Source organism: Pseudomonas fluvialis (genome assembly GCF_002234375.1).
Taxonomy (GTDB): domain Bacteria; phylum Pseudomonadota; class Gammaproteobacteria; order Pseudomonadales; family Pseudomonadaceae; genus Aquipseudomonas; species Aquipseudomonas fluvialis.
Genome location: NZ_NMQV01000017.1, coordinates 1 through 102,647 on the forward strand (window position 1 = coordinate 1; position 102,647 = coordinate 102,647).

A 102,647-nucleotide genomic window follows, 5' to 3' on the forward strand; every position below is an offset into this window, starting at 1 on the left:
CGTCGGGGTAGGGGGCACGCGCGAAGGGGCTATCCGGCAGGCGGCTATGCAGCACATGTGCTGTGCGCAGGGTATGCAACGTGGCGGGATGCAGGTCGGGAGACAGGGTTGGCGCGCTGAACAGCAGTACGCAGTATCCGCATTTCTCCCAGGCTTCCGGCATGTTCGCCGGTGCGCCATCGTGTTGCTCGCCACAGGCCAGCTCGTTCAGCCAGCCCGGAAGGGCAGCCGCTTCCGTGAGCAGGCCCTGGGACAGCCAGGGGCCGCTCAGCAGCAGGCACATGGCCAAGATGGCCAGCCAGTTGCCAGGACGGAGACGAGCAGGTTTGGACAAGTGCCAAATTCCTTGCGAGGAAACGGGGGTACGCCTGCATGCTAGGAGGCGGGTTGTCATGAGCATAGTGACAAGTTGTCGCAGATGCCAGGGGAGGCGGCAGCCTGTGGCGGCCTGGGTTAAGCTGCCTGGTAGAGAGGGGAGGACGTGATGCTGAGCTTGGCGGATATCTTCGTACTGCTGCTGTTGAGCAGCCTGGCGGCCTGGTGGTGGCGTGGGCGTGGCATCGGCGAGTGTGCCCTGCATTATGCGCGACAGCATTGTCAGCGGCTGGATATCGAGCTGCTGGACGGCAATGTCGCCTTGCAGGGGCTCAGCTGGCAGCGCGACAGCCAGGGGCGCTGGCGCCTGGCGCGGCGCTATGCCTTCGAGTTCACGGTGACCGGCGAGCAGCGGCTGCACGGTCGACTGACACTCTATGGTCGCCAACTGGCGCGTATCGAACTGGATGCGCATCCCTTCAATCCAGCCAGCGAGACGGGCGGCAAGGTCATCCAGATGGATGACTGGCGGCGCAGCCACCCGCGTATCGATCAGCGCAAGGCCGACTGATCAGCGAGCGTCCAGCAGGAAAGCGCGCACGCGTGCCGCGCTGTCCTCGGGAAACTCCTGCATGAAGCAATGCCCACCGGCCACTACCTGGGCGCTGACATGCGCATTGCCGGCGCACCAGCGGGCAACCGAGCGGGCCACGAAGGGATAGCTGTGTTGGCCATAGAGCACCTGGGTGGGCGTAGTGACTTTGCTCAGCGACGGCCACAGGCGCTTGGGGAAGGAGCTGAAGATATCCGCTTCGCGGCTGGGTCGGCACTTCAGCTCGACGCCTTGCGCAGTGTCTTTCAGGGCATGTTGTATGTAGGCGTCGAAGGCCGCTTCGTCCCAGCCACGGAACATGCCCCGACCATGCAATGCGGCGTGGGCGGCGGCGCGATCCGGCCAGCTACTGCGGCGTTTCAGCGCTTTGCTGGCCAGGCTGGTACGACGGCTCAGGCCGACCACGTCGGACAAGGCCATCACGCCGATCATCGCCGGGCTGAACAGTACCGGGTCGAGCAGCACGGCGCGCCTGAACAACTGCGGCTGCTGGGCCAGCATCAGGCTGGTCAGCACGCCGCCGAAGCTGTGGCCGAGGGCGAAACGCGGTGCGTCGGCGAAGTCGTCAGTGCCGGCGGCAAAGGCTTCCAGAGCCAGTTCGGCGCTACGGTTCCAGCCATGGAAGCGGCCGCCATGATCGCTATCGCCGTGCCCCTGAACATCGCACAGCCACAGGTCGAAGTCTTCGCAAAGTGCATTGAGCAGCGGGCTGTACACCCGGCCGCAATAACCATTGCCGTGCAGAAAATGCAGCAGTGGCTTGCCGGAGGGCGGGGTGTGCCAGCCACGCAGGGTGAAACCGGCTGAAGTGGGGTGCGACCAAGGCAGCAAGTGCATGGCGGGTCTCGTCGTTGAACTGGCTTGGGAGTGTAAAGCGCGGGCCGTCGTCATGCATTCCCGCGATGGGTGCGATAGAAGAATTTGTACAACATGAGCTGACTTGTCCACCTAATCTTAGTGGGCGTGCCCTTGTTTTCTGGGTTGTTCAAGGCGTTGTGATGTTCCGCCTAGCTCATGGTTGGACAATTATTGTTTTCTTATACAACTTTGTAATTGTTTTGTATAAGTCTGTTCTGCTTGATCTTCTGTCTTTTGGTTCGCAGCACGTTGTCGCAGCCTGAATGGCTCGAGGAGCGCATTGAATGCCCGTACAACTGACTATCGCCCAACGCCTGAGCCTTGGTTTCGGCCTGATTCTTTCGCTGATGCTGCTGATTACGCTGATCCGGAAAGATCATCGAGGTGATTACCTCGATCGCCGAACAGACCAACCTGCTGGCGCTGAATGCCGCCATCGAAGCAGCACGGGCTGGCGAACATGGTCGTGGCTTTGCCGTGGTGGCCGATGAAGTCCGCTCCCTGGCCAACCGTACCCAGGATTCCACGCGGGAAATCCGCGGCATGATCGGCAAGCTGCAGGAGGGCGCCGGCAAGGCGGCCGAGGTGATGCGCAGCAGCCGTGAGCTGGCCCAGCAGACCGTGCAGCAAACCGGGCAGGCCGAGCAGGCGCTGAACCAGATTCGCAGTGAGGTTACGGCGATCAACAGCATGAATGCGCAGATTGCCGGTGCCTCCGAAGAGCAGAGTGCGGTGGCCGAAGAGGTGAACCAGAACATCAATCGCATTCATCGTGCGACCCTGGAAACCGCGGCGGGCTCCGAGCAGGTGGCGGTAGCCAGCCGCGAGCTGACGACCCTGGCCAACCGGCTCACTGAACGGGTCAGTTTCTTCAGGCTCTAAGCACCCCGCCAGCGCCTTGCTAAGCTAGTGCTTTCTTGGCAAGGGAGTGAGCGAATGTCAGCGTGGAGCAGGGTGTGTTGTCTGCTGGTGGTGTGCTGTCTGGCCTGTGGCCAGGCGTGGGCGGCGTCGCGTTGCAGCGAACGCAAGCCTTCGCTGTTGCTGATGGGCAAGATCAGTTGCAGCTACCAGAGTCGCTGGATTGATTCCGGGCTGGTCGGCCAGCGCAAGGTAATCTACCAGCTGCCGCTGGGCGTACCGCCGGCACAAGGCTGGCCGGTGGTGCTGGTTTACCAGGGGTCGTTCTTCCCGCTCAATGATTTCACCTATTACAGCGTGATGCCCTTTGGCGGTTACCACGAAGGACAGTTGATCAAGCGTCTGCTGGATAACGGCTTTGCCGTGGTGGCACCCAGCGCGCCAGCCGATCTGTTCTGGCAAACCAATCTCCCCGGACTGGCCCAGCACTACACGCACAGCACGGACTATCACTTCCTCGGCAATGTGTTTGCGGCCATCGCCGCAGGCGAATTTGGTCCGTTGGACAGTCAGCGCAAATACGCCACGGGAATTTCCAGCGGCGGTTACAACAGCAGTCGTATGGCCGTGTCCTTTGCCGGGGAGTTTCGTGCGCTGGCCATCCAGTCGGCTTCTTATGCGACCTGCAGCGGGCCGTTGTGCACTGTGCCGCAGGTGTTGCCCGCGGATCATCCGCCGACGCTGTTCCTGCATGGTTTCGTCGACATGACGGTGCCCTGGTGGAGCATGAATCTGTACTACCAGCGCCTGCAGGAGCAGGGCATCAGCAGTGCCCGGCATACCGACTGGCTGGCCGGGCACGAATGGCTGGAACAGGCGCCGGAGCTGATTCTCGACTGGTTCCGGCGTTACCCCTGAGGGCTCTCCAGCCGGCAGGCGGCCAGGCCCTCCTGCAGCGCGGCAAGCGCCTGGGCCTCGTGGAAAATCAGCTCGATACGCGAGTCGCGGCGCCACTCGCTGGCCTGCCAGTGCAATGGCTGTCCGGCCAGCGCGTTGGCCGACAGCCAGCCGGCATTGCTGTGGACCAGCAGTTTGGCACGCCGCCAGGGCAGGGCCTGTAGCCAGTGTTGCAGGTGTGCTAGCTCGAAGCGCTGGCTGGGGTGCCAGCGCCAGCCGATACTCCAGCCCGCCTCCTGTTGCTGGTACTGGCAGAGGGGGTGATGCGGGTCACGCCAGAGCAATCCGGGGCTACTCGGCGGGCTGTCGGGTAGGCAGGCATCGGCCGCTTCGCCCGCCCGCGCCTGATGTCCTGGCAGGGCGCTGAAGGGCAACTGGCCCTGGCTGGTCCAGTGCAGCGGATAGGCGGCGAAGCGTTGCTGCAGGGCGGCGCGTTGAGGCGCATCGAGTTGTTCCTGTTTATTGAGCAGCACCAGGCCGGCCAGCGGCAGGCTATCTGCCTGGCTGTCGGCGAGTGTCTCGCCGTGTGCCAGTGCGGCGGCGTCGAGCACCAGGACCGGCGGCTGCAGAGCGAGCACCTGCTGCCAGGGACTGTCGCGCAGTTGCTCAAGCAGCTGCGCCGGATGGCCAAGCCCGGAGGGTTCGATCAGCAGGCGATCAGGGCGGGCCTGGCGTAGCAGGCGCGCCAGGGCGACCTGGAAGGGCGCACCGTTGACGCAGCACAGGCAGCCGCCGGGGACTTCGCTGAGGCTGATGCCATCGCGGCTGCCACCCAGCAGGGCGGCATCCAGTCCGATCTGCCCGAACTCGTTGATCAGGATGGCCCAGCGTTCGTCGGCCGGTTTGTCGGCCAGCAGCTGGCGGATCAGGCTGGTCTTGCCGGCGCCCAGTGGACCGGCGATCAGGTGTGTGGGGATGTGTGCGAGCATGGCGTGGGTCCGCAACGGGGATGTGCGCATGCTAGTGGCTGATTGGCTTAATGCAACGGGCGCGTTGACCATGGCTTGCGCCGGCGGGGGCGCAGCCCCTAGAGTCGCGGTTTTCTGCTGGGGTGGCGAGTATGCGTGTCTGGCTGTTGTGGGGGTTGCTGCTGGGATCGGCCGAGGTGCTGGCGCAGGCCTGCGTGGTCGAGAGCCAGGGCGCCGGGGTGCAGGTCAAGGTCTGCCAGCAGAACCGCAGCATTCCTGCCACGATGTTCCGCGAAGGTTTCTGCGCACCGCAACTCAAGGGGCAGCAGGTCACCGTGAGTTTTGTCGAGCAGTGCCCGATCGGTGCCTTCGGCATCTGTCGTGACGCCCAGGTGGCCGGCACGCTGTATCGCCAGGATGTGCACTACTACGGGGTAGCCAGTGATGCCCGCCTGCTCAAGCCGGCCTGCGAGCGACAGTATCGCGGTGTCTGGACAGCCTATTGAGGGGCATGCTCGTCCATCAGCTGCAGTTCGCCGCTGTCGCCGATCTGGCCGTGGCCGAGGCGAATCTTCAGGGTCAGGTCGGTGCGTGAGTCAGCGTGGCGAATGGCTTCCTCGACGCTGATGCGGCCACTGCTGTAGAGCTGGTAGAGGTGTTGGTCGAAGGTCTGCATGCCTTGGGTGGTCGAGCGGGACACCGCTTCGCGCAGGTCTTCCAGCAGACCACGCTGGATCAGGTCACGGATGTGCGAGCTGGCCAGCATCAACTCCACGGCGGCGACCCGCTTGCCATCCAGGGTCGGCACCAGGCGCTGGCCGACTACGGCGGCCAGGTTGAGCGCCAGGTCGGCGAGAATCTGCTGGCGAGCCTCTTCGGGGAAGAAACGCACCACGCGCTCCAGGGCATGGGTACTGCTGGTGGCATGCAGGGTGGCGATGCACAGGTGGCCGGTTTCCGCGTAGTGCAAGGCGTGCTGCATGCTGTCGAGGTCGCGGATTTCCCCGAGCATGATCACATCCGGTGCCTCGCGCAGTACGTTGCGCAAGGCGGCGGCAAAGCTGTGGGTATCCAGGCCGACTTCCCGCTGGTCGATCACCGATTTCTGGTGCTGGTGGAGGAACTCGATCGGGTCTTCGATGCAGATGATGTGTCCGGCCTTGCTGCGGTTGCGCAGGTCGAGCAGGGCCGCCAGGGTCGTTGACTTGCCGGAGCCGGCGGCGCCGGTAACGAGGATCAGCCCGCGGTCGAGCAACGCGAGTTTTTCCAGCGGAGCGGGCAGGCCGAGTTGGCGAATGCTGGGAATCTGGCTCTTGATCAGTCGCGCGACCATCGAGGCTTCGCCGCGCTGGTAGTACAGGTTGATGCGGAAGCGCCCGGAGTTGCTGACACTCACCGCCAGGTTCATTTCCAGATCGCGTTCGAACTCGGCGGCCTGTTTTTCGTTCATCAACTGGTAGGCCATCTGCCGTACTTCACCGGCCTTCAGCGCGGGCAGCGGCAGGGCATGCATGTGTCCTTCGATCTTCACCTGAGGGGGCGTGCCGACGCTGAAGAACATGTCCGAGCCACCCAGCTCGAACAGCTTGAGCAGTAGGGGATAGACGTCGATCTTGCTGTCGCCGTTGAACAGAGGGTCCATGTCATGCTCCATGTGCCGAGAGGGGCTGGCAGCGCGTGCCTGCCTGGCCTGCTGTGGGCAGACTAGGCAAGCGTGGGCATTGTCGCAAGACGTGGTGAGGATCAGGGCTGAGTGTGTGCCAGCGGTTGCTGAGCCGCTTGCTGGGCTGCCAGTTGTGCCTGCAGGGTAGCCAATTGACTGTCCTTGAGCTGCAGCAGGCGCTGCAGCTTGTCCAGTTGCGACTGCAGGTCGGCAATCCGGCTGTGCAGTTCGGCGTTTTCGCGGCGTGCCAGGTCCAGGCCTTCCTCGGCCTTGGCCAGCTGCTCGCTGAGTTGTGTGTTTTCGCTACCTTGTTCGCCGCGCCCCTGCTGGCTACCCGGACTGCCGGCCAGGCGCAGGGTATCGCCGCTGTTGCTGTGCGCGGGCGCGGTCGCGGCCTGCTGACGGGGACGCGCATCGAGCTGGCGCTGGCTGCTCTGCCAGGCCTGCTGCTGTTGCTGGCTGAGTTGCAGGGCCTGGCCGGCGGCCATGGCCTGCATCTGCTCGGCGCTGGGCAGTTGCAGGGTCTGGTCGCGCTTGAGGCGATTGATATTGCCGTCGATGAACGCTTGTGGGTTGAGCTGCTGGATCGCCAGCATCGCCTGGTGCGGGGTGGCTGCGCCGCGCACCGCCTGGGCAATGTCCCACAGACGGTCATTGGCCTGGGTACGGTACTGGCCGCCGGGCTGTGCGGCGTGCTGTGTAGCCGGGCGGGTGGACGACTGCACAGGCGCCTTGCTGAGCGCTGCGCGCGGGCTGGCCGGTTGGGCGAGCAGGGTGCCGGCTGGCAGCTGCGGCTGATAATGCGGTGGGTCGAGCAGCAGGCTGTATTCCCGGACCTGCTGGCCGCCCGGCCAGACCACTTCCAGGAGCAGGCCCAGGTACGGCTCGTGAATGGCTTGCGGGGTGCTCAGGCGGGCCTGGAACTGGCCGCCCTGGCGCTGCACGGCGACGCGCAGGCCAAGCAATTGATCGGGGCGCGACAGGCCGGCCCGTGCATAGGCTTCAGGCGACGCCAGGCGCACGATGATTTCTTCGGCAGTCAGGTCGCGGCTGTCCAGCAGCGGGATGTCTGCGCGCAGAGGCTGGCCCAGCGCCGAGTGCAGGTTGGCTTCGCCCAGGCCGAGGGCCAGGGCCGAAGGCGACAGGGCGATACTGGAAGCTGCGGCCATGGCCAGCAGCAGGCGGTGAGCCGGAAACATGGAAACCTCGTCGGCAGGGGGAAGGCACGGGCTGCGAGTATTTCCCAGTGGCCGGCCTGTCGACAGCGGCGCACCGCCAGAGCCGGCAACGGTTCACACTCGAATACGCAAAACTGCCGAGTGGTCGGCACTTGCCCTGTGCGCCGAATTAGGTTGCAGAGCCTGGGGCGACATTGTTTTTTGGTAGGCATTGCTGGAATGAGTTATCAATAATAATTATCATCCTCGACCAGTAATGCCAATTGGCTGATCGGAGCTTGTTGTGCCCGCCACTGATCTTGATCTATCTGCAGACCTTGACACGCTCTACCGCCAGCACCACGGCTGGCTGGAAGGCTGGTTGCGGCGCAAGCTGAACGACACCTTTGCGGCTGCAGACTTGGCTCAGGACACCTTCGTCAGCATCATTCACTCCGGTCAGGCCAGTGGAATTCGCGAACCCCGGCCCTTTCTGGCGACCATTGCGCGCCGACTGATTGCCCATCGTCATCGCCGCCAGCGCCTGGAAGACGCCTACCTTGAAGTGCTCGCCAGCCTGCCGGAAGCGGTTTACCCCTCGCCGGAAGAACAGCTGCAGGCACTGGAAACCCTGCGCCAGATCGACAGCGCCCTCGACGGTCTGCCGGCCCAGGTCAAGGAAGCCTTCTTGCTCGCCCACCTGGAAGAGCTCAGCTATGCCGAAATCGCCGAACGCCTGGGCGTGTCCAGCAGCTCGGTGAAGCAGTACCTGATGCGCGCCAATCGCCAATACCTGTTCGCCCTGGCCAGCTGACATGAACGGACAGCACAACGCGGTTTACCCCAACACACCCGCCAGGCTCTTGGCCGAGGGCCAGCCGATCAGCGCAGCCGTGGCCGACCAGGCGGTGGAATGGCTGACCCTGCTGATGTCAGGCGCAACCAGCGCCCAGGAGCAGCTGGCCTGGCAAGCCTGGCGCGCCGCCAGCCCCGAGCACGAGCGCGCCTGGCGGCATATTGAGGCCATGACCGGACGGCTCAAGGCATTGCCGGCCAAGAGTGCCTACCAGACGCTCTCGCCCTATGCCCGACAGACCACGCAGGCCAGCCGCCGCACGCTGCTGCGTTCGCTGTTCTGGGGTGGCCTGCTGGCCGGCTCCGGGCTGCTGGCCAGCCGCACCAGCACCTGGCAGGAACAGCTGGCCGAACACCGTACCGGCACAGGTGAGCAACGCCGCGTGACCCTCAGCGATGGCACCCACGTGACGCTCAACACCGCCACGGCGCTCGATCTGCAATTCGATGCGCAGACCCGCCTGCTGCACCTGCGCGCGGGCGAGATCATGATCGTCACCGCAGCGGCCCAGGGCCTGCAGCCTGTCGACCCACGTCCGCTGGAGGTGCAGACCGCGCAAGGGCGCATTCGCGCGCTGGGCACGCGTTTCAGCGTGCGCCAGGACGACGGCCATACCCAGGTGGCCGTGCAGGAAAGCGCCGTACAGATCCACCCGACCCGCAGTGACCGCGTGCAAGTGCTACTGGCCGGGCAACGCACCGGCTTCAGCCGCACCCATATCGACCCACTGCGACCGCTGCATGAGGCTGATCTGGCCTGGACCCGTGGGCAGATCATTGCCGACGACATGCCCCTGGGCGCATTTATCGCCGAGCTTGATCGCTACCGCCCCGGTGTGCTGCGCTGCGATCCGCACGTGGCCGGGTTGCGCCTGTCCGGGGTATTCCCGGTGCACGACAGCGATCGCATTCTCGCCACGCTGCCCAGCGTGCTGCCAGTGCAAGTGCGCACGCGCAGCCGCTACTGGGTGCTGATCGAACAGGCCGGCTAAGCCGCGTTGCAGCGAATAGTCGAGCGCGACGAAAAATAATTCAGCCACGCACTGCCCGATTGCCATTCTCGCGGCACCTACACAGTAAGAACCTTATTCGCTTTCTGTGCCAGGAGCCCCCATGCACCGTGCCAATCGCCCCGTGACGCCGCCGCGTCACACCGCGCACAACTTCCAACTGCGACCGAGTGGCCGCCTGCTCTTGGCCCTGGCCTGCAGCCTGGCCCTCCAGCAACTGCCGGGCGTGGCCCTGGCCGCAGACAGCACGCCCACCCAGCAGCAGGCGCAACAAGCCTACACGATTGCCGCCGGGCCTTTGGCGCCGGCGCTGCGTAGCCTTTCGAGCAGCGCCAACCTGCTGCTCAGCTTTACCGCCGAACAGACGGCCGACAAGGTGACTGCGGGCATTCAGGGCAACTTCACCGTACCCGAAGCACTGACCGCACTGCTGACCGGCACCGGCTTGCAAGCGCTACAGGTAGAGGATGGAGGCTATGTACTGCGACCTGCACCAGTGAACAGTGGCCGGGCTGCAGCACATACCGAACTGCCCGCCATGACCATTTCCGGCAAGGTCAGCCGTTATCAGAGCAGTGTGCCGGTAAGCAGCGCCACCCGCACCAATGCCGATTCACTGGATGTGCCACAGACGGTCGATGCGGTGCCGGCCGCGGTGCTGCGTGATCGTGGCGCGCGCTCCATCAAGGAAGCTCTGGCCTACACCCCAGGCGTGACCAGCAGCACCGGCGAGGGCATTCGCGAACAGTTCATTATCCGTGGCTTCTCAGCTATTTCGGATACCTATGTAGACGGTATGCGCGATGGCGGTAATACCTTCCGCGACACCTTCAACCTAGAGCAGGTCGAAGTGGTCAAAGGCCCCAGCGGCGTGCTCTATGGCCGGGGCTCGGCCGGTGGCTTGATCAACCTGGTGAGCAAGCGCCCGCACCAGCAAGCGCAGACGGACCTAGCGGCCAGTCTGGGTTCCTACGATGCCCGGCGCCTGACACTCGACGTCAACCAGCCGATCAGCGAAGCGGTGCAGGTGCGCATCAATGCCATGACCGACGAGGGCGACTCGTACCGCGACCAGGTCTGGTACAAGAAGCACGGCCTGGCGCTGGCTTCGACCCTGCGCTTCAACGATGACGTGACCCTCGATCTGCGCGCCCAGCACCTGGCGGATGAACGGGTATTCGACGCCGGTATTCCCGGGATCAACGGCAAGCCGGCGGATGTCTCGCGCTCGACCTATTACGGCTCGGCCAACCCTGGTGACAACGACAGCGGCACCAGCGCTGACAGCACCCTCCAGGCCGACCTCAAGGTGGATCTGAGCGACAGCCTGCAACTGCGCAACACACTGAGCTACCGCACCCTGGACCTTGAGCGTAACCAGACCACCATCAACCGCCTGCTGCTCAACACCGCCACGCCCACCGTGCGCCGGTCGCGCAGCAACTTCGACAGCCAACAGACCGACCTGGCCAACAAGCTGGAGCTGAGCAAGCAGGTCGAGTGGCTGGGCATCCAGCACGAGCTGATGGTCGGCGCCGAGTACGCCATCGAGGAACGCGACACCCTGTCACGCGGCGGCGACCTGCCGGCCGCCTACAACATGTCGGTGTACAACCCGGTGCTCAAGACCGTGCCCTACAGCGCTGCCTCCGTGCGCCGCGATGGCATCTACGAAACCCACACCGCCGGTTATTACATCCAGGACCTGATGCGCTTCAACGAGCACTGGGTGATGCTGCTGGGCCTACGCGAAGATCAGCTGGAACGCGACTTCGACAACCGCGTGGGCAGTGATTACAGCCGCGATGATGATTACCGCAGCCCGCGCGCCGGCCTGGTCTATCAGCCCAATGACTGGTCGTCCTACTACCTGTCCGCCTCGCGCTCCTACCAGCCTGGCAGCGCCACCGGGGTGATCGATCCGGGCAACGCGATTCAGCCGCCGGAGATCACCACCAGCTATGAGCTGGGCAGCAAGCTGCGCCTGAACGACGGTGCCTTGGAGCTGGGCCTGAGCCTGTTCCAGATAGTCAAGGAAAACGTGCCGACCCGTGACCCCAGTAACCCCAGTGGTCCGGCATTGTATGTCGGTGAAATCACTGCCGAAGGCGTCGAGCTGTCGGCCCTCGGCGACCTCGGCCACGGCCTGAGCCTGCAGGGCGGGATCACCTACTTGGATGCACGGGTGACCCAATCAAATAACACCACCGCCCCGGCGATCACTCCGACGCAACCGGCCACCCCCCTGGAAGGCAAACGGGCGGCTAACGCACCACGTTTTAGCGCCACGCTGTGGGGCGTCAAAGAGCTGGGTAGCGGCTGGCGCGTCGGCCTCGGCGTCCGCCACCAGACGGATTCCTTCGCCTCGACCACCAACGCTGTCACTCTGCCGGCCTACACCGTATTGGATGCCGGGCTATTCCATGAGCGCGGCCCCTGGGCGTTTGCCCTTAACGCCCGCAACCTGGGCGATAAGCCCTATTACGAGTCGGCCACCAATGACCTCGGCATCCTGCCGGGCGAACCGCGTTCGCTGCAATTCAGCACCAGCTACCGCTTTGAGTGAGGCCGTCATGCACCTGCGCGATGTTATCCAACCGGCCACGACGGCTACCCACGTTGTCGGCCTGTGTGCGCTGGCCTATTTCGCCAGCGCACAACTGGTTGGCCTGAGCGGCATGCTGACCTGGTGGGCCGGCATGAGCCAAGGCGATGCGGTGATGCTGGCGCTCATGCTCGGCTTCATTTACCTGTTGCTGTTACTGCTCTGGGGCTTTTCCCGCGAGCGCCGGCGTAACGCCTGGCTGTTGCTCGGCGGCCTGAGCCTGCTCGCCTGGGGCACGCCCCTGCTGCTGCAGGTGCAAGCATGAAAACAGGATTCAGAAGCCGTATGGGCGAGTTGCACACCTGGGCCGGCGTGTTGCTCGGCGTCTTGCTGTTCGCCGTATTCTGGACCGGCAGCCTGTCGGTGTTCGACAAGGAAATCGACCGCTGGATGATGCCCAGCACCCGCCTGCACTGGGATGACAGCATGCAGCGGCCGTCGCTGGACCGTGACATTCGCCCACTGCTGGAACAACGCGCTGCCAACGCGCCTGTCTGGACCATCATCCTGCCCCTGGAACGCACACCGTTTCTGACCCTCACTTACGGCAGCGAAGAGTCGCGCAAGAGCAGCCGCGACCTGTTCCACCCGATTACCCTAGAGCCGCTGGCCAAGCCGTTGACCCTGGGGGCCAGTGGCTTTATCTACCCCTTCCACCACAACCTGACGCTGCGCTACAAAAACATCGGTGCCTGGCTGGTGGGCATCGCCGGCATGGCCATGCTCTGCCTGCTGGTGTCCGGCGTGGTCATCCACCGCAAGCTGTTCAGCGAGTTCTTCACCCTGCGTCTGCACCGCGCCTTTGGCCGCAGCACCCTGGATGTGCATAACGTCGCCGGCGTGGCGCTGCTGCCGTTCCACCTGCTGATCACCCTGTCCGGGCTGATTGTCGCGTTCGCCATCTACTACCCGGATGCGCCGCAACACACCTACCGCGAACAGGTGCAAAGCGGTGTCAGCGCCGAACGCGCCTTCCTCGGCGAAGCACTCGGGCGTATCCGCCTGCGGGCCGCCAAAGAGCCGGGCGAACTGGCACCGTTGGAGCCCATGGTGGCCAAGGCTGAGCAGCACTGGGGGCCGGGCTCGGTGTACCTGCTGCGGGTCAACAATCCCAAGGATGCCAACGGCAATGTGCTGCTGCGCCGCACCAGCCACAGCAGCGTGACCAAGGACATCGACAACTTCCGCTTTGCCAATGTCAGCGGTGAGGTCATGGGCCGCTTTCAGGCCTCAGCCATGGTGAACACCTGGAACTTCATCGCCGGCCTGCACTACATCCAGTTCCGCCACGACGCCCTGCGCTGGCTGTACTTCCTCGGCGGGCTGGGCGGCTGTGTGGTGATCGCTACCGGGCTGTTCTTCTGGACCCAGGCCCGGCGCAAGAAGCAGCAGCGCCACGGCCATCTCGGTGTCTCGCTGCTGGATGCCCTGAGCATTGCCGGTGTGTGCGGGGTGATTCTCGCCACCCTGGCGTTTCTGCTCGCCAACCGCTGCCTGCCCATGCAGGAGCAGCTGTTTGGCCTGGGCCGCGCCCGCGTCGAAATCCTGAGTTTCTATGCCCTGTGGCTCGTGGCGAGCGCCCATGCCGTTTGGCGCGTGATGCGGGACCAACGCCTCGGTTACCTGCACGCCTGGCGTGAGCAGTGCACGGCGATTGCGCTGCTGGCCGTGCTGGCCGTTCTGGCCAACTGGCTGACCACCGGCGATCACCTGCTGGCCACCCTGCGCAGCGGTAACGGCCCGGTGGCCGGCACCGACCTGTGCCTGCTCGCTGCAGCCGCACTCGCCCTGTTGGCCGCGCACAAGCTGCGCCGCCGCGTGCCACAGGAAGAAACGCTGGAGGTCGCCCATGTCTGACGCCGCTCTGTACTCACTGTTGGCCCTGCTGCTGGCAGTGCTGGGCTTTGCCTGGCTCGCCCTGGCCTTGCCCAACCATTGGCGTCAGGTACACGGCAGCCTGCCACTGACTGCGCCGCGGCAAGCCATCCTGCGCAGCGGCGCCAGCCTGATGCTCGGGCTGTCATTGCTGTGTAGCCTGGCGGGCGATTCGCCGGCCATGGCTATTCTGCTGTGGCTGATGCTGCTATCAAGCGCGATTGTCGTAGTGGCCTGCCTACTCGCTTGCCAGCCGCGCTGGCTTCATACGATTACTCTGCTGACATTACTAGCTTTTGCTGGGCTGATCATCGCCGGGGTGGTGGGGCTGAAGATGGCCGGTTGAGGATGACCTACAGGCTGCTGTGGGTGATGCCGAACGGGTCTGGCCAGTGCTGCCAGGCGGCCTCGCCGGCGGCCATTTCCGTGTCGTCGAGCAGGCAGGCATCCAGTTCGGCGTGCAGCCGGGCAAAGTCGATGTGCTGGCCGATAAACACCAGTTCCTGGCGGCAGTCGCCGCTCTCGGCCTGCCACTCGCGCTGGATGGCCCGCAGCGAGTCGTCATCGGTTGGCCAGTCTTCGCGCGGCGTGTAGCGCCACCAGCGACCGGCGTAGCCATGGCGCAACAGGCCGCCGGCCTGCGACCAGCTGCATACTTCCTCGGCTCGGTTGGCCAGCCAGAAGTAGCCCTTGGAGCGCAGCAGGCGGCCGTTGTCCCATTCGCGGGCGACGAAGTCATGGAAGCGTTGTGGATGGAACGGGCGGCGGGCGCGGTAGGCTTGCGAGCGGATGGCGTAGGTCTGGCTTTCCGGGATATGTTCGCCGCGCAGTTCCTTGAGCCAGCCGGGGGCCTGGGCAGCGCGCGCGAAGTCGAAGCGCCCGGTGTTGAGCAGGCGTGACAAGGGTACCTGGCCCATGACCATCGGGTAGATCTCGGCGTGTGGGTTGAGGCCGGCGAGAATCGCCTGCAACTCCTCGCGTTCGGCCTTGGAAATCAGGTCGCACTTGCTGATCAGGATGACGTCGGCAAATTCCACCTGGTCGATCAGCAGATCGGTCACGGCACGCTCCTCTTCGGCATCGTGCGCGCCCAGGCGGCTGGGCAGGTCTTCAGCGGCCTGGTAGTCGCGCAGGAAGTTCACGCCATCGACCACCGTGACCAGGGTATCCAGGCGCGCCAGGTCGGCCAGGCTGTGGCCTTGCTGGTCGCGGAAGGTGAAGGTTTCCGCCACCGGCAGCGGCTCGGAAATTCCGCTGGACTCGATCAGCAGGTAGTCGAAGCGCCCTTCGCGGGCCAACTGGCTGACCTGCTCCAGCAGGTCTTCGCGCAGGGTGCAGCAGATACAGCCGTTACTCAGCTCGACCAGGCGTTCCTCGCCGTGTTGCAGGCTCACGCCCTGGCGCAGGTCGCTGGCATCGATATTCACTTCGTTCATGTCGTTGACGATCACCGCGACCCGCAGGTTTTCACGGTTGCGCAACAGGTGGCCAAGCAGGGTGCTTTTGCCGGCGCCAAGAAAGCCGGAGAGCAGGGTGACAGGAAGACGCGGGTGCATGGGGGCCTCGTGAGGGGAGCAGGATCGCCGGGAAGGTTTTCTATGTTATAACATAACACTTTACCTGTCCGGGCTCGATAACCACGCATGACCACCCTGAAACTTCCCGATATTGCCGCGCAAGGTGCCACGCTCCAGCAGACCCTGAGCTGGGTTGGCATGCGCGAGATTGCCATTCCCCTGCTGCTGGACGACCAGCGCCTGGCAGCGCGCGCGCATGCCGGGGTCAGCCTGGACCAGGCGGATGCGCGCGGCATCCATATGTCGCGCCTGTACCTGGCGTTGCAGGTGCTTGAGCATGAGCCGCTTACCCCGGCTGTGCTGCAACGGCTGCTGCAACAGTTCCTGAGCAGTCATCAGGGGTTGTCGCAACGCGCCTACCTGGAGCTGGAGATTGACTGGCTGCTGCGCCGGCCGGCGTTGCTCAGCCCGCTGCAGGGCTGGAAGCACTACCCCCTGCAGGTGCGTGCGCAGCGTGATGAACAGGGGTTCCACGTGGAACTGCAGGTGCAGATTGCCTATTCCTCGACCTGCCCCTGCTCGGCCGCCCTGGCCCGCCAGCTGATTCAGGAGCAGTTTGCCGCAGACTTTGCCGAGCAGCCCTTGCAGGCCGAGGCCGTACGCCAGTGGCTGGGCAGCAGCCAGGGCATCCTGGCTACCCCGCACAGCCAACGCAGCCAGGCACAGGTTGCGGTGCAGCTACAGATGCCGCAGGACGAACTGCCGGCGCGCCGTCTGCTGGAGGCTTGCGAAGCCGCGCTGGGCACCGCCGTGCAGACCGCGGTCAAGCGCGCCGACGAACAGGCCTTTGCCCTGGCCAACGGGCAGAATCTGATGTTCTGCGAAGACGCCGCGCGGCGCCTGCATGGTTGCCTGCTCGATCAGCCGGGCCTGAGCGGCTTCCAGGTGCGCGTGGTGCATGCCGAGAGCCTGCATGCCCACGACGCGGTGGCGTGCAGCCGGCATAACTGGCAGGTACGCGATTAATCCTTGAGCCCCAGGCGCTGGGCCAGGCGATGCAGGTTGGCGCGGTCGACGCGCAGCTCGCGGGCCACCGCCGCCCAGTTGCCCTGCTGGCGTTGCAGGGCGCCGGAAAGTAGCTGGCGCTGGTAGTCATCCACCGCCTGGCGCAGGTCGCGGATTGGCGCGGCCGGCATCGGCGGATCGGCGGGGCAGGGCTGGCAGGGCCGGGTATGTGGCAGGTCGAGGTCGCTGGCCTCGATGCTGAGGATATCCGGGCGCTCGCCGCGCTGCCGGCCTAGCGCCTTGAGCGCGGCGCGGCCGATCAGGTGTTCCAGCTCGCGCACATTGCCCGGCCAGTGGTAGGCCAGCAGGGCGCTGTGTGCCGGCAGGCTGAGGCACAGCCCGCGCAGATGCAGGCGCGGGCGATTCTGCTCGAGGAAAAAACCGGCCAGCAGCAACACGTCGCGGCCGCGCTCGCGGAGCGGCGGTACGTGCAGCGGGTAGGCGCTGAGGCGGTGGTAGAGATCGGCGCGCAGGCGCCCGGCCTGTACTTCTTCGGGCAGATTGCGGTTGCTGGCTGCCAGTACACGCACATCCACCTGGTGCTCGCGGTCCGAGCCGACCCGCTGCAGCTGGCCGCTCTGCAGCACTCGCAGCAGCTTGGCCTGTACGCTGAGTGGCAGCTCGCCGACTTCATCGAGGAACAGCGTGCCGCCGTGGGCCAGCTCGAACTTGCCGCGCCGCTCGCTGTGTGCCCCGGAGAACGCGCCGCGCACATGGCCGAACAATTCGCTTTCCACCAGGGTTTCCGGCAGTGCGGCGCAGTTGATGCTGATCAGCGGCTTGCTGGCGCGCGGCGAGCTGCGCTGGATGGCCAGTGCCACCAGTTCCTTGCCTACCCCGGTTTCCCCGCTGATCAGCACCGGCAGCTCACTCTTGCCGAGCAGGTTGATTTCTTCCTGCAGGCGCTGCATCGCCGAACTGTTGCCGATCAGTTCGCGTGGCGCGACCTGTCCGGCGACCTGGCGATAGCTCTCCGCCAGGCGATGCTGGTCGTCGGCACGCTGCTGCAGGCTGCTCAGGCGTTCGCCGGCTTTCACCGTGGCGGCGGCCAGGCGGGCCACGGCATCCAGCTGGTCGAGGGCGATGCGCCCGAAGCAGCGCGCATCCAGGGCGTCCAGGGTCAGCAGGCCCCACGGCCGTTCGTCGATATACAGCGGGCAACCCAGGCAGTCATGCACGGCCAGCTGCGGATGAGGGCCTTCGACCAGGCCATCGTAGGGATCGGGCAGCGTGCAGTCGGCAGCGAAGCGCATGGCCCGGCCATTGTCGAGCAGCGCCGCCAGGCGCGGGTGCTCGTCGAGGCGAAAACGCCGGCCCAGGGCATCGGCCGACAGGCCGCGCACCGCCAGCGGCACCAGTTGCTCGTCCTCCAGGCGCAACAGGGCGATCGCGTCGCAAGGCATGAGCTGTTGCAGGGCCTGCAGCAGGCGGCTGTAGCGCTCGTCCTGGGGCATGTCGCGGGCCAGGTCATCGAGCAGGGGCAGCAGAACCGGAATCAAGGGACTGGGGGTCATATCGACAACCTGTTGTGCGTTTAACAGCAAAACCGTGTTGTTCCCTTAACACATGCATCAGCAAACTACTGATTTGGCAAGCCCTGCGCCTTGGCACGAATCATGGACTGGAAAAAAACAGCGGCCGGATATCCCGGCCAACCCCTGGAGTAGTGCCATGAAAGCAATCCGTACCCTGGTTCTGACTATCACCCTGGCCGGCAGCGGCGCGCTGCAGGCTGACCAGATCGTTGCCGAAGTACCGGACAACACCGGCGGCGCCGTGGCGGGCAGCCTCACCGGCCTGTTGCTGGGCGGCGCGGCAGGCGGCCCGATCGGCGCACTGGTCGGCGCCGGCGCCGGATTCTTTGCCGGCGGCAGCGTGCAACAGAGCGCCGGGCTGAGCGGCAACGGCTACCTGGTGCAGGGCGACGACGGCGCCCAGTACCAGGTGCGCTCGCCGGCTGCCGAGTTCAGCGTAGGCCAGCAGGTTGAGCGCGATGGCATCCGCGTGCGTGCGGTCGAGGGCGCGGTGCTCGCCGACGGACGCTGACAGCCGGCACCCCAGCCTGCGCCATTCGGCGCAAGGCTGGGGTCGGATCAAGAAAATCCCCTGCACAAGACGGTATCCTTGCAGCCAGCGCGGCACGTGTTGCCGCTACGACATGGCCCGGTGCAGCAGCCTGCTGCCCGGTCGTTGCCCGCCGTGACGGGCCGCCCCATTCGATGTTCGAGGTTGCCGATGGACTCAACGCTGACTTTCAACCGCGCGCTGGTGGAGAAATATGACCGCCCCGGGCCGCGCTACACCTCCTACCCGACAGCGCCGCAGTTCCACCAGGCCTTCGCCGAGGATGACTACAAGCGTGCCGCCGCGCTGAGCAACCAGGCGCCGGCCAAGCCGTTGTCGATCTATATCCATATCCCGTTCTGCAAGAGCCTCTGCTACTACTGTGCCTGCAACAAGATCATCACCCAGAAGACCCACCGCGCGGTCGAGTACCTCGACTACCTGAAGCGCGAGATTGCCCTGCAGGCGGCGCTGTTCGACAGGTCGCGCAAGCTGACCCAGCTGCACCTGGGTGGCGGCACGCCGACCTACCTGACCAGCGAGCAGCTCAGCGAGCTGATGAGCTGCCTGCGCGAGCACTTCAACCTCGATGAGAGCGACAACCACGAGTTTTCCATCGAGGTCGACCCGCGCACCATCGATACCGCGCGTATCGCCGAGCTACGCAGCCAGGGCTTCAACCGGCTGAGCTTCGGCGTGCAGGATTTCGACGAGAAGGTGCAGGCGGCGGTCAATCGCCTGCAGAGCGAGCAGCAGGTCTACGACCTGGTCGCCGCTGCCCGTGCGGCGAAGTTCAAGTCGGTGTCGGTCGACCTGATCTACGGCCTGCCGCTGCAGACCGTGGCGAGCTTCGACACCACCCTGAGCAAGATCATCGCCCTGCGCCCGGACCGCATCGCCGCCTACAGCTATGCGCACCTGCCGGAGCTGGTGCGTGCGCAGCGGCTGATCCGCCGCGAGGACATGCCGCCGCCGGAGCGCAAGCTGGAACTGCTCGAGCTGACCATCGCCCGGCTCACCGCCGCCGGCTATGTGTACATCGGCATGGACCACTTCGCCCTGCCTGACGACGAGCTGGTCATTGCCCGCGAAAAAGGCACCCTGCAGCGCAACTTCCAGGGTTATTCGACCCATGCGCAGTGCGACCTGATCGGCCTCGGCGTGTCGTCGATCGGCATGGTCGCCGACAGCTACAGCCAGAGCGTCAAGGAGCTGTCGCAGTACTACGCGCGTATCGACCAGGGCCTGCTGCCGGTGCACCGCGGTTACCGCCTGAATGACGATGACCGGCTGCGCCGCGAAGTGATCGTCGACCTGATGTGCCACGGGCGTATCGACTTCGCCAAGATCGAGGCCAACCACGCCATCGTCTTCCGCGAGTACTTCGCCGAGGCGCTGGAAAAACTCGCCGAGCCGGTGGCCGACGGCCTGGTGCAGATCACCGACACGGCAGTCATCCTGCTGCCGCAGGGCCAGCTGATGATGCGCAACGTGGCGATGGCCTTCGACGCCTACCTGGGCGGCGAGCAGAAAGGCCGCTTCTCGCGCACCGTGTAAAAAACAAAGCCCCCGCCGCTGTCGCGACGGGGGCGCGGGGCGCCACTCAGTGCGAGGTGCCTTCGGCGTACTCGATCTTGTTGCCGACGTTGTACTTGCCCGACGGTTTGTTCATGGGGATGCGCTTGACCTCCTTGAGGGTCTGCGCGTCGATGACGATCAGCGCGCCATCGCTATCCCATACGCTGAGCAGCAGGTGCTTACCATCGCGGGTGAACTCGACGTGCGCGGCGTTCTTGCCGGGCATCGGCCGCAGGGTGTGGGCGACTTCCAGCTTCTGCTTGTCGATCACGTGCACCGCTTCCTGGTTGGGGCCGAAGAACACGTCGGTCCATGCATAGGGCGAGTTGGCGTGGCTGCGCATGAAGAAGCCCGGCCCTTCGGTGGGGATCTCCTTGATCAGCTTCCAGGTCTGCAGGTCGATCACCGAGATCAGCCCCTTGCTGACGTTGGGCGTGGCGAACACCCAGCGCCCATCGACCTTCCAGTAGATTCCCGAACCCAGGTGCGGCATGCCCGGCAGCTCGATGTCGGCGACCGGCTTGCCGGCGTCGAGGTCGATCACCTGCCCGCCATGCGCCTTGCGTGAGGTGGCCAGCAGATGGCGGTAGTCCGGGGTGAAGGAGAAGTCATCGAGGAAGTCGCGGGCGACGATGCGCCGCGGCTGGAAGTCCGGCTCGCCGGCGTAGGACAGCTCCCAGACTTCCTGCACATCCTTCAGGGCGACCACGAAGCTGTCGCGCGGCGGTGCGGTATACACCGCGCTGACCCTCGACGGTGTGCCGTCCTGGCCGCGTGCATCGATGATCTTGACCAGTGACAGGTCGCGCGCATCGAGCAGCACCAGGTTGCCGGGCAGGTAGTTGCCGACCAGCACCCAGCGCCCGTCGTTGCTCACTGCCAGGTTACGGGTGTTCAGCCCGGCGCGGGTTTCCGCGACCATGGTCAGGTTGTGCAGGTCATACACGCTGACCCAGCCATCGCGCGAGGCGAAGTAGACGAAGCGGCCATCGGGGGAAAACTTCGGCCCGCCGTGCAGGGCAAAGTGCGAGGGGAAACGCGCCAGTTCCTCGAAACGGTCGCCATCGAGGATGCGCACATGATGGTTGCCGGCCTCGACCACGACGAACAGGTTGAGCGGATCGGCGCCGTGTTGCGGGGTGTCCTTGAGGGTCTGCGGGTCGACCAGCAGGCGCTGGCTGGCGCGGATATCCGCCGCTTGCCAGGTCGGTGGCTGGGCGGCTGGCTGGTACAGGTAGTCGACTAGCCCGGCGATCTGCGTTTCGTCGAGCAGCGCGCCATAGGCGGCCATCTGGCTGGCCGGGCGGCCGTCGCGGATTACCTGGTGGGCCTCGGCTGGCTTCAGCCGGCTGAGGCTTTCCGGCAGGAGGGCTGGCCCGGCGCCACCCAGTCGCTCCAGGCCATGGCAGCTCTGGCAGTGTTGCTGGTACAGCGCGGCGCTGTCGGCCGTGGCCGGCGCAGTGGCGGCCTGCAGGCTGCTGGCCACCAGCAGCAGGGCGAAGGGAATCAGGCGCATGGGGCCTCCTTGGATAATGAGTTACTTGCAGCAGACCAGTGCCGGGCTGTCGGTGCTCTGCTCGGCGGCCCGCTGCGCCAGGTAGCGCGCCGGAAATTGCAGGTCCTGCCCGGCAAACAGCCCGACCACCTGGCCGATCACGGTCAGTGTCGGCGTGGCCAACTGGTTGGCCTGGGCCAGTTCGGCCAGGCCCCCGAGGTGCCCGCGCACCACCTGCTGGTCGGCCCGCGCGCCCTTGCCGATCAGTGCGGCGGGGGTGTCGGCAGGCAGCCCGGCGGCGATCAGTTGCCGGGAAATCACCCCCAGGCTGGCCAGGCCCATGTAGAACACCAGGGTTTTGCCCGGGTCGGCCAGGCTGCTCCAAGGCAGTTGCAGTTCGCCATCCTGTTGCAGATGGCCGGTGATGAACTGGCAGGAGTGGGCCAGGTCACGGTGGGTCAGCGGGATGCCGGCATAGGCGGTGCAGCCGGCGGCGGCGGTGATGCCGGGGACTACCTGGCAGTCGATGCCGTGGGCGAGGAGGAACTCCAGCTCCTCGGCACCGCGGCCGAAGATGAACGGGTCGCCGCCTTTCAGACGCACCACGCGCAGGCCCTGGCGAGCCAGGTCGACGAGCAACTGGTTGGTCTGTTCCTGCGGCAGGCTGTGATAGCCGCTGGCCTTGCCGACGTAGTGGCGGGTCAGCTGCTCGGGCAGCAGGGCCATCAGCTCGCTGCTCACCAGGCGGTCGTAGACCACCGTGTCGGCCTGTTGCAGCAGGCTCCAGGCGCGCAGGGTGAGCAGGCTGGGGTCGCCGGGGCCGGCACCGACCAGGGCGACTTCACCGGGCTGCAGGCTGGCCTGCAGGGCGGCGGGCAGATGAATTGAACGGTCCATGCGAGCTCCTCGCTTCTCATCGGTGGCTGGCCCGTCTGTGGCAGGCCTGGCTGTTCGGGTGGGCCGTGGTGTTCAGGACACCGCGCGGCAGGGAATCTGGGTGGCCGTGGGCAGGCCGATTTCCGCATCGCTGAGGTAGCAACCGGGGTCTTCCGCCCACAGGTCGCCGGCCGCCCAGGCGCGGGTCCGCGTGTTGCCGTTGCAGATCGCCAGCCAGCGGCATTCGCCACAACGGCCACCGACGGCGCGGGGGTGCTGGCGCAATTGCTGGAGCAGGGGCTGCGGGTTATCCAGCCAGATGTCGCGGAAGCGCTGGCGGCGCACGTTGCCGACCGTGTGTTGCCACCAGTAGGTGTCCGGGTGGACATCGCCAATATTGTCGATGTTGGCAATCCCGGCCCCCGAGGCATTGCCGCCCCAGGCGCGCAGCATGTCTTCCAGCGCGGCGAGCTGCGCGGCAGTGAGGCGCTCGGCGGCCCACTGCAGGAGGAGGATGGCGTCGGCATCGTTGTTGCCGCTGACGAAGTCCGTGTCACGGCCGGCCTCGACGTCCTGCCAGGCACGCTCGAAGATCTGCCACATGGCGTCGCGGGTCATCTGCGCGTGCGCGTCGGCGCTGCGGCTGCGTTTGCCACGGCCGCTGTAGTTGAGGTGCGAGAGGTAGAACTTCTGCACGTCATGCGCGCGCATCAGTTCCAGCAGTGCCGGCAGTTGCGGGTAGTTGTGCTGGGTCAGGGTGGTACGCAGACCGACGCGGATGCCACGCGCGCGGCACAGGTCGATGGCATGCATCGACGCGGCGAAGCTGCCCTTGAGCTGGCGCCATTCGTCATGCACCGCTTCCAGGCCGTCGATGCTGATGCCGACATAGTCGAAGTCGGCGGCGGCAATGCGCTCGATGTTCTGTTCGTCGATCAGCGTGCCGTTGGTCGACAGGGCCACGTAGAAACCCTTGTCGCGGGCGTAGTCGGCCAGCTGGAAGATGTCGTCGCGCAGCAGGGGCTCGCCACCGGAGAGGATCAGCACACGAACCCCGGCCTCGTGCAGCTGGTCGATGACCCCCAGCGCCTCGGTGGTGTCCAGTTCGTTGCGAAACTCGCTGTCGGCCGAGGTGGCGTAGCAGTGCTTGCAGGTCAGGTTGCAGCGGCGCAACAGGTTCCAGATCACCACCGGCGCGCGTGTGCTGCCGGGCTTGGCCACGCGCGGGGCGGGGCTGTGGCCGGCAACGGCGCGGAGGTATTGGCTGATTCTCAACATGGCGCGCTCCTTCAGGGCAGTCGGCCAGCAACAGGGGTTGTTGGCGTTCAGGATTGCCCAGGGGCGGCAGGCGCTCCTTGACCAAAAACAACTTAAACGGTGGGTGTATCTCCCGCTGTGCGGCTGGCTACGCGCAACCCGGTTTTCTTGAGGATGCGGCTGCTCACCAGCATGTCGTCGGCACGGCAGGCGTTGCCGAGCAGCTCACGGATGCGCTGGCGGTAGTCGTCGATTTCCTCGGCCGTGCGGCCATGCACCATGGCGAACAGGTTGTAGTGCCAGTCTTCGCGGCGCGGTCGGCGGTAGCAGTGACTGACGAAGGGCTGGCTGCCGACCAGCGGGCCGAGGCGGGCCATTTCCTCGTCGCTGACGTCCCATACGGTCATGCCGTTGTGCCGATAGCCCAGCCGGTAGTGGTTGGGCACCGCGGCAATGCGCCGGATGGCACCTTCGCCCTGCAGGCGCTGGAGCAGCGCCAGGCAGTCATCGAGCGACAACTGGAGGCGTTCGGCGAGCCAGGCCCAGGGGTCGTCGACCAGCGGCAGGCCGGCTTCGCTGAGTGCCAGCAGTTGCTGGCGCAGCGCCTGTTCAGAGGGGGAAATGCAGGCCGACATGATAGGTCTCCTCCTTGGGCAGGTTGAGTACCGGCAGGCCGGTCAGGGCTTCGATGCGCGCCACGCACGCGTCGATGCCTTGCGGGGTGGCGCAGGCCAGCACGAACCACATGTTCCAGGCGTGTTCGCGGCGGTAGTTGTGTGCCACTTCGGGCAGGGCGGCGAGCTGCTCGGCGACGGCGTCGAAGCGCGCTTCCGGCACCGAGAGGGCGGCCAGGGTGAAGGCACCGCCGAAATGCTCGATGTCGAACATCGGCCCGAAGCGGGTCAGCGTGCCGTCATCGAGCAGCTCCTGCACACGCTGGCGCAGTTGTTGCGCGCTGCTCTGCAGTTCCTCGGCCAGCACCTGCCAGGGGTTGGCAAGCAGCGGCAGGCCGTGCTGCAGGCGGTTGATCAGGCGGCGGTCGAAGTCATCCACAGGCACGCTCCGGCTGTTGCGGGGCGTAGCGGCCGCCGCATTGCTTGTAGGCCTTGCTGCTGAACAGCAGGCGGTGCGGGTAGTCCTGCAGGCCGTGCGCGGCGAGGATCGCGGCGATACGCGCCTCGACCTGGGCGCGCTCGCGGCCATGCACCATGCAGAACAGGTTGTACGACCAGTGCGGCAGGCGCCGCGGCCGCTGGTAGCAGAGGTTGATGCCGGCCGTCTGCCCGAGCTGTTCGCCGACCCGTTCGACAAGCGCGTCGGGAATGTCCAGCACCAGCATGGCGTTGGCCCGGAAACCCAGGGCGCGGTGCTTGAGGATCAGGCCGAAGCGGCGGAACAGGCCCTGCGCCTGCCAGTCCTGCACCTGCTCCAGCACCTGTTGCTGGGTGGCGCCGATACGCTCGCCGAGCACGGCAAAGGGTTGGCTGTGCAACGGCAGGCCGACTTCCAGGAGGCTGCGCAGGTGCAGTTGCTGGGCGGTGTCGAGGCTTGGGCTCATGGGGTGTCTCCTAGGGGGAAACCCAGGTCGATGCGGTAGGCGCGCTGCATCGGCAGGTCCAGGGGGGCCAGGCCGGTTTCGGCGGCGATCTGTGCCAGCACCTGGTCGATCTGCGCGCGGTGCGGCGCGGTAAGGACGAACCACAGGTTGTAGCGATGTTCACGCAGGTAGTTGTGGTTGACCTCGGGGTGTTGGTTGACCTGCGCCGCCACCTGCTCCAGACGTTCCTCCGGAACGGCCAGGGCCACCAGGGTGCTGGCCCCGGCGCGGCTGTGTTCAAACACCGGGCCGACCCGTGACAGCGCATCGGCCTGTTGCAGCAGGGCCAGCGCGTCGAGTACCGCCGCTTCGCTGCAGTCCAGTTCACGGGCCATCGCCGCGTAGGGCTCGGCGCAGAGTGGCAGGCCGTGCTGGAAACGGTCGATCAGGCGGCGGCTGAGGTCGTCGAGGTGCATGTCAGAGCCCCGTCTTGTGCGCGCGGCTGGTGAAGAAGATGCCGCTCGGGCTGTCGGCCGGCAGGCGCTTGATCAGCTCCAGGCGATAGGGGTCCCAGACCTGGATTTCGTTGGCATCGCGCACCGACAGCCAGAGCTGTTCGCCGCGTGGGGTGAATTCCATGTGCAGCACGCCGGGGCCGGGTTCCAGGTCGGCGAGGATTTCGTAGGTCTCGCTGTCCAGCACCTGCACGCGATGGTTGTCCGGGTAGGCGAAGTTGACCCAGATTTGCCGGGCGTCCGGGCGGGCCATGACGAATACCGGCTGGCCGGCAACCTCGATGGCGTGTTGCTGCTGCCAGCGCTCGGTGTCCATGACCAGTACGCGGTGCTGACCGATGGCCGGCACGAAGGCCTTGTTGCCGGCGATGGCCCAGCCTTCCAGGTGCGGCATCTTGTACACCGGCAGGGCCTGCTGGCCACGCCCGTAGCCATCGAGGATGCGCTGTACGCCGCGCTCGGGGTACCACAGGTCGAGCAGGGCCATGCCGTCCTCGCCGAACAGGCCGGCGATGTAGTAGCGGCCCTCCGGGGTCAGCAGGTCGTCATAGGGCTGCTTGCCGATCTGCTCGAAACGGGTGATCTGCGGGGTATCACCCTGGCTGAAGTCGGCGATCCAGATTTCCGCGGTATCGAACAGGGCGAACAGGAAGCGCTGGCCGGGAGCGTCGATCACCCCGACCACGCGCGAGTTGCGGCTGCCATCGGGCAGCGCGGTGCTGGGGATGTCGGCAACCAGCTCCAGGCTCTGCGCATCGAAGACCTTGACGCCGCCCGGTTCGTAGTTGCCCACGGCGATCAGCCGGCCGTCCTGGCTGATGGCGCCGCCAATGCTGTTGCCGCCCTGGATCACCCGCTTGTCGATGCGCTGCTCGAGCAGGTCGATCTTGGTCAGCCCGCCGTCGCGGCCGAACACGTAGGCGTAGCGTTCGTCGCGGGAAAACACCACCGAGGCATGCGACAGGTCGCCGAGGCCTTCGATGCGCGCCAGGCTGCTTTGCCCGGTGCTTTCGATCAGCTGCACGCTGCCGCTGGCGCGTTCGATGACCAGGCCGAGGTCACCGGTGGCGCGGGGCGCGGGGCCGGGCTGGCTGATGCAGGCACTGAGCAGCAGGCTGCCGGCTGCCAGGGCCAGCAGGCGGGTCAACAGGGGACGCTTCATGGCTTGGGATATCCTTGCAGCAGGGTGTCGACCAGCCAGGCGATCTCCTGCTCATTGAGCAGGGCGCTCCAGGCGGGCATGGCGGTGCCGGGCCGCCCGTGGGTCACGGTGGCGATCAGGCTGTCACGGGGTTTGTGGCCGATGGCGTCGAGGGTCAGCGCCGGGCCGAGGCCGCCGGTCATGCGCAGGCCATGGCATGAGCCACAGTCCTGGACCAGCAGGTGTTCCAGCCGGGCCTGTTGCGCCGTCGACAGCGCCTCGGCCTGGCTGGAGGGAACCAGCAGGAGCGACGCCGTAACCAGGCCCAGGGCGCGAACTGCGTTGCGTAGGGCGTGCATGGCGTGCTCCTTATGGCTTATTTCAGGCTAAGCACCCACTCGGCCAGAGTGAGCGCTTCTTCTTCGGTAACCGGGTTTGGCGGCATCGGGATCGGACCCCAGACACCCGAGATACCATTCTTGATGTGACCGGCGAGCAGCGCGGCAGCGCCTTCCTGACCGGCGTACTTGGCGGCGACGTCCTTCAGGGCCGGGCCGACCATTTTCATGTCGACGTTGTGGCAGGCCGCGCACGGCTTGCTCTTGAACAGTGCTTCGCCATCAGCGGCCATGGCCGGCTGGAAGGCCAGGGCGGCACCGGCGGCAAACAGCGGAATCAGCAGTTTTTTCATGAACGGTTTCCTCAAGGCTTATGGGCACAAGGCGTGGCCGCGTGCCGGTTTGTTCGGCACAGGCTGTACCGGGTGTGTGCACAAGGCAGCACGGTAGTGGCTCGACACGGCTTCCCTGATCAGTCGACAGAGCATCCTGCTCGAAACTTGATCATATCCGCCTAACGGTCAGTGTCACCAGCACCACGATGTTGCCGTACAACATGGCTACAGGATGCCGGCGGGTAGGCGGGGAGTCCTTGACTCCAGTCAAGCCGCTGGCATCTGCCCGGCCGGCCATGGCCGCAGGGCCGAGGAAAACCAGGCCGACCGGGTAGGTCGGCCTGGGCGCTGCGGGGCCGCTTGTCGAGGCCCGACAACGCCACGGTTTACTGCTTGCTGGCCGTGATGTCGGCCTCGGCGTCGATACCCAGCTTGTAGCCGAGCGAGACGTGGTGATAACGCCCGGTGGCGCTGTCATCGTGGATGGCGAAGCCGAAGTTGTAGACCTTGCCGGAGGCCAGGCTCACGTCACCTTCACCGCCAGTGAACTTGCGGGTGAATACCACGCTCCAGGTGTCGCCATTCTGGCTGCCTTCCGCGCCGACCAGGGCGGTGCCGCCTTCCATGACCCGTGCCTCGGCGATATGCCCGTCGTAGGCCTTGTTCTCGCCGCTGCGCCACTGGTTGAGGTCGTAGTACACGCCGTTGGCCAGCGAGCCATCCTTGACGTACTTGGTCTTCTGTTCGTCGCCGCCGGGCATGGTGCGTACACCGCCGTGGCAGCTGCCCCAGCAGCCGCCCTGTTCGGCCAGCTCAACCTTGCCGCCGTCTTCCAGCAGGTAGGCGATCTTCACCGGGTTGTCGGCATCCATGGGCGCTGCCCCGGAGGCTTTCGGCTGTTGCCAGGTGAAGCGCAGGTAGAGCTGCTCGCCGTCATGCGCGGCCTGCACCTTGGCATTGATGAAGCCGGCCTTGCCGGCGATCGGGCTGGGCTCGTTCTTCTCGCCGCTGACGATCAGGTTGCCGACATCGGCGGCTTCCTCGGAGTGGCAGTCGGCGCAGGTCTCGCCTTTTCTCAGGGCGCGTGCGCCGCCGTGCTCGGTGCCCTTGGTGATCCATTCCATCGCCGAGGTGCCGGGATAGAACAGGGTGATTTCCTTGGCCTGGATGCCACTCCAGTCGGCCGGTGCAGCGGCCAGGGCGGTGCCGGCGGCCAGGCTCAGGGCGGCGCTAACCGCGGTAGCCATCAGGGTCTTGTGCATAGCGTGTTCCTCATTCGGTACGTTGGGCCAATCCACATGTGCGGCGACGCTTATTCTTCGTCTTCGTCGGTCATGCCTTCGGGCTTGTGGTGGGCAATACCCTTGTGGCAATCGATGCAGGTCAGGTTGTCTTCGCGGGCCATTTCATGCTGCTTGCGCGCGCGCTGCTTCTGCTTTTCGCTGGCCATGCTTTCCAGGCTGTGGCAGTTGCGGCACTCACGCGAGTCGTTGGCCTTCATGCGCTTCCACTCGCGGCGAGCCAGCTCCAGGCGCTTGGCTTCGAACTTCTCGCGGGTGTCGATGGTGCCAACCAGCTTGCCCCAGACTTCCTTGGAGGCTTCGATCTTGCGGATCATCTTGTACGTCCACTCTTTGGGGACGTGGCAATCGGAACAGACCGCACGGACGCCGGTGCGGTTTGTGTAGTGAATGGTTTCCTTGTATTCCGGGTAGACGTTGTCACGCATCTCGTGACAGGAAATGCAGAACTGCTCGGTGTTGGTCATCTCCATGGCCGTGTTGAAACCGCCCCAGAAGATGATCCCGCTGACGAAGCCAACCAGCAGCAGTACGCCCAGCGAGTAGCGAACGCTCGGCTGCTTGAGTTTGCCCCACAGGCTGTCTTTGCCTTTGAAAAGTTTCATGGTGATGTCCTTAACCATCCCACGCACAGGGCGTGGGATGGTCTTTCAGGCGCCAGTGGACTGGTTAGTACACGTCGTGCATGGTGTTGAACACGTTGAACTTGCCAGTCGGCGTGACGATGGCCGGATCGGTGATCACCTTCTTCAGCTTTAGGGTCTTGTCATCGTAGATCACGATGGCCGACTGGTCGGTCTTGCCGCCCCACAGGGAGATCCACACTTCGTCACCCGCCTCGTTGTACTCGGGGTGAGTGGCGCGACGGATCGCCTTGCTTTCCGGCAGGCCGGAGTCCTTGGCTACGTCCAGGCGCTTGGGTGCCTTGCTCAGGTCGTTGAGGTCATAGACGTAGACGGATTCGGCGACTTCCCGCTCAGGGTTCATCGGCGCGTCAGCCCAGAGGTTCTTCGACTTCGGATGGGTCTTCACGAACAGGTTGCCGGCGCCCGGCATCTTCAGCTCCTGTACCACCTTCCAGTTGTGATCCTTGTACTTGGCGAACTTCGGATCATCGGAAGCGGTGGAGATCAGCGAAACCACGTCATCACCCAGGTGACCGGTGGTCCATACCGGGCCGAACTGCGGGTGGATGAAGTTGGCGCCGCGACCCGGGTGCGGGATCTTCGCGGTGTCGACCAGCGCGGCCAGCTTGCCGGTCTTGGTGTCCACCGCCGCGACCTTGTTGGAAGCGTTGGCAGCAACCATGAAGTAGCGCTTGGAGATGTCCCAGCCGCCGTCGTGGAGGAACTTGGCCGACTCGATGGTGGTGGTCTTGAGGTTCTTCAGGTCGGTGTAGTCAACCAGGATGATCTGCCCGGTTTCCTTCACGTTGACCACCCACTCCGGCTTGATGTGCGAGGCGACGATGGACGCCACGCGCGGCTCGGGGTGGTATTCGCCGTCGACCGTCTGGCCACGGGTGGAAACGACCTTGATCGGCTCCAGGGTCTCGCCGTCCATGATCGAGTACTGCGGCGGCCAGTAGGTACCACCGATCAGGTACTTGTCTTCGTAGCCCTTGAACTTGGAGGTGTCTACCGAGCGGGCGTCGGAACCGAGGCGTACGGTGGCCACGGTGGTCGGCTCTTCGTACCACATGTCGATGATGGTGGTCAGGCCGTCGCGGCCCACGGTGTAGACGTAGCGGCCGGAAGCCGACAGGCGCGAGATGTGTACCGCGTAGCCGGTGTCGAGGATCTTCCAGATCTTGTGCGTATCGCCGTCGACCAGGGCCAGCTTGCCGGCGTCACGCAGGGTGATGGCGAAGACGTTTTTCAGGTTGATCTTGTTCAGCTGCTTCTTCGGACGCTGGTCAACCGGAACGATGAGTTTCCAGCTGTCCTTCATGTCCTGCAGGGAGAACTCCGGCGGTACATCCGGGGTGTTCTGGATGTAGCGCGCCATCAGGTTGATTTCTTCCTTGGTGAGGATGTCGTCATAGTTGACCATCCCGCCCTCGGTGCCATAGGCAATGATGTTTTCCAGGCGCTTGGTGCCCAGCTTGAGGGTGCCGCCCTCGGTTTTCTTGCCGTCGGCGTCGGTCTTGCTCCAGTGCGGCTCAAGGTTCTTGCCGGTGGCGCCTTTACGCAGTACGCCGTGGCAACCGGCGCAACGTTCGAAATAAATCTGTTTGGCGGCTTCCTTCTCGGCATCGGTCATCGCCGGCGCGGTGTTCGCCTGGGCAATGGACAGGCCGAGCAGGGAAAAGCCGGCGACAACGCCAGCCAAGATGGGTTTTCCTGCAATGCTCATGGTCTTTCTCCTGTGGAGCCGTAGGCGACTCCGGCTAAGTGACGGCTTTCTTGCTGTTTCCCGGGTAAATGCTTGGTGCGCGTTGCCATCCTATTCAGCGCCGCGTAAATGCTCGCTTGATTGCAATCAAGAGAATCTGCTATGGGCCTTGAGCGTGACGCCTTGTCGCAGCTACCGTGCAGCCGTCTTTCAGCTATTGCGAGGTGCCCCCAGTGAGCACTGCAACGCCGTTCTATCAGTCCCTGGGTAACGAAGAAGCCCTGTTCGAGCAGGCCTGGAAACATGGCATGCCGGTCCTCATCAAGGGACCTACCGGCTGCGGCAAGACCCGTTTCGTGCAGTACATGGCGCACCGCCTGGGCCTGCCGCTGTACACCGTGGCCTGCCATGACGACCTGTCCGCCGCCGACCTGGTGGGGCGCCACCTGATCGGCGCGCAGGGCACCTGGTGGCAGGATGGTCCGCTGACCCGCGCGGTGCGCGAAGGCGGCATCTGCTACCTCGACGAAGTGGTCGAGGCGCGCCAGGACACCGCCGTGGTCCTCCACCCGCTGGCCGATAACCGCCGCGAGCTGTTCCTCGAACGCACCGGGGAAACCCTGCAGGCGCCGCCCGGTTTCATGCTGGTGGTGTCCTATAACCCCGGTTACCAGAACCTGCTCAAGGGCATGAAGCCGAGTACCCGGCAGCGCTTTGTCGCCTTGCGTTTCGACTACCCGCCGGCGGCGGAGGAAGAGCGCATCGTCGCCAACGAGGCACAGGTGGATGCCGCGCTAGCCGCGCAGGTGGTCAAGCTCGGTCAGGCACTCCGCCGTCTGGAACAGCATGATCTGGAAGAAGTGGCTTCGACCCGCCTGCTGATCTTCGCCGCGCGCATGATCAAGGCCGGCATGGCACCGCGCGAGGCTTGCCTGGCCTGCCTGGCCGAACCGCTGTCGGATGATCCGCAGACCGTGGCGGCGCTGATGGACGTGGTCGATGTCCACTTCACCTGAGGCGCTGCAGGGCTCCGATCTGCAGCGTCCCGGCCTGTTCGCCAGCCTGCCTGGTGACTTGGCGATGTGGTTCTTCATCCTCGCCGAGCTGACGGTGTTCGGTATCTGCATTGTTGCCTTTGCGGTCACCCAGGCGCTGCGCCTGGAGTTGTTCCAGGCCAGCCGGGCGCTGCTGGATACCTCCACCGGCCTGGCCCTGACCCTCAGCCTGCTGACCTCCGGGTTGTTTGCCGCGCTGGCCGTGGAACAGGTGCGTGCCGCCCGTTCGCGGCAGGCGGCGGGCTGGCTGCTGGCCGCGCTGGGCAGCGCCTGCGTGTACGTGTGGCTGAAGCTGCAGGAGTACGCGCACCTGCTGCAGGCCGGGCTGGACATGGAGCACAACACCTTCTTCACCCTGTACTGGATTCTCACCGCCTTCCACTTCCTGCATGTGCTGCTGGGCATGCTGATCCTCGCCTTCATGGCCTGGCGCTGCTGGCGCCTGGCCTATGCGCCGCAGCAGTGCAGTGGCCTGGTGTCCGGGGTGCTGTACTGGCACATGGTCGACCTGGTGTGGGTGGTGCTGTTCCCGCTGGTCTACGTACTCAACTGAGGTAACGCATGGCTTCCTGGAAATACCTGCTGCTGTGCTGGCTGGGCCTGCTGCTGCTGTCCCTGCTCACCGTCGAGCTGGGCGCCGCCGGGGCCACGCCGTTGCTGGCCGGCGGGGTGCTGCTGGTGGCGCTGGGCAAGGCCTGGCTGATCATCGACGGCTTCATGGAGATGCGCCACGCCAACTGGTTCTGGCGTGGCCTGATGCTCGGCTGGCCGCTCAGCCTGGGCCTGACCATCTGGCTCAGCATCGCCCTGCGCTGAGCCGGTGCGTGGCGCGCCAGCGCCTGTAGGACGGCTAATCCGAGTAATTCGATCAAGGACTTCTTGATTCCCATCAAGCGGATTGGCGACCCCCCCTCCCTACAATGGAATCGCACAGCCACTAGGAGGACAATCATGTCCGAGACCTTCACCAAGGGTATGGCCCGGAATATCTACTTCGGGGGAAGCGTGTTCTTCTTCCTGTTATTCCTGGCCTTGACCTATCACACCGAGCAGACCTTTCCAGAACGAACCAATGAATCGGAAATGAACGAATCAGTGGTTCGCGGCAAATTGGTCTGGGAACAAAACAACTGCGTGGGCTGCCACTCGCTGCTGGGTGAAGGTGCGTACTTCGCACCCGAGCTGGGCAACGTGTTCGTCCGTCGCGGCGGCGATGCGGCCTTCGTGCCCTTCCTGCACGCGTGGATGAAGGCGCAGCCGCTGGGCGTACCCGGTCGTCGGGCGATGCCGCAGTTCAACCTGAGCGAGCAGGAAGTGGACGATCTGGCCGAGTTCCTCAAGTGGACCTCGAAGATCGATACCAACAACTGGCCGCCGAACAAGGAGGGCTGAGAGATGACCGTCATGAATCCGCATCTCAAATTCCAATCGCAGGCCGTGGCCAAGCCCTACTTCGTGTTTGCCATGATGCTGTTTGTCGGGCAGGTACTGTTCGGCCTGATCATGGGTCTGCAATACGTGATCGGTGACTTCCTGTTCCCGCTCATTCCGTTCAACGTAGCGCGCATGGTGCACACCAACCTGCTGATCGTCTGGTTGCTGTTCGGCTTCATGGGCGCGGCCTACTACCTCATTCCCGAGGAAGCCGACCGCGAACTGCATAGCCCGAAACTGGCGCTGATCCTCTTCTGGGTGTTTGCCGGCGCTGGCGTGCTGACCATCCTTGGCTATCTGCTGGTGCCCTATGCCGGCCTGGCCAAGATGACCGGCAACGAGCTGCTGCCAACCATGGGCCGGGAGTTCCTTGAACAGCCGACCATTACCAAGATCGGTATTGTCGTGGTGGCCCTGGGCTTCCTCTACAACATCGGCATGACCCTGCTGAAAGGTCGCAAGACCACCGTCAGCGTGGTGATGATGACCGGTCTGATCGGCCTGGCGGTGTTCTTCCTGTTCTCCTTCTACAACCCGGAGAACCTGGCGCGCGACAAATACTACTGGTGGTGGGTCGTACACCTGTGGGTAGAAGGCGTGTGGGAACTGATCATGGGTTCGATGCTGGCCTTCGTGCTGATCAAGGTCACCGGCGTTGACCGCGAAGTGGTCGAGAAGTGGCTGTACGTCATCATTGCCATGGCGCTGATCACCGGCATCATCGGTACCGGCCACCACTACTTCTTCATCGGTGCGCCGCCCGTGTGGCTGTGGCTGGGTTCGATCTTCTCGGCCCTGGAACCGCTGCCGTTCTTCGCCATGGTGCTGTTCGCCTTCAACATGGTTAACCGTCGCCGTCGCGAACACCCGAACAAGGTGGCTTCGCTGTGGGCCATGGGCACCACGGTCACTGCCTTCCTCGGCGCGGGCGTGTGGGGCTTCATGCACACCCTGGCTCCGGTCAACTACTACACCCACGGTTCGCAGCTGACCGCCGCACACGGCCACCTGGCCTTCTACGGCGCCTACGCGATGATCGTCATGACCATGATCAGCTACGCCATGCCGCGCCTGCGTGGCCTCGGTGAAGCACCGGGTCCGAAGGCACAGCGCGTAGAGGTCTGGGGCTTCTGGCTGATGACCATCTCGATGGTGCTGATCACCCTGTTCCTGACTGCCGCTGGCGTGGTGCAGGTATGGCTGCAGCGTATCCCGGCTGACGGGGCGGCCATGTCCTTCATGAACACGGCTGACCAGCTGGCGCTGTTCTTCTGGCTGCGCCTGGTTGCCGGGGTGTTCTTCCTGGTAGGCCTGATCTGCTACCTGATGAGCTTCCGTCAGCGTCGTGAAGGTGGTGTAGTGGCCAGCGCCTGACCCCTTGGGTAGCTAGCCACGGATTACGGCCCGGCTGGTACAGCGGGCCGTAGTCGTCTGTAACGGAGCGTTCCCTGCGGGGAACGCCACAACTGGCCGGGGGGTGCCCCGACTGTGCAGGTGAATCATGGCCTTTACCGTCGAATTGGAAGAATGGGTCGGCAGTGCCTGGCACCGCTTCATCACCCGCCGCGCCAGCCCCGATTTCCCCGAGGCCCGGGTCGAGCTGCAGAGCATGCAGCGTTCCCTGGCCTTGCTATTTAGAGCCCTCGGCGGTGCCGCCGGGGTCAGTGTCGATGCCGCCAGCGCCCGCGAACTGCTGGTGCGCCGCAACCTGGTGCAACAGGTCGCCGGCACCTGCCAGCAACTGCCGGTGGCCTGGTGCGACAGCAACAACCTGCGCCTGCCGGCCAGCCTGGCGGTGTACCCGCAGGTGGCGCTGAACCAGGAGCTGTACCGCTGGCTGGCGCTGCTCGCCGCGCAGTCCGGGCCGATGCGCCACTGGGCACGCGACAACCAGCGCTGGACCCAGCAACTGCTGGAACAATTCCCCGCGCTGCGGCCGCGCTACCAGCGCCTGGTCGAAGCGCACCTGCCCCTGCGCCCGGACCCCGCGCAGCTGCCGCGCGAGGAAGCCGCGCTGGAGCGCGCCCTACAGCAGGCGCTGCGTGAGCCGGGCAGTGTCAGCCAGTTCCCGCGCAGCGAGCGGGCGCCCTGGCCGCTGCCGATGTGGTTGTACCCGGCGGAAAACCTCGGCGCGCCGCAAAGCAGCGAGCTGAGCGAAGACAACGGCGAAGAGCAGGGCGGCCAGCCGCCGCGCCAGGACAGCAAGCTGCGCAAGCGCGGCAAGCGTATTGAGGAGCAGAGCGGCAAGGACGGCCTGCTGCTGTTCCGCCTGGAAAACCTGTTCAGCTGGTCCGAGCACGTCGAGCTGGACCGCTGCGAAGACGACAGCGAAGACCTCGATGCCAGCCGGGTTGCCGAAGACCTCGACGAACTGGCCCTGTCGCGCAAGCGCATGCGCAAGGGCGGCGGGCTGAAGCTCGACCTCGACCTGCCGGCCGCGGATTTCGACGACCTGCCGCTGGGCCCGGGCATCAAGCTGCCGGAGTGGGACTACCGCAAGCAGCAGCTCAAGGACGACTTCGTCAACCTGCAACTGATGCTGCCGCGTGGCAGCGAGCCCAAGGGCCTGCCTGCGCACCTCGCGCCGCTGGCCCGGCGCCTGCGCCGGCAATTCGAGAACCTGCGGCATACCCGCCAGTGGCTGCGCGGCCAGCCGCAGGGCAGCGAGCTGGACCTGCAGGCCTGGCTGGACTTCCACGTCGAGCGCCAGCACGGCCAGTGTGCCGAGCGCGGCCTGTTCATGGAGCAGCGCAACACCCGGCGCGACCTGGCCTGCCTGCTGCTGGCCGACCTGTCGATGTCCACCGATGCGCACCTCAACAACCACAGCCGGGTGATCGACGTGATCGTCGACAGCCTGCTGCTGTTCGGCGAAGCCCTGTCGGCGGTCGGTGATGCCTTCGCGCTGTACGGCTTTTCCTCGCTGCGCCGCCAGCAGGTGCGTCTGCAGGAGCTGAAAAGCTTTCAGCAGCGCTACAACGACGACACCCGCGGGCGCATCCAGGCGCTCAAGCCCGGCTACTACACGCGCATGGGCGCGGCGATCCGCCAGGCCACCCGGCAACTGGAAGGCTGCCCGCAACGGCGCAAGCTGCTGCTGCTGGTCACCGACGGCAAGCCCAACGACATCGACCTCTACGAAGGCCGCTACGGTGTCGAGGACACCCGCCAGGCGGTGCTCGAAGCGCGCAGCAAGGGCCTGCTGCCGTTCTGCATCACCATCGACCGCGAGGCCGGTGCCTACCTGCCGTTCATGTTCGGCGCCAATGGCTACACGCTGATCCACCAGCCTGAGCAACTGCCGACCCGCCTGCCGCAGCTGTATCGCCAGCTGACCCGCGACTGAAACGACAACGCCCCGCCAGCAGGACTGGCGGGGCGTTGTGCAAGGTGCGGAACACTCAGCTGATGGTGCGCGGGAACCACACGATGATCACCGCGCAAAACACCGTCAGGCCGATGCAGAACCACAGGAAGCGCCGCTGCTTGCGCTCGGCGGCCTGTTCGGCCAGGCGCGGCAGCGGCATCCCGCAGTTCTCGCATTCATCCGCCGTGGCGGGGTTATCCTGCTGACAATACAAACACTTGGCCATGCTGCCCTCCTGTGTCGCTACAGTGCCAGCCGGCCAGGGCGAGCGTGCATGACGGCGATCAAGGCTTACTCGAACTGCTCCAGGCGCACGCGGTCGAGCACGGTGATCTGCCGGCCATCGAGGTCGATGATGCCCTCGTCACTCAGGCGGCGGATGATCCGCGAAAAGGTTTCCGGCTGGATCGACAGGTGCCCGGCCACCAGCTGCTTGGTCACCGGCAGCTCGATGCGTGTCTCGCCGTCCGGCAACTGCGCCAGCTGGGCGAGGAAGTAGCGCACCACGCGGTGAGTGGCGTTCTTCAGCGACAGGGTTTCGATCTCGTTAAGGCGCTGGTGCAGGCGGATGCACAGCTTGCCGATCAGCGCGAAGGTCAGCCGCTGGTTGGCCTGCAGCAGGCGCATGTAGGCGGCGTTGGAGAAACGGAACAGCTGGCTGGGGCCCACCGCCTGCGCCGAGGCTACATAGTTGGGGGTGTCCATCAGCATCATCGCCTCGGCGAAGGTCTGCCGGTCGCCGATCACCTCGAAGATCTTTTCCTGGCCATCCGGGGTCAGGCGGTAGATTTTCACGCAGCCGGAAATGATGAAGTAGAAGGACTGCGCCTTCTCGCCCTGGATGAACAGCGTGTCGCCTTTCTCCAGGTTGAGCAGTTGGCTGGACTCCAGCAGTTCGTCGAGCTGTTCTTCACTGAGCGGTTCGAACAGGTGGTGGCTGCGCAAGATCTGCTGGTGTACGCGATGTGGCCCCATGCGTTGGCATCCTGAATGAAAGCGTTGGGCAAGGTCGGGCCTTGCTCTGGGAGTCGGTCGGCACCCGCTGCGGTTGGCGTGAGCCGGGAAGCGGCGCTCATGATACGCCAACCCCGACAAAGGAACAGTGTAGCGCAGGCGCGCAGACGGGCCGCGCCCTGCGGCATGTTGCCCCTACCAGCCGCCGCCACCGCCACCGCCGCTGCCACCCCCGGAAGAGCCGCCGCCGGAGCTGCCGCTGCTCGACGAACTGCTTGCCGGCGGTGTGCTGGCGCTGCTGCTGGCCAGTGCCAGGCTGCTGCCCAGGCTGGCGGTGAGGGCCGCAGGCGAGCTGATCGGCCGCCGCGAGTCGTACCAGCGTGGCTGGTAGCCCTGCTCGCCGGGTTCGATCAGCCCGGTGGCGATGGCCTGGCTGAAACGCGCGGTCCAGCGTGCCTCCACGCCCAGGGCCATGGCATAGGGTAGGTGTTGCTCGTAGAGAGCAATGCTCATCGCCGGGGCATCGCCAGCACGGGCCAGGCTGTCGCTTTCCGCCAGGCTCAGGTACTCACGGTAGCCGGCCAGCTCATCGAGCAGTTGCTGGCCCAGCGCACTGGGCGCTTCCAGCCAGAAATAGAAGCCAATGAGCAGCGCCAGGTAGCCGGCCAGCAGCAGCCAGACCGGCAGGCTGGTGGCAGACAGCAAAAAGGCCAGGCCCAGGCAGGCAGCCAGCACGAACATCCCGCCGAAGAACAGCAGCATCAGCCGCCCGCTCCACTCGTTATCGCTGAGCCCAACGCGCACCACCAGCGCGCCCGGCAGGCCGAAACCGACGCTGAACAGCATGCCGGCGATGGCCATGCCCAGCTCGTCTCCCGGCTCGACACTGAGTACCACGCTGAGCAACATGCCGGGCAGTGCCAGCAACAGGCCATAGGCCCAGTCGCGGCGATTGCGCGCGTACCACGCCTTGGCGCGGCTTTGCAGGTGCTCCTGCAGCGCATCCTGGAGTGCCGCCAGGCGCTTTTCATAGCGCGTGCCGAGGGTCAGCGCCGTACTCTGCCGGCCCTGCGGGAACAGCTCGCGGAGCAGCGCCTGTTCGGCGGGTTGCTGCTCGGCGCTGTCGAGCTTGCCGGGTTGCAGCACGAAGCCTTCGGCGCGGGGCCGGTCCTTGAGCAACAGCAGGCCGCGAATCGCCCAGTCGGTGAAGCTCAGGCTGAGCGCCTCGGCCTCGCTCTGCCGGCCACGCCGCCACAGGTAGCCGACCTCTGCGGGCAGCAGCCCGTGTGGCCCCTGGAAACGCGGAATCACCAGGCCGGCCTGCGGATCGCGGCCCACGCGGCGCCACTGGTGCAGGTAATAGCCCAGGCTGACCAGCAGCAGGAGCAGGCCGAGGCTGCTGCCGGGGTTGTCGAACAACAGGCGCAGGCTGCGCTGGGCCAGGTCGGGGCGCACGATCACCCCGCGCGGCCAGTCCACCGCCACGGTCAGCCCCTGCTGCACCGCGAGAGGCGCGCGGGTGCGCAGGCGCAGGCTGTTGGTGCCCTGTTGCAGCACGGCAAAGGATTCGCCCTGCTCACCCCGGCTGCCGGTATAGGCGGCCACCTGGGCGATCTGCGCGCCATCCGGCAACTGCAAGAACAGCGAGGCACGCAGGATCGGGAACTGCCAGTCGTTGCCGGTGACGTTCCAGTACAGCTCGTCACGCTCGGCATGGGCGATCAGCTGGGCATCGACCCGGTAATTCAACTGATAGGTGTAGCGCCCCGGCTTCAGCAGCTCATAGGGCGAGCCGAGGTAGAAGCGCTCGTAGGAGCCCTGGCGCTCGCGGTGCACGCTTTCCGGGCGGCCATCGCGGCTGGCGCTGAACTGCTCGATCGGGGTCTGCCGCCACAAACCGCCCGGCAGGCGGTAGCGCACCGGCAGGTCGCGGTAGATGCCGCGGCGGATCTGCTGGCCGGTGGCATGCACGGTGATGCGCTCGCTGACCTGCAGCATGCCCTGTGTATCCAGGCGCAGGGTCACCGCAAAGTCTTCGATGCGCTCCTGTTCCTCGGCGTGCAGGACGGCGGCCAGCAGACACAGGCCCAGGCCGAGCAGCAGGCGGCTCCAGTAATGGCGCATCTCAGAACTCCAGACGGGGGGACTCGCCCTGGCTGGCGTCGTCCAGGGTGAAATAGGCCGCCACCTGGAAGCCGCACAGGCGCGCCACCAGGTTGCTCGGCAAGGATTCGACCAGCACGTTGAGCGCCCGAACCGCCCCGTTGTAATAGCGGCGGGCCATCTGGATATGCTGCTCGCAGTCGCTGATCGCCTGTTGCAGCTCCAGGTAGTGACGGTCGGCCTGCAACTGCGGATAACTTTCCAGGCGCACGCAGAGCTGGCGCAGGCTCTGCCCCAGGCGGCTTTCCGCCTGGCTGCGCGCCGCACTGGCCGCACCCTGCAGGGCCTCGGCCTGTTCGCGCAGACGGGTTACTTGCAGCAGGGTGTCCTGCTCATGCTGCTGGTACTGGCGCACGCACTCGACCAGCGGCGGAATCAGGCTGGAACGGCGCTTGAGCTGCACCTCGATACCACTCCAGGCCTCGGCCACCCGCTGCCGGTTGAACACCAGGCGGTTGTAAATCCAGATGGCGGCGAGCAGCAGAAGCAGTGGCAGGGTATAGAACAGCCAGGTCATGGAGGGGCATCCTTGTCGATGCGGCATGGTAGTCGCGGCCCGCCAGCGAAGCACTAGCCAGCCGCCGGCAGACACGCGAAACAGGCACAACTCCGCATTTTTCCCGTGTGCCGGGCGGCGGGGGCGCAGCGCCAGCCCCGGCAACACAACGCAAGCGGCCAAGCCATGCTGACCCCGCCACCCGGCGACGTTACGCGCTCGCGGTATTTGGCACAGGCCAGGCATAAAACAGACGTCGCGCGAATACGTTAAGCGGCGGGATGGGGCGGGTAAGGTATTGATTTGTTTTGGTTTTGTGGTGGGTGGAGTGGCGTAGGCTGCGCAGTTAGATGGAAGTCGCTACTATCGCGTTAGTAAAGAATTCCGTCTAATCACTGTTAGAGCCAATCATGAAAACTCCGCCCCACCTTATTCCTGTGATGAACAACACGAAGTGGGATGAATTGCGCTTGGCTATGTATGAACTTGAACCAGCACCCGCGTGGCGCACAAAGTGCTGGGAAAACGGATTCGTCACCCCGTGGGATCGTGAGTGGTACTACCACTTTCGAGAAGGAGGGTACGAACTTACCGAATGGGTTGAAATTCTTACCGAATCAAATGAACAAAGGCATAGCGTGCTCTCTGTGCTCGACAGAGTCCATGTACCAACAGAAGAAATCTCAGATGGGTTTCGTGTGTATGGCTATATCCAACCAGGCCAGCAAATTGAGTATGCAAAGCTCTAACCCTACGCTCAAGTTCGCTCCCTTTGGTCGCTGGGACGCGCCTTCGGCGCGCCCCTTAGCTACACGTTATGCATTAAGGGCTGCCTGATGTTTCGCATTGATCTCACTGAAAAACAAATAGCTCTTGAAAAAATTCGAGATTTACTACGAGGTCATGAGCGCTCAGACCAGACACCTTCGAAAGCATTCCTACTAGAGCTCCACAAGTGCTTATCCAGCCTAAATGAGAACTATCCAGAAACCAAAGCTAGCCCCCTTTCAATAAAGGCCAAAAATCTTCTTAAAGATTTCAATCTAAAAAGTATTGGCGCGTTAGAAAAGAAAATTCGGCGCAAAGAAAATAGACGAAAAAGAAAAAAACCGACGCCAGAAATATTACCCACCTCCGAGCCAGTCAGAGAAAAAAGTGAAGACCTGCTCGACTCACGACTACTTTATAAGGGCAGTTTTGGGGCAGGAAAAAGAAGGTAGCAGTGAAACCGCGAGCATAACAATTGTATATGGACTCTCCCCGCAAGTAGTGAGCAAAGCGTTGCTTTTGCACCTGCCGTCAGCGCGGTTGCATTCGACTATCCGGCCTGTTGTGGACTTCTTGCCCTGGCCATTCTGTAGTTCGCGTAGCGGGGCCAAGCGCTCAATCGATCACAGGTCAAAATGAGGGAGCAGACCACGTTCCGCTCTGCTGAAATCGTGGTCTGCCGCCTATCGCATACGCCTTTGGCTAGCCCTCGTCCGGCACCGCTTGGTTGGCCGGGCGGCGCTCGAAGCGTGCGCCGAGTACCAGCAGGCAGGGGGTCAGCAGCAGGGTCAGCAGGGTGGCGAAGGCCAGGCCTCCGGCTATTGCGCTGGATAGCTGGGTCCACCATTGGGTTGAGGGTGCGCCGAAGCCCAGGCTGGGGCTGAGCAGGTCGACATTCACGCCCAGTACCATCGGCACCAGGCCGAGGATGGTGGTGACCGCCGTGAGCAGGACCGGGCGCAGGCGCAGGCAGCCGGTTTCCAGCGCCGCCTGTGCGGCAGGCAGGCCCTGGCGGCGCAGCAGGTTGTAGGTGTCGATAAGGATGATGTTGTTGTTGACCACGATACCCGCCAGGGCAATCAGCCCCATGCCGACCATGACGATGCCGAACGACTGGCCGTTGACCAGCAGGCCGAGCAGCACCCCGGCGGTGGACAGCACGATGGCCGACAGCACCAGGCCGGCCTGGTAGAGGCTGTTGAACTGGGTGACGAGGATGATGGCCATGAGGAAGATCGCCACCACGAAGGCGGTCATCAGGAAGGTGGCTGCCTCGCGCTGGTCGGCATCCTCGCCGGCAAACTGCACCTGCACTGTGGCCGGCAGGCTGTCGAGGCTGGCACGCAGTGCGCGCAGGCGTTCGTCCAGGCGCGCACCTTCGGCCAGGTCGGCCTGCAGGGTGATGGTGCGGTTACCGTCGACACGGCGCAGCGTGCCGACCTTGGGCGCCGGCTGCAGGTCGACGAAGTGGCTGAGCGGCACCTGGCCGGCGCTGGTATTCAGGGTCAGGCGGCCCAACTGGTCGAGCGAGCGCCAGCTGCCGGGCAGGCGCACGCGGATATCCACCTCGTCGGTGGCGTCCTCGGGGCGGTAGGTGGCCAGCTTCAGGCCGTTGGTGAGCATTTGCACGGCGTTGCCCACGCTCAGTACGTCGGCGCCGAAGCGCGCAGCGGCTTCGCGGTCGACCTGCAGGCGCCATTCGATGCCGGGCAGTGCGCGGTCATCCTCGATATCCGTGAAGCCGCCGAGGCGGGCCATTTCCTCACGGATACGCGTGACCCACTGCTCGCCGAGCGCCGGGTCCTGCGCGCTGATCTGCAACTTCACCGGCTTGCCGTCGCTGGGGCCCTGTTCCTGCTTGCGAAATTCCAGCACTACCCCGGGTATGCCGGCGGTACGCTGGCTCATGTCAGCGAGGATTGCCTTGGCCGGGCGGCGCTGGTGCCAGTCGACAAACTGGAACTGCAGCACGCCGACCACATCGGCGCCCAGCTGGCCATCCGCCTGGGCCAGCGAGCGGGCGTACAGTGCCTTGACCTCGCGCATGCCCAGCACGCGGCTTTCCACCTGACGCAGTAGCGCATCCTTTTCCTGCACCGACAGGTCGCCGCGCGCACGCAGCCAGATCTGTGCGCTTTCCGGCTCGACATCGGGGAAGAATTCCACACCATGGTTGTACCGGCCGTAGCCGACATAGATCAGCGCAATCAGCCCGAGCATTCCCAGCAGAGTCAGGCCGGGGCGGCGCAGCAGGCTTGCCAGCACGCGCCGGTAGGCCTGCCCGGCGCGGCTGGCGTGCGGCGCCTGGGGGGCGGCCTGGCCGCCGCTCAGCGCACCGAGCACCGGCAGGAACACCAGGGCCATGGCCAGCGAGGCGAGCAGGCAGAGGATGACCGTGGCCGGCAGGTACTTCATGAACTGGCCGACCACGCCCGGCCAGAACAGCAGCGGCAGGAACACCACCAGGGTGGTGGCGGTCGAGGCGATCACCGGCCAGGCCATCCGCGATGCGGCATTCAGCCAGGCCTGGTGTGGGCTCTGGCCCTCGTGCAGGTGCCGGTCGGCCTGCTCGGACACCACGATGGCGCCATCCACCAGCATGCCGGCGACCAGGATCAGGCTGAACAGCACGACGATATTCAGGGTGAAGCCGAGCATCCAGATCAGCAGGATGCCGGCCAGGAAGGCTCCCGGAATGGTCAGCCCGACCAGTAGCGCCGAGCGCAGACCCATGCTCGCCACCACCAGGATCAGCACCAGGACGATGGCGGTCAGCACGTTGTTGAGCAGGTCGCTGAGCATGCTCTGCACTTCCTGCGACTGGTCCATGATGTAGCTGACCTGCAGGTCGGCCGGCAGCTGCGGGGCGGCCTCGGCGAACAGTGCCTTGACCTGTTCGATGGTGGCGATGATGTTGGCGCCGCTGCGCTTGGATACCTCCAGGACGATGGCCGGCTGGCCATTGATGCGCGCGAAGCCGGTGGGGTCCTTGAAGGTGCGGTGGATGGTCGCCACGTCGCCGAAGGTCACCACGCTGTCACCCACCACCTTGACTGGCAGGCTCAGCACGTCGTCGAGGTTTTCGATGACCCCCGGCACCTTCATGCTCAGTCGCCCGGCGCCGTTATCCAGGCTGCCGGCGGCAACCAGCCGGTTGTTGCGGCTGACCAGGGTGAACAGCGTGTTGTAGTCGATGCCGTAGCTGTCCAATACCTGCGGGTCGACGACGATCTCCAGCAGGTCTTCGCGGTCGCCGCCGATCTCCACCGAGAGCACCTCGGGGATGCCCTCGATGCGCTCCTTCAGGCGCCGGGCGATGTACACCAGCTCGGTTTCCGCGATGGGCCCGGAGAGGCCCACCGAGAGCACCGGGAACAACGCCACGTTGACCTCGTTGACCGTCGGTTCGTCGGCTTCCTCGGGCAGCTTGCTGCGCGCCGTGTCGACCTTCTCGCGGACATCGGCGAGGGCCTGCTTGGCGTCGAAGCCGGCATCGAACTCCAGGGTCACCGAGGCATGCCCCTCGCTGGCCATGGCGCGCATTTCCTTGACCCCCTCCAGGCTGCGCAGCTCCTGCTCCAGCGGCCGTACCAGCAGGCGCTCGGCATCTTCCGGGCTGATGCCTTCCAGGCTCACCGAGACATAGATGATGGGGATCGCCACGTCCGGGTTGGATTCCTTGGGCATGGCGATATAGGCGGCCAGGCCGCCGAGCATGAGAAACGCCAGTAGCAGCAGGCTGGTGCGGCTACGGTCCAGGGCGGCGGCGATCAGGCCATGCATCTCAGTGGGCCTCGCGTGGTTGGCTGTCGACCTGCTGGCCCGGCTCGACAAAGCCCTGGCCGAGGGTGATCAGCGCCAGGCGCTGCGGCAGCCCGCTTACCCAGGCCCCCTGGCTGTCGACACTGAGCAGTTCGACCGGGCTGAACACTACGCGCTGCTGCTCATCCACCCACTTCACTCCCTGGCGGCCGGCGGCATCCAGGCTGAGCAGCGCCGGCGACAGGCGATGTGCCGGCACCTCGCCGGTGCGGATATGCAGGGTGGCGCTGGCTCCGGCCAGGCGCAGGCCCTGGGGATTGGCCACTTTCACCTCGATACGGAAGCTGCGCGAACCGGGGTCGGCGGCGGCGGCAATGAAGTGCAACTCGCCGCTCAGCGCGCGGCCATCCAGCAGCACCACGCGCACCGTCTGGCCGAGCTGCAACTGGCCGACCTGCTGCTGGGCAATCTGCGCGCTGACCTTGAGCTGGTCGATATCCACCAGGGTCAGCAGGGCCTGTCCCGGCTGCACGAAATCGCCCAGCTCGACCATGCGCTGGTCATAGATGCCGGCAAAGGGCGCGCGCACGGCGGTGTACTGCATTTGCAGGCGCGCACTGTCCAGCTCGGCGCGGGCCTTGGCCAGCTCGCTCTGCAGGCGCAGCAGTTCGTTGGCAGAGATCAGGCTGCGCTGGCGCAATTGCTCGGCGGCGCGCACATCGCTGGCGCGTTGGCGTACCTCGGCCTCGCTGCGCGCCAGTTGCGCAGGACGCTCATCGGGCGACAGGCTGAGCAGCAACTGGCCTTCGGCCACGCGCTGGCCCTTGTCCTGGTCCAGGCGTTGCACGCGGGCGCTGACCTGGGCGCGCAGCTCGACCCGCCGCCAGGCCTCGATCTGCCCTTGCACCACCTGCTCGCGCTGCATCGGCTGGGCTTCCAGCCACTCCACCGCAACCCGCGCCAGCCCGGCGGGCGGCGCGCTGGAGGGGCTGTCTGGCGCCGCGTCGTCACGCGCGACCAGGCGTTCGCCACTCAACAGCCAGGCCAGCAACAGCAGGGCAATCAGCAGCGCGATAATCCAGGGACGTTGACGCAACAAGGCGAACATGGCGATTACTCGTGAGGGATGGGCGCGCGGTGCTGCGCAGCCGCCTGGCCATGCAGGCCGGCGATGATGAAGTCGGTGACTCGGGCGAAATACGCCTCCAGCTCGATCGGCTCGGCCCAGTGGGCAAAGCCCCCGGAGGCAATCCGCGCGATCACCCCGTTGAAGCAGGCCTCGATGCCCCACAGCAGCGTCTGGCCAGCCTCGGGGGTCAGCGCCAGATCGGCAAAGCTGTCTTGCAGCAGCTCGCTGAACAGCGCCAGGTACTGCCCTTCCAGGGTGATGAACTGCGCCCGGCAATCCTCCTCAAGGCGCGCCTGAAAGGCTGGTCGGTCGCACAACTGGCACAACTGCGCCTGCAGGGGGTCGGCGAGCAACTGGGCAAAGGCGCGCTGGATCACCTGGCGCATGGCCTGCCCGGCCGGGGCCTGGCGCGCTACCTCGCGCAGCTCCTGCAGGTGCTGTTGCGAGCGGTCCAGCACCAGCCGCGCATACAGTGCCTCCTTGCTGGGAAAGTGCTTGTACACCGTACCCTTGCCGATCCCCGCCTGCTGGGCCAGCTCGGCAATGGTCACGCGGTCCCAGGGCTGTGCCTGGAACAACTGGCGCGCGGCGGCCAGCAAGAGCCCTTCACGTTGTTGAAAGAGGTGTTCCTGATAACGCATGAGGCCGGCCTGAATGATCGTGACTGCTGGTCATGCTATGACTGCTGGTCACAATCCGACAAGCCGCCAGTTGTAACAGGGCGCTAAAGAGGGCGTGGCCGGGGGCTGGGCAAATCCGCGATACTGCGTGGCTCCATCCTCCGGTAACGCCTGCGCACTCCAGTAGAGCGCGGCCACCTTTTATGCAAGGGACTGCAGCATGAAAAAACTCCTCGTACTGATATTGCTGGCCGCAGCGGGCTGGCACTTCTACCCCGGGCATAGTGCTAGCCCGGTGATTACCAATATCGCGGCAGACGGCTCAACCCTGGGCAGCCCGGTGGTTATTCAGCCAGCCCTGTCCTGGCTGTCAGTGGACAGGCTGTTTGCCTGGCTAACCCCGGAAAGCTCGCCCGCCAGCACCACTCCATCCCGCCTGGCGCCCCAGCAGGCCAGCGCCAGCCGTTATCGTTGCGATGGGCGCACGCACTGCTCACAAATGACCTCGTGCGAAGAAGCCCGCTTTTTCCTGCACAACTGCCCCGCAACAAAAATGGATGGCAACCGCGACGGCGTACCCTGCGAACAGCAATGGTGCCGCTGAAGCAAACAGCGGTTCGTGCCAGTAATCAAATCGTATAGAAAGGTTGCGCGCGAATAGTGGGAAGTGGTTCGAGTGAAGGGTAACGCTTTGATTTATTATGATTTTCTTGAAGTAGGTGGCGTTGGTTGTGGGGTTATGAAGAGTTCCATTTGGCTGCGCTTATATAAAGTCTGAAATAGCTCTGGTTCATAAGGAAATACCGATATGAAAGTTGTCTGGATGGTTCTCATGGCTTCACTCTTGCTGGGTTGTGCCAAGCAGGACGCCAATGTCGATCTGGTCAAGCAGTTTTGGCAGGCCATGGCGGCCGGTGATGCGGAAGCCCTGAAGCCGCTGCTGAGTGACCCGCGGCAGGCTGAATTCCTGGCCAATATCAGCCTGGCCATTGAAAGCTATGAAGTCCTCGATGCCACCCAGGATGGGGTCAACGTTAAATTTTTCCGGCACTGTTACCCTGAGGTAATTGTGCCGACCATTGTTGTCCAGAAAGATGGCGTGCCCAAGGTTAATTTCATGGCAACGCTGCAAGCCCAGATGAAGCAGATGGCGGGAGTAGAACCCACCCAGCAGTATTGTTATGAGTTTAAAGATCAGCCCATGCAGGGCGTGATCAACGGCCAGCCTTGGCAGGCCCGGCATGTGCATCGCCAAGTGGTGGATTTCGGCAATAGAACGGAAGAGAAAATCGCTATCTATGCCGACGCGTGCCCGCAAGATAACTGCTTCATGGTGGCTACACCGAGCATCCTGATAAGCAAGCTGGATTTTTCCGGGGCGGGCGGGAATCTTGATAACAAGAAAAACGTCACGCTTTATACGCCGCCAGGCAACAATGTCATGGTTACTCAGGGTAGTTACCGACTGTCCAAGTCTGCCGAGGGTAAAACCAGGCTGGAAATCAGTTTTAACCATGATGCTGAAAACGCAATGAATGGTTATATCGAGTACGAATAGGGCTAAAAAGAGACATAGAGGGCAGGTCACGTTTTCGCTCTGCTTAAATCGTGGCCTGTTCCCTGTTGCGCAGATCAGATAGCGAAGTACCTAACAACTAATTAAATTTGCTCACTGGGACGGCTTTAAGCGCGTCCCTTGGCCAAATATTAAGGACGGCCAATGCATACTCCGGTCATACAGGAAGAAACCAGCGGGTGCGGCATTGCTGCGGTTGCCAATATTCTTGGCAAGACCTATGCGGAGATGCAGGCTATCGCTAACGGCATGGGCATTTATGCGTCGGATGAAGCCTTGTGGTCCGATACCCAGTATGTTCGCCGGCTGCTGGCACAGGCCGGGGTGCAAACTTCGACGAGCGAAATTCCTTTTGTAGCCTGGGAGACCTTGCCGGATTTGGCGTTGTTGTCCATCAAGCATCATCAGGAACAGGGTATTCATTTCTGGCACTGGGTTGTGTTCAGGCGTATGGATAACAAGCCGTGTGTGTTGGACTCGGCGAGCTACCTGCCTGCCAATATTCGTTATGACTTTGACGCCATGCAGCCCAAGTGGTTTATCGAAGTGCTGCGTGCATAACACCGCGCATCAGCAGCTACAGCACAGCGCACATTGCACGATAGGCAAGGACAACAGGGGCAGGCCTCGCGTGTCCGGTGTTTGGCGATCGGATTAAAAACGCTGCGCTCACGGCAGCGTGTTTGTGGCGCCCCCGCTACATAGAACAGGCAGGCCCGCAAAGACGGCGGGGACGCGAGCCGCTTGGCTGGCGTCCCCGCAGAGCGTGGTGAGGCGCTGCTTATTCCACGGTCACCGACTTGGCCAGGTTGCGCGGCTGGTCGACGTCGGTGCCCTTGAGCACGGCGACGTGGTAGGACAGCAGCTGTAGCGGCACGGTGTAGAGGATGGGCGCGAGCAGTGCGTGGCTGTGCGGCATGTTGATGACGCGGGTGCCTTCGCCGTTTTCCAGCTGGGCGTCGCGGTCGGCGAAGACGATCAGCTGGCCGCCGCGCGCGCGCACTTCCTGCAGGTTGGACTTGAGCTTTTCCAGCAGCTCGTTGTTGGGCGCCACGGTGACTACCGGCATGTCGCTGTCGACCAGCGCCAGCGGGCCATGCTTGAGCTCGCCGGCCGGGTAGGCTTCGGCGTGGATGTAGGAGATCTCCTTGAGCTTGAGCGCACCTTCCATGGCCACCGGGTACTGCTCGCCACGCCCGAGGAATAGGCTGTGGTGCTTCTCGGCGAAGGCTTCGGCGACTTTCTCGATCTGCCCGTCCATGTCCAGCGCCTGCTTGAGCAGGCCTGGCAGGCCGCGCAGGGCCTGCACCGCATCGGCTTCGACGGCGGCCGGCAGGCTGCCACGGGCGCGCCCGATGGCCAGGGTGAGCAGCAGCAGGCCGACCAGCTGGGTGGTGAAGGCCTTGGTCGAGGCGACGCCGATTTCCGGGCCGGCGCGGGTCAGCAGGGTCAGGTCGGATTCGCGTACCAGCGAGCTGGTGCCGACGTTGCAGATGGCCAGGCTGGCCAGGTAGCCGGCATCTTTGGCATTGCGCAGGGCGGCCAGGGTGTCGGCGGTTTCCCCGGACTGCGAGATGGTCACGAACAGCGCGTCGGGCTGGACGGCCACCTGGCGGTAGCGGAACTCGCTGGCCACTTCCACCTGGCAGGGCACGCCGGTCAGCGCCTCCAGCCAGTAACGGGCGACCAGACCGGCGTGGTAGCTGGTGCCGCAGGCGACGATCTGCACGTTGCGCACGCGGCCGAACAGTTCGCCGGCCTGCGGGCCGAAGGCCTGGGTCAGCACGTGGTCGGCGGCCAGGCGGTCTTCCAGGGTGCGCTGTACCACCTTGGGCTGCTCGTGGATTTCCTTGAGCATGTAGTGACGGTATTCGCCCTTGTCGGCGGCTTCCGCCTGTTCGTGGTACTGCACCATGTCACGCAGTACGGCCTGGCCCTGGGCGTCCCAGATCTGCAGGCTGTCGCGGCGGATTTCCGCGATGTCGCCTTCTTCCAGGTAGATGAAGCGGTCGGTGACCTGGCGCAGGGCCAGCGGGTCGGAGGCGAGGAAGTTTTCCCCCAGGCCCAGGCCAATCACCAGCGGGCTGCCGCTGCGCGCGGCGAGCAGGCGGTCTGGCTGGGCGGCGCTGATTACCGCCAGGCCATAGGCGCCATGCAGTTGGCGGACCGCGGCCTTGAGCGCATCGGCCAGATCGGCGTGGCTTTTCAGCAGGTGGTGCAGCAGGTGGACGATGGTTTCCGTGTCGGTCTGCGAGCTGAACACATAGCCCAGCGCCTGCAGTTCGCCGCGCAGGCTTTCGTGGTTCTCGATGATGCCGTTGTGCACCACGGCCAGGTCAGTGCTGGAGAAGTGCGGGTGGGCGTTGGCTTCGCTCGGCGCGCCGTGGGTGGCCCAGCGGGTGTGCGCGATGCCCAGGCGGCCGACCAGCGGCTCGGCCTGCAGGGCCTGTTCCAGCTCGACGACCTTGCCGGTGCGCCGGCAGCGCTGCAGCTGCCCGGCGTCGGTGTATACCGCTACCCCGGCGCTGTCGTAGCCACGGTATTCGAGGCGCTTGAGGCCTTCGACCAGAATCGCGCTAACCTGCCGCTCGGCAATGGCGCCAACGATGCCACACATAGGCAATGCTCCTTGTCAGTGAGGAAGGGGCGCCAGCAGTACACGAATACCGCGCGCCTCCAGTTCGCGACGCGCCGCACCGGGCAGGCGCTCGTCGCTGATCAGGGTATGAATGCTGCCCCAGGGCAACTCCAGGTTGGGCATCTTGCGCCCGAGTTTGTCGCTTTCCGCCAGGACGATCACTTCGCGGGCCACTTCGGCCATGACCCGCGACAGCCCGAGCAGTTCATTGAAGGTGGTGGTGCCGCGGGCCAGGTCGAGGCCGGCGGCGCCGATGAACAGCTGGTCGAAGTCGTAGGAGCGCAGCACCTGTTCGGCAACCTGGCCCTGGAACGACTCGGAATGCGGGTCCCAGGTACCGCCGGTCATCAGCAGCACCGGCTCGTGCTCCAGCTCGCGCAGTGCATTGGCCACGTTCAGCGAGTTGGTCATCACCACCAGGCCGGGCTGATGACCAAGCTGGGGGATCATCGCCGCGGTGGTGCTGCCGCTGTCGATGATGATGCGTGCGTGCTCGCGGATCAGCCCCACGGCCAGGCCGGCGATGGCCTGCTTGCCGGCGGATACCGGCTGCGCCGGCTCGCCGATCAGTTCCTGCGGCATGGTCACCGCGCCACCGTAGCGGCGCAGCAGCAGGCCGTTCTTCTCCAGTTCGGCGAGGTCCTTGCGAATGGTCACTTCCGAGGTGGCGAAGGCCCGCGCCAGGGCGTCCACGCTGACTTCACCCTGCTCGTTGAGCAGGGCCAGAATGGCGTGGCGACGTTGCGGCGTGTTGCGTTTCGACATGCGAAAGTTTCGGTTCGTAAGAAAAAGTGCGCGAATCAAAACATGCGCACCGGGGAGCCGGCAAGTCTCATTCGTCGTCTGCACAGACGCCTGCGGGGCGGGCTGCTAAGGTGGCGGGCATGCAAAGGCTGGAGGAATTCAATGATGCAGGCGGGCTGGCTGTGGACGATGGCGGGGCTGTTGCTGGGCGTGTTGCTGCTGCTCGGCATCTGGGGCTGGCGGGAGTTGCAGCGCATTCGCCAGTTGGAGGCCAAGGTGGAGCGGCAGGCGGCGTTGCTGGCGCAGATCGACCAGGTGCTGGACAACCCGACGCTGGATGCCGCCGAACAGCGCCGCCAGAGCGAGGCGCTGATGGCCCATGTGCTGGCCCTGCGTGAGGGTCGCTGAGCGCGGCGTTCAGTGCGTTGCGTGGGCCAGTTGCGCATGGCGCGGGCAGTCCAGGGTGTGGTCCATGACCATCCCGGCGGCCTGCATGAAGGCGTAGCAGATAGTCGGGCCGACGAAGCTGAAACCGGCCTTGCGCAGTGCCTTGCTCATGGCCTCGGCAGCCGGGGTCACGCTGGGCACTTCGGCGAGGCTGGCGTAGTGGTTGATCTGCGGTGTGTCGGCGACGAACGACCAGAGCAGCGCCACCGGGTCATCCAGGCGCAGCCAGGCCTGGGCATTCTGCCGGGCGGCGCGCAGCTTGAGGCGGTTGCGGATGATCCCCGGATCCTGCAGGCGTTCCTCGATCTCCGCGTCGCTCATCCGTGCCAGGCGTTCGGCTGAGAAATGCCACAGCACCGCGCGGTAGCGTTCGCGTTTCTTCAGTACAGTGATCCATGACAGGCCGGCCTGGAAGCCCTCCAGCAACAGCAGCTCGAACAGCCGTTGCGGGTCGCGCAGTGGTACGCCCCACTCTTCGTCGTGGTAGGCGATGTACAGGGGGTCTTGGCTACACCAGGAGCAGCGGGGCATCGGCCTGTCCATGCGTTGCGGGCGGGGTTGATCGGGTATACTCGCCGGTTTTACGCCCAAGCATCCAAACCGGTGATATTCGTGAGCCAGACTACGCCCGACGTGAGCACCTTCCAAGGCCTGATCCTTGCCCTGCAGAGTTACTGGGCCGAGCAGGGCTGCGTGATCCTGCAACCCTACGACATGGAAATGGGCGCGGGTACGTTCCACACCGCCACCTTCCTGCGCGCCATCGGCCCGGAAACCTGGAACGCTGCCTATGTGCAGCCCTCGCGCCGCCCGGCCGACGGCCGCTACGGCGAGAATCCCAACCGCCTGCAGCATTACTACCAGTTCCAGGTGGTTCTCAAGCCGAACCCGGAGAACATCCAGGATCTGTATCTGGAGTCGCTGCGCCGCATCGGCGTGGATACCCGCGTGCATGACATCCGCTTCGTCGAGGACAACTGGGAGTCGCCGACCCTCGGCGCCTGGGGCCTGGGCTGGGAAGTCTGGCTGAACGGCATGGAAGTCACCCAGTTCACCTACTTCCAGCAGGTCGGCGGCGTCGAGTGCTACCCGGTCACTGGCGAGATCACCTATGGCCTGGAGCGCCTGGCCATGTACCTGCAGGGCGTCGACTCGGTGTATGACCTGGTCTACTCCGACGGCCCGTTCGGCAAGGTCACCTACGGCGACGTGTTCCACCAGAACGAGGTGGAGCAGTCCACCTTCAACTTCGAACACGCCAACGTCGACAAGCTGTTCGAGCTGTTCGATTTCTACGAGTCGGAAGCCAACCGCCTGATGGAGCTGCAGCTGCCGCTGCCGGCCTACGAAATGGTCATCAAGGCCAGCCACAGCTTCAACCTGCTGGATGCCCGCCGCGCCATCTCGGTGACCGCGCGTCAGCAGTACATCCTGCGTGTACGTACCCTGGCGCGGAACATCGCGCAGAGCTACCTGCTGGCCCGCGCCAAGCTCGGCTTCCCGTTGGCCACCCCCGAACTGCGTGATGAAGTGCTGGCCAAGCTGAAGGAGGCCGAATAATGAGCGCCCAAGATTTTCTGGTTGAACTGGGCACCGAAGAGCTGCCCCCGAAAGCCCTGAAGAGCCTCGGCGAGGCTTTCCTGGCCGGCGTCGAGAAAGGCCTCAAGAGTGCCGGTCTGGACTACCTGCAGGCCCGCTACTACGCCGCGCCGCGCCGTCTGGCCGTGCTTGTCGAGCGCCTGCAGGCGCAGCAGCCGGATCGCACGCTGAACCTCGACGGCCCGCCCGTGCAGGCGGCCTTCGACAAGGACGGCAACCCCACCCAGGCCGCGCTGGGCTTTGCCAAGAAGTGCGGTGTCGACCTGGCGGAAATCGACCGCTCGGGCGCCAAGCTCAAGTTCAGCCAGTGCATTGCCGGGCAAGCGGCAGTCAGCCTGCTGCCGGGGATTGTCGAGGCCTCGCTGGCCGACCTGCCGATTCCCAAGCGCATGCGCTGGGCGGCGCGCAAGGAAGAGTTCGTGCGCCCGACCCAGTGGCTGGTGATGCTGTTCGGTGATGCCGTGGTGGATTGCCAGATCCTCGCCCAGCAGGCCGGGCGCACGTCGCGCGGGCACCGTTTCCATGCCAACCACGAAGTGCGTATCAGCAGCCCGGCCAGCTATGCCGAGGACCTGCGCAGCGCCTATGTGCTGGCTGACTTCGCCGAACGCCGCGCGCAGATCGCCGCGCGCGTCGAGCAACTGGCCCAGGCCGAGAACGGCAGTGCCATCGTGCCGCCGGCGCTGCTCGATGAAGTGACCGCGCTGGTCGAATGGCCGGTACCGCTGGTCTGCTCCTTCGAGGAACGTTTCCTGGAAGTGCCGCAGGAAGCGCTGATCACCACCATGCAGGACAACCAGAAGTACTTCTGCCTGCTGGATGGCAACGGCAAGCTGCTGCCGCGCTTCATCACCGTGGCCAACATCGAGTCGAAAGACCCGGCACAGATCGTTTCCGGCAACGAGAAGGTGGTGCGCCCGCGCCTCACCGACGCCGAGTTCTTCTTCAAGCAGGACAAGCGCCAGCCGCTGGAAAAACGCAACGAGCGCCTGGCCAACGTGGTGTTCCAGGCCCAGCTGGGCAGCGTGTTCGACAAGGCCAAGCGGGTGTCCGCGCTGGCCGGCTTTATCGCCCGGCAGATCGGTGCTGACCCGGCGCGCGCCGAGCGTGCCGGCCTGCTCTCCAAGTGCGACCTGGCCAGCGAGATGGTCGGCGAGTTCCCGGAAATGCAGGGCATTGCCGGCTACTACTACGCGCTGCATGACGGCGAGCCGGAGGACGTGGCCAAGGCGCTCAACGAGCAGTACATGCCGCGCGGCGCCGGCGCCGAGCTGCCGCAGACCCTGACCGGCGCGGCCGTGGCGGTGGCCGACAAGCTCGACACCTTGGTCGGCATCTTCGGCATTGGCATGCTGCCCACCGGCTCCAAGGACCCCTACGCGCTGCGCCGCGCCGCGCTGGGCGTGCTGCGCATCCTCATCGAGAAGCAGCTGGACCTCGACCTGGTGCAGGCGGTGGCCTTTGCCATCGAACAGTACGGCGAGCGCGTCAAGGCCGCCGGCCTGGCCGCACAGGTGCTCGACTTCATCTTCGACCGCCTGCGTGCGCGCTACGAGGACGAAGGCGTAGACGTTGCCGTCTACCAGGCGGTGCGTGCGGTCAACCCGGCGTCGCCGCTGGACTTCGACCAGCGCGTGCAGGCCGTGCAGGCCTTCCGTCAGCTGCCGGAAGCCGCTGCCCTGGCGGCCGCCAACAAGCGCGTGTCGAACATCCTGGCCAAGGCCGAAGGCCAGCTGCCGGCCTCGGCGTCGGCGCATTTCTTCGACAATCCCTGCGAGTTCACCCTCAATGCGGCCATTCACCATGCCCGCGATGCGGTGCAGCCGCTGGCCGTGCAGCGCCAGTACCACCTGGCCCTGAGCCAGCTGGCCAGCCTGCGTGAGCCGGTGGATGGCTTCTTCGAAGCGGTGCTGGTGAACGCCGAGGATGCCAACGTACGCGCCAACCGTTATGCCCTGCTGGCCGAGCTGCGTGGCCTGTTCCTCGGCGTGGCGGATATTTCACTGCTGGGCTGACCCCGGCAGCGGCACGCGCCAGGCGGGCGGCGGCAGGTTGTGCGCCGTGGCCTGGCGTGTATCGCTGGGAGCGTGTGGTTATGAAGCTGCTGATTCTCGACCGCGACGGGGTCATCAATGAAGACTCCGACGCCTATATCAAGTCGCTCGACGAGTGGATTCCCATCCCCGGTGCGATCGACGCCATCGCGCGCCTGAGCAAGGCCGGCTGGACCGTGGCGGTGGCCACCAACCAGTCGGGGCTGGCCCGCGGCTACTACGATGCAGCCACCCTGGAGTCGATGCACGCCCGCCTGCGCCAGCTGGTGGCGGAGCAGGGCGGCGAGGTCGGGCTGATCGTGCATTGCCCGCATGGCCCCGATGACGGCTGCGGTTGCCGCAAGCCGCTGCCCGGCATGCTCGAGCAGATCGCTGCGCACTATGGCTGCGCGCTGCCCGGAGTGTGGTTTGTCGGCGACAGTATCGGTGACCTGCAGGCGGCGAGCGCCGTCCATTGCCAGCCTGTGTTGGTGAAAACCGGCAAAGGCCTGCGCACCCTGGGCAAGTCCTTGCCAGCCGGGACGCTGGTGTTCGAAGATCTGGCGGCGATCGCTGACCAGTTGCTCTTATAAAGGATCATGAGAATGTCGACAGTGCAGGCCGCAAGAACCGTTGTCTTCTACCTGCTGCTGGCGACCAGTGCCTGCATCTGGGGCACCCTCAGTGTACTGATCGGCCCCTTCTTGCCGTTTGCCCAGCGCGCGCGCTTCATCACCCAGGCCTGGTGCCGGCTGGCGGTGTGGCTGTGCAAATGGGTGGCGGGTATCGACTACCGCGAGCAGGGTGCCGAGCATATTCCCCAGCAACCCTGCGTGATCCTCGCCAAGCACCAGAGCACCTGGGAAACCTTCTTTCTCTCCGCCCGCGTGGCGCCGCTGACCCAGGTACTCAAGCGCGAGCTGCTCTATGTGCCGTTCTTCGGCTGGGCGATGGCCATGGTCAAGCCGATTGCCATCGACCGCAGCAACCCCAAGGCGGCACTCAAGCAACTGGCCCGGCGCGGTGACGAGTGCCTGCGCGCCGGTGCCTGGGTGCTGATCTTCCCGGAAGGCACGCGGGTGCCGGTGGGGCAGATGGGCAAGTTCTCGCGCGGTGGCGCGGCGCTGGCCGCGCATGCCGGCCTGCCAGTGCTGCCGGTGGCGCATAACGCCGGACGTTTCTGGCCCAAGCAGGGCTGGAGCAAGACCCCCGGCTGCATCGATGTGATCTACGGGCCGCCCCTGTATGCGGCGGGTGCCGACTCGCGCTCGATTGCCGAGTTGAACCAGCGCGCCGAGGCGTGGATTGCCGAGCAGATGGCGCGCATCGATCCGCCAGCCAGCCAGCCGGCCACGCTCGGCGAGCAGTCACTGGCCCGCTGAGGCCAGTTCCTTCTGTAACCACTGTGCCAGGCGCAGCGCGCGTGGGTCGGCCTGGCGTGCCGGCAGCCACAGGCTGAGCTGGGCGCAGGTGGTGACAAACCCCCAGGGTGCGGCGAGGCGCCCGGCGGCCAGGTCGTCGGCGACCAGGGTTTGCGGGGCGATGGCCACGCCCAGTCCGGCGGCGGCCGCTTCCAGCAGGTAATAGAGATGCTCGAAAGCCTGGCCCCGTTGCAGCTGTCCGGCGTCCAGGCCCTGCGCCTGCGCCCATTGTGGCCAGGCCTGCGGACGCGAGGTGGTGTGCAGCAGCGGCTCACCGAGCAGCACCGTCGGTGCGGCAGCGGCCAGGCGGGCAAAGCCGGCATAGCGCGGGCTGAGTACCGGGCCGATGCGTTCTTCGGCCAGTGCCAGCACCTGCATGTCGGCCGGCCAGGGCGCTTCGGCAAAGCACAGCGTGGCATCCACGCCGGGGCGTCGCGGGTCCAGTTCACCCTCGCTGGCCGACAGCTGCAGGCGCAGCTCCGGCAGCTCGCGCTGCAGGCGGTCGAGGCGCGGGATGAACCAGCGGGCCAGCAGGCTGCCGGGGCAGCCGAGGACGAAGGGCGCATCGGCCTGCTGTTGCTGCAATTCGCCCCAACAGTCGCGCAGGCGGGTGAAGGCCTCGCTGCTGGCGTCGCGCAGGCGACGTCCTGCATCGGTGAGTTTTATGCCGCGACCCTCCTTGCCCAGCAGGGCGATCCCCAACTGGCTTTCGAGGGCACTCAGGTGCCGGCTGACTGCCCCGTGGGTCACGTTCAGCTCCTCAGCCGCCTTGCTGACGCTGAGCAGGCGGGCGGTGGCTTCAAAGGCGCGCAGGGCATTCAGCGGAGGCAGGTCGCGGCTCATGGTATCTGTGAGATTTCCTGACGGTTTGTGGCAATCTAATCGCTTTTCCAGTGGCTCGCCAGGGGTAGAATGGCCGGCATGTACTTCTCTTTGCGAGAAGCTGGCTGTGGTGTGTGGCGGGGATTTGCCGTGGCGCACCGACCTTTACCCCAGGCCCGCCGCCCTGTGTCGGCGGGTAAGCGCAGGAGCACTGCCATGAGTTCATTACGCACCGGCCCGGATAACAAGGGCCTGTTCGGTCGCTTCGGTGGCCAGTTCGTCGCCGAAACCCTGATGCCGCTGATCAACGACCTGGCCGCCGAGTACGAGAAGGCCAAGGTCGATCCGGCCTTCCTCGAAGAGCTGGCCTACTTCCACCGCGACTACATCGGCCGCGCCAGCCCGCTGTACTACGCCGAGCGCCTGAGCGAGCACTTCGGCGGGGCGAAGATCTACCTCAAGCGCGAAGACCTCAACCACACCGGCGCGCACAAGATCAACAACTGCATCGGCCAGATCCTCCTGGCCAAGCGCATGGGCAAGCAGCGCATCATCGCCGAGACCGGCGCCGGCATGCACGGCGTGGCCACCGCCACCGTGGCGGCGCGCTTCGGCATGCAGTGCGTGGTGTACATGGGTACCACCGACATCGACCGCCAGCAGGCCAACGTGTTCCGCATGAAGCTGCTCGGCGCCGAGGTGATTCCGGTCACCGCCGGCACCGGCACGCTCAAGGATGCGATGAACGAAGCGCTGCGCGACTGGGTGACCAACGTCCACAACACCTTCTACCTGATCGGCACCGCCGCCGGCCCGCACCCGTACCCGGCCATGGTGCGCGATTTCCAGGCGGTGATCGGCAACGAAGTGCGCGAGCAGATCCTCGAGAAGGAAGGCCGCCTGCCCGACTCGCTGGTCGCCTGCATCGGTGGTGGCTCCAACGCCATCGGCCTGTTCCACCCGTTCCTCGATGACCAAGGCGTGCAGATCGTCGGCGTCGAAGCGGCCGGGCATGGCGTGGACACCGGCAAGCATGCGGCGAGCATGGCCGGCGGCGCGCCGGGTGTGCTGCACGGCAACCGCACCTTCCTGCTGCAGGACGCCGACGGCCAGATCACCGACGCGCACTCGATTTCCGCCGGCCTCGACTACCCCGGCGTCGGCCCCGAGCACGCCTGGTTGCACCAGATCAAGCGCGTCGAGTATGTGCCGATCAGCGACGACGAAGCCCTCGAAGCCTTCCACCAGTGCTGCCGCCTGGAAGGCATCATCCCGGCGCTGGAGTCCGCCCACGCCCTGGCCGAAGCCTTCAAGCGCGCGGCCAAGCTGCCCAAGGAGCACCTGATGGTGGTCAACCTGTCCGGCCGCGGCGACAAGGACATGCAGACCGTGATGCACCATATGAGCGAACAGGAGAAGCACGCATGAGCCGCCTGCAGAGCCGCTTTGCCGAGCTGAAAGAACAAAACCGCGCCGCCCTGGTGACCTTCGTCACCGGCGGCGACCCGGACTACGCCAGCTCGCTGGCCATCCTCAAGGGCCTGCCGGCCGCCGGCGCCGACGTGATCGAGCTGGGCATGCCGTTCACCGACCCGATGGCCGATGGCCCGGCGATCCAGCTGGCCAACATCCGTGCGCTGGGCAATGGCCAGAACCTGCTCAAGACCCTGCAGATGGTCCGCGAATTCCGCCAGGACGACCGCCAGACGCCGCTGGTGCTGATGGGCTACTACAACCCGATCTTCGCCTATGGCGTGGAGCGCTTCGTCGCCGACGCCCAGGCCGCCGGGGTGGATGGTTTGATCATCGTCGACCTGCCGCCGGAGCATAACGACGAGCTGTGCGAGCCGGCGCAGGCCGCTGGCATCGACTTCATCCGCCTGACCACGCCGACCACCGACGATGCGCGCCTGCCGGTGGTGCTCAACGGCAGCTCCGGCTTCGTCTACTACGTCTCGGTGGCCGGCGTGACCGGTGCCGGCGCGGCGAGCATGGAGCAGGTCGAGGAAGCCGTGGCGCGCCTGCGCCGGCATACCGATTTGCCGCTGTGCATCGGCTTCGGCATCCGCACCCCGGCGCACGCCGCCGAGGTGGCGCGGCGCGCCGAGGGCGTGGTGGTGGGCTCGGCGCTGGTCGACCAGATCGCCACGGCGGCCACGCCGCAGCAGGCCATCGACGGGGTGCTGGGGCTGTGCCGGCAACTCGCCGAGGGTGTACGGGCTGCGCGTCGCTGACTCAGAACTTTTCCGGGCGCAGCACCTGCACCTCGGCGAGGTAGCAGACCATGGCGTAGTTGGCGTAGTAGCGCGCCTGCAGGTGACTGGCGATGCGTTCGGCAAGTTCGCGTGAGCCGATCACCTCCAGGCGGATATTGCCCTCGGTATCCCAGCCGGCGCTGCGCACGCCGCGCGAGCCGCGGCCGCGCGCATCGGACAGCGTCCAGCCCGGGGCGCCGAGGTTTTCCAGGTCGGCCAGCAGTTTCTTTTCCAGCGCTGCCTCACAAATCACAGTGAGCAGCGTGCGGGTATGGGCGGTCATCTCACAATCCCCAGGCGATCAGTTGTTCGGCCAGCCAGCAGTAGAGCGGGATACCGACCAGGATGTTGAAGGGGAAGGTGATCCCCAGCGAGGCGGTCAAGGATAGCGACGGATTGGCCTCCGGCAAGGCCAGGCGCATGGCCGCCGGCACGGCGATGTACGACGCCGAGGCGGCCAGGGTGGCGAGCATCGCCGTACCGCCCAGGCTGAGACCCATGGCCCGGGCCAGCAGGGCGCCGAGCAGGGCGCCGAGCAGCGGCATGAGCAGGGCGAAGGCGGCCAGGCGCAGGCCGAAACGACGCAGGGTGCCGAGCTGGCCGGAGGCGATCAGGCCCATTTCCAGCAGGAAGAACGCCAGCACCGGCTTGAACATGCTGGTGTATAGCGGCTCCAGCGGCTTGATGGCTTCCTTGCCGGCCACCGCGCCGATCAGCAGGCCGCCGAGCAGCAGCATGATGCTCTTGCCGAGGAAGATTTCCCGGCCCAGCTCCTTCCACTGGGTATCCCGCGAGACGCCCTTGGCCAGCAGGATGCCGACGAGGATCGCCGGAATCTCCAGGATGGCCACGAACAGCGGCATGTAGCTTTCGAAGAAGATTTCCCGCGCCGCCAGGTAGGCCACCACCACGGCGAAGGTCCCGGCGCTCACCGAGCCATAGTGGGCTGCCACCGCCGCCGCGTTGATGCGGTCGAAGCGCAGCCCGCGCAGCAGGGCGAAGGCCAGCAGCGGCAGGACGATGCCTAGGCCGAGGACCAGTGCCGACTGGCCGAGCAGCGCCAGGCTGGCCTGTTCGGCCAGCTCCACGCCGCCGTGCAGGCCGATGGCCAGCAGCAGCACGATGGACAGGGTGTCATACAGCGCCGGTGGCAGTTTCAGCTCGCTTTTCAGCAGCCCGGCCGCCAGGCCGAAGACAAAGAACAGTACGACGGGATCAAGACCCATGACGCGCTCCGCAGGTAACAGGCGGGTGGTAGTTTACGGGGCAATCTCCAGCAATAGCTCGCCCGGATTGACCCGGTCGCCCTTGGCGACATGCACGGCCTGCACGATACCGTCGATCGGCGCCTGGATCTCGCTTTCCATCTTCATCGCCTCGCTGATCAGCAGTGCCTGGCCGGCCTTGACCGGGTCACCGACCTTGACCAGCACCTCGACGATATTGCCCGGCATGCTGGTGCTGACATCCCCGGCGGCGCTGGCCTGCTGGCGCTTGCTGCCGCCGGCGCTGACGAACTGGTTGAGCGGCTCGAACACCACTTCTTCCGGCATGCCGTCGATGGACAGGTAGAAGTGGCGCTTGCCGTCGGTTTTCACGCCGACCCCGGTGATATCGATGCGGTAGCTTTCGCCGTGCACGTCAACGACGAACTCGGTGGGCACGCCGTCACCTCCGGGCGTTGCCGGAGCGCCGGCCTGCGGCAGCGGCAGCAGGGCTTCCGGCTTGAGGGTACCGGCGGCGCGTTCCTCAAGGAACTTGCGGCCGATGTCGGGGAACATGGCGTAGGTCAGCACATCCTCCTCGCTGCGCGCCAGGCTGCCGATTTCCTCGCGCAGGCGGGCCAGCTCCGGCTTGAGCAGGTCGGCCGGGCGCACCTCGATGACGTCCTCGTGACCGATGGCCTGGGCGCGCAGCTGTTCGTTGACCGGGCCGGGCGCCTGGCCATAGCGGCCCTGCAGGTAGAGTTTCACCTCGTTGGTGATGGTCTTGTAGCGCTCGCCGGCCAGCACGTTAAACACCGCCTGGGTGCCGACGATCTGCGAGGTGGGCGTGACCAGCGGCGGGAAGCCAAGGTCTTCGCGGACCCGCGGGATTTCCGCGAAGACCTCGTCGATGCGTCCCAGGGCACCCTGTTCCTTCAGTTGGTTGGCCAGGTTGGACATCATCCCGCCCGGTACCTGGTTGACCTGCACGCGGGTATCCACGCCGGTGAAGGGGCTTTCGAACTGGTGGTACTTGAGGCGGATCTGCTGGAAGTACTGGCTGATCTCCTGCAGCAGGGCCAGGTCCAGCCCGGTGTCCCAGGGTGTGTCGCGCAGCGCGGCGACCATCGACTCGGTGGCCGGGTGGCTGGTGCCCCAGGCCATGGCACCGATGGCGGTATCGATGTGGTCGGCACCGGCCTCGATGGCCTTGAGTTGCACCATCGCGCCCATGCCGGCGGTGTCGTGGCTGTGGATGAACACCGGCAGGCTGACCCGCTCCTTGAGCGCACGCACCAGCTCGAAGGTGGCGTAGGGGGTGAGCAGGCCGGCCATGTCCTTGATGGCCAGCGAATCCACGCCCAGCGCCGCCATGGCTTCGGCCTGGCGGACAAAGGCCGCGGTGTCGTGCACCGGGCTGGTGGTGTAGGCGAGGGTGCCCTGGGCATGTTTACCGGCGGCCTTCACCGCCTCGATGGCAGTGCGCAGGTTACGCACATCGTTCATCGCATCGAAAATGCGGAACACCTCGATGCCGTTGACCGCCGCCTTGGCGACGAAAGCGCGCACCACGTCATCGCTGTAGTGGCGATAGCCGAGCAGGTTCTGCCCGCGCAGGAGCATCTGCAGGCGGGTATTGGGCAGTGCCGCCTTGAGCTGGCGCAGGCGCTCCCAGGGGTCTTCCTTGAGAAAGCGTACGCAGGCATCGAAGGTGGCGCCGCCCCACACCTCCAGCGACCAGTAGCCGACCTGATCGAGCTTGGCGCAGATCGGCAGCATGTCGTCCAGGCGCAGGCGCGTGGCGATCAGCGACTGGTGGGCATCGCGCAGGATGGTATCGGTGACGGTGATCTTTTTGATGCTCATGTGTTTTTCTCCTCGCTGAAGGCTAGAGGCTGAAAGCTGGACGGAGAACGAGTCCATCGTTCAGCCTCTAGTCTCAGGCGGCTTTTTCTTAAAGGCCGGCGTGGGCGGCGATGGCGGTGGCGATGGCGATGGCCAGGTGCGACGGGTTGCGCTTGATCGAGTAATCCAGCAGCTCCGGGTGGCTGTCGACGAAGCTGGTGTTGAACTGGCCGCTGCGGAACTCCGGGTTGCGCAGGATTTCCTGGTAGTAGGGCGCGGTGGTCTTTACGCCCTGTACGCGCATGTCGTCGAGGGCGCGCAGGCCGCGATCCAGGGCTTCTTCCCAGGTCAGCGCCCAGACGATCAGCTTCAGGCACATGGAGTCGTAGTGCGGCGGAATGCTGTAGCCGGTGTAGATCGCCGTGTCGGTGCGTACGCCGGGGCCGCCGGGGGCGTAGTAGCGGGTGATCTTGCCGAAGCTGGGCAGGAAGTTGTTCTTCGGGTCTTCGGCATTGATGCGGAACTGCAAGGCATAGCCACGGTGGATGATGTCGCTCTGCTGTACCGACAGCGGCAGGCCGCTGGCGATGCGGATCTGCTCGCGGACGATGTCCAGCCCGGTGATTTCCTCGGTGATGGTGTGTTCCACCTGCACCCGGGTATTCATCTCCATGAAGTACACCTCGCCGTCGGCGAGCAGGAACTCCACGGTACCGGCATTCTCGTAGCCCACCGCCTGCGCGGCACGTACCGCCAGGTCACCGATGTAGGCGCGCTGCTCGGGGGTGAGCTGCGGGCTGGGGGCGATCTCGATGAGCTTCTGGTTGCGCCGCTGGATCGAACAGTCGCGCTCGAACAGGTGCACGGTGTTGCCGAAACGATCGGCGAGCACCTGCGCCTCGATGTGCTTGGGATTGACGATGCACTTCTCGAGGAACACCTCGGCGCTGCCGAAGGCCTTGGTGGCCTCGGAGATCACCCGCGGATAGGCCGCTTCCAGCTCGCTGCGCGAGTTGCAGCGGCGGATGCCACGGCCGCCGCCGCCACTGGTGGCTTTGAGCATCACCGGGTAGCCGATGCGCTCGGCCTCGCGTAGCGCCTCGCGGAGGTCGGCGACGTTGCCTTCGGTGCCCGGGGTGACCGGCACGCCGGCCTTGATCATGCTGCGTCGCGCCTCGGTCTTGTCGCCCATGCGACGGATCACCTCGGCGCTGGGGCCGATGAACTTGATCCCGCGTTCGGCACAGATTTCCGCCAGTTCGGCGTTTTCCGAGAGAAAGCCATAGCCGGGATGCAGCGCATCACAGCCGGTTTCCACGGCCAGGTTGACCAGCTTGCGTGGGTTCAGGTAGCCGGCCAGCGGGTCGTCACCCAGGCAGTGGGCTTCGTCGGCGCGCTTGACGTGCAGGGCATGGCGGTCGGCTTCGGCATAGACGGCAACCGAGCGGATACCCATCTCGGCACAGGCACGCACGATGCGCACGGCAATCTCGCCACGGTTGGCAATGAGGACTTTCTTCAGCAAGGGGCAGGCTCCTTTGGCTGCGGGGCCGCTCAGGCGGTTGTCCGACAGGCTAGTCGCCGGCTTTGATAAATAAAAATCACAATTTATTAGGCAGTGTATAAGTTAAAACTTATATTTTCTGGAAGACACGCCGGAGAAGCCCATGCGCAAAGCCCTTAGTCGCCTGACCCTGCGCCAGTTGCAGGTGTTTCGCGCGGTATGCGAGAGCCGCTCCTACAGCCGTGCGGCCGAGGAAATGGCGCTGAGCCAACCGGCGGTCAGCCTGCAGATGCGCCAGCTGGAAGAGCTCCTCGGTCAGCCGCTGTTCGACTACCAGGGCCGCCAGCTGCACCTGACCGCCGCCGCGGAAGCCCTGCAGGCGGCCAGCCGCGACCTGTTTGCCCGCCTTGAGGTGCTCGACATGCAGCTCTCCGACCTGGCCGGCAGCCTGCAGGGCCAGCTCAACCTGGCGCTGGAATCGAGCGCCAAGTACATGCTGCCGCACCTGTTCGCGGCCTTTCGCCGGGCGTATCCGGAAGTCGGCTTGCAACTGGCCGTGGTCAACCATGCGCAGGCGGTGCGCCGCCTGGGGCAGAGCCGCGATGACCTGTTGATCATGACCCAGGTGCCGACGGACATGGCCCTGGATTTCTACCCCTTCCTGAGCAACCCGATCATTGCCGTGGCTGCCGCCGGGCATCCGCTCTGCGCGGCGTCGAGCTTGTCGCTAGCCGATCTCAGCGGTTATCCGCTGCTGGTCCGTGAGGTGGGTTCCGGTACCCGCCGGGCGTGTGAGGAATATTGCCAGCAGAAGCGCGTGCGTTTTGCCCAGCAACTGGAAATCGGCTCCAGCGAGGCGCAATGCGAAGGCGTACTGGCCGGCCTGGGTCTGGCCCTGCTGCCGCGGCATGCCGTGCAGCGCGAGCTGGCCAGTGGGCTGCTGTGCCAGTTGCCGGTGCAGGAGTTGCCCTTGCAACGCAGCTGGTGCCTGGTCAGTCAGCGTGGCCGGCAGTTGTCGCCGGTGGCCCGCGCCTTTGCCGATTTCATCCAGCAGCGCCGCGATGTGCTGGCGGCGCTGGAGCAACGCTTCAACGCCTAGCAGGCTGTTGAAAAACTACCTACGTTGCCATTGCTGCGTTAAAAACAGGCTCAAAATGCTCATTTACAGCTCGTAAACTCCGCTTTTTCGCCTGTTTTTGCCTTGCATTGGCTGCCTCGCCCACGTTTTTCAACGGCCTGCTAGCGGCGGATCGTGATCCGCTGCGGGCCACTAGGGCAGCAGGACCAGCGAGCCACTGCTCTGCCCGCTCTGCAGCAGGCGATGCGCCTGTGCCGCATCGCGCAGGGCCAGGCGCTGGCTGGCCTGCAGCTGTAGCTGGCCGCTGGCCACCAGGCCGAACAGTTCATCGGCCATCTGTTGCAGCGCGGTCGGGCTGTTGGCGTAGTGGAACAGGCTGGGGCGGGTGACGTACAGCGAGCCTTTCTGTGCCAGCAGGCCCAGGTTGACGCCCTCCACCGGGCCCGAGGCGTTACCGAAGCTGACCAGTAGGCCGCGCGGCTGCAGGCAGTCCAGCGAGGTGCTCCAGCTGGCCTGGCCCACCGAGTCGTAGACCACCGGGCACTTCTGGCCGTCGGTCAGCTCCAGCACGCGCTCGCGGACATCCTCGCAGCTGCGGTCGATCACCGCCCAGGCGCCGTGCTGCAGGGCCAGCGCCGCCTTGGCCGGCGAGCTGACCACGCCGATCAGCCGGGCACCCAGGGCACGCGCCCACTGGCAGGCAAGCAGGCCGACGCCGCCGGCGGCGGCATGCCACAGCAGGTGCTGGCCGGCCTGCACCGGGTAGGTCTGGCGCAGCAGGTACTGCACGGTGAGCCCCTTGAGCAGGCCGGCGGCGGCCTGCTCGCAGCTGATCTGTTCCGGCAGGCGCAGCAGGCAGCCCGGCGGCACATCCTGGTACTCGGCATAGGCACCCAGCGGCGCCGTGGCATAGGCCACCCGTTCACCCACCTGCCAGCCCTGCACGGCGCTGCCGACCGCCTCGATCACCCCGGCGCCCTCGCTGCCCAGGCCGCTGGGCAGGCTGGCTACCGGGTACAGGCCGCTGCGGTAGTAGCAGTCGATGAAATTCACGCCGATCGCCTGCAGGCGCACGCGCACGGCATCGGCGGCCAGCGGCGTGTCGGGCTGCTCCTGCCATTGCAGGACTTCGGCAGTGCCGTGCTGGGAAAACTGGATACGCCAGGACATGAGCGGACTCCTCGACAGGGCTACACAGGGCCGTCATGCAAACGCCTGGCGCGGCTGGCGTCAAGCCGGTGCTGCCCAGTGCTATGCTGCGCGCCTGAATTGGCCCGGAGTACCCCGCGTGAGCGAGATCATCGACAACGTCAAAACCTACCTGCTGGACCTGCAGACGCGCATCTGCACGGCGCTGGAGGCCGAAGATGGCCAGGCGTGTTTCATCGAGGACGCCTGGCAGCGCCCCGGCGGTGGCGGTGGACGGACGCGGGTGCTGGAAAATGGCGCGCTGATCGAGAAGGGCGGGGTCAACTTCTCGCATGTCTTTGGTGACAGCCTGCCGCCCTCGGCCAGCGCCCATCGCCCGGAGCTGGCCGGGCGGGGCTTCCAGGCGCTCGGCGTATCGCTGGTGATGCACCCGGAGAATCCCTATGTGCCGACCTCGCATGCCAACGTGCGCTTCTTCAGCGCCGAGAAGCCCGGCGAGGAGCCAGTCTGGTGGTTCGGTGGCGGTTTCGACCTGACCCCCTACTACGCCTTCGAGGAAGACTGCGTGCACTGGCACAGCGTGGCGCGTGCCGCTTGCGCGCCGTTCGGTGCCGAGGTGTATCCGAAGTTCAAGGCGTGGTGCGACCGCTATTTCCACCTCAAGCACCGGGGCGAGCCGCGCGGCATCGGCGGGTTGTTCTTCGATGACCTCAACCAGTGGGACTTCGCGACCTGCTTCGCCTTCATGCGTGCCATTGGCGATGCCTACCTGGAGGCCTACCTGCCGATCGTGCAGCGCCGCAAGCTGACTCCCTACGGTGAGCGCGAGCGCGAATTCCAGGCGTTCCGCCGCGGGCGCTATGTGGAGTTCAACCTGGTATTCGACCGTGGCACGCTGTTTGGCCTGCAGTCCGGCGGGCGAACCGAGTCGATCCTCATGTCGCTACCGCCGCGCGTGCGCTGGGGCTACGACTGGAAGGCCGCGCCGGGTAGCGAGGAAGCGCGCCTGAGCGAATACTTCCTGCAGGATCGCGACTGGTTGGCCAATCCGTCCTGAGCGCTGCGGCGTTCGGCCAGGCGGCGTTGAACGCGGGCTCGGCGGGCGGCTGTACCCCCCGTAAGCGCCGCTGCCTCGCGCACTTTCGCCGTGCCTGAACTTCATTCGCGAGGCGTTCAGCACACATTTGATGCAGAGGTTTTTGATGGACCGTTATTGCGTGTTCGGCAACCCGATTAGCCACAGCAAATCGCCGCTGATTCATCGTCTGTTCGCCGCGCAGACCGACCAGCAGCTCAGCTATGAGGCGCTGCTCGCGCCGCTGGATGACTTTGCCGGCAGCCTGCGGGCCTTCTTCCGCGAGGGCGCGGGGGCGAATGTCACCGTGCCGTTCAAGGAACAGGCGTTTGCCCTGGCCGACCAGCTCAGTGCGCGGGCCCAGCGCGCCGGTGCGGTGAACACCCTGATGAAGCTGGCCGATGGCCGCCTGCTCGGCGACAACACCGACGGTGCCGGCCTGGTGCGTGACCTGCGCGAGAATGCCGGGCTGCGCCTGGCCGGCCAGCGCATCCTGCTGCTTGGTGCCGGCGGGGCGGTGCGCGGCGTGCTGGCGCCGCTGCTCGCCGAGCAGCCGGCCGAGCTGGTGCTGGCCAATCGCACCCTGGCCCGCGCCGAGCAGCTGGCCGTGGACTTCGCCGACCTCGGTGCGCTGCGCGCCAGCAGTTTTGCCGCGCTCAGTGAGCCGTTCGATCTGATCATCAACGGCACGTCGGCGAGCCTTGCCGGCGAGCTGCCGGCGCTCCCCGACGGGCTGATCGTCGCCGGACACAGCCAGTGCTACGACATGATGTATGGCGCCGCGCCGACCGCCTTCAACCAGTGGGCGGCCGCCCAGGGCGCGGCGCGTACCCTGGATGGCCTGGGCATGCTCGTCGAGCAGGCCGCCGAGGCCTTTGCCCTATGGCGTGGCGTGCGCCCGCAGACGGCAGCGGTGCAGGCCGAGTTGCGCGCCTTGCTGCGGTAACGACGGGCCGGGCTGATCTGCGTCTATACCTGTGAGCATCGCTCACGCGAAACTGTATGGCCGAGGCACACGACAAGGACTACCCCATGACCGACAAGCAGACCCCGCCCGCCCCCTCTGTCCGCGAAGCCAGCCCGCGTCGTCCGCGGCGGGTGAGTGCCGGGGACACGTCGCCTTCGTTGAGTGCTGCCGGCCTGGAACGCTACAGTGTCGACCAGGCTGTCGCGGCCGCCCAGCTGAGCAAGGACGCTGCCGTGCAGGACATCCTCGGGCAGATCGCTCCCGGCGATATCGACAGCCTGCTGCAGACCCTGGGGGCGCTGATGCAGGGACTGTCTGCCGATGATGCGGTGGCCCTGCGCCATGCCCTGCTCAGTCACGACAACGCCGCGCCCTTCACCCTGCAACCGCTGCACCCGGACGATGAGCTGGCCAGCGACTGGCGCAAGGGCGGCTACCCCTACAAGAACCTCATGTCGCGGCGCAATTACGAGCGCGAGAAGTACCACCTGCAGGTCGAGCTGCTCAAGCTGCAGGCCTGGGTCAAGGAAACCGGGCAGAAGGTGGTGATTCTCTTCGAGGGCCGCGATGCCGCCGGCAAGGGGGGGTCGATCAAGCGCTTCATGGAGCACCTCAACCCGCGTGGTGCACGCATCGTCGCCCTGGAGAAACCCAGCGAAATCGAGCGCGGCCAGTGGTATTTCCAGCGCTATGTGCAGCACTTGCCCACGGCGGGGGAAATCGTCATGTTCGACCGCAGCTGGTACAACCGCGCCGGGGTCGAGCGGGTCATGGGCTTCTGTTCGGACGAGGAATATCTGGAGTTCATGCGCCAGGCACCGGAGTTCGAGCGCATGCTGGTGCGCAACAACGTTCACCTCATCAAGTTCTGGTTCTCGGTCAGCCGCGAGGAGCAGCGCCGGCGTTTCAAGGAGCGCGAGAAACACCCGCTCAAGCAGTGGAAGCTCAGCCCCATCGACCTGGCCTCGCTGGACAAGTGGGATGACTACACCAAAGCCAAGGAAGCCATGTTCTTCTATACCGACACCGCCGATGCGCCGTGGACGGTGATCAAGTCCAACTGCAAGAAGCGCGCGCGCCTCAACGCCATGCGCTACGTGCTGCACAAGCTGCCGTACAAGGGCAAGGACCTGCAGGCCATCGGTGCCCTCGACCCGCTGGTGGTCGGCCGCGCCAACGTGGTTTACGAACGTGGCGAGCACACTGCCGCCCAGCCGTTGTTGTAAACGTGCGTCGATTGCCCGGGGCGCGCCCGCTATACTGGCGCGCCCTTTTTTCTTGCAGTCGAGTTGTCTGTGACGATCCGTAGAACTTTGCTGGGCCTGCTTCTGGCAGGCGCCTGTACGCTGGCCTGGGCCGGCAAACCGCAACAGGAACTGGCTTCCGGTAGCGCCCTGCTGGTCGACCTGCAGAGCAACCAGGTGTTGTATGCCAGCAACCCGCAGATGGTCGTGCCGATTGCCTCGGTGACCAAGCTGATGACTGCGCTGGTGGTGCTGGAGGCGGCGCAACCGCTGGATGAGCGGCTCAGCGTACGCATCGACCAGGTGGCGGAAATGCGCGGGGTCTATTCGCGGGTGCGCCTGGGTAGCCAGTTGAGCCGCCGCGATCTGCTGCTAATTACCCTGATGTCCTCGGAGAATCGCGCCGCCGCCACCCTGGCGCATTACTACCCGGGCGGCGTGGCGGGCTTTGTCGCCGCGATGAATGCCAAGGCCCAGGCGCTGGGCATGACGCAGACGCGCTTTGCCGAGCCGACCGGGCTGTCCGAGGACAACCTGTCGAACGCCGAGGACCTGGTCCGGCTGATCCGCGCCACTCAGCGCTATCCACTGATCGGCCAGTTCAGCAGCACCCGCGAGCAGACCGTGGCCTTCAGCAAGCCGAACTACACCCTGGGCTTTCGCAACACCAATCACCTGGTGCACAAGCCGAATTGGGACATCCAACTGACCAAGACCGGCTTCACCAACGCCGCCGGGCGTTGCCTGGTGATGCAGACCGAGATTGCCGGCAAGCCGGTGGCCTTCGTGGTGCTGGATGCCTTCGGCAAACTGACCCATATGGCCGATGCCAATCGTCTCAAGCGCTGGATCGAGACAGGCCAGGTGACCCCGGTGGCACCTGCGGCGCTGGCCTACAAGCAGCAGCGCCTGGCCGAGCGGGCGGCGCCCTGAGCGGGCTGTGATGGCTGTCGCGCCACGCCGTGCACAGGCTTGTGCACGGCCGGCGGGGCTAGTCCAATACGCTGCAGAGCGTCCTGCCGGATACCCCGTATGTGGCTCATCTCCAGGCTGCGTGCGCTTCACTTACCTTGTTGCGGAGTTATCATGCGTTACCTGCCAACTGCTCTTCTTGTTGCCAGCCTGGGCCTGGCCTGCACCGCCCAGGCGCAAACCCTGGTGGCCACCAGCAATATCCTGGTGCGTGCGCTGGACCGCAGCCTGGACTTCAGCTCGGACACCACCACCTCGCTGCGCGACATGAAAGTCGTCCTGGCGGCACGTGAAGAAGCGGCCAGCTTCGTGGCCAGCGCCGGCGAACTACGCGGCGTGCAGCTGGAGGCGGCGCTGCGCAGCCTGCGTGAGCAGTTGCCGGAGGCCCGCGAGGCCAGCGATATGCAACTGGCCGAGGCGATTCTCGCCCTGTAGGTCGTTGTGCGGCGCGCGCTTCAGCGCGTCGCCTCGAACATCACATAGACCTTGCGGCAACGCTCCAGTACTTCCCAGGTGCCGACGAAACCGGCGGGAATGACGAAGCGGTCACCGGCACGCAGGGTCTTGCTCTGCCCCTGTTCGTCGCGCAGTACCGAGACGCCTTCGAGGATCTCGCAGTATTCGTGCTCGCTGTAGTTGACCCGCCATAACCCCGGCTCGCCCTGCCAGGTGCCGGCATGGAATTGCTGGCAGGGGCTGCTGTAATGGTTGCAGACCTGCTGCTGCGGGTCGCCGGCGAGGATTTTTTCCGCGGCCGGACGATAGTGTTCGCTAGGGCTGCTGGTGGTGGCGAAGTCGACGATCTGCGCAATATTCATGGTGGCTCCAGGCGGGTTGGGATACGTGGCCTGGACGCAGTCTATGTTTGATAAAACGCACAAAACAAGCGGTCGATACCGCGATATGTCTATTCTCTGCTGTGCCTGTCAAAAATATTGAAACCTTACCGGCCCTGGTTTAGGGTGGCATCTTGTCGCGGCCGCCGGCCGTCGCCGGCTTGCATAATAAGAGGACCATGCCATGACCACCCTGACCCGTGCCGATTGGGAAGCGCGTGCCCAGCAGTTGCAGATCGAAGGCCGCGCGCTGATCGACGGCCAGCTGTGCGACGCCCTGAGTGGCGAGCGTTTCGCCTGCATCAGCCCGGTGGATGGCCGGGTATTGGGCGAGGTGGCCAGCTGTGCACAGGCCGATGCCGATCGCGCGGTGGCCGTGGCGCGGGCGCGCTTCGAGTCGGGCGTGTGGTCGCGCATGAAGCCGGTCGAGCGCAAGAAGATCATGATTCGCTTCGCCGACCTGCTCGACGCCCACGCCGAGGAACTGGCCCTGCTGGAAACCCTCGACATGGGCAAGCCGATCGCCTTCTCCCTGAGCGTCGACGTGGCCGGTGCCTCGCGTGCCATCCGCTGGAGCGGCGAAGCGATCGACAAGATTTATGACGAGGTGGCCGCCACCCCGTATGACGAACTGGGCCTGGTGACCCGCGAGCCGGTCGGCGTGGTCGCGGCCATCGTGCCGTGGAACTTCCCGATGATCATGACCGCTTGGAAGCTCGGCCCGGCCCTGGCCACCGGCAACTCGGTGATCGTCAAACCGTCGGAGAAATCCCCGCTGACCGCCATCCGCATGGCCCAGCTGGCACTGCAGGCCGGCATTCCGGCGGGTGTGCTCAACGTCCTGCCCGGCTATGGGCATACCGTGGGCAAGGCCCTGGCCCTGCACATGGACGTCGACACGCTGGTGTTCACCGGTTCGACCAAGATCGCCAAGCAGCTGATGATCTACGCCGGCGAATCGAACATGAAGCGCGTCTGGCTGGAAGCCGGCGGCAAGAGCGCCAACATCGTCTTCGAGGACGCGCCGAGCCTGCAGGACGCCGCCGAGGCCGCCGCCATGGCCATCTGCTTCAACCAGGGCGAGATGTGCACCGCCGGTTCGCGCCTGCTGGTGCAGCGCTCGATCAAGGATCAGTTCATGCCCATGCTGGTCGAGGCCCTCAAGGGCTGGAAGGTCGGCCATGCACTGGACCCGCAGACCCAGGTCGGCGCGCTGGTTGACCAGGGCCACCTGAATACCGTGCTGTCCTACATCGAAGCCGGTCATGCCGAGCAGGCCAAGCTGCTCTGCGGCGGCCAGCAGACCCTGGCCGAGACCGGCGGCGTGTATGTCGAGCCGACCATCTTCGATGAGGCGCACAACCAGATGCGCATCGCCCAGGAAGAGATCTTCGGCCCGGTACTGACGGTGATCCCGTTCGACACCACCGAGCAAGCCATCGCCATTGCCAACGACAGCATCTATGGCCTGGCGGCAGCGATCTGGACCAGCAACCTGTCCAAGGCGCACCTGTGTGCCAAGGCGCTGCGCGTCGGCAGCATGTGGGTCAACCAGTACGACGGCGGCGACATGACCGCGCCGTTCGGTGGCTACAAGCAGTCGGGCAACGGCCGTGACAAGTCGCTGCATGCCTTCGACAAGTACACGGAAATCAAGGCGACCTGGATCAAGCTGTAGTGAACCTGGAAAGCAAGTGGCTGGATGACTTCGTAGCCCTGGCCGCCGCCGGCAGTTTCTCCAAGGCGGCGGAAAAGCGCTTCGTCACCCAGCCAGCCTTCAGTCGGCGTATCCGCAGCCTGGAGGCGGCCGTAGGGCTGACTCTGGTAGACCGCACACGTACGCCGGTGGAGCTGACCGAGGCGGGCAAGCTGTTTCTACTCACGGCGCGCAATGTCAGCGAACAGCTGGCGGAGAGCCTGCGCCAGTTGCACAACCTGGAGGGCCAGCAGGGCGAGGTGCTGCAGATCGCCGCGGCGCATTCGCTGACCCTGGGGTTTTTCCCCGAATGGATTGCCCGGCTGCGCCGGGATGGCCTGCCGCTGCAGGCGCGTCTGGTGGCCAGTAACGTCGGCGAGGCGGTGCATGCGTTGCGTGAAGGGGCCTGCGACCTGATTCTTGCCTACTACGACCCGGAGGCCGCGTTGCAGCTGCCGCCGGATATCTTCCCCTCTCTGCACTTGGGCAGCACCCACATGCTGCCGGTCTGTGCCCCCGATGCGCAGGGCCAGCCGCTGTTCAGCCTGGAGGGCGGGCAAACCGTGCCCTTGCTGGCCTACAGCGCTGGCGCACTGCTCGGACGCTCGGTGCACGCCTTGTTACGCCAGCGTGGTCTGCGTAGTAGCACGGTGTATGAAACGGCGATGGCCGACAGTCTGAAGAGCATGGCCCTGCAGGGCCTGGGGGTGGCCTGGGTACCGCAGCTCTCGGTGCGTGGTGAGCTGGCCCGTGGCGAGCTGCTGGTGTGCGGCGGCGAACAGTGGCAGGTGCCACTGGAGATTCGCCTGTACCGCTGCGCCCTGTTGCGCAAGGCCAGCGTACGCCTGTTGTGGCGCAAGCTGGAAAGCGGTGTGGGCGCGACGGCAGAGCGCTAACCTGGCGTCGCCTGCCGTGGCCCCGCCCGGTCGGGGAGGCCACGGCGGTACCTTAGAAGAAGTAGTTCAACTGAGCGCCCAGGCCGTGAGCGCTGTTCTTGTAGACGGCGCTGTAGCTGCCCTTGCGCGGTTTTTCCAAGTGGATGTCGGTATCTTCTTCACGCAGGTAGGAGTAGGCCAGGTCCAGGCTCATCTGCTCGCTGAGCGTCCAGCCGAGGCCGAAGCTGATGGCTACCCGGTCGCCACTGGGAATACGCGGCGAGCGTTCGTGGTTGTTGGTCGGGCTTTGGTCGAAGGCAATGCCACTACGCAGGGTCAGCTCCTTGCTCAGTGCATAGCTGACACCGGTGGCGTAGGACCAGCTGTTGTTCCAGTGCTGCTTTTCTTCCAGAGCCACAGGGAAGGCGCTGACCGGCTTGATGGTTTGCAGGCGGCTCCAGCGCGTCCAGGCGGCACCGGCATATACGGTCCAGCGGTCGTTCAGCTGGTGAGTGATCGAGCTGTCGATCATTTCTGGCGTGCGCAGGTCCAGAGTGGTCTGGTAGTCGCCATTCACCGGGGCGGGGATGCCTGAAACACTGGTCTTGCCTTCCAGGCGATAGTCGACCATCGAGTGATAGGTCACGCCCAGGCGGGTGCGCTCGCTCAGCTCCAGCAGCAGGCCGGCATTGAAGCCCACGGCAGTGTCGTCACCCTCGATAACGATGCGCCCGTTATCGACCAGTGCGGCGGTTTCCAGACGGCCTTCGACCCGGTTGAAGGTCGGCCCGAAACCCAGCGACAGGTAGTCATTGACCCGGTAGCTGAGGGTCGGCTGCAGGGTCACCACGTTGACCTCGCTGTAGTCGCCGAAGAAGCGGCCCTGGAAGCCTTTTTCGTACTCGGTGATCATGCCGTAGGGCACATAGAAGCCCAGGCCGAAGGTCCATTGCTCGTTCAGCGGATTGACGTAGAAACCCATGGGCACGCCGGTGAAGGGCACCATATCGCCATCATTGCTACCCGCCAGTGCACCGCCCATGGGTGCGGTGGCACTGGTGTCGTCAATGCGGGTCTTGGCCAGGATCACTGCCGCGCCCACGCTGGCTTGCTCGCCTTTGAGCAGGGCCATACCGGCCGGGTTGCCATACACCGTGGTGGCGTCGTTGGCCGAGGAGGAACGACCGGCAAAGGACGTGCCCATGGCGCTGACACTCTGTTCGTTGAGGGCAAAACCGGCAGCCAGCAGTGAGCCGGATGCACTAGCCACGGCCACGGCGAGGAGGCTGTTGACGACTTTCTTCATGGGTTCACAACTCCAGTTCGGACGGCCCTACAACACCCCGATTCGGGCCGCCAACAAGGCGCAAAACAGCGCGCTAGACGGGTTGGGGCGCGGCATGATGCCACGCATGAGGCTGTCGAACAAAGGGAGGAAGATGACTGGTTGGTCAACTGCTGGCGTAATTGCCATGTGGTCGGGTGGGCTGCCTACCTGCCGCTCGTCGGTCTGGGCGCTGCGTTTCACGGCACGCTTTGCGGTATACTGCGTGGCCCACCGGGCCTGGAGCTGTGGTTGGGACTGACATGCCAAGCCACGCCTTCTGCGTGGCTTGTTGGTTTTTGTCGCGCCGTGAGGCGCCCGCACATGAGGCAAGACGATGAGCGCACTGGTTGGCGTGATCATGGGTTCCAAATCCGACTGGAGCACCCTCTGCCACACCGTCGAAATGCTCGACAAGCTGGGCATTCCCAATGAGGTCAAGGTGGTTTCCGCCCACCGTACTCCGGACCTGCTCTTCCAGTACGCCGAACAGGCCGAAGCCCGTGGTATCCAGGTGATCATCGCCGGTGCCGGCGGTGCCGCCCACCTGCCGGGCATGTGCGCGGCCAAGACCCACCTGCCGGTACTCGGCGTGCCGGTACAGTCGGCCGTGCTCTCGGGTGTCGATTCGCTGCTGTCCATCGTGCAGATGCCGGCCGGCATCCCGGTCGCCACCCTGGCCATCGGCAAGGCCGGTGCGGTCAACGCCGCGCTGCTGGCCGCCAGCATCCTCGGCCATCAGCACCCGCAGTTCCACGCCGCGCTCAAGCAGTTCCGCACCGAGCAGACCGAAACGGTGCTGGAAAACCCGGATCCGCGTTCCTGACAGGGGCCTGAACTATGAAGATCGGTGTCATTGGTGGCGGCCAGCTGGGCCGCATGCTGGCTCTGGCGGGTACCCCGCTGGGCATGAGTTTCGCCTTCCTCGACCCGGCGCCGGATGCCTGTTCTCAGGCGTTGGGCGAGCACCTGCGCGGTGACTACAACGACCACGAGCACCTGCGCCGCCTGGCCGATGATGTCGATCTGGTGACCTTCGAGTTCGAAAGCGTGCCGGCCGAGACCGTGGCCTTCCTCTCCCAGTTCGTCCCGGTCTATCCGAGCGCAGAAGCGCTGCGCATCGCCCGTGACCGCTGGTTCGAGAAGTCGATGTTCAAGGACCTCGGCATCCCCACCCCGGACTTTGCCGACATCCAGTCGCAGGCTGATCTCGACGCCGCTGTCGCCGCCATCGGCCTGCCGGCCGTGATGAAGACCCGTACCCTGGGTTACGACGGCAAGGGTCAGAAGGTGCTGCGCAAGGCTGAAGACGTGGTGGGCGCCTTTGCCGAACTGGGCAGCGTGCCGTGCATCCTCGAAGGCTTCGTGCCGTTCACCGGCGAAGTGTCGCTGGTGGCCGTGCGTGCCCGCGATGGTGAAACCCGTTTCTACCCGCTGGTGCACAACCGCCACGACAGCGGTGTGCTGGCGCTGTCCATCGCCAGCACCGAGCACCCGCTGCAGGCGCTGGCCGAGGACTATGTCGGCCGCGTGCTCAAACAGCTGGATTACGTTGGCGTGCTGGCCTTCGAGTTCTTCGAAGTCGACGGCGGCCTGAAGGCCAACGAGATCGCCCCGCGCGTGCATAACTCCGGGCACTGGACCATCGAAGGCGCCGAGTGCAGCCAGTTCGAGAACCACCTGCGCGCCGTTGCCGGTCTGCCGCTGGGCTCGACCGCCAAGGTCGGTGAAAGCGCCATGCTCAACTTCCTCGGCGAAGTGCCGGCGGTGGAGAAGGTGACGGCGATTGCCGATTGCCACCTGCACCACTACGGCAAGGCCTTCAAGGTCGGGCGCAAGGTTGGTCATGCCACCCTGCGCTGCAAGGACATGGCAACGCTCAAGGCGCGTATTGCCGAGGTCGAGGCGCTGATCAAAGGCTGATCCATGCCGGCGTATTGCGCCGCTGCGAGGTGTTGATGCGTAGCCGAATGCTTGCCGCCTTGTTGTTGGTATTGCTCTATGGGGCGTTACCGGCGCACGCCGAGCTGGCGGAAACCGACTGGCTGGACTTGTTGCCGCCGGAGGATCTCCAGGCCCTTGAGCAGATGCCGGACATCGAGCACTGGGGCGCGGAGACAGAGGGTCGTTTCGGCGAGGTGGATGGCCTGCGGCAGCAACCCGGCCTGCCCGAGGTGATGTATTCGACGCGCACTGTAGCCGCGCTGGATGGTCGGCAGATCCGCCTGGGCGGTTATCCGGTGCCGCTGCAGCATGATGCTGCAGGGCGCGTTGTCGAGCTGTTCCTGGTGCCTTATCCCGGAGCCTGCATCCACGTCCCGCCGCCGCCACCGAATCAGATCGTACTGGTGCACTACGCGCCTGGCCTGGCTATCGAGGATATCTACCAGCCGCTGTGGGTCGAGGGCCGGCTGCGCATCGAGTCATCCAGCAACGCCCTGGCCGACGCGGCCTACAGTCTGCAGGCCAGCCAGCTGCGCCTGGTTGAAGAAGACGATCTCTAGCGCCTGCTGGTGCCTGACTCAGCCATACAACTGGGCCGGGAGCCAGGTAATCAGTGCGGGCCACTGATAGGCAATCACCAGCATCAACAGCTGGATGATGATGAACGGCAGCACCCCCTTGTACATCACGCGGGTTGGCACACTGCGCGGTGTTACACCTCTCAGGTAGAACAGCGAGAAGCCGAAGGGCGGCGTCAGGAACGAGGTCTGCAGGTTGAGGGCGATCATCACCCCCAGCCACACCGGGTCCAGGCCCATGGCCAGCAGCACCGGGCCGACGATCGGCACGACCACGAAGGTAATCTCAATGAAGTCGAGGATGAAGCCGAGCAGGAAGATCACCAGCATCACGACGAAGAACGCGCCCAGTACGCCGCCGGGTAGCTGTGCGAAGACGTCCTCGATCAGCGCTTCGCCGCCAAAGCCACGAAATACCAGGGAAAACAGCGAGGCGCCGATGAGAATCATGAACACCATGGCGCTGATCGCCGTGGTGCTATTGGCCACTTCACGCAGGCGTGTCAGGTTTAGCTGGCCCTTGCCCAGCGCCAGCAGCAGGGCGCCCAGCGCACCCACCGCGGCCGCTTCGGTAGGGGTGGCGTAGCCCGCGAGAATCGAGCCCAGCACGGCGGCAATCAACAGCAGCGGTGGCAACAGGGCACGCGCCAGGCGTCCCCATTCGATGGCGCCTAGCTCGGCTTGTGGCAGGGCCGGCAGTTTCTTCGGTTGCAGCAGGGCCACGCCGATCAGATAGAGAATGTACAACGCGACGAGCAGCAGGCCGGGTAGCAATGCGCCGACGAACAGATCGCCCACCGACACGGTTTTGGGCGAGAAGATGCCCAGTTTCAGCTGGGCCTGCTGGTAGGCGCTGGACATCACGTCGCCCAGCAGCACGAGGATGATCGACGGTGGAATGATCTGCCCCAGCGTGCCGGTTGCCGCCAGGGTGCCGGTGGCAATCGCCGGGTCATAGCCGCGTCGCAGCATGGTGGGCAGGGCAAGCAGGCCCATGGTCACTACCGTAGCCCCGACAATCCCGGTGCTGGCTGCCAGCAGGGCACCGACTACGCACACCGAGATGGCCAGGCCACCGCGCAGGCCGCCGAACAGGCGTGACATGGACTCCAGCAGGTCTTCGGCAACCCGGCTCTTTTCCAGCATCACGCCCATGAATACGAACAGCGGCACAGCCAGCAGCGTCTGGTTGTTCATGATGCCGAACAGGCGATTGGGTAATGCCGACAGGTAGCCACCATCGAAGGTGCCGGTCAGCACGCCGAGGCCGGCAAACAGCAGGGACATACCGCCCAGGGTGAAGGCCACGGGGAAACCGCCCATCAGTGCCAGGCAGATACTCAGAAACAGCAGGACGGCCATCAGCTCAGCCATGTTGCACCTCATCGTGCGGCAGTTGGCCGCCCAGGGTCAGGCCAAAGCGGATCAGCTCGGCCAGGCTCTGCAAGGTGAGGCTGGCCACCAGCAGCAGGATGATGCTTTTTTGCAGGTAGACCAGCGGCAGGCCGCTGGCTTCATTGGATTTTTCCAGCGTCGACCAGGAGGCTGTCACGTAGTCCCAGCTGTTCCAGCCGAGAAACAGACAAAAGGGAAGGAGAAACAGCAGGTTGCCGAGTATCTCGACCAGCGCTTTGCGGCGTGCGGAAAACTGCTGGTAGAAAATGTCCACGCGCACATGTTCGCCGCGTTGCAGCGCCCAGGCTGCAGCGCCCATGAAAATCAGCGCGTGGGCATACATCACGGTCTCCTGCAGGGCGGTGGCGCCAATACCGAAGCCATAACGCAACACCACGATCAGCGTGGTGGCCAGAACCAGGAACAGTGTCAGCCAGGCACAGGCCTGACCAAGGTGGGCATTGCCACGGTTTATCAGGCGCATCAGCGTGAGCAGGGGCGGGGCGAGGCTGGACATCGGCGGTCCTTATTGTTGTGCTGGCATGGCGCAGGATTCTCGCAGGCCAGTGGCGTATTGGGCAATCGCAGGGCTTGTCCCCCTGCGGCGGAAAGCGTATCAACTAGCCGTGCAATGTTGTGCTCACCAACAATAACAAGGAGCCTCATATGAAACGACGTACATTGGTCGCTGCGGCAGGCGCAACCCTGGCTGCCGGTGCCTTGAGTGGCTGCAAGCCACAAGCGAGCAGCGACTGCGTGGCCAGCGCGCAGCAACAGTTCAACTGGAAGATGGTGACCTCCTGGCCGAAGAACTTTCCCGGCGTGGGTGTGGGTGCCGAACGCTTTGCCCGCGTGGTCGAGGAAATGAGCGGTGGGCGGCTGAAGATCAAGGTGTATGCCGCCGGTGAGCTGGTGCCAGCGCTGGAGGTCTTCGATGCGGTTTCGCGTGGTACGGTGGAAATGGGCCACGGCGCACCCTACTACTGGAAAGGCAAGGTCCCTGCCGCACAGTTCTTCTGCGCCCTGCCGTTCGGCCCGAATGCGGCCGAGATGAACGCCTGGCTGTTCAAGGGCGGCGGCATGCAGCTATGGGAGGAAACCTACCAGCCCTTCGGCGTGCTGCCGCTGTTGTGCGGCTCCACCGGCGTGCAGACCTTTGGCTGGTTCAACAAGGAGATCACGCGGGTCGAAGACCTCCAGGGCCTGAAGATGCGCACGCCCGGCCTGGGTGGCGAAGTGCTCAGCAAGCTGGGCGGCACGGTGGTCAACCTGCCGGCCGGAGAAATTTTCACCGCACTGCAGACCGGAGCCATCGATGCTGCCGAATGGATCGGTCCGTACAACGACCTGGCGTTGGGCTTGCACAAGGCGGCCAGGTACTACTACACCCCGGGCTGGCAGGAGCCCAACGTGACCTTCGAGCTGGACATCAACCTCAAGGCCTGGGAAACCTTGCCGGCGGATCTGCAGGCCATCGTGCGTGCGGCAGCCCGCGAGGTGAACGGCGATATGCTCGACGACTACAACGCGAAGAACATGGAAGCCCTGGAAACCCTGCGCGGCGAGGGTGTGGAGGTTCGTCGCCTGCCTGACGAAGTGCTGGCCAGCCTGCGCCAGGCGGCTGCCGAGGTGGTCGAGGCGAGTGCTGCCGCGGATCCGCAGGCGGCCAAGGTCTGGGCTGCGCAAATGGCCTACTTCAAGCGTCTGTGGGCTTACGCCGAAGTGGCCGAGCGTGATATCTACCGTATCCGCGAGTGAGTTTTAACGCGTATTGCGGACACAAAAAACCCGGCGCCAGGCCGGGTTTTTTGTCGGTCAGGCGTGTTACTCGACCGCCTTGACCATGTCTTCGATGACCTTCTTCGCGTCGCCGAACACCATCATGGTCTTGTCCATGTAGAACAGTTCGTTGTCCAGGCCGGCGTAGCCGCTGGCCATGGAGCGCTTGTTGACGATGATGGTCTTGGCTTTGTAGGCCTCGAGGATCGGCATGCCGGCGATCGGCGACTTCGGATCGTTCTTCGCCGCCGGGTTGACCACGTCGTTGGCGCCGAGCACCAGCACCACGTCGGTCTGGCCGAACTCGGAGTTGATGTCCTCCATCTCGAACACCTGCTCGTAGGGCACTTCGGCCTCGGCCAGCAGGACGTTCATGTGCCCCGGCATACGGCCGGCTACCGGGTGGATCGCGTACTTCACGGTCACGCCGCGGTGGGTCAGCTTCTCGGCCAGTTCCATCAGCGCGTGCTGGGCACGGGCTACCGCCAGGCCGTAGCCAGGGACGATGACCACGGTGTCGGCGTTGGTCAGCAGGAAGGCGGCGTCGTCGGAGGAGCCCGACTTCACGTTGCGTTCCTGTTGTGCGCCAGCGGCGCTGCCTGCGTCAGCATCGGCACCGAAGCCACCGAGGATGACGTTGAAGAACGAGCGGTTCATCGCCTTGCACATGATGTACGAGAGGATGGCGCCCGAGGAGCCCACCAGCGAACCGGCGACGATCAGCATCGAGTTGTTCAGCGAGAAGCCGATACCGGCGGCTGCCCAGCCCGAGTAACTGTTGAGCATCGACACCACCACCGGCATGTCGGCACCGCCGATCGGGATGATGATCAGCACGCCGATCACGAAGGCCAGGGCCACCAGGATGGCGAAGGCAGTGATGTTGCCAGTGAAGGTGAAGTACAGGCCCAGGGCCAGGATGGTCAGGCCGAAGGCCAGGTTGACCATGTGCTGGCCCTTGAACACCACCGGGGCGCCCTGGAACAGACGGAACTTGTACTTGCCCGACAGCTTGCCGAAGGCGATCACCGAACCGGAGAAGGTGATGGCACCGATGGCAGCACCGAGGAACAGTTCCAGACGGTTACCGGCCGGAATCGCATCGCCCAGGTGCGCAACGATACCCAGCGACTGTGGTTCAACCACGGCAGCGATGGCGATGAATACCGCGGCCAGGCCGATCATGCTGTGCATGAAGGCGACCAGTTCCGGCATCTTGGTCATCTCGACGCGCTTGGCCATGATGGTACCGGCAGTGCCACCGATCAGCAGGCCCACCAGCACGTAACCGAGGCCCGCGGCTGCGCCGCCCTCGGCCATTTCCGCGCCCAGCTTGAACACCAGGAAAATCGTCGTGACTACGGCGATGGCCATGCCGGCCATGCCGAAGGCATTGCCCTGGCGCGAGGTGGTCGGGTGGGAGAGGCCTTTCAGGGCCTGGATGAAGCAGACAGACGCAACCAGGTACAGCAGGGTAATCAGGTTCATGCTCATCTTACTTGCCCTCCGCCTTGGCCTTGGGTGCCTTCTTCTTGAACATTTCCAGCATGCGCCGGGTGACCAGGAAGCCGCCGAACACGTTGACCGCGGCCAGGGCCACGGCTGCGGTGCCCATGACCTTGCCCAGCGGGGTTACGGTCAGTGCGGCGGCCAGCATGGCGCCGACGATGACAATCGCGGAAATCGCGTTGGTCACCGCCATCAGCGGGGTGTGCAGGGCCGGGGTGACGTTCCACACCACGTGGTAGCCCACGTAGATGGCCAGCACGAAGATGATCAGGTTGTAGATGCTCGGGGAGATCAGTTCCATGTCGCTAACTCCTCTTAGCCGTTAGTGCGAACGACATTGCCGCCTTCGCACATCAGGCAGGCTTTGACGATGTCGTCTTCGAGGTTGAGGTGGAACTGGCCTTCCTTGTCGATGACGAGCTTGAGGAAGTCCAGCAGGTTGCGGGCGTACAGGGCGGAGGCATCCGCCGGCACCAGCGCGGCCAGGTTGGTGTGGCCGACGAGGGTGACGCCGTGCTTGACCACCACCTGGTCGGCTTCGGTCAACGGGCAGTTGCCCCCCTGGGCAGCGGCCAGGTCGATGACCACCGAGCCCGGCTTCATTTCGGCGACGGTCGCTTCATGCAGCAGGGTCGGCGCCTTGCGGCCGGGGATCAGTGCGGTGGTGATGACGATGTCGGCCTGCTTAGCACGCTCGTGCACGGCCTTGGCCTGACGCTCCATCCACGACTGCGGCATCGGACGGGCATAACCGCCCACGCCCTGGGCGCACTCACGCTCTTCATCAGTCTCGAACGGCACGTCGACGAACTTGGCGCCGAGCGATTCGATCTGCTCCTTCACCGCCGGACGCACGTCGGAGGCTTCGATCACCGCACCCAGACGCTTGGCGGTGGCGATGGCCTGCAGACCGGCGACGCCGGCACCGAGGATCAGCACGCGGGCCGCCTTCACGGTACCGGCGGCGGTCATCAGCATCGGCATGAAGCGCGGGTAGTGATTGGCGGCGAGCATCACCGCCTTGTAGCCGGCGATGTTGGCTTGCGAGGAGAGCACATCCAGACTCTGCGCGCGGGAGGTACGCGGTGCGGCCTCCAGGGCGAAGGCAGTGATGCCGCGGGCATTCATGCGCGCGATGGTCTCGTTGCAGAACGGGTTGAGCATGCCGACCAGCACCGCGCCGGACTTCATGTGGGCCAGTTCGGCTTCGGTCGGGGCAACCACTTTCAGTACCAGGTCGGCACCCAAGGCGGCGGCATCATTGCCAATGGTGGCACCCACGGCGGTATAGGCACTGTCCGGGATGCTGGCACTGACACCGGCGCCAGCCTGCACGGTCACCTGATGGCCCTGGCCGATCAGCTTCTTGATGGTTTCCGGCGTCGCAGCGACGCGCGTTTCACCAGCGTGGGTTTCGAGAGGAACACCGATGTGCACTTCAAGTCTCCTGCGTGTGATCTCTTTGATGAACCGACCTACTACGTTGGCGGGCCGGGTAGCTGATCAGCAGCAACAACCGCGCGATACAGGCTGTGCATCGTGACGGGCGCGGCATTTTGCACAGAGGCTTGATGGGCATCAAGAAATTCTGTAGTCCGACGAATCGTTAACTACCAGTCACTCTGCGACCAAGATTTTGCACAGGGCGCTGAGCGCCAGAGCTGGCGCGGCTTTCGTTCAAACAAGTGTTTCAATCGAGCGTCTGAGACATGTTTAAACTGAATAACCGTTCATCAGGTCGGCTGGGCGCAGGCGTGACTAGTCTGGGCACTCGCCGAGGGTGAGCAATTCTTCCAGGGGTACTCCGCTGGCGACGAAGCGCTGGCAGCTGGGGTGTAGCGTAGGTCGCCCGCTGCCAGCCGCGAGGGGCTGGCTATGCGGAGTGGTCGCGCTATGCCTGGAGCTGTCCTGCAGGCGCAGTACGGCCTGTTGCTGGCCGCGCCGCAACACCAAGCGATCAGTCAGTACGGCCTCTACCCACAGTCCGTCGCCCAGGGCCTGGCCTTGGCTGACCAGCAGGGTGCGGCCATCGGCCAACTGCAAGAGGGCGCTGCCGCGGCCCCGGCCGCGACTGAACAGACCTTGCAGGCGCACGCCGGCTGGCAGGTGCAGCGTGGCGGCGGCCGGTATGTGGAGCTGCGCCGGTCGCAGCAGCTCCACGGGAAGCAGCACGGCGGCGGCCGGTGAAGCCGCGAGTAGGGTCAGCACGGCCAGCCGGATGCGCCAGGCGCTACCTGGCATGCTCAGGGCGTGGCGCCCCGGCTGGCGCTGTAGTCGAGCAGCAGGGCGGCATGTCGATTGGCGACCAGCGGCAGTAGCGGGTTGTCGTTGAGCGACAGGCCGTACCATTTCTGGTTGGCCCCACCGGTGCAGCCGTACATGATCAGTTTGCCGCGCCCGTTGCTGAGGAAACCGCCGGAAAGATCGGCGCAGCGACCGGCATATTTCAGCTGGGGTAGTGCGGAGAAGTCCCAGGACTGGCTGTCCTGCAGGCTGTTGCAGGTGCTCAGACTGATGTCGTTGCTGGCGGTCAGGCACAGTTCCGGACGCAGCGCACTGCGCAGGCGACCACTGGCATCGGTCAGCCAGAGCTCGGCACGCGACCCCGTGCATTGGGCCTTGTCCGCGACATAGGGCCGCCATTGACCATCGACCTGCTCGACCTGCACACAGTGGCCGCTGCCCAGGGTGAAACTTTGTGCGGCGGGCAGTAGCGGGGTGCTGGCCAGTTGCAGGCGCTGCAGCAACGCTTCCAGGGCTTCGCGTGCGGCCGGGCTGTCGGCCAGGCGGGCGCCGTAGGCATCCAGCCAGCGATTCAGGCGCAGGGCATGCTGGCGCTGTGTCTCGATGCGCTGGACAACCTGCTGGGCCAGTACAGACAACTCCTGGCGGTGCTCCACATAGCTGTCATAGAGCAGGCGGGCCTCACCATGCAGGTTGGGCGCGCTCTGCTTGGCCAGCGCTTCCAGGGCGGCCTGCAGACGGGGCAGCTCTTCCCGACGCAGAGCGCTGTAGCCCTGTTCCTGGCCAACGATGATTGGTGCCGGCATGGCCGGCAAGCCTTGCGGAAAGTCCACTTCGGCCAGTTGCTGGGCTGGGCTGGCGGGATTGTCCTGACAGTGCAGCGTGGCGCGCAGGGGGTGCTCGTCCTGAGCCAGGTTGATGTGCAGCTTGTTGGCGTTGCTGCCCAGACGTAGTGGTGCCACGGCGATCTGCTGGCTGCGCCCACCGGCAAAACCAACCTCCAGCCAGCACTGTTTGCCGCTGGCATGGGCGGCTACGCCGGGCAGGTCGAACACATGGCCCCAGTTGCCGCGCAGTGGTGGATAGAGCACCGCGCTATTGGCAACCGGGTCGTAGCCGCCAAGCAGGGTGAATACGGCAACGCCCTGGCGGCGTGGGGCCAGGTACTTGCCATCGGCACGGTTGTACCAGATGCGTGTTGAGTTGGGCACGCGGGCGTCGAAGACTTCCATGCGCCGGGTGGTCTCGTCCCACTTGCGATAGCCGGTTGGCGAGTCGGCAGAGGCTACCGCCTTGTTCAGGCTCGGCTGGATTTTGAGTTGGGTGCTGTAGCCGGTGTAGTGGGTGTAGCTCGACAGGCTGCTGGCATAGTGCCCGCCCGACATGGCATCGCTGCCGAAGCTGTAGGCATCGGCATAGACCGGCATTCCGGCCAGACCAGCGTTCTTGGCGCGCGTCCAGTGCAGGTTCGCACGCATGCGTTTGCGATGGCCGATATAGCCCCAGCCACTGTCGTGATGGTGGCCGGCCCAGAAGTAATTATCGCCCTGCTGGCCGGGGTAATGGCCCAGGCCATAGTGGTGGCCGATCTCGTGGCTGAACTCGTTACCCACCGAGCTATACAGCGTGAGGATGCCGTTACCGCCGCTCAGGCCATGACTGACCACGCCGTTGCTGTAGACGCCACGGGCGTGGTGTATCACCGCCGCCTGGGTCAGGTGCGGGTTTTCCTGGCTGGCCATGCCGGCGCTGGTCACGCCGAGGTTAGCCAGGTTGATGCCGGTGCTGAAGGTCGACTTGGCGGTGTTTTCACGCATGTCGCCGCTGTACACATCGCCGGTTCCGGCGCTTGTCGTGTCGTAGATGACACCACTGGCGACCATCACGCGTGACAGCTGGACGTCCTCATACTGGCTGGCAATCAGGCGGGCAATCGGCACGGTCTGGAAATAGTCGGTGGCGGCCTTGGCCGGCTGGTTGAGAAACCAGTGGCCGTTTTCCGCCAGCGGAGGGGTCAGCATGCCCAGGCGAATGGCCTGCACTACCAGTTGTGCGGGCGCTGCGAAATCAAAGGCCTCGGCCCCCCTTGCCCCACGCCGGCCCTGGTCATCGCGCAGTTGCAGGGTCATGCCGGGCACCACCCAGTCCCAGGGCAGCAGCACCGACCAGGCGCGTCGTGAATAGACCACATCGGGCCGATTGTCAGTACCGCTGCGGTCGGCCCAGGGCAACTGCTCCGGCGGGTTGAGCGTCAGCTCGCCTTTGGCCTGGCCGTCGACCAGCACCTGTACCTGTAGCTGGCGCGGCGCGGGTTGCAGAGCGTTGTCCGGGGTGACCAGCAGCAGGGCTTCGCGCTCGCTGGTCAGGCGCGGCATCTTGCGTGCTTCGTTACCCTGCGGGTCTAGCGAATGGCTCTGTACGAACTGCAGCATGGCCGGCAGGTTGCCGTCCAGGTCGTTACGCAGCGGGCGCTCCTGGCCATCGGCGGTCTGGTCGTAGAAGCCCAGCGCGTTGATTTCATCGATCACCGCGGCTTGCGGCTCGGGAAAACCGTCTGCCGGCGGCGGGACGCTGGGTGGCTCGACCGGCGGGGTTGGCTGCTCGGGCTCGGCTTCCGGCTCGCTTGGCGGAGTCAGCGGCGGCTCGGGAGTGGGCGGGGGTTCCGGGGTGAGCGGCGGCTCGGGCGGTTGTGGCGGAGGCAGCGGTGGTTGCGGCTCGCTGACCGGCGGGTTTCGCGGAGGCGCGTCGCTACCCCCGCCGCCACCACCGAGATCCAGACAGCCGGCCAGGTTAAGCAGGCCTATGAGCAGCAGAGCTTGACGCCACATCTGTTGTTTTCCTTAGTAATGTGCAGGTGGTTACAGCGGCCAGAGCCGGCTGCGTTGTGCCGGCAGGCTGGCCGGCAGGTTTTGCTGGGCCAGGCGGGCTAACTCGGCACTGGGGTAGTTGCCGTAGAACAGCTGGAACCAGTCCTGGCCGTCGCGCTGCAGGCGCTGTAGGCGCAAGGGCTCCTTGGGGTGACGGCTCAGCATGGCGCGCATGAACGCCTCGCCGCGCCCTTCCACAAGCAGGATGCTGTGGCGGCGCTGCGTTTGCGCCGGGGCCTCGTCACCGCCCTGGCCGTGCCCCGGGTCCTGCACCTGGGCGGGCTGCAGCGGCGTTGACGGCGGAGCGGCAAAAGGCTGTGGCGGGTTGGCCGGGGCGTCGTCGGAGCGGCGCAGGTCGACTGCCGGGGAGCTGTCCGTGTCGCGTTCGAACAACTGGCCAAGTTGCGCCGGCAGGGGGCGCTGGCTGTCCTGCTGCTGGGTGTACAGCTGGATGTCGCGGTACTTGTCCCGGCTCAATGCGGCCAGGCCCGCGCCATCACGTACCACGCTGGGGCGCAGGAACACCATGAGGTTGCGCTTGACCTGCAGGTCGCGGCTGGAGCGGAACAACCCACCGAGCAGTGGCAGGTCGCCGAGCAGTGGCACCTTGCTGACGCTGCGGGTGACGTCGTCTTGAATCAGTCCGCCGAGTACGATCACCTGGCCATGATCGGCCAGTACCGTGCTCTTGATCAGGCGCTTGTTGGTCACCAGGTCGACCGCCTGGGCCGCTACGCCGGCGCTGGGGGCCAGCGAGGAAATTTCCTGCTCAATGACCAGACGCAGGGTGCCGCCTTCGTTGATATGCGGGGTCACCTTCAAGGTGACGCCGACATCCTTGCGCTCGATAGTGGTGAAGGGGTTGTTGGCACCTGCCGCGTCGGTGGTGTACGAGCCGGTCTGGAACGGTACGTTCTGCCCGACGAGGATTTCCGCGGGCTGGTTGTCCAGGGTCAGCAGGCTGGGGGTGGACAGCAGGTTGCTGTTGCCGTTGGCCGACAGCGCGGTGATCAGCGCGCCGAAGTTGTTGCTGCCGATGCCAACGATGGCGCCATCCGGCAGGTTGATCGGTTGCTCGCGCTCCAGTGCGCCGAGCAGGGTGCCTACCGACAAGCCGCTGTTGCTGAAGTTGCTACCGCCCAGTGCGCTGTTCCCGGAGCGATCGGCGACGGCCCATTGCACGCCGAGCGCCTGGCTGACGTCGCCAGACATCTCGACGATGGCTGCCTCGACCAGCACCTGGGCACGTGGCACATCGAGCTGGCGCACGATGCTTTCCAGTTGCGCGACGATGTCCGGCTCGGCCATCAGGATCAGCGCATTGAGGCCCTGGTCGGCGCGGATCATCAGCGGTGCACGGCGACTGCCGTCAGCAGCCTCCTGGCGCAGGGGTTCGGCCAGCTCGCCGAGGGTTTCCGCCAGTTGCTTGGCATCGCCATGGCGCAGGCGGATAACCCGCGTGTTGGCCGCCTGCAGCGGTGCTACATCAAGCTGCTGGGCGAGCTTGAGCAGGCGCTGACGCGCTTCCGGCGGGCCGAGCAGCAGCAGGCGATTGCTGCGGGTGTCGGCAATCACCTGCAGGCTGCCGGTTTCACTGCCAGGCTGGCGCTGCAGGCTTTCCAGCAACACCCCGGCGACGTCCTTGGCCCAGGCATGGCGCAGGTCATAGAAGCTGCTGTCATCGCTGCTGGCGCGGTCGACTTGATTGATCAGCGCCAGCAAGCGCTCGATGTTGGCGCGGCGGTCGCTGACGATCAGCGCATTGCTCGAGGGAATCGCCGCCAGGTGGCCCTGCTGCGGTACCAGGGGGCGAATCAGCGGCAGCAGTTCGCTGACCGACGCGTGCTGTACCTGCAGCAGGCGGGTCTCCAGGCTGTCTGCGTCCTGTTGGGCTGCACTGGCCTAGGTGCGCGCCTCGCTGTCGGGGATGATGCGTGCCTGGCCATCCTGATTGACCACGGCATAGCCATGGGTGCTGAGCACCGAGAGAAACAGCTGGTAGACCTCGCTGAGGCGCAGCGGGGTTTGTGACACCACGGAAACCTTGCCCTTGACCCGAGGATCAAGCACCAGGGTTTGTCCGCTGATGCTGGCGACCTGCTCGGTGAAGTCGCGAATGTCCACATCGCGCATGTTGATGGTCCAGCGTCCCTGTTCATCCGCGGTCGCTGCCGCGCTATGCCCGCTCAGCGGGGCGAGCAGCAGTAGTCCCAGTAGCCAGTACTTCATGGCTGCACCCCGTCAAGGCGGGTTGGCTGCAGTGCCAGCTGGATCACCCGGCCGTGGCCTGCCAGTTCGACATGCCGTGGGGCAATCAGGCGGACGTGCAGACCGTGGTCCAGCGCGTCACCTTCGGCAACGCGGCGGGTTTGCCCGGCCATGCGGATCAGCGCACGAGACTGGCGACTGTCGCTCTGTGTGAAGCTGGCCTGCAACTGCCAGTCCAGGTGCGCCGGCGCGTAGGCTGGAGCCTTGCGTAGCGGCGTGCCGAACAGCTCGAGCAGCGGCTCGATAGCGGGCTGCGCAGTCGCCTGGTGCGGGCGTTCAGGCGCGGCACTGGGCATCTCCAGCCGGCTACGCCAGTCGGCGGCCTGCAGCGCCAGGCTGCACGCCATGCCCAGTAACAGCAGGGCGGCCAGTGCGCCGGGCAGCGCAGAAAGGTTGAGCGGGGGGAACGGCATGAATGGGCTCGGGCAGCGTGCGGGCATCCATGCGTGGGCGGAAACGATGCTCATGCCTGAGCCCGTTGGCGTGACGGCGGCGGAGCATAAGAAAAAGCTGTGAGCCTGATCAGCTTTGCTCGATGCAATTGCGCGAACTGTCACAGAACGGCAGAGAAAAGTACGCTGTGCCATCGGTTTGACGACGGTTTTCAGGCATCCTGCCGCCCGCCAGACTGTTCCCATCCCGGTCTGCCCGCGTAGTATCCTCGCCACGCTCCCGGCAGCGCGGTGCCCTGTGGCAGCCGCTGTAGCGCTGCGAGCGTCAGCGCGTTTTCCAGCATCCGCATACAAGGCATAACAACAATATGCAGAGCCCGACCGTGCCCCAGTTGCCCTTCGTGTTTGCCAAGCGGCATGGCGTGTTGCTGCAGGGTGAAGGCCATGATGCCTGCCTGCAGCTGCGTGATGACGCCAGCCTGTTCGCCGTGCAGGAAGCCCAGCGCGCCCTAGGCCTGCGCCTGCCCTGGCGCTGGCTGAGTGGCGGCGAATTCGAACAGGCGTTGAGTCAGGCCTACCAGCGTGACTCCGCGCAGGTGCGCGAAATGGCTGAAGGCCTGGGGGCGGACATGGACCTGGCCAGTCTGGCCGAGCAGGTCGACCGTACCGAAGACCTGCTCGAGCAGGAAGACGATGCGCCGATCATTCGCCTGATCAACGCGATTCTGACCGAGGCAGTGCGCGAGAACGCCTCGGACATCCATATCGAAACCTTCGAGACCCGCCTGCTGATCCGTTTCCGCATTGATGGCCTGCTGCGCGAGATGGCCCGGCCCCGCCGTGAGCTGGCTACCCTGCTGGTGTCGCGGATCAAGGTGATGGCGCGCCTGGATATTGCCGAGAAGCGCGTGCCGCAGGATGGGCGCATTTCCCTCAAGGTGGGCGGCCGTGAGGTGGATGTGCGGGTTTCCACGCTGCCTTCGGCCAACGGCGAACGGGTGGTGCTGCGCCTGCTCGACAAGCAGGCCGGCCGTCTGACCCTGCAGCACTTGGGCATGAACCCGCGCGATCGCCAGTTGCTGGAAGGCAACCTCAACAAGCCGCATGGCATCCTGCTAGTCACCGGCCCCACCGGCTCGGGCAAGACCACTACCCTGTACGCCAGCCTGGTGACCCTCAACACCGGCACGCGCAACATCCTCACGGTGGAAGACCCCATCGAGTACAACCTCGAAGGCATTGGCCAGACCCAGGTCAATACCAAGGTCGACATGACCTTTGCCCGCGGCCTGCGCGCCATCCTGCGCCAGGACCCGGACGTGGTGATGGTCGGCGAGATCCGCGACCGTGAAACCGCCGAGATTGCCGTGCAGGCCTCGCTGACCGGCCACCTAGTGCTGTCGACCCTGCACACCAACAGTGCGATTGGTGCGGTCACCCGTTTGGTGGATATGGGCATCGAGCCGTTTCTGCTTTCATCCTCGCTGCTGGGCGTACTCGCCCAGCGCCTGGTGCGTGTGCTCTGCCCGAGCTGCAAGCAGGCGTACCAGGCCGATGCCGCCGAGTGCGCGCTGCTCGGTGTCGACGCCGCGCAAGCGCCGACGCTCTACCATGCCACCGGTTGTGAAGCCTGCCGACAGCTCGGCTATCGCGGACGTACCGGCATCTACGAGCTGGTGGTATTCGACGAGACGCTGCGCACGCTGATCCACAATGCCGCCAGCGAGCAGGACATGTTGCGTCACGCACGCCAGCTGGGCCCGAGCATCCGTGATGACGGCATGCGCAAGGTGCTGGAAGGCGTGACCACCCTGGAAGAAGTACTACGAGTCACCCGCGAGGACGCATGAGCCACCGCCCCCTATCGCCGTCCCGCAAGGGCGAGGCCTGAGCCATGGCCGCCTATGCCTACCTGGCGCTGGATGCCCAGGGTCGTCAGCACAAGGGCTTGCTGGAAGCCGACAGCCCCCGCCAGGCGCGTGCCCTGCTGCGCGAGCGACAGCTGTCGCCGCTGCAGGTCAACGCGGCGCGGGCCCGCGAGGACGAGCAGCCGCGTCACGGCCTGCGCCTGAGCCGCGGCTTGTCGGCCGCCGAGCTGGCCTTGCTGACCCGCCAGCTGGCGACGCTGATCCAGGCCGCCCTGCCGATCGAGGAGGCCTTGCGTGCTGCCGCCGCGCAGGCTGCTTCGGCGCGGGTCAAGGGTATGCTGCTGGCGGTGCGCAGTGGCGTGCTCGAAGGGCAGAGCCTGGCCCAGTCGCTGGCGGCGTTCCCGGCAGCCTTCCCCGAGCTGTATCGCGCCACCGTGGCGGCGGGTGAGCATGCCGGGCATCTCGGTCTGGTGCTCGAACAGCTGGCCGACTACACCGAGCAGCGCCAGCAGTCGCGGCAGAAAATCCAGCTGGCGCTGCTCTACCCACTGATTCTGATGATTGCCTCGCTGACCATCGTCGGCTTCCTGTTGGGCTACGTGGTGCCGGATGTGGTCAAGGTGTTCGTCAATACCGGGCAGAGCCTGCCGACGCTGACCCGTGGTCTGATCGCCGTCAGCGCCCTGGTCAAGCACTGGGGCTGGTTGATCCTCCTGTTGCTGGCGGGAGGCCTGGTGCTGCTGCGCCTGTGGCTGCGTCCGCCCGCGCGGCGCCAGCGCTGGCATGCCCTGCAACTGCGCCTGCCGCTGTTCGGTCGGCTGCTGCGTGCAACCCAGACGGCGCGTTTCGCCTCGACCCTGGCGATCCTCTGCCGCAGTGGCGTACCGCTGGTCGAAGCCCTGGCAATTGCCGCCGCGGTGATTGGCAACCTGCATATTCGCCATAAGGTGATGCTCGCCGCGCAGCAGGTCCGTGAAGGCAGCAGCCTGACTCGCGCCCTGCAGGCCAGCGAGGAGTTTCCGCCGATGATGCTGCACATGATTGCCAGCGGCGAAAAATCCGGGGAGCTGGAGCAGATGCTGGCGCGCACCGCACGCAACCAGGAGAACGACCTGGCGGCCCAGGTGGCTCTGCTGGTCGGCCTGTTCGAGCCCTTCATGCTGGTGTTCATGGGCGGCGTGGTGCTGCTCATCGTGCTGGCCATTCTCTTACCCATTCTTTCGCTCAACCAACTGGTGGGATAAACCATGCAACAACGACAGCAAGGCTTCACCCTGATTGAAATCATGGTGGTGGTGGTGATCCTCGGCATCCTCGCCGCCCTGGTGGTGCCGCAGGTGATGAGCCGCCCGGACCAGGCCAAGGTCACCGTGGCGCAGGGTGACATCAAGGCGATTGCCGCGGCGCTGGACATGTACCGCCTGGACAACCATGTCTACCCGAGTACCCAGCAGGGCCTTGAGGCGCTGGTGAAAAAACCCTCCGGCATGCCGGCGGCGAAGAACTGGAACAAGGACGGCTACCTCAAGCGCCTGCCGGTCGACCCCTGGGGCAATCCCTACCAGTACCTGGCGCCGGGTAGCCAGGGGCCCTTCGACCTCTACTCGCTGGGCGCGGACGGCAAGGAAGGCGGCAGCGAGAATGCCGCCGATATCGGCAACTGGGATCTCTGAGCAGCCTGATGGTGTCGCTCAGCCGGCCCCGTGCGAGCAGCCGCGGCTTCACCCTGGTCGAGCTGCTGGTGGTGCTGGTCATCCTGGGCAGCCTGGTCGGCCTGGCCGTGCTCGGTGTCAGCGATCCGCGCGGCCGGCAGCTGCGTGACGAAGCCGAGCGTCTGAGCGGCCTTCTGGCGCTGCTCAGCGAGGCGGCGCTGCTGGACAACCGCGAGTACGGCTTGCTGGTGAACGACCAGGGCTATCGTGTGCAGTGGTATGACGAAGCCAGTGCTGCCTGGCAGGACAGTCGTGAATACCGTCAGCACCGCCTGCCGGCCAGCCTGCGCCTGCAACTGCAGGTGGAGGGCCAGGCGTTGCAACTGGCCAGCGCGGTAACCGAGGAGGCGCCGGACAACCCGCTGCCGGCACCCCAGCTGTTGTTGTTGTCGAGTGGCGAGCTGAGCAGCTTCAGCCTGCAGTTGCAGGGCCGCGAACCCGGCGTAGCCGCCTGGGAGCTGCGCAGCGACGGTTTCCAGCTGCCTATCGCGCAGCGTCTGGAGCAGCGCTGATGGGGCGTGCACGGGGCTTCACCCTGCTGGAAGTGCTGGTGGCGCTGGCCATCTTCGCGCTGGTGGCCGCCAGCCTGCTCACCGCTAGTGCGCGCAGCCTGAACAATGCGGCCCGCCTGGAGGACAAGACCCTCACCGGCTGGCTGGCCGACAACCAGCTCAGTCTGCTGCAGCTGCAGGAAGCCGCCCCCGCGGTGGGGCGTGAGGTGCGCAGCCTGGAATACGCCGGGCGGCGTTGGTGGCTGTTGCAGGAGATCAGCAGCACCAGCGATCCCGGCCTGTTGCGGGTGACCTTGTGGCTGGCGCCGGGTGCCGGACCGGGCCGCGCAGCGGAGATCGAGACGGCGGCCGTGCAGCGCCTGGTCGGTTTTCTCGGGGTGGCCCGCTGATGCGCTATCGCCAGGCCGCCGCCTTCACCCTGCTGGAATTGCTGATCGCCATCGCCATCTTTGCCCTGCTTGGCCTGGCCAGCTACCGCATGCTCAGCACGGTGCTGGCCAGCGACGAGGCGCTGCGTCGCCAGGAACAGCAATTGCGCGAACTGGTGCGCGGTATGGCCGCGCTGGAGCGCGATCTGGCTCAGGCGGGTGCCCGTCCGGTGCGCGATGGCTATGGTGAGCCGCAAGCGGCGCTGCGTGGGGATAATGAGCAGGGCATGCTGGAGTTTACCCGTCTGGGCTGGCGCAACCCGACCGGACAGCCACGCAGCCAGTGGCAACGGGTGCGTTGGCAATATCGCGACGGTCAGCTGCAGCGCGTGTACTGGAATGTGCTGGACCGCGCCCAGGACAGCCCGCCACAGCAGCAGGTGGTGTTGCCGGCGCTGGATGGCCTGCGCCTGGCCTTTCTCGATGATAACCAGCAATGGCTGGACAGCTGGCCGGCTGACGACTCCGCCCGGCAGCGCGCCCGCCTGCCGCGCGCGGTGCGCCTGGTGCTGCAGCATCCGCGCTATGGCGAACTGGAGCGCGTCCTGCGTTTGCCCGACAACCCGGCGCAAAGCCCGCTGGGCAACCCGGAGGAGGCGCCATGAAGCGCCAGCGCGGCGTTGCGCTGATTACCGTGCTGCTGGTGGTGGCGCTGGCCAGTCTGGTCACTGCCGGGCTGGTGCTGCGTCAGCAGTTGAGCATTCGCAGCAGCACTAACCAGTTGCTGGCGCGCCAGGCCTGGCACTTTGCCCTGGGTGGCGAGGCGCTGGCGCAGGCCATTCTGTGGCGCGACCAGCAGGCTGCTACGGATCCGGCGCGCAGCACCGACCACCTCGGCGAGGCCTGGGCGCGCGCCCAGCCACCCTTTGCCCTGGAGCAGGGTGAACTGCTGTTGCGCATCGATGACCTGGCCGGGCGCTTCAATCTGAACAGCCTGCTGCGCGATGGCCAGGCCAATCCGCAGGCCGTGCAGCGCCTGCGCCGCTTGTTACTGCGCCTGCAAATCGACACACCCTATGCCGAACGCCTGCTCGACTGGATTGACGAGGACCAGCAGGCCAGTGGCGGCTACGGCGCCGAAGACAATCAGTACCTGTTGCTGCAGCCGCCCTACCGGGCCGGCAATCGCTGGCTGGGCGATGTCTCCGAACTGCGTCTGCTGCTGGATATGAGTGAGCGTGATTACCAGCTGTTGTTGCCGCATGTCAGTGCGCTGCCGGCCGAGGTTGGCCTTAACGTCAATACGGCCAGTGCCCTGTTGCTCAGCTGTCTGGCCGACGACCTCGACCTGGCCAGTGCGCAAAGCCTGGTCGAGGCACGAGGCGAACAGGGCTTTGCCGACCTGCAAGCCTTTCTCGCCCAGCCGGCGCTGGTCGGGCGCACGGTGGACAACGATGGTCTGGCGGTGACCAGCCAGTATTTCCGGGTGCGCAGCGAAGTGCGTCTGGGTGAGCGTCGTCAGTTGTTGTGGAGTACCTTGCAGCGTCAGGCCGATGGCCCGCCGCGGGTACTGCAGCGTGATCTTGGCCAGTCGCTGCAAAGCCTGCAGCCGGCCCCCGTAGAGGAACAACCATGAGAGATTGTCTGTTTCTGCCAGCCGATACGCCGCCCGGGCTGAGTGCAGACAGCCTGCTGTACTGGCAGGCGGTGGATGGCCAGGGACGTAGCTTGCGTCTTGCCGAGTGTGCCAGCGTGCTGGGCACGCGCGAGCTGGCGCTGGTACTGCCCATGGAGCAGGCCAGCGCCTGCCTGGTCAGCCTGCCCACGCAAAAAGCCCGCTGGTTACGCCAGGCATTGGCCTACGCGGTGGAAGAGGCGCTGGCCGAGGATGTCGAAGCCCTGCACCTGGCCTTGGGTTCTGTGCAGGAGGATGGGCGCCACCCCGTGCGGATTATCCGGCGCAGCCTGTTGCAGGGCTGGCTGGCCAGCCTGGCAGAGGCCGGTTTGCGTATCGGCGCCATCTATCTGGATGCCGACCTGTTGTGGGCTTCCGGTAGTGAGCTGCTGGTTGATGAGTCGCGCGTCCTACTGGCCAGTGACGATGGCCTGCGCCTGGCGCTGCGCCGGGATGACTGGCCGGCCTTGCAGGCGCGCCTGCCCGCGCTGCGCCCGTGCACCGAGGCGGCACCCTGGGCGCAGTTGCTCAATGCGCAGTCACAGGCCATCGACCTGGCCCAGGGTGAGCTGGCCCTGGCCCAGCCTGCCTCGTCGCGCGCCTGGCGTCCGGTTGCTGCGGTACTGGTCAGCTGGCTGTGCCTGCAGTGGCTGTTTGACCTGGGGCAGGGCCTGTACCTGCAGTACCAGGGTGACCAATATGCCCAGGCCAGCGAGCAGCTATACCGTGAACTGTTCCCCGAGGACCGGCGCATCGTGCGCCTGCGTGCGCAGTTTGATCAGCACCTGGCGGCGGCCGGTGCGCAGCAGCAGGAGCAGTTGCTGAGCCGCCTGCAGCCGTTGATTGAGCCTCTGCAGGCTGCCAGCGGGGTGCAGGTGCAGCAGCTGGACTATCAGGCCGCCGAGGGCAGCCTGGCGCTGCAGGTACAGGCCAGTGATTTTGCCGGCCTGGAGTTGCTGCGTGAGCGGCTCCAGGCACAGGGGCTGCAAGTCGAAATGGGCTCGGCGGGCCGCGACGAACAGGGTGTCAGTGCCCGTCTGCTGATCGGAGGTGACGCATGAGCCTGTGGCAGGATGTGCAGCGTCGTGGCCAGGCATCGCCACTCCTGCAGCGCTGGCAACAACTGGCTGACCGGGATCGCCAGGCATTGCGCCTGCTTGGCCTGGCCCTGCTGCTGGCGCTGCTCTATGTAATGCTCTGGCAGCCGGTGCAGCGCCAGCTGCAGGAAAGCCGGACCTGGCACGCCCAGCAACAGGAGCTCTGGCACTACCTGCAAGCCAATGCCGAGCAGGCCCGTCAGCGCCCGGCACAGGCTGTTGTGCCGGTTGAGGCCAGCCAGCTGCAAGGCCTGGTAACGCGCACGGCACAGCAGGCCGGATTGCGTCTGGAGCGCTTCGACAGCGACAGCCAGGGTGTACAGGTCAGCCTGGTCGAGGCCGACTTCGCCAGCCTGCTGCGCTGGTTGCAGCAGCTGCAGGGGCAGGGCGTTATCTGCCGCGAGGCCAGCCTGACGCGCTTGGGTAACGGTCGCGTACAGGCGCGTCTGCTGTTGGCGGCGGGCTAAGCGGACAGCTCCGCGTTGGCCTGCGCCTGGCGATAGGCGGCGGCTTCGGCCAGCAGCCATTCACGGAGCCGCTGCAGAGCCGGGGCTTCACGGCGTCGTTCGGGAATGATCAGGTAATAGGCCTTGTCGCTGCTGGCGCTAGCGGCCAGCGGGCAGACCAGTCGGCCATCGGCCAGCTCGCGCTCAATCAGAAAGGGTGGGATCAGCGCCATGCCCATACCCAGACTGGCTGCCTGGGCCAGCATGGAAAACAGCTCCAGGCGCGGCCCGCTCATGTCCTGGGCAACCTGCAGACCCTGGCTGGCAAACCACTGGCGCCAGGCATAGGGACGGGTGCTTTGTTGCAGCAGCGGCAGACGTGCCAGGCTGCCGGCGTCCAGCAGGGGCAGCCCGGCGATCAGCTGCGGACTGCAGACGGGTTGGGCGTTTTCCGCCATCAGGAAATCGGCCTGGGTACCGGGCCAGTCGGCGTCGCCGTAATAGATGGCGGCATCGAAGTCGCTATCGGCAAACAGGAAAGGCCGGGTGCGACTGGTCAGGTTCACCGTGACATGGGGCTGCTGGCGCTGGAAGTCCACCAGGCGTGGCAGTAGCCATTGCGTGCCGAAACTGGGTACCACCGCCAACTCCAGGCTTTGTTGGCCTTGCTGGCCCATCACCGCCAGCGTGTCGCGCTCCACTGCATCCAGTTGCAGGGCTACCCGGCGGCTGTAGGCCTGCCCTGCATCGGTCAGCTTCACACCGCGCCGCGAACGGCGAAACAGCTCGACGCCAAGAAAGCTCTCCAGGCTGCCAATCTGCCGGCACACCGCGCTTTGTGTGAGTGCCAGCTCGTCGGCGGCCTTGGTGAAGCTCTGGTGGCGGGCGGCCGACTCAAAGGCGATCAACGCGCTGGTGCTGGGTATCTTGCGACGCATAAGTGCGATCTGCTCAAGTGATTAAAGATTTTTGTCCGATTAAAGCTATTACGAAGTGCAATTTATGCACAAGTGCGTGCGAATTAGTCGTTTGCCCGCCGCCGCCGGCTGACCTAGTCTGCAAGGCAGATCGACCTAGCACGCAGGTGAGGAGCGTTTCATGACTGGCAAGGCCACGTTCAACTGGCAGGATCCGCTATTGCTTGATCAGCAGCTCAGTGAAGAAGAGCGCATGGTGCGCGACAGCGCCCAGCAATTTGCCGAGGCCAAGCTTGCGCCGCGCGTCCTGCAGGCTTTCCGCCATGAGCAGACGGATCCGCTGATCTTTCGTGAAATGGGCGAGACCGGCCTGCTCGGGGCAACCATTCCCGAAGCCTACGGCGGTAGCGGCCTCAACTATGTGTGCTATGGGTTGATCGCCCGCGAAGTGGAGCGCATCGACTCCGGCTACCGCTCGATGATGAGCGTGCAATCTTCCTTGGTGATGGTGCCGATCTTTGAATTTGGTAACGAAGCCACCCGGCAGAAGTACCTGCCCAGGCTGGCCTCTGGCGAGTTCATTGGCTGCTTCGGCCTGACCGAGCCGAACCACGGTTCGGACCCGGGCAGCATGATCACCCGGGCCCGGAAGGTCGATGGCGGCTATCGCCTGAGCGGCGCCAAGATGTGGATCACCAACAGCCCGATTGCCGACGTGTTTGTGGTCTGGGCCAAGGATGATGCCGGCGAGATTCGCGGCTTTGTCCTGGAAAAAGGCTGGCAAGGCCTGTCCACCCCGGCGATCCACGGCAAGGTCGGTCTGCGCGCTTCGATCACCGGCGAGATCGTCATGGACAACGTGTTCTGTCCGGAAGAAAACGCCTTCCCCGAGGTGCGCGGTTTGAAGGGGCCCTTCACCTGCCTGAACTCCGCACGCTATGGCATCAGCTGGGGGGCGCTGGGCGCTGCGGAGGCCTGCTGGCACACCGCGCGTCAGTATGTGCTGGATCGTCAGCAGTTCGGTCGCCCGCTGGCCGCCAACCAGTTGATCCAGAAGAAACTGGCGGATATGCAGACCGAGATCACCCTGGCCCTGCAGGGCTGTCTACGCCTCGGCCGCATGAAGGATGAAGGCAGTGCCGCGGTGGAAATCACCTCGATCATGAAGCGCAACAGCTGCGGCAAGGCGCTGGATATTGCACGTATGGCGCGCGACATGCTCGGCGGCAACGGCATTTCCGACGAGTTCGGTGTGGCCCGTCATCTGGTCAACCTGGAGGTCGTGAATACCTACGAGGGCACCCATGATGTGCATGCGCTGATTCTCGGGCGAGCGCAGACGGGTATCCAGGCGTTCTTCTAACAGGCCGCGGCAGGTCATACGCTTTAAGCGGCAAGGTAATGCCGCTCAAGCGGTTGATTTGCACAGCACCTATTCCCGCCGGCGCAAGGAGACGTTGTCGTTCAGGGCAGCGCCACTTGCCGCTTGAGGCTTGCAGCGTGAGGCTCCACTTATGTCCGCCCTGTCGCATATCCGCGTGCTCGACTTGTCCCGCGTCCTTGCTGGTCCGTGGGCGGGACAACTGCTGGGTGATCTGGGCGCGGAGGTGATCAAGGTTGAACGGCCGGGCTCGGGAGACGACACCCGGCACTGGGGGCCTCCCTATATAAAGGATGCGCAGGGTAACGACTCCGCCGAAGCGGCCTATTTCCAGAGTGCCAATCGCAACAAGCAGTCGCTGACAGTGGACTTCACCCAGCCGGAAGGTCAGCGCCTGGTGCGTGAGCTGGTCGCGCAGTGCGATGTCCTGCTGGAGAACTTCAAGGTCGGTGGCCTGGCGGCCTATGGCCTGGATTACCCATCGCTCAAGGCCATCAATCCGCGGCTGATCTATTGCTCGATCACCGGCTTCGGGCAGAGCGGTCCCTATGCTAGGCGGGCGGGTTATGACTTCATGATCCAGGGGCTGGGCGGCCTGATGAGCCTGACTGGTATCGCAGAAGGTGAAGAGGGCGCCGGGCCGATAAAGGTGGGGGTGGCGCTGACCGATATCCTCACCGGGCTTTACGCCACGGTAGGTGTTCTGGCCGCACTGAATCAGCGAGAGCAATCCGGTATCGGCCAGCATATCGATGTGGCGCTGCTGGACGTGCAGGTGGCCTGCCTGGCCAATCAGGCGATGAACTACCTGGTGACGGGTGTAGCGCCCAAGCGTCTGGGTAATGCACACCCGAACATCGTGCCTTACCAGGACTTTCCCTCGGCTGACGGCAACTTCATCCTGGCGGTGGGCAATGACGGGCAGTTCCGTAAGTTCTGTGAGGTCGCCGGCATCCCCGAGCTGGCAGATGATCCACGCTTTGCCAGCAATCAGGCGCGGGTGGCGAATCGTGGCGAACTTATTCCGCAGCTGCGCCAGGCTACGGTATTCAAAAGCACGGCGCAGTGGATTGAGCTGCTGGAAGCGGCGGGCGTGCCCTGCGGGCCGATCAATGACCTGCACCAGGTGTTTGCCGATCCGCAGGTGCAGTCGCGAGGCTTGCGCTTCGAGCTGGCCAACGCGCTGGGTAGCCATACCCCGCAAGTCGCCAGTCCGCTGCGGCTTTCCGCTACGCCGGTGACCTACCGTCTGGCGCCACCCCTGCTTGGGCAGCACACTGAGGCCCTGCTTCAGTCCCGGCTGGGAATGAGTCTGGCGCAGATCATGGCGCTGCGTGCAGCGGGGGTTATTTGAGCCCCTGCTGAGCGCCGCGGCTGTTTATCTGGGCGCTTTGTGCAGGTTTTTCTCCATCAGGGGTTTACAGCCTGCTGTGCTCATGTAGAATGCGCGCCTCGCTAAGACGAACCGAAGGTTTGGCTAAGCGATAAGTTGTTGAAATGGAAAGAAAATTTCCTGAAAAACAGCTTGACTGAGCAAGGCGGCGCTGTAGAATGCGCGCCACACCGAAGCGAAAGAAATTAAGCCAAGGTTGCTCTAAGCGGTTGAGAAGAAACG

101 protein-coding genes and 2 pseudogenes are annotated in these 102,647 nt (G+C 65.2%); 54 read left to right on the forward strand and 49 right to left on the reverse strand.

Translation table 11 applies throughout. The features are described from left to right. Window positions 1–334 (reverse strand): DUF2946 domain-containing protein (locus CFY91_RS16010; RefSeq protein WP_093986071.1); only part of this gene is annotated, 334 nt, incomplete at its 3' end. Window positions 335–484: 150 nt separating this feature from the next. Here CFY91_RS16010 and CFY91_RS09280 point away from each other — a divergent pair. Continuing rightward, on the forward strand, window positions 485–886 hold the full coding sequence (locus CFY91_RS09280) for a DUF3301 domain-containing protein (RefSeq protein WP_093986072.1): 402 nt from the start codon (window positions 485–487) through the stop codon (window positions 884–886). On the opposite strand, the gene CFY91_RS09285 is transcribed toward CFY91_RS09280, so the two are convergent. Then, a complete protein-coding gene (locus CFY91_RS09285) occupies window positions 887–1,765 on the reverse strand; it encodes an alpha/beta fold hydrolase (protein WP_093986073.1) in 879 nt (292 codons plus the stop codon). A gap of 408 nt (window positions 1,766–2,173) precedes the next feature. Between CFY91_RS09285 and CFY91_RS09295 the strand changes: the two are divergent. Both CFY91_RS09295 and CFY91_RS09300 read left to right on the forward strand, forming a co-directional pair. Beyond that, window positions 2,174–2,668, forward strand: a pseudogene (locus tag CFY91_RS09295) (methyl-accepting chemotaxis protein); the annotation flags it as partial. A gap of 54 nt (window positions 2,669–2,722) precedes the next feature. Then, entirely contained in the window at window positions 2,723–3,562 is an 840-nt protein-coding gene (locus tag CFY91_RS09300) for an extracellular medium-chain-length polyhydroxyalkanoate depolymerase (RefSeq protein WP_093986075.1), read from the forward strand. On the opposite strand, the gene CFY91_RS09305 is transcribed toward CFY91_RS09300, so the two are convergent. Then, entirely contained in the window at window positions 3,553–4,530 is a 978-nt protein-coding gene (locus tag CFY91_RS09305) for a CobW family GTP-binding protein (protein WP_093986076.1), read from the reverse strand. The genes CFY91_RS09300 and CFY91_RS09305 overlap by 10 nt on opposite strands. A gap of 131 nt (window positions 4,531–4,661) precedes the next feature. Here CFY91_RS09305 and CFY91_RS09310 point away from each other — a divergent pair, with 131 nt between their 5' ends. Continuing rightward, window positions 4,662–5,015, forward strand: coding sequence for an NADH:ubiquinone oxidoreductase (locus CFY91_RS09310; RefSeq protein WP_093986077.1), 354 nt, complete (start codon window positions 4,662–4,664; stop codon window positions 5,013–5,015). Here CFY91_RS09310 and CFY91_RS09315 read toward each other — a convergent pair. Beyond that, window positions 5,009–6,151 carry a PilT/PilU family type 4a pilus ATPase gene (locus tag CFY91_RS09315; RefSeq protein WP_093986078.1) on the reverse strand — a complete coding sequence of 381 codons (1,143 nt, stop codon included), beginning with the start codon at window positions 6,149–6,151 and terminating at the stop codon, window positions 5,009–5,011. The two genes, CFY91_RS09310 and CFY91_RS09315, sit on opposite strands and share 7 nt — an antisense overlap. Window positions 6,152–6,252: 101 nt before the next feature. Further along, entirely contained in the window at window positions 6,253–7,371 is a 1,119-nt protein-coding gene (locus CFY91_RS09320) for a type IV pilus assembly protein FimV (protein ID WP_093986079.1), read from the reverse strand. Window positions 7,372–7,633: 262 nt separating this feature from the next. Between CFY91_RS09320 and CFY91_RS09325 the strand changes: the two genes are divergently transcribed. The 6 genes from CFY91_RS09325 (at window position 7,634) to CFY91_RS09350 (ending at window position 14,020) form a co-directional block, all read left to right on the forward strand. Then, a complete protein-coding gene (locus CFY91_RS09325; protein ID WP_093986080.1) occupies window positions 7,634–8,143 on the forward strand; it encodes a sigma-70 family RNA polymerase sigma factor in 510 nt (169 codons plus the stop codon). A gap of 1 nt (window position 8,144) precedes the next feature. Next, on the forward strand, window positions 8,145–9,176 hold the full coding sequence (locus CFY91_RS09330; protein WP_093986081.1) for a FecR domain-containing protein: 1,032 nt from the start codon (window positions 8,145–8,147) through the stop codon (window positions 9,174–9,176). Between the two features lie 121 nt (window positions 9,177–9,297). Next, complete coding sequence (locus CFY91_RS09335) at window positions 9,298–11,760, forward strand: TonB-dependent siderophore receptor (protein ID WP_093986082.1); 2,463 nt, start codon at window positions 9,298–9,300, stop codon at window positions 11,758–11,760. A gap of 7 nt (window positions 11,761–11,767) precedes the next feature. Continuing rightward, window positions 11,768–12,064: a hypothetical protein gene (locus tag CFY91_RS09340; RefSeq protein WP_093986083.1), complete on the forward strand. Its 297-nt coding sequence runs from the start codon at window positions 11,768–11,770 to the stop codon at window positions 12,062–12,064. 20 nt (window positions 12,065–12,084) lie between these two features. Continuing rightward, complete coding sequence (locus CFY91_RS09345; protein ID WP_207759387.1) at window positions 12,085–13,656, forward strand: PepSY-associated TM helix domain-containing protein; 1,572 nt, start codon at window positions 12,085–12,087, stop codon at window positions 13,654–13,656. Continuing rightward, window positions 13,649–14,020 (forward strand): DUF3325 domain-containing protein, encoded by a 372-nt coding sequence (locus CFY91_RS09350; RefSeq protein WP_093986085.1) that lies wholly within the window; start codon window positions 13,649–13,651, stop codon window positions 14,018–14,020. The genes CFY91_RS09345 and CFY91_RS09350 overlap by 8 nt, the downstream gene beginning before the upstream one ends. A gap of 7 nt (window positions 14,021–14,027) precedes the next feature. On the opposite strand, the gene zigA is transcribed toward CFY91_RS09350, so the two are convergent. Then, window positions 14,028–15,230, reverse strand: a complete 1,203-nt coding sequence (gene zigA / locus CFY91_RS09355; RefSeq protein ID WP_093986086.1) for a zinc metallochaperone GTPase ZigA — start codon at window positions 15,228–15,230, stop codon at window positions 14,028–14,030. Window positions 15,231–15,317: 87 nt separating this feature from the next. Between zigA and folE2 the strand changes: the two genes are divergently transcribed. After that, complete coding sequence (gene folE2 / locus CFY91_RS09360) at window positions 15,318–16,217, forward strand: GTP cyclohydrolase FolE2 (RefSeq protein WP_093986087.1); 900 nt, start codon at window positions 15,318–15,320, stop codon at window positions 16,215–16,217. On the opposite strand, the gene norR is transcribed toward folE2, so the two are convergent. After that, window positions 16,214–17,770, reverse strand: coding sequence for a nitric oxide reductase transcriptional regulator NorR (gene norR, locus CFY91_RS09365; RefSeq protein ID WP_093986088.1), 1,557 nt, complete (start codon window positions 17,768–17,770; stop codon window positions 16,214–16,216). The genes folE2 and norR overlap by 4 nt on opposite strands. 157 nt (window positions 17,771–17,927) lie before the next feature. Between norR and CFY91_RS09370 the strand changes: the two genes are divergently transcribed. Continuing rightward, complete coding sequence (locus tag CFY91_RS09370) at window positions 17,928–18,302, forward strand: hypothetical protein (protein WP_093986089.1); 375 nt, start codon at window positions 17,928–17,930, stop codon at window positions 18,300–18,302. Between the two features lie 189 nt (window positions 18,303–18,491). Then, window positions 18,492–19,877 carry an oxygen-independent coproporphyrinogen III oxidase gene (gene hemN, locus CFY91_RS09375; RefSeq protein ID WP_093986090.1) on the forward strand — a complete coding sequence of 462 codons (1,386 nt, stop codon included), beginning with the start codon at window positions 18,492–18,494 and terminating at the stop codon, window positions 19,875–19,877. Between the two features lie 46 nt (window positions 19,878–19,923). On the opposite strand, the gene CFY91_RS09380 is transcribed toward hemN, so the two are convergent. From CFY91_RS09380 to CFY91_RS09440, 13 genes are all read right to left on the reverse strand, one after another. Beyond that, window positions 19,924–21,414 (reverse strand): nitrite reductase, encoded by a 1,491-nt coding sequence (locus CFY91_RS09380; protein WP_093986091.1) that lies wholly within the window; start codon window positions 21,412–21,414, stop codon window positions 19,924–19,926. 21 nt (window positions 21,415–21,435) lie between these two features. Then, window positions 21,436–22,290 carry a uroporphyrinogen-III C-methyltransferase gene (gene cobA, locus CFY91_RS09385; RefSeq protein ID WP_093986092.1) on the reverse strand — a complete coding sequence of 285 codons (855 nt, stop codon included), beginning with the start codon at window positions 22,288–22,290 and terminating at the stop codon, window positions 21,436–21,438. Between the two features lie 72 nt (window positions 22,291–22,362). Next, window positions 22,363–23,547, reverse strand: coding sequence for a heme d1 biosynthesis radical SAM protein NirJ (gene nirJ / locus CFY91_RS09390; RefSeq protein ID WP_093986093.1), 1,185 nt, complete (start codon window positions 23,545–23,547; stop codon window positions 22,363–22,365). A 92-nt stretch (window positions 23,548–23,639) separates the two neighbouring features. After that, a complete protein-coding gene (ahbB, locus tag CFY91_RS09395) occupies window positions 23,640–24,161 on the reverse strand; it encodes a siroheme decarboxylase subunit beta (protein ID WP_093986094.1) in 522 nt (173 codons plus the stop codon). Next, a complete protein-coding gene (locus CFY91_RS09400; RefSeq protein WP_093986095.1) occupies window positions 24,136–24,579 on the reverse strand; it encodes an Lrp/AsnC family transcriptional regulator in 444 nt (147 codons plus the stop codon). The genes ahbB (CFY91_RS09395) and CFY91_RS09400 overlap by 26 nt, the downstream gene beginning before the upstream one ends. Further along, complete coding sequence (ahbB, locus tag CFY91_RS09405; RefSeq protein ID WP_093986096.1) at window positions 24,572–25,084, reverse strand: siroheme decarboxylase subunit beta; 513 nt, start codon at window positions 25,082–25,084, stop codon at window positions 24,572–24,574. The genes CFY91_RS09400 and ahbB (CFY91_RS09405) overlap by 8 nt, the downstream gene beginning before the upstream one ends. Then, window positions 25,081–25,539 carry an Lrp/AsnC family transcriptional regulator gene (locus CFY91_RS09410; RefSeq protein WP_093986097.1) on the reverse strand — a complete coding sequence of 153 codons (459 nt, stop codon included), beginning with the start codon at window positions 25,537–25,539 and terminating at the stop codon, window positions 25,081–25,083. Before CFY91_RS09410 ends, ahbB (CFY91_RS09405) begins: the two co-directional genes overlap by 4 nt. Before the next feature lies 1 nt (window position 25,540). Continuing rightward, the gene (locus CFY91_RS09415; RefSeq protein WP_093986098.1) at window positions 25,541–26,740 is read right to left on the reverse strand and encodes a cytochrome D1 domain-containing protein; all 1,200 of its coding nucleotides are present in this window, start codon (window positions 26,738–26,740) and stop codon (window positions 25,541–25,543) included. Further along, entirely contained in the window at window positions 26,737–27,078 is a 342-nt protein-coding gene (locus CFY91_RS09420; protein WP_170307391.1) for a c-type cytochrome, read from the reverse strand. The genes CFY91_RS09415 and CFY91_RS09420 overlap by 4 nt, the downstream gene beginning before the upstream one ends. A gap of 17 nt (window positions 27,079–27,095) precedes the next feature. After that, on the reverse strand, window positions 27,096–27,410 hold the full coding sequence (locus CFY91_RS09425; protein ID WP_093986099.1) for a c-type cytochrome: 315 nt from the start codon (window positions 27,408–27,410) through the stop codon (window positions 27,096–27,098). Between the two features lie 368 nt (window positions 27,411–27,778). Next, window positions 27,779–28,654 carry an ethylbenzene dehydrogenase-related protein gene (locus CFY91_RS09430; protein ID WP_093986100.1) on the reverse strand — a complete coding sequence of 292 codons (876 nt, stop codon included), beginning with the start codon at window positions 28,652–28,654 and terminating at the stop codon, window positions 27,779–27,781. Between the two features lie 50 nt (window positions 28,655–28,704). Beyond that, window positions 28,705–29,298, reverse strand: coding sequence for a NapC/NirT family cytochrome c (locus CFY91_RS09435; protein WP_093986101.1), 594 nt, complete (start codon window positions 29,296–29,298; stop codon window positions 28,705–28,707). A 64-nt stretch (window positions 29,299–29,362) separates the two neighbouring features. Continuing rightward, window positions 29,363–31,048, reverse strand: a complete 1,686-nt coding sequence (locus CFY91_RS09440; protein ID WP_093986102.1) for a nitrite reductase — start codon at window positions 31,046–31,048, stop codon at window positions 29,363–29,365. A gap of 212 nt (window positions 31,049–31,260) precedes the next feature. Between CFY91_RS09440 and CFY91_RS09445 the strand changes: the two genes are divergently transcribed. From CFY91_RS09445 to CFY91_RS09470, 6 genes are all read left to right on the forward strand, one after another. Beyond that, the gene (locus CFY91_RS09445; protein WP_165765318.1) at window positions 31,261–32,043 is read left to right on the forward strand and encodes a CbbQ/NirQ/NorQ/GpvN family protein; all 783 of its coding nucleotides are present in this window, start codon (window positions 31,261–31,263) and stop codon (window positions 32,041–32,043) included. Continuing rightward, window positions 32,027–32,635 carry a cytochrome c oxidase subunit 3 gene (locus CFY91_RS09450; protein ID WP_093986103.1) on the forward strand — a complete coding sequence of 203 codons (609 nt, stop codon included), beginning with the start codon at window positions 32,027–32,029 and terminating at the stop codon, window positions 32,633–32,635. The genes CFY91_RS09445 and CFY91_RS09450 overlap by 17 nt, the downstream gene beginning before the upstream one ends. A gap of 8 nt (window positions 32,636–32,643) precedes the next feature. Continuing rightward, a complete protein-coding gene (locus tag CFY91_RS09455) occupies window positions 32,644–32,898 on the forward strand; it encodes a cytochrome C oxidase subunit IV family protein (RefSeq protein WP_093986104.1) in 255 nt (84 codons plus the stop codon). A gap of 135 nt (window positions 32,899–33,033) precedes the next feature. Continuing rightward, window positions 33,034–33,474, forward strand: a complete 441-nt coding sequence (locus tag CFY91_RS09460) for a c-type cytochrome (RefSeq protein WP_093986105.1) — start codon at window positions 33,034–33,036, stop codon at window positions 33,472–33,474. A 3-nt stretch (window positions 33,475–33,477) separates the two neighbouring features. Then, window positions 33,478–34,890, forward strand: coding sequence for a cbb3-type cytochrome c oxidase subunit I (locus CFY91_RS09465; protein WP_093986106.1), 1,413 nt, complete (start codon window positions 33,478–33,480; stop codon window positions 34,888–34,890). A gap of 127 nt (window positions 34,891–35,017) precedes the next feature. Then, the gene (locus CFY91_RS09470; RefSeq protein WP_093986107.1) at window positions 35,018–36,862 is read left to right on the forward strand and encodes a nitric oxide reductase activation protein NorD; all 1,845 of its coding nucleotides are present in this window, start codon (window positions 35,018–35,020) and stop codon (window positions 36,860–36,862) included. Window positions 36,863–36,917: 55 nt separating this feature from the next. Here the strand turns inward: CFY91_RS09470 and CFY91_RS09475 are convergent, their stop codons facing one another. The 4 genes from CFY91_RS09475 to CFY91_RS09490 form a co-directional block, all read right to left on the reverse strand. Continuing rightward, the gene (locus tag CFY91_RS09475; protein ID WP_093986108.1) at window positions 36,918–37,109 is read right to left on the reverse strand and encodes a DnrP protein; all 192 of its coding nucleotides are present in this window, start codon (window positions 37,107–37,109) and stop codon (window positions 36,918–36,920) included. A 65-nt stretch (window positions 37,110–37,174) separates the two neighbouring features. Next, on the reverse strand, window positions 37,175–37,858 hold the full coding sequence (locus tag CFY91_RS09480; protein ID WP_093986109.1) for a Crp/Fnr family transcriptional regulator: 684 nt from the start codon (window positions 37,856–37,858) through the stop codon (window positions 37,175–37,177). A 174-nt stretch (window positions 37,859–38,032) separates the two neighbouring features. Next, the gene (locus tag CFY91_RS09485; protein ID WP_093986110.1) at window positions 38,033–39,961 is read right to left on the reverse strand and encodes a DUF2207 domain-containing protein; all 1,929 of its coding nucleotides are present in this window, start codon (window positions 39,959–39,961) and stop codon (window positions 38,033–38,035) included. A gap of 1 nt (window position 39,962) precedes the next feature. Next, a complete protein-coding gene (locus tag CFY91_RS09490; protein ID WP_093986111.1) occupies window positions 39,963–40,517 on the reverse strand; it encodes a LemA family protein in 555 nt (184 codons plus the stop codon). A gap of 389 nt (window positions 40,518–40,906) precedes the next feature. Between CFY91_RS09490 and CFY91_RS09495 the strand changes: the two genes are divergently transcribed. Next, a complete protein-coding gene (locus CFY91_RS09495) occupies window positions 40,907–41,245 on the forward strand; it encodes a DUF6678 family protein (protein WP_207759388.1) in 339 nt (112 codons plus the stop codon). An 87-nt stretch (window positions 41,246–41,332) separates the two neighbouring features. Beyond that, window positions 41,333–41,716 (forward strand): hypothetical protein, encoded by a 384-nt coding sequence (locus tag CFY91_RS15900; RefSeq protein WP_133063679.1) that lies wholly within the window; start codon window positions 41,333–41,335, stop codon window positions 41,714–41,716. 250 nt (window positions 41,717–41,966) lie between these two features. Here CFY91_RS15900 and CFY91_RS09500 read toward each other — a convergent pair whose 3' ends face one another. The 3 genes from CFY91_RS09500 to CFY91_RS09510 are packed head-to-tail and all read right to left on the reverse strand — an operon-like array spanning window position 41,967 to window position 46,796. Beyond that, window positions 41,967–45,047: an efflux RND transporter permease subunit gene (locus CFY91_RS09500; RefSeq protein WP_093986113.1), complete on the reverse strand. Its 3,081-nt coding sequence runs from the start codon at window positions 45,045–45,047 to the stop codon at window positions 41,967–41,969. Window position 45,048: 1 nt separating this feature from the next. Continuing rightward, window positions 45,049–46,134: an efflux RND transporter periplasmic adaptor subunit gene (locus CFY91_RS09505; RefSeq protein ID WP_093986114.1), complete on the reverse strand. Its 1,086-nt coding sequence runs from the start codon at window positions 46,132–46,134 to the stop codon at window positions 45,049–45,051. 5 nt (window positions 46,135–46,139) lie between these two features. Continuing rightward, on the reverse strand, window positions 46,140–46,796 hold the full coding sequence (locus CFY91_RS09510) for a TetR/AcrR family transcriptional regulator (RefSeq protein ID WP_093986115.1): 657 nt from the start codon (window positions 46,794–46,796) through the stop codon (window positions 46,140–46,142). 199 nt (window positions 46,797–46,995) lie between these two features. Between CFY91_RS09510 and CFY91_RS09515 the strand changes: the two genes are divergently transcribed. The 3 genes from CFY91_RS09515 (at window position 46,996) to CFY91_RS09525 (ending at window position 48,912) form a co-directional block, all read left to right on the forward strand. Then, complete coding sequence (locus CFY91_RS09515) at window positions 46,996–47,379, forward strand: excalibur calcium-binding domain-containing protein (RefSeq protein WP_165765319.1); 384 nt, start codon at window positions 46,996–46,998, stop codon at window positions 47,377–47,379. 204 nt (window positions 47,380–47,583) lie between these two features. Then, window positions 47,584–48,333, forward strand: coding sequence for a hypothetical protein (locus CFY91_RS09520; RefSeq protein WP_093986116.1), 750 nt, complete (start codon window positions 47,584–47,586; stop codon window positions 48,331–48,333). Between the two features lie 162 nt (window positions 48,334–48,495). Beyond that, a complete protein-coding gene (locus CFY91_RS09525; protein ID WP_093986117.1) occupies window positions 48,496–48,912 on the forward strand; it encodes a hypothetical protein in 417 nt (138 codons plus the stop codon). Window positions 48,913–49,132: 220 nt separating this feature from the next. Here CFY91_RS09525 and glmS read toward each other — a convergent pair whose 3' ends face one another. Beyond that, on the reverse strand, window positions 49,133–50,968 hold the full coding sequence (gene glmS, locus CFY91_RS09530) for a glutamine--fructose-6-phosphate transaminase (isomerizing) (protein WP_093986118.1): 1,836 nt from the start codon (window positions 50,966–50,968) through the stop codon (window positions 49,133–49,135). Window positions 50,969–50,983: 15 nt separating this feature from the next. Next, on the reverse strand, window positions 50,984–51,754 hold the full coding sequence (locus CFY91_RS09535; RefSeq protein WP_093986119.1) for a DeoR/GlpR family DNA-binding transcription regulator: 771 nt from the start codon (window positions 51,752–51,754) through the stop codon (window positions 50,984–50,986). 141 nt (window positions 51,755–51,895) lie between these two features. On the opposite strand from CFY91_RS09535, the gene CFY91_RS09540 reads away from it, so the two are divergent. Next, a complete protein-coding gene (locus CFY91_RS09540) occupies window positions 51,896–52,141 on the forward strand; it encodes a hypothetical protein (RefSeq protein WP_093986120.1) in 246 nt (81 codons plus the stop codon). 9 nt (window positions 52,142–52,150) lie between these two features. On the opposite strand, the gene CFY91_RS09545 is transcribed toward CFY91_RS09540, so the two are convergent. After that, entirely contained in the window at window positions 52,151–52,711 is a 561-nt protein-coding gene (locus CFY91_RS09545) for a DNA-3-methyladenine glycosylase I (protein WP_093986121.1), read from the reverse strand. 81 nt (window positions 52,712–52,792) lie between these two features. Between CFY91_RS09545 and glyQ the strand changes: the two genes are divergently transcribed. The 4 genes from glyQ to CFY91_RS09565 all read left to right on the forward strand — a co-directional run bounded on the left by glyQ (window position 52,793) and on the right by CFY91_RS09565 (window position 57,194). Continuing rightward, window positions 52,793–53,740: a glycine--tRNA ligase subunit alpha gene (glyQ, locus tag CFY91_RS09550; protein ID WP_093986170.1), complete on the forward strand. Its 948-nt coding sequence runs from the start codon at window positions 52,793–52,795 to the stop codon at window positions 53,738–53,740. After that, a complete protein-coding gene (glyS, locus tag CFY91_RS09555; protein WP_093986122.1) occupies window positions 53,740–55,794 on the forward strand; it encodes a glycine--tRNA ligase subunit beta in 2,055 nt (684 codons plus the stop codon). The genes glyQ and glyS overlap by 1 nt, the downstream gene beginning before the upstream one ends. 80 nt (window positions 55,795–55,874) lie before the next feature. Next, on the forward strand, window positions 55,875–56,405 hold the full coding sequence (gene gmhB / locus CFY91_RS09560) for a D-glycero-beta-D-manno-heptose 1,7-bisphosphate 7-phosphatase (protein WP_093986123.1): 531 nt from the start codon (window positions 55,875–55,877) through the stop codon (window positions 56,403–56,405). A 12-nt stretch (window positions 56,406–56,417) separates the two neighbouring features. Further along, window positions 56,418–57,194 carry a lysophospholipid acyltransferase family protein gene (locus tag CFY91_RS09565; RefSeq protein WP_093986124.1) on the forward strand — a complete coding sequence of 259 codons (777 nt, stop codon included), beginning with the start codon at window positions 56,418–56,420 and terminating at the stop codon, window positions 57,192–57,194. Here the strand turns inward: CFY91_RS09565 and CFY91_RS09570 are convergent. Further along, window positions 57,180–58,076: a LysR family transcriptional regulator gene (locus tag CFY91_RS09570; RefSeq protein ID WP_093986125.1), complete on the reverse strand. Its 897-nt coding sequence runs from the start codon at window positions 58,074–58,076 to the stop codon at window positions 57,180–57,182. The two genes, CFY91_RS09565 and CFY91_RS09570, sit on opposite strands and share 15 nt — an antisense overlap. Before the next feature lie 195 nt (window positions 58,077–58,271). Between CFY91_RS09570 and trpB the strand changes: the two genes are divergently transcribed. Next, window positions 58,272–59,483 (forward strand): tryptophan synthase subunit beta, encoded by a 1,212-nt coding sequence (trpB, locus tag CFY91_RS09575; protein ID WP_093986126.1) that lies wholly within the window; start codon window positions 58,272–58,274, stop codon window positions 59,481–59,483. Continuing rightward, window positions 59,480–60,289 (forward strand): tryptophan synthase subunit alpha, encoded by an 810-nt coding sequence (gene trpA / locus CFY91_RS09580; protein ID WP_093986127.1) that lies wholly within the window; start codon window positions 59,480–59,482, stop codon window positions 60,287–60,289. Before trpB ends, trpA begins: the two co-directional genes overlap by 4 nt. Before the next feature lies 1 nt (window position 60,290). Here the strand turns inward: trpA and CFY91_RS09585 are convergent, their stop codons facing one another. The 4 genes from CFY91_RS09585 to CFY91_RS09600 all read right to left on the reverse strand — a co-directional run bounded on the left by CFY91_RS09585 (window position 60,291) and on the right by CFY91_RS09600 (window position 64,885). Then, window positions 60,291–60,593, reverse strand: coding sequence for a P-II family nitrogen regulator (locus CFY91_RS09585; RefSeq protein ID WP_093986128.1), 303 nt, complete (start codon window positions 60,591–60,593; stop codon window positions 60,291–60,293). Between the two features lies 1 nt (window position 60,594). Further along, a complete protein-coding gene (locus CFY91_RS09590; RefSeq protein WP_093986129.1) occupies window positions 60,595–61,536 on the reverse strand; it encodes a sodium-dependent bicarbonate transport family permease in 942 nt (313 codons plus the stop codon). A 33-nt stretch (window positions 61,537–61,569) separates the two neighbouring features. Next, on the reverse strand, window positions 61,570–63,381 hold the full coding sequence (oadA, locus tag CFY91_RS09595; RefSeq protein ID WP_093986130.1) for a sodium-extruding oxaloacetate decarboxylase subunit alpha: 1,812 nt from the start codon (window positions 63,379–63,381) through the stop codon (window positions 61,570–61,572). Window positions 63,382–63,469: 88 nt separating this feature from the next. Further along, window positions 63,470–64,885: an acetyl-CoA carboxylase biotin carboxylase subunit gene (locus tag CFY91_RS09600; RefSeq protein WP_093986131.1), complete on the reverse strand. Its 1,416-nt coding sequence runs from the start codon at window positions 64,883–64,885 to the stop codon at window positions 63,470–63,472. A gap of 142 nt (window positions 64,886–65,027) precedes the next feature. Between CFY91_RS09600 and CFY91_RS09605 the strand changes: the two genes are divergently transcribed. After that, entirely contained in the window at window positions 65,028–65,963 is a 936-nt protein-coding gene (locus tag CFY91_RS09605; RefSeq protein WP_093986132.1) for a LysR family transcriptional regulator, read from the forward strand. A gap of 171 nt (window positions 65,964–66,134) precedes the next feature. Here the strand turns inward: CFY91_RS09605 and CFY91_RS09610 are convergent, their stop codons facing one another. Beyond that, window positions 66,135–67,112, reverse strand: coding sequence for a quinone oxidoreductase family protein (locus CFY91_RS09610; protein WP_093986133.1), 978 nt, complete (start codon window positions 67,110–67,112; stop codon window positions 66,135–66,137). 118 nt (window positions 67,113–67,230) lie between these two features. Here CFY91_RS09610 and hemF point away from each other — a divergent pair, with 118 nt between their 5' ends. The 5 genes from hemF to CFY91_RS09635 all read left to right on the forward strand — a co-directional run bounded on the left by hemF (window position 67,231) and on the right by CFY91_RS09635 (window position 71,784). Beyond that, on the forward strand, window positions 67,231–68,148 hold the full coding sequence (gene hemF, locus CFY91_RS09615) for an oxygen-dependent coproporphyrinogen oxidase (protein ID WP_093986134.1): 918 nt from the start codon (window positions 67,231–67,233) through the stop codon (window positions 68,146–68,148). A 145-nt stretch (window positions 68,149–68,293) separates the two neighbouring features. After that, window positions 68,294–69,112 (forward strand): shikimate dehydrogenase, encoded by an 819-nt coding sequence (aroE, locus tag CFY91_RS09620; RefSeq protein ID WP_093986135.1) that lies wholly within the window; start codon window positions 68,294–68,296, stop codon window positions 69,110–69,112. Between the two features lie 86 nt (window positions 69,113–69,198). Next, the gene (gene ppk2, locus CFY91_RS09625) at window positions 69,199–70,359 is read left to right on the forward strand and encodes a polyphosphate kinase 2 (RefSeq protein WP_207759389.1); all 1,161 of its coding nucleotides are present in this window, start codon (window positions 69,199–69,201) and stop codon (window positions 70,357–70,359) included. Window positions 70,360–70,428: 69 nt separating this feature from the next. Beyond that, window positions 70,429–71,310: a D-alanyl-D-alanine endopeptidase gene (gene pbpG / locus CFY91_RS09630; protein ID WP_093986137.1), complete on the forward strand. Its 882-nt coding sequence runs from the start codon at window positions 70,429–70,431 to the stop codon at window positions 71,308–71,310. A gap of 153 nt (window positions 71,311–71,463) precedes the next feature. Beyond that, window positions 71,464–71,784: a DUF2388 domain-containing protein gene (locus tag CFY91_RS09635; protein ID WP_093986138.1), complete on the forward strand. Its 321-nt coding sequence runs from the start codon at window positions 71,464–71,466 to the stop codon at window positions 71,782–71,784. A 20-nt stretch (window positions 71,785–71,804) separates the two neighbouring features. Here CFY91_RS09635 and CFY91_RS09640 read toward each other — a convergent pair whose 3' ends face one another. Continuing rightward, window positions 71,805–72,167 (reverse strand): cupin domain-containing protein, encoded by a 363-nt coding sequence (locus CFY91_RS09640; protein ID WP_093986139.1) that lies wholly within the window; start codon window positions 72,165–72,167, stop codon window positions 71,805–71,807. Between the two features lie 202 nt (window positions 72,168–72,369). On the opposite strand from CFY91_RS09640, the gene CFY91_RS09645 reads away from it, so the two are divergent. Both CFY91_RS09645 and CFY91_RS09650 read left to right on the forward strand, forming a co-directional pair. Beyond that, complete coding sequence (locus tag CFY91_RS09645; protein WP_093986140.1) at window positions 72,370–73,863, forward strand: aldehyde dehydrogenase; 1,494 nt, start codon at window positions 72,370–72,372, stop codon at window positions 73,861–73,863. Further along, a complete protein-coding gene (locus tag CFY91_RS09650) occupies window positions 73,863–74,777 on the forward strand; it encodes a LysR substrate-binding domain-containing protein (protein ID WP_093986141.1) in 915 nt (304 codons plus the stop codon). The genes CFY91_RS09645 and CFY91_RS09650 overlap by 1 nt, the downstream gene beginning before the upstream one ends. A gap of 52 nt (window positions 74,778–74,829) precedes the next feature. Here the strand turns inward: CFY91_RS09650 and CFY91_RS09655 are convergent, their stop codons facing one another. Then, entirely contained in the window at window positions 74,830–76,062 is a 1,233-nt protein-coding gene (locus tag CFY91_RS09655) for an OmpP1/FadL family transporter (RefSeq protein WP_093986142.1), read from the reverse strand. Window positions 76,063–76,417: 355 nt separating this feature from the next. Here CFY91_RS09655 and purE point away from each other — a divergent pair, with 355 nt between their 5' ends. Genes purE through CFY91_RS09675 form a run of 3 tightly spaced genes read left to right on the forward strand, consistent with a single transcriptional unit; the run spans window position 76,418 to window position 78,584 of the window. Then, window positions 76,418–76,906, forward strand: coding sequence for a 5-(carboxyamino)imidazole ribonucleotide mutase (gene purE, locus CFY91_RS09665; protein ID WP_093986144.1), 489 nt, complete (start codon window positions 76,418–76,420; stop codon window positions 76,904–76,906). A 14-nt stretch (window positions 76,907–76,920) separates the two neighbouring features. Further along, on the forward strand, window positions 76,921–78,003 hold the full coding sequence (locus tag CFY91_RS09670; protein WP_093986145.1) for a 5-(carboxyamino)imidazole ribonucleotide synthase: 1,083 nt from the start codon (window positions 76,921–76,923) through the stop codon (window positions 78,001–78,003). A gap of 35 nt (window positions 78,004–78,038) precedes the next feature. Beyond that, window positions 78,039–78,584 carry a DUF3299 domain-containing protein gene (locus CFY91_RS09675; protein ID WP_093986171.1) on the forward strand — a complete coding sequence of 182 codons (546 nt, stop codon included), beginning with the start codon at window positions 78,039–78,041 and terminating at the stop codon, window positions 78,582–78,584. Between the two features lie 18 nt (window positions 78,585–78,602). On the opposite strand, the gene CFY91_RS09680 is transcribed toward CFY91_RS09675, so the two are convergent. Continuing rightward, window positions 78,603–79,976, reverse strand: a complete 1,374-nt coding sequence (locus tag CFY91_RS09680) for a TRAP transporter large permease (RefSeq protein WP_093986146.1) — start codon at window positions 79,974–79,976, stop codon at window positions 78,603–78,605. Continuing rightward, complete coding sequence (locus CFY91_RS09685; RefSeq protein ID WP_093986147.1) at window positions 79,969–80,514, reverse strand: TRAP transporter small permease subunit; 546 nt, start codon at window positions 80,512–80,514, stop codon at window positions 79,969–79,971. The genes CFY91_RS09680 and CFY91_RS09685 overlap by 8 nt, the downstream gene beginning before the upstream one ends. 149 nt (window positions 80,515–80,663) lie before the next feature. On the opposite strand from CFY91_RS09685, the gene CFY91_RS09690 reads away from it, so the two are divergent. Next, the gene (locus tag CFY91_RS09690) at window positions 80,664–81,755 is read left to right on the forward strand and encodes a TRAP transporter substrate-binding protein (protein WP_093986148.1); all 1,092 of its coding nucleotides are present in this window, start codon (window positions 80,664–80,666) and stop codon (window positions 81,753–81,755) included. Between the two features lie 66 nt (window positions 81,756–81,821). Here the strand turns inward: CFY91_RS09690 and CFY91_RS09695 are convergent, their stop codons facing one another. From CFY91_RS09695 to CFY91_RS09725, 7 genes and pseudogenes are all read right to left on the reverse strand, one after another. Continuing rightward, complete coding sequence (locus CFY91_RS09695) at window positions 81,822–83,270, reverse strand: NAD(P)(+) transhydrogenase (Re/Si-specific) subunit beta (protein ID WP_093986149.1); 1,449 nt, start codon at window positions 83,268–83,270, stop codon at window positions 81,822–81,824. 1 nt (window position 83,271) lies between these two features. Next, a complete protein-coding gene (locus CFY91_RS09700; RefSeq protein WP_093986150.1) occupies window positions 83,272–83,586 on the reverse strand; it encodes an NAD(P) transhydrogenase subunit alpha part 2 in 315 nt (104 codons plus the stop codon). Between the two features lie 14 nt (window positions 83,587–83,600). Further along, window positions 83,601–84,722 (reverse strand): Re/Si-specific NAD(P)(+) transhydrogenase subunit alpha, encoded by a 1,122-nt coding sequence (locus CFY91_RS09705; RefSeq protein ID WP_093986151.1) that lies wholly within the window; start codon window positions 84,720–84,722, stop codon window positions 83,601–83,603. Window positions 84,723–85,043: 321 nt separating this feature from the next. Next, entirely contained in the window at window positions 85,044–85,526 is a 483-nt protein-coding gene (locus CFY91_RS09710; RefSeq protein WP_093986152.1) for a hypothetical protein, read from the reverse strand. Between the two features lie 2 nt (window positions 85,527–85,528). Further along, window positions 85,529–88,357: a M66 family metalloprotease gene (locus CFY91_RS09715; protein WP_093986153.1), complete on the reverse strand. Its 2,829-nt coding sequence runs from the start codon at window positions 88,355–88,357 to the stop codon at window positions 85,529–85,531. A gap of 30 nt (window positions 88,358–88,387) precedes the next feature. Next, window positions 88,388–90,625: pseudogene (gene gspD, locus CFY91_RS09720) on the reverse strand (type II secretion system secretin GspD). Further along, window positions 90,622–91,077, reverse strand: coding sequence for a type II secretion system protein N (locus CFY91_RS09725; protein ID WP_093986154.1), 456 nt, complete (start codon window positions 91,075–91,077; stop codon window positions 90,622–90,624). Before CFY91_RS09725 ends, gspD begins: the two are co-directional and overlap by 4 nt. A 347-nt stretch (window positions 91,078–91,424) precedes the next feature. Here CFY91_RS09725 and gspE point away from each other — a divergent pair, with 347 nt between their 5' ends. The 9 genes from gspE to gspM are packed head-to-tail and all read left to right on the forward strand — an operon-like array spanning window position 91,425 to window position 98,755. Beyond that, window positions 91,425–92,906, forward strand: coding sequence for a type II secretion system ATPase GspE (gspE, locus tag CFY91_RS09730; RefSeq protein ID WP_093986155.1), 1,482 nt, complete (start codon window positions 91,425–91,427; stop codon window positions 92,904–92,906). Window positions 92,907–92,950: 44 nt separating this feature from the next. Beyond that, window positions 92,951–94,168, forward strand: coding sequence for a type II secretion system inner membrane protein GspF (gspF, locus tag CFY91_RS09735; protein WP_093986156.1), 1,218 nt, complete (start codon window positions 92,951–92,953; stop codon window positions 94,166–94,168). Window positions 94,169–94,171: 3 nt separating this feature from the next. Continuing rightward, on the forward strand, window positions 94,172–94,597 hold the full coding sequence (gene gspG, locus CFY91_RS09740) for a type II secretion system major pseudopilin GspG (protein WP_093986157.1): 426 nt from the start codon (window positions 94,172–94,174) through the stop codon (window positions 94,595–94,597). Between the two features lie 8 nt (window positions 94,598–94,605). Continuing rightward, entirely contained in the window at window positions 94,606–95,148 is a 543-nt protein-coding gene (gene gspH, locus CFY91_RS09745; RefSeq protein ID WP_093986158.1) for a type II secretion system minor pseudopilin GspH, read from the forward strand. Then, entirely contained in the window at window positions 95,148–95,537 is a 390-nt protein-coding gene (gspI, locus tag CFY91_RS09750) for a type II secretion system minor pseudopilin GspI (RefSeq protein WP_093986159.1), read from the forward strand. The genes gspH and gspI overlap by 1 nt, the downstream gene beginning before the upstream one ends. Further along, complete coding sequence (gene gspJ / locus CFY91_RS09755) at window positions 95,537–96,181, forward strand: type II secretion system minor pseudopilin GspJ (RefSeq protein WP_093986160.1); 645 nt, start codon at window positions 95,537–95,539, stop codon at window positions 96,179–96,181. The genes gspI and gspJ overlap by 1 nt, the downstream gene beginning before the upstream one ends. Further along, on the forward strand, window positions 96,178–97,152 hold the full coding sequence (gspK, locus tag CFY91_RS09760) for a type II secretion system minor pseudopilin GspK (protein WP_093986161.1): 975 nt from the start codon (window positions 96,178–96,180) through the stop codon (window positions 97,150–97,152). The genes gspJ and gspK overlap by 4 nt, the downstream gene beginning before the upstream one ends. After that, window positions 97,149–98,252 (forward strand): type II secretion system protein GspL, encoded by a 1,104-nt coding sequence (gene gspL, locus CFY91_RS09765; RefSeq protein ID WP_093986162.1) that lies wholly within the window; start codon window positions 97,149–97,151, stop codon window positions 98,250–98,252. Before gspK ends, gspL begins: the two co-directional genes overlap by 4 nt. Further along, window positions 98,249–98,755: a type II secretion system protein GspM gene (gspM, locus tag CFY91_RS09770; protein WP_093986163.1), complete on the forward strand. Its 507-nt coding sequence runs from the start codon at window positions 98,249–98,251 to the stop codon at window positions 98,753–98,755. Before gspL ends, gspM begins: the two co-directional genes overlap by 4 nt. Here the strand turns inward: gspM and gcvA are convergent. Further along, the gene (gcvA, locus tag CFY91_RS09775; protein WP_093986164.1) at window positions 98,752–99,672 is read right to left on the reverse strand and encodes a transcriptional regulator GcvA; all 921 of its coding nucleotides are present in this window, start codon (window positions 99,670–99,672) and stop codon (window positions 98,752–98,754) included. The two genes, gspM and gcvA, sit on opposite strands and share 4 nt — an antisense overlap. A 160-nt stretch (window positions 99,673–99,832) precedes the next feature. Here gcvA and CFY91_RS09780 point away from each other — a divergent pair, with 160 nt between their 5' ends. Next, on the forward strand, window positions 99,833–101,014 hold the full coding sequence (locus CFY91_RS09780; protein WP_093986165.1) for an acyl-CoA dehydrogenase: 1,182 nt from the start codon (window positions 99,833–99,835) through the stop codon (window positions 101,012–101,014). 151 nt (window positions 101,015–101,165) lie between these two features. Further along, window positions 101,166–102,386 (forward strand): CaiB/BaiF CoA transferase family protein, encoded by a 1,221-nt coding sequence (locus CFY91_RS09785; protein ID WP_093986166.1) that lies wholly within the window; start codon window positions 101,166–101,168, stop codon window positions 102,384–102,386. A gap of 64 nt (window positions 102,387–102,450) precedes the next feature. On the opposite strand, the gene CFY91_RS16090 is transcribed toward CFY91_RS09785, so the two are convergent. Next, window positions 102,451–102,647: hypothetical protein (locus CFY91_RS16090; protein ID WP_207759390.1), on the reverse strand; the 197-nt coding region annotated here is incomplete at its 5' end.

Coding starts and splice junctions, on each gene's coding strand:
- CFY91_RS09370 (WP_093986089.1), top strand. CDS start 17,928: ATGAAAGCAATCCGTACCCTGGTTCTGACTATCACCCTGGCCGGCAGC.
- CFY91_RS09785 (WP_093986166.1), top strand. CDS start 101,166: ATGTCCGCCCTGTCGCATATCCGCGTGCTCGACTTGTCCCGCGTCCTT.
- gspI (WP_093986159.1), top strand. CDS start 95,148: ATGGGGCGTGCACGGGGCTTCACCCTGCTGGAAGTGCTGGTGGCGCTG.
- CFY91_RS09570 (WP_093986125.1), bottom strand. CDS start 58,076: ATGAGCCGCGACCTGCCTCCGCTGAATGCCCTGCGCGCCTTTGAAGCC.
- CFY91_RS09670 (WP_093986145.1), top strand. CDS start 76,921: ATGAAGATCGGTGTCATTGGTGGCGGCCAGCTGGGCCGCATGCTGGCT.
- CFY91_RS09780 (WP_093986165.1), top strand. CDS start 99,833: ATGACTGGCAAGGCCACGTTCAACTGGCAGGATCCGCTATTGCTTGAT.
- hemN (WP_093986090.1), top strand. CDS start 18,492: ATGGACTCAACGCTGACTTTCAACCGCGCGCTGGTGGAGAAATATGAC.
- CFY91_RS09320 (WP_093986079.1), bottom strand. CDS start 7,371: ATGTTTCCGGCTCACCGCCTGCTGCTGGCCATGGCCGCAGCTTCCAGT.
- CFY91_RS09300 (WP_093986075.1), top strand. CDS start 2,723: ATGTCAGCGTGGAGCAGGGTGTGTTGTCTGCTGGTGGTGTGCTGTCTG.
- CFY91_RS15900 (WP_133063679.1), top strand. CDS start 41,333: ATGTTTCGCATTGATCTCACTGAAAAACAAATAGCTCTTGAAAAAATT.
- CFY91_RS09340 (WP_093986083.1), top strand. CDS start 11,768: ATGCACCTGCGCGATGTTATCCAACCGGCCACGACGGCTACCCACGTT.
- cobA (WP_093986092.1), bottom strand. CDS start 22,290: ATGGACCGTTCAATTCATCTGCCCGCCGCCCTGCAGGCCAGCCTGCAG.
- CFY91_RS09280 (WP_093986072.1), top strand. CDS start 485: ATGCTGAGCTTGGCGGATATCTTCGTACTGCTGCTGTTGAGCAGCCTG.
- CFY91_RS09440 (WP_093986102.1), bottom strand. CDS start 31,048: ATGAGCATTGCAGGAAAACCCATCTTGGCTGGCGTTGTCGCCGGCTTT.
- CFY91_RS09695 (WP_093986149.1), bottom strand. CDS start 83,270: ATGAGCATGAACCTGATTACCCTGCTGTACCTGGTTGCGTCTGTCTGC.
- CFY91_RS09680 (WP_093986146.1), bottom strand. CDS start 79,976: ATGGCTGAGCTGATGGCCGTCCTGCTGTTTCTGAGTATCTGCCTGGCA.
- gspK (WP_093986161.1), top strand. CDS start 96,178: ATGAAGCGCCAGCGCGGCGTTGCGCTGATTACCGTGCTGCTGGTGGTG.
- CFY91_RS09520 (WP_093986116.1), top strand. CDS start 47,584: ATGAAAGTTGTCTGGATGGTTCTCATGGCTTCACTCTTGCTGGGTTGT.
- CFY91_RS09635 (WP_093986138.1), top strand. CDS start 71,464: ATGCGTTACCTGCCAACTGCTCTTCTTGTTGCCAGCCTGGGCCTGGCC.
- gspJ (WP_093986160.1), top strand. CDS start 95,537: ATGCGCTATCGCCAGGCCGCCGCCTTCACCCTGCTGGAATTGCTGATC.
- folE2 (WP_093986087.1), top strand. CDS start 15,318: ATGACCACCCTGAAACTTCCCGATATTGCCGCGCAAGGTGCCACGCTC.
- CFY91_RS09410 (WP_093986097.1), bottom strand. CDS start 25,539: ATGCACCTCGACGACCTCAGCCGCCGCCTGATCGACCGTTTCCAGCAC.
- CFY91_RS09610 (WP_093986133.1), bottom strand. CDS start 67,112: ATGTCCTGGCGTATCCAGTTTTCCCAGCACGGCACTGCCGAAGTCCTG.
- CFY91_RS09485 (WP_093986110.1), bottom strand. CDS start 39,961: ATGCGCCATTACTGGAGCCGCCTGCTGCTCGGCCTGGGCCTGTGTCTG.
- CFY91_RS09310 (WP_093986077.1), top strand. CDS start 4,662: ATGCGTGTCTGGCTGTTGTGGGGGTTGCTGCTGGGATCGGCCGAGGTG.
- CFY91_RS09510 (WP_093986115.1), bottom strand. CDS start 46,796: ATGCGTTATCAGGAACACCTCTTTCAACAACGTGAAGGGCTCTTGCTG.
- CFY91_RS09435 (WP_093986101.1), bottom strand. CDS start 29,298: ATGAAACTTTTCAAAGGCAAAGACAGCCTGTGGGGCAAACTCAAGCAG.
- CFY91_RS09425 (WP_093986099.1), bottom strand. CDS start 27,410: ATGAAAAAACTGCTGATTCCGCTGTTTGCCGCCGGTGCCGCCCTGGCC.
- CFY91_RS09640 (WP_093986139.1), bottom strand. CDS start 72,167: ATGAATATTGCGCAGATCGTCGACTTCGCCACCACCAGCAGCCCTAGC.
- aroE (WP_093986135.1), top strand. CDS start 68,294: ATGGACCGTTATTGCGTGTTCGGCAACCCGATTAGCCACAGCAAATCG.
- CFY91_RS09540 (WP_093986120.1), top strand. CDS start 51,896: ATGATGCAGGCGGGCTGGCTGTGGACGATGGCGGGGCTGTTGCTGGGC.
- CFY91_RS09450 (WP_093986103.1), top strand. CDS start 32,027: ATGTCCACTTCACCTGAGGCGCTGCAGGGCTCCGATCTGCAGCGTCCC.
- CFY91_RS09725 (WP_093986154.1), bottom strand. CDS start 91,077: ATGCCGTTCCCCCCGCTCAACCTTTCTGCGCTGCCCGGCGCACTGGCC.
- CFY91_RS09525 (WP_093986117.1), top strand. CDS start 48,496: ATGCATACTCCGGTCATACAGGAAGAAACCAGCGGGTGCGGCATTGCT.
- CFY91_RS09430 (WP_093986100.1), bottom strand. CDS start 28,654: ATGCACAAGACCCTGATGGCTACCGCGGTTAGCGCCGCCCTGAGCCTG.
- CFY91_RS09655 (WP_093986142.1), bottom strand. CDS start 76,062: ATGAAGAAAGTCGTCAACAGCCTCCTCGCCGTGGCCGTGGCTAGTGCA.
- gmhB (WP_093986123.1), top strand. CDS start 55,875: ATGAAGCTGCTGATTCTCGACCGCGACGGGGTCATCAATGAAGACTCC.
- CFY91_RS09715 (WP_093986153.1), bottom strand. CDS start 88,357: ATGTGGCGTCAAGCTCTGCTGCTCATAGGCCTGCTTAACCTGGCCGGC.
- CFY91_RS09335 (WP_093986082.1), top strand. CDS start 9,298: ATGCACCGTGCCAATCGCCCCGTGACGCCGCCGCGTCACACCGCGCAC.
- CFY91_RS09420 (WP_170307391.1), bottom strand. CDS start 27,078: ATGCACGCCCTACGCAACGCAGTTCGCGCCCTGGGCCTGGTTACGGCG.
- CFY91_RS09605 (WP_093986132.1), top strand. CDS start 65,028: ATGCGCAAAGCCCTTAGTCGCCTGACCCTGCGCCAGTTGCAGGTGTTT.
- CFY91_RS09470 (WP_093986107.1), top strand. CDS start 35,018: ATGGCCTTTACCGTCGAATTGGAAGAATGGGTCGGCAGTGCCTGGCAC.
- glmS (WP_093986118.1), bottom strand. CDS start 50,968: ATGTGTGGCATCGTTGGCGCCATTGCCGAGCGGCAGGTTAGCGCGATT.
- CFY91_RS09515 (WP_165765319.1), top strand. CDS start 46,996: ATGAAAAAACTCCTCGTACTGATATTGCTGGCCGCAGCGGGCTGGCAC.
- CFY91_RS09305 (WP_093986076.1), bottom strand. CDS start 4,530: ATGCTCGCACACATCCCCACACACCTGATCGCCGGTCCACTGGGCGCC.
- CFY91_RS09415 (WP_093986098.1), bottom strand. CDS start 26,740: ATGAAGCGTCCCCTGTTGACCCGCCTGCTGGCCCTGGCAGCCGGCAGC.
- CFY91_RS09685 (WP_093986147.1), bottom strand. CDS start 80,514: ATGTCCAGCCTCGCCCCGCCCCTGCTCACGCTGATGCGCCTGATAAAC.
- CFY91_RS09480 (WP_093986109.1), bottom strand. CDS start 37,858: ATGGGGCCACATCGCGTACACCAGCAGATCTTGCGCAGCCACCACCTG.
- oadA (WP_093986130.1), bottom strand. CDS start 63,381: ATGAGCATCAAAAAGATCACCGTCACCGATACCATCCTGCGCGATGCC.
- CFY91_RS09490 (WP_093986111.1), bottom strand. CDS start 40,517: ATGACCTGGCTGTTCTATACCCTGCCACTGCTTCTGCTGCTCGCCGCC.
- CFY91_RS09495 (WP_207759388.1), top strand. CDS start 40,907: ATGAAAACTCCGCCCCACCTTATTCCTGTGATGAACAACACGAAGTGG.
- CFY91_RS09380 (WP_093986091.1), bottom strand. CDS start 21,414: ATGCGCCTGATTCCCTTCGCCCTGCTGCTGGTGGCCAGCAGCCTGCAG.
- ahbB (WP_093986096.1), bottom strand. CDS start 25,084: ATGAGCCCAAGCCTCGACACCGCCCAGCAACTGCACCTGCGCAGCCTC.
- CFY91_RS09350 (WP_093986085.1), top strand. CDS start 13,649: ATGTCTGACGCCGCTCTGTACTCACTGTTGGCCCTGCTGCTGGCAGTG.
- gspG (WP_093986157.1), top strand. CDS start 94,172: ATGCAACAACGACAGCAAGGCTTCACCCTGATTGAAATCATGGTGGTG.
- gspE (WP_093986155.1), top strand. CDS start 91,425: ATGCAGAGCCCGACCGTGCCCCAGTTGCCCTTCGTGTTTGCCAAGCGG.
- CFY91_RS09460 (WP_093986105.1), top strand. CDS start 33,034: ATGTCCGAGACCTTCACCAAGGGTATGGCCCGGAATATCTACTTCGGG.
- purE (WP_093986144.1), top strand. CDS start 76,418: ATGAGCGCACTGGTTGGCGTGATCATGGGTTCCAAATCCGACTGGAGC.
- norR (WP_093986088.1), bottom strand. CDS start 17,770: ATGACCCCCAGTCCCTTGATTCCGGTTCTGCTGCCCCTGCTCGATGAC.
- CFY91_RS09345 (WP_207759387.1), top strand. CDS start 12,085: ATGGGCGAGTTGCACACCTGGGCCGGCGTGTTGCTCGGCGTCTTGCTG.
- gcvA (WP_093986164.1), bottom strand. CDS start 99,672: ATGCGTCGCAAGATACCCAGCACCAGCGCGTTGATCGCCTTTGAGTCG.
- trpA (WP_093986127.1), top strand. CDS start 59,480: ATGAGCCGCCTGCAGAGCCGCTTTGCCGAGCTGAAAGAACAAAACCGC.
- CFY91_RS09505 (WP_093986114.1), bottom strand. CDS start 46,134: ATGTTCGCCTTGTTGCGTCAACGTCCCTGGATTATCGCGCTGCTGATT.
- CFY91_RS09545 (WP_093986121.1), bottom strand. CDS start 52,711: ATGCCCCGCTGCTCCTGGTGTAGCCAAGACCCCCTGTACATCGCCTAC.
- CFY91_RS09465 (WP_093986106.1), top strand. CDS start 33,478: ATGACCGTCATGAATCCGCATCTCAAATTCCAATCGCAGGCCGTGGCC.
- trpB (WP_093986126.1), top strand. CDS start 58,272: ATGAGTTCATTACGCACCGGCCCGGATAACAAGGGCCTGTTCGGTCGC.
- CFY91_RS09285 (WP_093986073.1), bottom strand. CDS start 1,765: ATGCACTTGCTGCCTTGGTCGCACCCCACTTCAGCCGGTTTCACCCTG.
- glyS (WP_093986122.1), top strand. CDS start 53,740: ATGAGCGCCCAAGATTTTCTGGTTGAACTGGGCACCGAAGAGCTGCCC.
- CFY91_RS09690 (WP_093986148.1), top strand. CDS start 80,664: ATGAAACGACGTACATTGGTCGCTGCGGCAGGCGCAACCCTGGCTGCC.
- ahbB (WP_093986094.1), bottom strand. CDS start 24,161: ATGTCGGCCTGCATTTCCCCCTCTGAACAGGCGCTGCGCCAGCAACTG.
- gspL (WP_093986162.1), top strand. CDS start 97,149: ATGAGAGATTGTCTGTTTCTGCCAGCCGATACGCCGCCCGGGCTGAGT.
- CFY91_RS09645 (WP_093986140.1), top strand. CDS start 72,370: ATGACCACCCTGACCCGTGCCGATTGGGAAGCGCGTGCCCAGCAGTTG.
- CFY91_RS09590 (WP_093986129.1), bottom strand. CDS start 61,536: ATGGGTCTTGATCCCGTCGTACTGTTCTTTGTCTTCGGCCTGGCGGCC.
- CFY91_RS09565 (WP_093986124.1), top strand. CDS start 56,418: ATGTCGACAGTGCAGGCCGCAAGAACCGTTGTCTTCTACCTGCTGCTG.
- nirJ (WP_093986093.1), bottom strand. CDS start 23,547: ATGTTGAGAATCAGCCAATACCTCCGCGCCGTTGCCGGCCACAGCCCC.
- CFY91_RS09475 (WP_093986108.1), bottom strand. CDS start 37,109: ATGGCCAAGTGTTTGTATTGTCAGCAGGATAACCCCGCCACGGCGGAT.
- gspH (WP_093986158.1), top strand. CDS start 94,606: ATGGTGTCGCTCAGCCGGCCCCGTGCGAGCAGCCGCGGCTTCACCCTG.
- gspF (WP_093986156.1), top strand. CDS start 92,951: ATGGCCGCCTATGCCTACCTGGCGCTGGATGCCCAGGGTCGTCAGCAC.
- ppk2 (WP_207759389.1), top strand. CDS start 69,199: ATGACCGACAAGCAGACCCCGCCCGCCCCCTCTGTCCGCGAAGCCAGC.
- CFY91_RS09535 (WP_093986119.1), bottom strand. CDS start 51,754: ATGTCGAAACGCAACACGCCGCAACGTCGCCACGCCATTCTGGCCCTG.
- CFY91_RS09710 (WP_093986152.1), bottom strand. CDS start 85,526: ATGCCAGGTAGCGCCTGGCGCATCCGGCTGGCCGTGCTGACCCTACTC.
- CFY91_RS09330 (WP_093986081.1), top strand. CDS start 8,145: ATGAACGGACAGCACAACGCGGTTTACCCCAACACACCCGCCAGGCTC.
- zigA (WP_093986086.1), bottom strand. CDS start 15,230: ATGCACCCGCGTCTTCCTGTCACCCTGCTCTCCGGCTTTCTTGGCGCC.
- gspM (WP_093986163.1), top strand. CDS start 98,249: ATGAGCCTGTGGCAGGATGTGCAGCGTCGTGGCCAGGCATCGCCACTC.
- CFY91_RS09700 (WP_093986150.1), bottom strand. CDS start 83,586: ATGGAACTGATCTCCCCGAGCATCTACAACCTGATCATCTTCGTGCTG.
- CFY91_RS09500 (WP_093986113.1), bottom strand. CDS start 45,047: ATGCATGGCCTGATCGCCGCCGCCCTGGACCGTAGCCGCACCAGCCTG.
- CFY91_RS09315 (WP_093986078.1), bottom strand. CDS start 6,151: ATGGACCCTCTGTTCAACGGCGACAGCAAGATCGACGTCTATCCCCTA.
- CFY91_RS09585 (WP_093986128.1), bottom strand. CDS start 60,593: ATGACCGCCCATACCCGCACGCTGCTCACTGTGATTTGTGAGGCAGCG.
- CFY91_RS09455 (WP_093986104.1), top strand. CDS start 32,644: ATGGCTTCCTGGAAATACCTGCTGCTGTGCTGGCTGGGCCTGCTGCTG.
- CFY91_RS09675 (WP_093986171.1), top strand. CDS start 78,039: ATGCGTAGCCGAATGCTTGCCGCCTTGTTGTTGGTATTGCTCTATGGG.